The sequence below is a fragment of the Terriglobus sp. ADX1 genome, from assembly GCF_036877645.1.
Lineage (GTDB): Bacteria > Acidobacteriota > Terriglobia > Terriglobales > Acidobacteriaceae > Terriglobus.
Genome location: NZ_JAEDXV010000010.1, coordinates 1 through 115343 on the forward strand (window position 1 = coordinate 1; position 115343 = coordinate 115343).

101 protein-coding genes and 1 tRNA gene (1 of these 102 running past the window's edge) are annotated in these 115343 nt (G+C 57.1%); 64 read left to right on the forward strand and 38 right to left on the reverse strand.

Going from position 1 to position 115343, the window contains the following annotated elements:
• Window positions 1-169 precede the first annotated feature (169 nt).
• Window positions 170-799 carry a TetR/AcrR family transcriptional regulator gene (locus tag JAO32_RS08310; protein ID WP_334239372.1) on the reverse strand — a complete coding sequence of 210 codons (630 nt, stop codon included), beginning with the start codon at window positions 797-799 and terminating at the stop codon, window positions 170-172.
• A 77-nt stretch (window positions 800-876) separates the two neighbouring features.
• Here JAO32_RS08310 and JAO32_RS08315 point away from each other — a divergent pair, with 77 nt between their 5' ends.
• A complete protein-coding gene (locus JAO32_RS08315; protein WP_334239375.1) occupies window positions 877-1737 on the forward strand; it encodes an oxidoreductase in 861 nt (286 codons plus the stop codon).
• Window positions 1738-1890: 153 nt separating this feature from the next.
• On the opposite strand, the gene JAO32_RS08320 is transcribed toward JAO32_RS08315, so the two are convergent.
• On the reverse strand, window positions 1891-2913 hold the full coding sequence (locus JAO32_RS08320) for a pectinesterase family protein (protein WP_334239377.1): 1023 nt from the start codon (window positions 2911-2913) through the stop codon (window positions 1891-1893).
• 360 nt (window positions 2914-3273) lie between these two features.
• Between JAO32_RS08320 and JAO32_RS08325 the strand changes: the two genes are divergently transcribed.
• Both JAO32_RS08325 and JAO32_RS08330 read left to right on the forward strand, forming a co-directional pair.
• Window positions 3274-3816, forward strand: coding sequence for a peroxiredoxin (locus JAO32_RS08325; protein ID WP_334239380.1), 543 nt, complete (start codon window positions 3274-3276; stop codon window positions 3814-3816).
• 100 nt (window positions 3817-3916) lie between these two features.
• On the forward strand, window positions 3917-4453 hold the full coding sequence (locus JAO32_RS08330; protein ID WP_334239382.1) for a carboxymuconolactone decarboxylase family protein: 537 nt from the start codon (window positions 3917-3919) through the stop codon (window positions 4451-4453).
• 72 nt (window positions 4454-4525) lie between these two features.
• Here JAO32_RS08330 and JAO32_RS08335 read toward each other — a convergent pair whose 3' ends face one another.
• The 4 genes from JAO32_RS08335 to JAO32_RS08350 all read right to left on the reverse strand — a co-directional run bounded on the left by JAO32_RS08335 (window position 4526) and on the right by JAO32_RS08350 (window position 9140).
• Window positions 4526-5035: a DinB family protein gene (locus JAO32_RS08335; RefSeq protein WP_334239384.1), complete on the reverse strand. Its 510-nt coding sequence runs from the start codon at window positions 5033-5035 to the stop codon at window positions 4526-4528.
• 102 nt (window positions 5036-5137) lie between these two features.
• Window positions 5138-6538 carry an NADP-dependent isocitrate dehydrogenase gene (locus tag JAO32_RS08340; protein ID WP_334239387.1) on the reverse strand — a complete coding sequence of 467 codons (1401 nt, stop codon included), beginning with the start codon at window positions 6536-6538 and terminating at the stop codon, window positions 5138-5140.
• Between the two features lie 200 nt (window positions 6539-6738).
• Window positions 6739-8139: an NADP-dependent isocitrate dehydrogenase gene (locus JAO32_RS08345; RefSeq protein ID WP_334239389.1), complete on the reverse strand. Its 1401-nt coding sequence runs from the start codon at window positions 8137-8139 to the stop codon at window positions 6739-6741.
• A gap of 221 nt (window positions 8140-8360) precedes the next feature.
• Window positions 8361-9140, reverse strand: a complete 780-nt coding sequence (locus JAO32_RS08350; RefSeq protein ID WP_334239391.1) for a TIGR03435 family protein — start codon at window positions 9138-9140, stop codon at window positions 8361-8363.
• Window positions 9141-9252: 112 nt separating this feature from the next.
• On the opposite strand from JAO32_RS08350, the gene JAO32_RS08355 reads away from it, so the two are divergent.
• The 3 genes from JAO32_RS08355 to JAO32_RS08365 all read left to right on the forward strand — a co-directional run bounded on the left by JAO32_RS08355 (window position 9253) and on the right by JAO32_RS08365 (window position 13016).
• Window positions 9253-10944: an esterase gene (locus JAO32_RS08355; RefSeq protein ID WP_334239393.1), complete on the forward strand. Its 1692-nt coding sequence runs from the start codon at window positions 9253-9255 to the stop codon at window positions 10942-10944.
• A 112-nt stretch (window positions 10945-11056) separates the two neighbouring features.
• Window positions 11057-11848, forward strand: coding sequence for a formyltetrahydrofolate deformylase (purU, locus tag JAO32_RS08360; protein ID WP_443082582.1), 792 nt, complete (start codon window positions 11057-11059; stop codon window positions 11846-11848).
• Window positions 11849-11942: 94 nt separating this feature from the next.
• The gene (locus JAO32_RS08365) at window positions 11943-13016 is read left to right on the forward strand and encodes a radical SAM protein (RefSeq protein ID WP_334239398.1); all 1074 of its coding nucleotides are present in this window, start codon (window positions 11943-11945) and stop codon (window positions 13014-13016) included.
• Between the two features lie 74 nt (window positions 13017-13090).
• Here the strand turns inward: JAO32_RS08365 and JAO32_RS08370 are convergent, their stop codons facing one another.
• From JAO32_RS08370 to JAO32_RS08390, 5 genes are all read right to left on the reverse strand, one after another.
• The gene (locus JAO32_RS08370; RefSeq protein WP_334239400.1) at window positions 13091-13753 is read right to left on the reverse strand and encodes a DUF6629 family protein; all 663 of its coding nucleotides are present in this window, start codon (window positions 13751-13753) and stop codon (window positions 13091-13093) included.
• Between the two features lie 76 nt (window positions 13754-13829).
• Entirely contained in the window at window positions 13830-14240 is a 411-nt protein-coding gene (locus tag JAO32_RS08375; protein WP_334239402.1) for an OsmC family protein, read from the reverse strand.
• 57 nt (window positions 14241-14297) lie between these two features.
• Complete coding sequence (locus JAO32_RS08380; protein ID WP_334239405.1) at window positions 14298-15287, reverse strand: YVTN family beta-propeller repeat protein; 990 nt, start codon at window positions 15285-15287, stop codon at window positions 14298-14300.
• A 204-nt stretch (window positions 15288-15491) separates the two neighbouring features.
• Window positions 15492-16220: a DUF4397 domain-containing protein gene (locus tag JAO32_RS08385; RefSeq protein WP_334239407.1), complete on the reverse strand. Its 729-nt coding sequence runs from the start codon at window positions 16218-16220 to the stop codon at window positions 15492-15494.
• Between the two features lie 176 nt (window positions 16221-16396).
• Window positions 16397-17914 carry a hypothetical protein gene (locus JAO32_RS08390; RefSeq protein WP_334239409.1) on the reverse strand — a complete coding sequence of 506 codons (1518 nt, stop codon included), beginning with the start codon at window positions 17912-17914 and terminating at the stop codon, window positions 16397-16399.
• 239 nt (window positions 17915-18153) lie between these two features.
• On the opposite strand from JAO32_RS08390, the gene JAO32_RS08395 reads away from it, so the two are divergent.
• Complete coding sequence (locus JAO32_RS08395; RefSeq protein ID WP_334239410.1) at window positions 18154-19662, forward strand: hypothetical protein; 1509 nt, start codon at window positions 18154-18156, stop codon at window positions 19660-19662.
• On the forward strand, window positions 19659-20765 hold the full coding sequence (locus tag JAO32_RS08400) for an ABC transporter permease (protein ID WP_334239412.1): 1107 nt from the start codon (window positions 19659-19661) through the stop codon (window positions 20763-20765). Before JAO32_RS08395 ends, JAO32_RS08400 begins: the two co-directional genes overlap by 4 nt.
• Before the next feature lie 24 nt (window positions 20766-20789).
• Here JAO32_RS08400 and JAO32_RS08405 read toward each other — a convergent pair whose 3' ends face one another.
• The gene (locus JAO32_RS08405) at window positions 20790-21986 is read right to left on the reverse strand and encodes an acyltransferase family protein (RefSeq protein WP_334239413.1); all 1197 of its coding nucleotides are present in this window, start codon (window positions 21984-21986) and stop codon (window positions 20790-20792) included.
• A gap of 546 nt (window positions 21987-22532) precedes the next feature.
• On the opposite strand from JAO32_RS08405, the gene JAO32_RS08410 reads away from it, so the two are divergent.
• From JAO32_RS08410 to JAO32_RS08435, 6 genes are all read left to right on the forward strand, one after another.
• Window positions 22533-24062 (forward strand): ArnT family glycosyltransferase, encoded by a 1530-nt coding sequence (locus JAO32_RS08410; protein ID WP_334239415.1) that lies wholly within the window; start codon window positions 22533-22535, stop codon window positions 24060-24062.
• Between the two features lie 361 nt (window positions 24063-24423).
• Entirely contained in the window at window positions 24424-24855 is a 432-nt protein-coding gene (gene rplM / locus JAO32_RS08415) for a 50S ribosomal protein L13 (protein ID WP_334239417.1), read from the forward strand.
• Window positions 24856-24883: 28 nt separating this feature from the next.
• The gene (gene rpsI / locus JAO32_RS08420) at window positions 24884-25279 is read left to right on the forward strand and encodes a 30S ribosomal protein S9 (RefSeq protein WP_334239419.1); all 396 of its coding nucleotides are present in this window, start codon (window positions 24884-24886) and stop codon (window positions 25277-25279) included.
• A 147-nt stretch (window positions 25280-25426) separates the two neighbouring features.
• Window positions 25427-26344 (forward strand): 30S ribosomal protein S2, encoded by a 918-nt coding sequence (gene rpsB, locus JAO32_RS08425; RefSeq protein WP_334239421.1) that lies wholly within the window; start codon window positions 25427-25429, stop codon window positions 26342-26344.
• A gap of 93 nt (window positions 26345-26437) precedes the next feature.
• Window positions 26438-27100, forward strand: a complete 663-nt coding sequence (gene tsf, locus JAO32_RS08430; protein WP_334239423.1) for a translation elongation factor Ts — start codon at window positions 26438-26440, stop codon at window positions 27098-27100.
• A 157-nt stretch (window positions 27101-27257) separates the two neighbouring features.
• Window positions 27258-28457 carry an RtcB family protein gene (locus tag JAO32_RS08435; protein ID WP_334239424.1) on the forward strand — a complete coding sequence of 400 codons (1200 nt, stop codon included), beginning with the start codon at window positions 27258-27260 and terminating at the stop codon, window positions 28455-28457.
• Window positions 28458-28506: 49 nt separating this feature from the next.
• On the opposite strand, the gene JAO32_RS08440 is transcribed toward JAO32_RS08435, so the two are convergent.
• On the reverse strand, window positions 28507-29223 hold the full coding sequence (locus JAO32_RS08440; protein ID WP_334239427.1) for a hypothetical protein: 717 nt from the start codon (window positions 29221-29223) through the stop codon (window positions 28507-28509).
• Between the two features lie 110 nt (window positions 29224-29333).
• Here JAO32_RS08440 and JAO32_RS08445 point away from each other — a divergent pair, with 110 nt between their 5' ends.
• From JAO32_RS08445 to JAO32_RS08500, 12 genes are all read left to right on the forward strand, one after another.
• Window positions 29334-31064 (forward strand): RecQ family ATP-dependent DNA helicase, encoded by a 1731-nt coding sequence (locus JAO32_RS08445; RefSeq protein WP_334239428.1) that lies wholly within the window; start codon window positions 29334-29336, stop codon window positions 31062-31064.
• Between the two features lie 125 nt (window positions 31065-31189).
• Entirely contained in the window at window positions 31190-31894 is a 705-nt protein-coding gene (pyrH, locus tag JAO32_RS08450; RefSeq protein ID WP_334239430.1) for a UMP kinase, read from the forward strand.
• On the forward strand, window positions 31894-33045 hold the full coding sequence (locus JAO32_RS08455) for an acyltransferase family protein (RefSeq protein WP_334239432.1): 1152 nt from the start codon (window positions 31894-31896) through the stop codon (window positions 33043-33045). Before pyrH ends, JAO32_RS08455 begins: the two co-directional genes overlap by 1 nt.
• Before the next feature lie 45 nt (window positions 33046-33090).
• The gene (locus JAO32_RS08460) at window positions 33091-33303 is read left to right on the forward strand and encodes a hypothetical protein (RefSeq protein WP_334239434.1); all 213 of its coding nucleotides are present in this window, start codon (window positions 33091-33093) and stop codon (window positions 33301-33303) included.
• Window positions 33284-34879, forward strand: a complete 1596-nt coding sequence (locus tag JAO32_RS08465; RefSeq protein WP_334239436.1) for a flavin monoamine oxidase family protein — start codon at window positions 33284-33286, stop codon at window positions 34877-34879. The genes JAO32_RS08460 and JAO32_RS08465 overlap by 20 nt, the downstream gene beginning before the upstream one ends.
• A 73-nt stretch (window positions 34880-34952) precedes the next feature.
• The gene (locus tag JAO32_RS08470) at window positions 34953-35441 is read left to right on the forward strand and encodes a Rid family hydrolase (RefSeq protein WP_334239438.1); all 489 of its coding nucleotides are present in this window, start codon (window positions 34953-34955) and stop codon (window positions 35439-35441) included.
• Window positions 35442-36167: 726 nt separating this feature from the next.
• Entirely contained in the window at window positions 36168-39695 is a 3528-nt protein-coding gene (locus JAO32_RS08475; RefSeq protein ID WP_334239440.1) for a TonB-dependent receptor, read from the forward strand.
• A gap of 194 nt (window positions 39696-39889) precedes the next feature.
• Window positions 39890-40270, forward strand: a complete 381-nt coding sequence (locus JAO32_RS08480) for a HesB/IscA family protein (protein ID WP_334239443.1) — start codon at window positions 39890-39892, stop codon at window positions 40268-40270.
• 178 nt (window positions 40271-40448) lie between these two features.
• Complete coding sequence (locus JAO32_RS08485; protein ID WP_334239445.1) at window positions 40449-41291, forward strand: SCO family protein; 843 nt, start codon at window positions 40449-40451, stop codon at window positions 41289-41291.
• A 94-nt stretch (window positions 41292-41385) separates the two neighbouring features.
• Window positions 41386-42606 carry a type II secretion system F family protein gene (locus JAO32_RS08490; RefSeq protein WP_334239446.1) on the forward strand — a complete coding sequence of 407 codons (1221 nt, stop codon included), beginning with the start codon at window positions 41386-41388 and terminating at the stop codon, window positions 42604-42606.
• Between the two features lie 34 nt (window positions 42607-42640).
• Complete coding sequence (locus tag JAO32_RS08495) at window positions 42641-44272, forward strand: GspE/PulE family protein (RefSeq protein WP_334239447.1); 1632 nt, start codon at window positions 42641-42643, stop codon at window positions 44270-44272.
• 82 nt (window positions 44273-44354) lie between these two features.
• Window positions 44355-45290: a VOC family protein gene (locus JAO32_RS08500; protein ID WP_334239448.1), complete on the forward strand. Its 936-nt coding sequence runs from the start codon at window positions 44355-44357 to the stop codon at window positions 45288-45290.
• On the opposite strand, the gene JAO32_RS08505 is transcribed toward JAO32_RS08500, so the two are convergent.
• Window positions 45287-45772 (reverse strand): DUF6265 family protein, encoded by a 486-nt coding sequence (locus JAO32_RS08505; RefSeq protein WP_334239449.1) that lies wholly within the window; start codon window positions 45770-45772, stop codon window positions 45287-45289. The genes JAO32_RS08500 and JAO32_RS08505 overlap by 4 nt on opposite strands.
• Before the next feature lie 117 nt (window positions 45773-45889).
• Between JAO32_RS08505 and JAO32_RS08510 the strand changes: the two genes are divergently transcribed.
• From JAO32_RS08510 to JAO32_RS08580, 15 genes are all read left to right on the forward strand, one after another.
• Window positions 45890-46948 carry a hypothetical protein gene (locus JAO32_RS08510; RefSeq protein ID WP_334239450.1) on the forward strand — a complete coding sequence of 353 codons (1059 nt, stop codon included), beginning with the start codon at window positions 45890-45892 and terminating at the stop codon, window positions 46946-46948.
• A 1-nt stretch (window position 46949) separates the two neighbouring features.
• Window positions 46950-47699 (forward strand): fimbrial assembly protein, encoded by a 750-nt coding sequence (locus JAO32_RS08515; RefSeq protein WP_334239451.1) that lies wholly within the window; start codon window positions 46950-46952, stop codon window positions 47697-47699.
• Window positions 47696-48337 (forward strand): hypothetical protein, encoded by a 642-nt coding sequence (locus JAO32_RS08520; RefSeq protein ID WP_334239452.1) that lies wholly within the window; start codon window positions 47696-47698, stop codon window positions 48335-48337. Before JAO32_RS08515 ends, JAO32_RS08520 begins: the two co-directional genes overlap by 4 nt.
• Window positions 48334-48945: a hypothetical protein gene (locus JAO32_RS08525; protein WP_334239453.1), complete on the forward strand. Its 612-nt coding sequence runs from the start codon at window positions 48334-48336 to the stop codon at window positions 48943-48945. Before JAO32_RS08520 ends, JAO32_RS08525 begins: the two co-directional genes overlap by 4 nt.
• A complete protein-coding gene (locus tag JAO32_RS08530) occupies window positions 48942-49880 on the forward strand; it encodes a type II secretion system protein (protein ID WP_334239455.1) in 939 nt (312 codons plus the stop codon). The genes JAO32_RS08525 and JAO32_RS08530 overlap by 4 nt, the downstream gene beginning before the upstream one ends.
• A 273-nt stretch (window positions 49881-50153) precedes the next feature.
• Window positions 50154-52061: a molecular chaperone DnaK gene (dnaK, locus tag JAO32_RS08535; protein WP_334239456.1), complete on the forward strand. Its 1908-nt coding sequence runs from the start codon at window positions 50154-50156 to the stop codon at window positions 52059-52061.
• A 366-nt stretch (window positions 52062-52427) separates the two neighbouring features.
• Complete coding sequence (locus JAO32_RS08540) at window positions 52428-52598, forward strand: hypothetical protein (RefSeq protein WP_334239458.1); 171 nt, start codon at window positions 52428-52430, stop codon at window positions 52596-52598.
• A gap of 94 nt (window positions 52599-52692) precedes the next feature.
• Window positions 52693-53775 carry an acyltransferase family protein gene (locus JAO32_RS08545; protein WP_334239461.1) on the forward strand — a complete coding sequence of 361 codons (1083 nt, stop codon included), beginning with the start codon at window positions 52693-52695 and terminating at the stop codon, window positions 53773-53775.
• Between the two features lie 206 nt (window positions 53776-53981).
• On the forward strand, window positions 53982-54965 hold the full coding sequence (locus JAO32_RS08550) for an Fpg/Nei family DNA glycosylase (RefSeq protein ID WP_334239462.1): 984 nt from the start codon (window positions 53982-53984) through the stop codon (window positions 54963-54965).
• 74 nt (window positions 54966-55039) lie between these two features.
• Window positions 55040-56251, forward strand: coding sequence for a J domain-containing protein (locus JAO32_RS08555; RefSeq protein ID WP_334239464.1), 1212 nt, complete (start codon window positions 55040-55042; stop codon window positions 56249-56251).
• Window positions 56252-56356: 105 nt separating this feature from the next.
• Window positions 56357-58477 (forward strand): DNA mismatch repair endonuclease MutL, encoded by a 2121-nt coding sequence (gene mutL, locus JAO32_RS08560; RefSeq protein WP_334239466.1) that lies wholly within the window; start codon window positions 56357-56359, stop codon window positions 58475-58477.
• A 250-nt stretch (window positions 58478-58727) separates the two neighbouring features.
• Window positions 58728-61379, forward strand: coding sequence for a hypothetical protein (locus JAO32_RS08565; RefSeq protein WP_334239469.1), 2652 nt, complete (start codon window positions 58728-58730; stop codon window positions 61377-61379).
• A gap of 155 nt (window positions 61380-61534) precedes the next feature.
• Entirely contained in the window at window positions 61535-62809 is a 1275-nt protein-coding gene (locus tag JAO32_RS08570) for a S41 family peptidase (RefSeq protein ID WP_334239471.1), read from the forward strand.
• Window positions 62810-63003: 194 nt separating this feature from the next.
• Entirely contained in the window at window positions 63004-65640 is a 2637-nt protein-coding gene (locus tag JAO32_RS08575; protein WP_443082583.1) for a penicillin-binding protein 1A, read from the forward strand.
• Between the two features lie 63 nt (window positions 65641-65703).
• Entirely contained in the window at window positions 65704-66618 is a 915-nt protein-coding gene (locus JAO32_RS08580; protein WP_334239473.1) for a sugar phosphate isomerase/epimerase family protein, read from the forward strand.
• Here the strand turns inward: JAO32_RS08580 and ribF are convergent.
• The 4 genes from ribF to ygfZ form a co-directional block, all read right to left on the reverse strand.
• Window positions 66615-67583 carry a riboflavin biosynthesis protein RibF gene (gene ribF / locus JAO32_RS08585; protein ID WP_334239475.1) on the reverse strand — a complete coding sequence of 323 codons (969 nt, stop codon included), beginning with the start codon at window positions 67581-67583 and terminating at the stop codon, window positions 66615-66617. The two genes, JAO32_RS08580 and ribF, sit on opposite strands and share 4 nt — an antisense overlap.
• On the reverse strand, window positions 67580-68389 hold the full coding sequence (locus JAO32_RS08590; RefSeq protein ID WP_334239477.1) for an MBL fold metallo-hydrolase: 810 nt from the start codon (window positions 68387-68389) through the stop codon (window positions 67580-67582). The genes ribF and JAO32_RS08590 overlap by 4 nt, the downstream gene beginning before the upstream one ends.
• A gap of 95 nt (window positions 68390-68484) precedes the next feature.
• Window positions 68485-69279 carry a DUF1844 domain-containing protein gene (locus tag JAO32_RS08595; RefSeq protein WP_334239479.1) on the reverse strand — a complete coding sequence of 265 codons (795 nt, stop codon included), beginning with the start codon at window positions 69277-69279 and terminating at the stop codon, window positions 68485-68487.
• A 32-nt stretch (window positions 69280-69311) separates the two neighbouring features.
• Window positions 69312-70292: a CAF17-like 4Fe-4S cluster assembly/insertion protein YgfZ gene (gene ygfZ / locus JAO32_RS08600; RefSeq protein WP_334239481.1), complete on the reverse strand. Its 981-nt coding sequence runs from the start codon at window positions 70290-70292 to the stop codon at window positions 69312-69314.
• Window positions 70293-70415: 123 nt separating this feature from the next.
• Here ygfZ and JAO32_RS08605 point away from each other — a divergent pair, with 123 nt between their 5' ends.
• Genes JAO32_RS08605 through JAO32_RS08645 form a run of 9 tightly spaced genes read left to right on the forward strand, consistent with a single transcriptional unit; the run spans window position 70416 to window position 80036 of the window.
• Window positions 70416-71987, forward strand: a complete 1572-nt coding sequence (locus tag JAO32_RS08605; RefSeq protein ID WP_334239484.1) for a hypothetical protein — start codon at window positions 70416-70418, stop codon at window positions 71985-71987.
• Window positions 71988-72017: 30 nt separating this feature from the next.
• Window positions 72018-72884 carry an S-methyl-5'-thioadenosine phosphorylase gene (mtnP, locus tag JAO32_RS08610; protein WP_334239486.1) on the forward strand — a complete coding sequence of 289 codons (867 nt, stop codon included), beginning with the start codon at window positions 72018-72020 and terminating at the stop codon, window positions 72882-72884.
• 20 nt (window positions 72885-72904) lie between these two features.
• A complete protein-coding gene (locus JAO32_RS08615) occupies window positions 72905-73426 on the forward strand; it encodes an AAA family ATPase (protein ID WP_334239555.1) in 522 nt (173 codons plus the stop codon).
• A gap of 26 nt (window positions 73427-73452) precedes the next feature.
• On the forward strand, window positions 73453-74394 hold the full coding sequence (locus tag JAO32_RS08620; protein ID WP_334239488.1) for a PfkB family carbohydrate kinase: 942 nt from the start codon (window positions 73453-73455) through the stop codon (window positions 74392-74394).
• Complete coding sequence (locus tag JAO32_RS08625) at window positions 74384-76141, forward strand: hypothetical protein (RefSeq protein ID WP_334239490.1); 1758 nt, start codon at window positions 74384-74386, stop codon at window positions 76139-76141. Before JAO32_RS08620 ends, JAO32_RS08625 begins: the two co-directional genes overlap by 11 nt.
• The gene (gene dapF, locus JAO32_RS08630) at window positions 76138-76950 is read left to right on the forward strand and encodes a diaminopimelate epimerase (protein ID WP_334239492.1); all 813 of its coding nucleotides are present in this window, start codon (window positions 76138-76140) and stop codon (window positions 76948-76950) included. The genes JAO32_RS08625 and dapF overlap by 4 nt, the downstream gene beginning before the upstream one ends.
• Window positions 76947-77891 carry a S66 peptidase family protein gene (locus tag JAO32_RS08635; protein WP_334239494.1) on the forward strand — a complete coding sequence of 315 codons (945 nt, stop codon included), beginning with the start codon at window positions 76947-76949 and terminating at the stop codon, window positions 77889-77891. The genes dapF and JAO32_RS08635 overlap by 4 nt, the downstream gene beginning before the upstream one ends.
• 3 nt (window positions 77892-77894) lie before the next feature.
• A complete protein-coding gene (gene mpl, locus JAO32_RS08640; protein ID WP_334239496.1) occupies window positions 77895-79313 on the forward strand; it encodes a UDP-N-acetylmuramate:L-alanyl-gamma-D-glutamyl-meso-diaminopimelate ligase in 1419 nt (472 codons plus the stop codon).
• Window positions 79314-79316: 3 nt separating this feature from the next.
• Window positions 79317-80036 carry a lysophospholipid acyltransferase family protein gene (locus JAO32_RS08645; RefSeq protein WP_334239498.1) on the forward strand — a complete coding sequence of 240 codons (720 nt, stop codon included), beginning with the start codon at window positions 79317-79319 and terminating at the stop codon, window positions 80034-80036.
• 96 nt (window positions 80037-80132) lie between these two features.
• On the opposite strand, the gene JAO32_RS08650 is transcribed toward JAO32_RS08645, so the two are convergent.
• From JAO32_RS08650 to JAO32_RS08685, 8 genes are all read right to left on the reverse strand, one after another.
• The gene (locus tag JAO32_RS08650; protein ID WP_334239501.1) at window positions 80133-80903 is read right to left on the reverse strand and encodes an SPOR domain-containing protein; all 771 of its coding nucleotides are present in this window, start codon (window positions 80901-80903) and stop codon (window positions 80133-80135) included.
• Between the two features lie 33 nt (window positions 80904-80936).
• Entirely contained in the window at window positions 80937-81629 is a 693-nt protein-coding gene (locus JAO32_RS08655; RefSeq protein ID WP_334239502.1) for a hypothetical protein, read from the reverse strand.
• A 112-nt stretch (window positions 81630-81741) separates the two neighbouring features.
• A complete protein-coding gene (locus JAO32_RS08660) occupies window positions 81742-83061 on the reverse strand; it encodes an NfeD family protein (RefSeq protein WP_334239503.1) in 1320 nt (439 codons plus the stop codon).
• Between the two features lie 29 nt (window positions 83062-83090).
• Window positions 83091-84665 carry a tetratricopeptide repeat protein gene (locus JAO32_RS08665; protein ID WP_334239504.1) on the reverse strand — a complete coding sequence of 525 codons (1575 nt, stop codon included), beginning with the start codon at window positions 84663-84665 and terminating at the stop codon, window positions 83091-83093.
• An 8-nt stretch (window positions 84666-84673) separates the two neighbouring features.
• Window positions 84674-86392, reverse strand: a complete 1719-nt coding sequence (locus JAO32_RS08670; protein WP_334239505.1) for an ArnT family glycosyltransferase — start codon at window positions 86390-86392, stop codon at window positions 84674-84676.
• Between the two features lie 44 nt (window positions 86393-86436).
• A complete protein-coding gene (locus JAO32_RS08675; protein WP_083345557.1) occupies window positions 86437-86736 on the reverse strand; it encodes a DUF3467 domain-containing protein in 300 nt (99 codons plus the stop codon).
• 25 nt (window positions 86737-86761) lie between these two features.
• Window positions 86762-86846 (reverse strand) — tRNA-Leu (locus tag JAO32_RS08680).
• Between the two features lie 294 nt (window positions 86847-87140).
• Window positions 87141-87656 (reverse strand): asparaginase domain-containing protein, encoded by a 516-nt coding sequence (locus JAO32_RS08685; RefSeq protein WP_334239506.1) that lies wholly within the window; start codon window positions 87654-87656, stop codon window positions 87141-87143.
• 353 nt (window positions 87657-88009) lie between these two features.
• Here JAO32_RS08685 and JAO32_RS08690 point away from each other — a divergent pair, with 353 nt between their 5' ends.
• Window positions 88010-88669, forward strand: coding sequence for a VOC family protein (locus tag JAO32_RS08690; protein ID WP_334239507.1), 660 nt, complete (start codon window positions 88010-88012; stop codon window positions 88667-88669).
• Between the two features lie 88 nt (window positions 88670-88757).
• Window positions 88758-89540: an SDR family NAD(P)-dependent oxidoreductase gene (locus tag JAO32_RS08695; RefSeq protein WP_334239508.1), complete on the forward strand. Its 783-nt coding sequence runs from the start codon at window positions 88758-88760 to the stop codon at window positions 89538-89540.
• A 49-nt stretch (window positions 89541-89589) separates the two neighbouring features.
• Here the strand turns inward: JAO32_RS08695 and JAO32_RS08700 are convergent, their stop codons facing one another.
• Window positions 89590-90813: a N(4)-(beta-N-acetylglucosaminyl)-L-asparaginase gene (locus JAO32_RS08700; RefSeq protein ID WP_334239509.1), complete on the reverse strand. Its 1224-nt coding sequence runs from the start codon at window positions 90811-90813 to the stop codon at window positions 89590-89592.
• A 237-nt stretch (window positions 90814-91050) separates the two neighbouring features.
• Here JAO32_RS08700 and JAO32_RS08705 point away from each other — a divergent pair, with 237 nt between their 5' ends.
• Window positions 91051-92517 (forward strand): DUF1254 domain-containing protein, encoded by a 1467-nt coding sequence (locus JAO32_RS08705; RefSeq protein ID WP_334239510.1) that lies wholly within the window; start codon window positions 91051-91053, stop codon window positions 92515-92517.
• Window positions 92518-92567: 50 nt separating this feature from the next.
• Window positions 92568-94037 (forward strand): DUF1254 domain-containing protein, encoded by a 1470-nt coding sequence (locus JAO32_RS08710; protein WP_334239511.1) that lies wholly within the window; start codon window positions 92568-92570, stop codon window positions 94035-94037.
• 92 nt (window positions 94038-94129) lie between these two features.
• Here JAO32_RS08710 and JAO32_RS08715 read toward each other — a convergent pair whose 3' ends face one another.
• The gene (locus JAO32_RS08715) at window positions 94130-95137 is read right to left on the reverse strand and encodes an AraC family transcriptional regulator (RefSeq protein ID WP_334239512.1); all 1008 of its coding nucleotides are present in this window, start codon (window positions 95135-95137) and stop codon (window positions 94130-94132) included.
• Between the two features lie 214 nt (window positions 95138-95351).
• Between JAO32_RS08715 and JAO32_RS08720 the strand changes: the two genes are divergently transcribed.
• Both JAO32_RS08720 and JAO32_RS08725 read left to right on the forward strand, forming a co-directional pair.
• Complete coding sequence (locus tag JAO32_RS08720) at window positions 95352-95858, forward strand: nuclear transport factor 2 family protein (protein ID WP_334239513.1); 507 nt, start codon at window positions 95352-95354, stop codon at window positions 95856-95858.
• Between the two features lie 39 nt (window positions 95859-95897).
• Window positions 95898-96890 (forward strand): aldo/keto reductase, encoded by a 993-nt coding sequence (locus JAO32_RS08725; RefSeq protein ID WP_334239514.1) that lies wholly within the window; start codon window positions 95898-95900, stop codon window positions 96888-96890.
• A gap of 164 nt (window positions 96891-97054) precedes the next feature.
• Here JAO32_RS08725 and JAO32_RS08730 read toward each other — a convergent pair whose 3' ends face one another.
• The 3 genes from JAO32_RS08730 to hfq form a co-directional block, all read right to left on the reverse strand.
• Window positions 97055-97795: a DUF2306 domain-containing protein gene (locus JAO32_RS08730; protein ID WP_334239515.1), complete on the reverse strand. Its 741-nt coding sequence runs from the start codon at window positions 97793-97795 to the stop codon at window positions 97055-97057.
• A gap of 637 nt (window positions 97796-98432) precedes the next feature.
• Window positions 98433-99791, reverse strand: a complete 1359-nt coding sequence (gene hflX, locus JAO32_RS08735; RefSeq protein ID WP_334239556.1) for a GTPase HflX — start codon at window positions 99789-99791, stop codon at window positions 98433-98435.
• A gap of 191 nt (window positions 99792-99982) precedes the next feature.
• Window positions 99983-100303, reverse strand: a complete 321-nt coding sequence (hfq, locus tag JAO32_RS08740; RefSeq protein ID WP_334239516.1) for an RNA chaperone Hfq — start codon at window positions 100301-100303, stop codon at window positions 99983-99985.
• Between the two features lie 336 nt (window positions 100304-100639).
• Here hfq and JAO32_RS08745 point away from each other — a divergent pair, with 336 nt between their 5' ends.
• The 3 genes from JAO32_RS08745 to JAO32_RS08755 are packed head-to-tail and all read left to right on the forward strand — an operon-like array spanning window position 100640 to window position 103620.
• On the forward strand, window positions 100640-101791 hold the full coding sequence (locus JAO32_RS08745; protein ID WP_334239517.1) for a DegT/DnrJ/EryC1/StrS family aminotransferase: 1152 nt from the start codon (window positions 100640-100642) through the stop codon (window positions 101789-101791).
• Between the two features lie 33 nt (window positions 101792-101824).
• Window positions 101825-102658 carry a 3-deoxy-8-phosphooctulonate synthase gene (gene kdsA / locus JAO32_RS08750; protein ID WP_334239518.1) on the forward strand — a complete coding sequence of 278 codons (834 nt, stop codon included), beginning with the start codon at window positions 101825-101827 and terminating at the stop codon, window positions 102656-102658.
• Window positions 102655-103620, forward strand: a complete 966-nt coding sequence (locus JAO32_RS08755; protein ID WP_334239519.1) for a KpsF/GutQ family sugar-phosphate isomerase — start codon at window positions 102655-102657, stop codon at window positions 103618-103620. Before kdsA ends, JAO32_RS08755 begins: the two co-directional genes overlap by 4 nt.
• On the opposite strand, the gene add is transcribed toward JAO32_RS08755, so the two are convergent.
• Window positions 103617-104636, reverse strand: coding sequence for an adenosine deaminase (gene add, locus JAO32_RS08760; protein ID WP_334239520.1), 1020 nt, complete (start codon window positions 104634-104636; stop codon window positions 103617-103619). The two genes, JAO32_RS08755 and add, sit on opposite strands and share 4 nt — an antisense overlap.
• Window positions 104637-104658: 22 nt before the next feature.
• Window positions 104659-106164: an amino acid permease gene (locus JAO32_RS08765; RefSeq protein WP_334239557.1), complete on the reverse strand. Its 1506-nt coding sequence runs from the start codon at window positions 106162-106164 to the stop codon at window positions 104659-104661.
• A 138-nt stretch (window positions 106165-106302) separates the two neighbouring features.
• Between JAO32_RS08765 and JAO32_RS08770 the strand changes: the two genes are divergently transcribed.
• Window positions 106303-107406: a glycoside hydrolase family 130 protein gene (locus JAO32_RS08770; protein WP_334239521.1), complete on the forward strand. Its 1104-nt coding sequence runs from the start codon at window positions 106303-106305 to the stop codon at window positions 107404-107406.
• On the opposite strand, the gene JAO32_RS08775 is transcribed toward JAO32_RS08770, so the two are convergent.
• From JAO32_RS08775 to JAO32_RS08790, 4 genes are all read right to left on the reverse strand, one after another.
• Window positions 107387-107896, reverse strand: a complete 510-nt coding sequence (locus JAO32_RS08775) for an arsinothricin resistance N-acetyltransferase ArsN1 family B (RefSeq protein WP_334239522.1) — start codon at window positions 107894-107896, stop codon at window positions 107387-107389. The genes JAO32_RS08770 and JAO32_RS08775 overlap by 20 nt on opposite strands.
• A 91-nt stretch (window positions 107897-107987) precedes the next feature.
• Complete coding sequence (locus JAO32_RS08780) at window positions 107988-108140, reverse strand: hypothetical protein (RefSeq protein ID WP_334239523.1); 153 nt, start codon at window positions 108138-108140, stop codon at window positions 107988-107990.
• A gap of 79 nt (window positions 108141-108219) precedes the next feature.
• Window positions 108220-111147 carry an ATP-dependent helicase gene (locus JAO32_RS08785; protein ID WP_334239524.1) on the reverse strand — a complete coding sequence of 976 codons (2928 nt, stop codon included), beginning with the start codon at window positions 111145-111147 and terminating at the stop codon, window positions 108220-108222.
• A gap of 61 nt (window positions 111148-111208) precedes the next feature.
• The gene (locus tag JAO32_RS08790; RefSeq protein ID WP_334239525.1) at window positions 111209-111898 is read right to left on the reverse strand and encodes a ribonuclease T2 family protein; all 690 of its coding nucleotides are present in this window, start codon (window positions 111896-111898) and stop codon (window positions 111209-111211) included.
• Window positions 111899-112148: 250 nt separating this feature from the next.
• Between JAO32_RS08790 and JAO32_RS08795 the strand changes: the two genes are divergently transcribed.
• The 4 genes from JAO32_RS08795 (at window position 112149) to JAO32_RS08810 (ending at window position 115049) form a co-directional block, all read left to right on the forward strand.
• Entirely contained in the window at window positions 112149-112460 is a 312-nt protein-coding gene (locus tag JAO32_RS08795; protein WP_334239526.1) for a hypothetical protein, read from the forward strand.
• A gap of 397 nt (window positions 112461-112857) precedes the next feature.
• Window positions 112858-113172 (forward strand): hypothetical protein, encoded by a 315-nt coding sequence (locus JAO32_RS08800; RefSeq protein ID WP_334239527.1) that lies wholly within the window; start codon window positions 112858-112860, stop codon window positions 113170-113172.
• 193 nt (window positions 113173-113365) lie between these two features.
• The gene (locus JAO32_RS08805) at window positions 113366-113923 is read left to right on the forward strand and encodes a TIGR00730 family Rossman fold protein (protein ID WP_334239528.1); all 558 of its coding nucleotides are present in this window, start codon (window positions 113366-113368) and stop codon (window positions 113921-113923) included.
• A gap of 70 nt (window positions 113924-113993) precedes the next feature.
• Window positions 113994-115049, forward strand: a complete 1056-nt coding sequence (locus JAO32_RS08810) for an alkene reductase (protein ID WP_334239529.1) — start codon at window positions 113994-113996, stop codon at window positions 115047-115049.
• A gap of 30 nt (window positions 115050-115079) precedes the next feature.
• On the opposite strand, the gene JAO32_RS08815 is transcribed toward JAO32_RS08810, so the two are convergent.
• Window positions 115080-115343, reverse strand: the final stretch of a protein-coding gene (locus JAO32_RS08815; protein ID WP_334239530.1) for a hypothetical protein. Its footprint extends 462 nt past the window's final position; only the last 264 of its 726 coding nucleotides appear in the window; the start codon falls outside the window, past its right edge — the gene reads right to left on this strand; its stop codon occupies window positions 115080-115082.

Here is a 115343-nt window from a genome sequence, read left to right on the forward strand (position 1 = left end):
TCCGCTTTGCTTCGTTCAGGATGACGGTCTTCGACCGTATGAGCTTCGCTGGTTTGCGAAGCTGGTTTGGGTTCCATCGTCTGAAAGGTTGAGATGTTGTGCTGTATGAGAAATTGTCGGGATTCTTCGCTTCGCTCAGAATGACAGGTGCATTGCGTGTTGATTCGCATTAGCGAACACAGGTGCGCAGGTAGGCGTGGGTCATGTTGAGTAGTTGTTCGCGAACTGCGGACAGAAATTTTTGTGTGGGTTTGTCTTCGAGCAGGCGACGCGTGACGCCAGTGATGCAGCAGAGAACCATGGTGGCGATGAGCTCTGGTTCGCAGGTGAGACGTTCCGTTGCTGTACTGAAGAGTGCCGTGGTGCTGCGATGCGCTCGGTTGCCGACGTTGCGTGCGATGCGCATACCGTCTACGTCTGATGCAATGGCGTAGAGACTGGCGCTGTTGTTGACGTCGTTGAGCTTGACTTCGAGATACGTGTCGATGAGTGCGGTGGCTTGATCGAAGATGCTGCGGTTGCGTGCGGATTTGCAGATGTCTTCCACGGCGGCGATGACGTGATCCATGTGGCGGCGTAGCGTGGCTTGCAGAAGTGCGCTCTTATTGGGGAAGTATTGGTAGAGCGTGCCTACGGAAACTCCGGCGCGATGCGCGACGAGTGTGGTGGTAAGTTTCTCTTTGCCCACGCTGACCAGAACCTGAAGCGTGGCCTGCAGAATGGCGTCGACTGTGGCTTCCGAACGCGACTGAACTGGCGTCTTTCTTGGCTGAAATGCGATGGCGGCGGTGGCTGGCAAATGCGAACTCCAAAGCTGAAGGTTTCTTCATCTAAGTGTACGTGCCGCGATTTGTGGCTTTTCAGGAGATTTGAGCGATGAGTGCAGGGACGTTTGTTCTGGGTGATGTTGCGGTAAACCGCATGGGCTATGGTGCGATGCAGTTGGCGGGGCCGGGTGTGTGGGGACCGCCGAAGGATCGTGCAGCGGCTGAGGCTGTGTTGCGTGAGGCTGTGGCTTCCGGTGTGAATCATATTGACACCAGCGATTTCTACGGGCCGCATACAGTGAATGCGCTGCTGCGCGAAGTGCTGCATCCTTACGACGGTTTGACTGTGGTGACGAAGGTGGGTGCTCGTCGCGGTGAGGATAAGAGCTGGCTGAATGCGCAGAGTGTTGCCGAGTTGCAGAGCGCCGTGGAAGACAACCTGCGCAATTTGAAAGTGGATGCGTTGGATGTGGTGAATCTGCGGCTGTGGGGCGCGGATGGCCATTCCGTCAATGAGGAGTCGATTGCGGAGCGGTTTGAAGCGTTGGCGAAGCTGCGTGAGCAGGGCAAGATCCAACATCTTGGATTGAGCCATACGTCGCGTGTGCAGGTGGAAGAGGCTCTTACGATTGCGCCGGTGGTGTGCGTGCAGAACCTGTATAACCTGGCGCATCGTGAGGATGATGCGTTGGTTGATTGGCTTGCGGAGAAGGGGATTGCGTATGTGCCTTACTTCCCGCTGGGTGGGTTTACGCCATTGCAGTCATCTGCGCTTTCCGATGTTGCAGACGAGTTGAAGGTTACGCCTATGCAGGTGGCTTTGGCGTGGTTGTTGCAGCGGTCTTCGAACATCCTGTTGATTCCGGGGACGTCTTCGGTGGGGCATCTGAAGGAGAATCTTGCGGCTGGTTCCTTGGAGTTGAGCGCGGATGTGGTGGCTCGGTTGGATGGGATTGGGGCGAAGGGATAGAGCGGGCCTTTGGCCCTTGGATTTCAGGGCCAATCCTACCTAGGCCTTCGGCCTAGGCTAATATCTGGTCGCGCCTTTGGCGTTGGTGTACTGGCGATGCCTATGTCTTCGATCAAAGATTTGGGCATCGCCATTTTGGGGGTCACGTTTTCGCTAGGGGAGTTGGGCGGCTTCCGCTTCGGGGTTCCAGTTGTCTTTGCCCTTTAAGAACTCGCGGGTTTCGAAGTGTTTGAGGTCGGCGGCGGTGAGTTTGCGTGCGTCGGGCGTACGGGTGGTGGGGCTGGCGCCGGGGCCGGTGGAGTTGTGCTCGGCGTAGAAGGCTGTCTTCAGGATGCCGCCGTTGTTCCAGTCAGACCAGCCTGCGGGTTCGAGACCTTTGTCGATGTTCGTGTTGATAAAGATTACGCGCGAGTAGTTACGCCAGGGGCGACCGAAGAAGACGCCGTGGGCGGTTTTGTGCGCGGCGTTGTCCGTCATGGCTGTGCCGTCGGCGCCGGGTGCGAAGGTGAGATGGCTGTCGCGGATGACGTAGCCGGTGGGTTCGGTTTCGCTGAGGCGGCTTTGCGCGGTGATGTAGCCCGGCGCCACGGTGTGGAACTCGGTTTTGCTGAAGACGGCGGCTGCGTTGCCGAAGACGTAATCGACGGCGCCTTCGATGTAGTCGTCTGTGTAAAACTGTCGGCCCCAGTTGGCGAAGAGCGTGTCCTGGTAGCCGAGGAAGCGGCAGTGCTTGAAGATCGCTTTGTCTGCGAGGACGGCGACGGCTACGGCCTGCCCCATATTACCTGCGGAGTTCTCAAAGGTGAGATTCGCTGCGCGGAAGCCGTCACCCAGGACTTCGACCGTTTGCGTGAAGAAGGTGCCGCCGCTTTGTTTTGCGAAGTGGTCCGAGGTGATGACGGTGTCTTCTGGTTTGCCGAGGCCGACGAGCGTGAGGTTGGGGCGGTTGCGGGGAATCCAGAGGCGCTCATGGTACGTGCCGGGTGTGATGCGGATGGTCACGCGGCCACCGGTGCCGGGTTCCGGGGTATGGTCGATGGCGTTCTGGATGGTGGGATAGACGTCTGGGCCGTTGGGCTTTGCGCCCGGTTGGACGAGGACCGTGACATCTTGCGCGTGGGACGCGAATGGGGCTGCGAGGGCGGTGAGGAGGATGAGGCTCGAAACGTTTCGCATGGGGTTAGTAAAGCAGCGAGTCAGCGGGTCAGCAAGTGAGCGAGTCAGCTTGGTGTTCCTACAGTGTTAGCCCAAAAGGTGATGAGGCTGTGGTCGCTGCTGACATCGTTGGGATTCTTCGTTTCACCCAGAATGGCGGCTCGTCTCGAGATGCGATGAGTAAAAAGTGTTCCAAGGTAAGTGATTGCAGAGAAGGAGGATAGAGGTGGGTGGGCGATCTTCGGACAGAAGGGGACGCTAAAGATTGCTGGACAATAATAATTCTTGTTCAATAGGTTTGTGGGTTTTTGTGCTTTTGGGAAATTTTGAGTGTTGCAACACCCCTCCAGAACAAAAGAAGCCATTCAGAACAAGGAGATCATGACCATGCTTGCTATCGGCGAACAGTTTCCCGACTTCCGCGTAACCGCGGTGGTTTCCCGCGATAAGAACAATGCCTTCCAGACCATCGACAACAAGACCTATGAGGGCAAGTGGCTCTGCGTGTTTGCGTGGCCGAAAGACTTCACCTTTGTCTGCCCGACCGAGATTGCTGCGTTTGGCAAGCTGAACCGTGAGTTTGCGGATCGCGACTGCCAGATCCTGGGCCTGTCGATTGACAGCGAGTTTGTGCACCTGGCGTGGCGCAACAACCACGACGACCTGAAGGACCTGCCGTTCCCCATGCTGGCGGACATCAAGCGCGACCTGTGCGGTCAGCTTGGCATTCTGGATGAGAAGGAAGGCGTTGCGCAGCGTGCGACGTTCCTGGTGGATCCGCAGGGTGTGATCCGCTTCGTGTATGTGACGGACCTGTCGGTGGGCCGTAACCCGCAGGAGGTTCTGCGTGTGCTGGATGCTCTGCAGACCGATGAGCTTTGCCCCTGCAACTGGCAGAAGGGCGAAGAGACCATTAACGCTTAGTTCGGTTACCTAACGAAATGAAACTCGCGGGTCGCAGAGCGTTTCTGTGGCCCGCTTCTTCCAGCGGCTTGTTCTATGTGCTGCGGAAAGGAATGTTTGTATGTCTCTTGATGCTTTGATTGACTCGCTTCCGGATTATGCGAAGGATCTTCGTCTGAATTACTCGTCGCTGGTGCGGAACAACACTGAACTGACGAAGCAGCAGCTGTGGGGAACCGTGGTGGCTTCTGCGGTGGCTACGCGGAATGCTGCGTTGACGGCGGCTGTTGTGGCGGAGGCTGCGAATCATCTTTCGCCTGTGGAGCTGGACGCGGCGAAGGCCGCTGCAGCCATCATGGGGATGAACAACATCTACTATCGCTTTCATCACCTGTCGTCGAATGAGAAGTACAGCACGCTGCCTGCGAAGCTGCGCATGAATGTGCTGCGTTCGCACGGTGTGGACCACAATGATTTTGAGCTGTGGTCGTTGGCTGTTTCTGCGATCAATGGCTGTGGCAAGTGCGTGGACAGCCATGAGAATGTGGTGCGGCAGAAGGGCGTGACGGAAGAGACGATTGCTGCGGTGATTCGTGTATGCTCCGTGGTTCACGCGATTGGGCCAGTGCTGGAAGAGAAGGCTGCTACGGCTGCTTAACTTATTGCGCACAATGAAAACTCCGCGGCTCTCTGTCGCGGCGTTTTTGTTTTGATCACGATGTTCGTGAAGTTACTGCATGACGGAGAGGAACTGCGACCATGGGCCAATCTCTGGTTTGAGACGCCGTGCGAGTGTGCGATGAATTTGCACGAGGTGCGCCTGGTCATGTGCGGCCCACGTGGCGAGTAGTTGATGTGCTGTGGTTTCGCCGAGCGTTGGATGCAGGCCGCGCAGGGTGAGATGGTGGGCTTGCAGATTGAGCTCGCGTAAATCCTTCAGGCTCTCTTCGCGCACTTTGCGGAACTCATCCAGTAATTGATCCATGCCTTTTCCGGCGCTCTTTGTGAATTGCGCTTCGCGATCAAAGGGATCGAATGGGAGGCTGGTGCCATGTTGCAGGATGCGCTGCAAGCGCGGCATCCAGTCTTCTTCTTCCGCGTGAATCATGTGTCCCACAACAACGAGCGGGCTCCACTTGCCTTCGCCTTCGGTTGCGTTGATCCATTCATCGGGCAGGCCGCGGAGTTGTGCTTCCAGCGCTGCGGGTGTGCGTTCGAGAAGAGGCAGGATCGATGTCAATAGGTCTTGGCTCATGAGATTGTTATGGCTCTTTCGTTTTTGGATGAAGCAGAGACGCCGCGGATTCACCGCGGCGTCTTTATTGTTGCTGCTCGATGCGAGTTACATGTTCTCGATCATCTTGCTGGCAAATTCGCTGGTTTTGACTTTGGTCGCGCCCTGCATCTGGCGCTCGAAGTCATAAGTGACGAACTTCTGCTGGATGGTCTTTTCCATGCTGTTTTCAATGAGGCGTGCGGCTTCGCTCCAGCCGAGGAAGTCGAACATCATGACGCCACTCAGCATGACGCTGCCGGGGTTGATGACGTCGAGGTCCGCGTATTTTGGAGCGGTGCCGTGTGTTGCTTCGAAGCAGGCGAAACCATCGCCAATGTTGGCGCCCGGAGCGATGCCGAGACCGCCGACCTGCGCGGCTGCGGCGTCAGAGATGTAGTCGCCGTTGAGGTTGGTGGTGGCGAGCACGCTGTAGTCGCTGGGGCGGATGATGATCTGCTGGAAGATGGAGTCGGCGATGCGGTCGTTGATCATGATCTTCGACTTCCACTTGCCGTTGCCGTGCGTTGCGCCGACTTTGGCGATAACGTCTTTCACTTCCGCAACGACGGAATCTCCGAATTCTTTAGGAGCAAATTCGATGCCGGGTTCGATGAGTGCGGCGTTCTCTTCCGCGGTGAGATTCGGGTTCTGCTCCAGGTTGCCGAGGATCCAGCTTTCGCGTTCCGTGACAATCTGATCGCGGAACTCTTCCGTGGCAACTTCATAGCCCCACTCGCGGAAGGCACCTTCGGTGAACTTCTGGATGTTGCCCTTGTGCACCAGCGTGACTGTCTTGCGGCCATTGGCGATGGCGAACTGAACCGCTGCACGCACAAGTCGCTTGGAGCCAGTGATGGAGATGGGTTTGATACCGATTCCGGAGTCAGTGCGGATTTTCTTTTTGCCGCCTTTGAGCATGGTGTCGTTGAAGAACTCGATGACCTGCTTTGCTTCCGGTGTGCCTTCGCGGAACTCGATGCCTGCGTAGATGTCTTCGGTGTTTTCGCGGAAGAGAACGACGTCGAGTTTTTCAGGATGCTTCACGGGACTGGGTACGCCCTGGTAGTACTTCACGGGACGCACGCATTGATACAGGTCCATGAGCTGACGCAGTGCAACGTTGAGTGAACGGATGCCGCCGCCGACCGGCGTGGTCAGCGGTCCTTTGATGGAGACGCGGAAATCAACGGTGGCCTTGACGGTGTCTTCTGGAAGCCAGTTCTGTGTCTGGCGATATGCCTTCTCACCGGCGAGGACTTCAAACCAGTAGACTTTGCGCTTGCCACCGTAGGCTTTTTCCACGGCCGCATCGAAGACACGTTGCGATGCCTTCCAGATGTCGCGTCCGGTGCCGTCGCCCTCAATGTAGGGAATGATCGGATTGTCAGGAACGGTGAAGTTGCCGTTGGAGTACTCGATTGCCTTGCCTTCGGTCGGGACAGCAATGCCGTTGTAGCTTGTCTGCATGATGAGAATCGCTCCGTGAATTGCCCTGCAAAGATGGCTGTCTGGCAACGCGAAAAAGCGGGGCGCTGCAGACGCAGGACACTATAGACTGCACGGCAAACGACCGGCTAGCCTCTGCGCTGTGCGGAAATGCACAGTTAGCGATAAACATAAGAAAAGGCCCGGAAATCCGGGCCTTCTTTTAACCGTGGGTTTACGGTCTACAGGTTTTCAATCACGCGATCAGAGAATGCCGTGGTGCCCACCTGCGTGGAACCGGGCATGTTCTTAGCGAAGTCGACCGTGACGTACTTCTGGCGGATGGTCTCTTCCATCGCCTTTTCCACGCGGTCTGCGGCTTCTCCCCAACCGATGAGGCGCAGCAGCATGGCGCCGGAGAGGATCACGGAGCCAGGGTTGACGACGTCCTGATCCGCAAGACGCGGTGCAGTGCCGTGTGTTGCTTCAAAGACGGCGTAGCCATCGCCGATGTTGGAGCCGGGAGCGATGCCGAGTCCGCCAACCTGTGCTGCAGCGGCGTCGGAAAGATAGTCGCCGTTAAGGTTGGTGGTGGCCATTACGTCGTATTCCGCAGGCTTCATCAGCAGGTCCTGGAACATGGCATCGCAGATGCGGTCGTTGACGAGGATGAGGTTCTTCCACTTGCCGTTGCCGTGGGTTGCGCCGATCTTTGCGATGACGTCCTTCACTTCGGCGACGATCTTTTCGCCGAATGCAGCAGGAGCGAAGTCGATGCCGGGTTCGACGATCTTTGCGATCGCTTCCGGTGTGATGTTGGGATCTTTGTCGAGCGCAGCAAGAATCCAGCATTCGCGTTCGGTAACGATCTTGTCGCGGAATTCGGTGGTGGCCACTTCATAGCCCCACTCACGGAAAGCACCTTCTGTGAACTTCTGAATGTTGCCCTTGTGGACGATGGTCATGACCTTGCGGTTGTGATCCACCGCGTATTGCAGTGCCGCGCGCACAAGGCGTGAGGAGCCGAGTTCGCTGATGGGCTTGAGGCCGATGCCCGCATCATCCCGCAGCTTCTTCTTGGTGTTGCCAAGGAGTTCGGTGTTTACGAAATCGCGCAGCTTTTTTACTTCGAGCGAGCCGGCCTTGAATTCGATGCCCGCGTAGATGTCTTCCGTGTTTTCGCGGAAGATGACCACGTCGACGTCATCAGCGTTGTTCACGGGGCTGGGCACACCGGGGTAATGCTTCACCGGGCGCACGCACTGGTACAGGTCCATGGTCTGACGCAGCGTTACGTTCAGGCTGCGGATGCCACCGCCGATGGGCGTGGTGAGCGGTCCTTTGATGGAGACGCGGAAGTCGAGGCAGGCCTGCACGGTGTCCTGCGGCAGCCAGTCGTTGTGCAGGCGGTATGCTTTTTCACCCGCGAGAATTTCGTACCACTCCACGCGACGCTTGCCTTCGTAGCTCTTGGCAACTGCGGCATCGAGAACGCGGCGCGCGTTCTTCCAGATATCGCGGCCCGCACCATCGCCTTCAATGAACGGGATGATGGGTGTGTCCGGCACAACGTATGCGCCGTTTTCATAGGTGATTGCTTTTCCATTCACAGGAAGGGCGATGCCGTTATAGCTGGTTTGCACGTTGAATCTCACTCCGTTGCGAGGGTGTTCCCAGCGGCGATTTTCGCCGCGGACGTTCACCTTTCAGTGTATCGGGTTTGGCGGATGAAGGGCGAAGGGCAGGTGTGTTGTTGGCTTGATTTGGCCCTGTTTAGGCGGTTATCGAATGATTTCCTGTAAGCACAGGGAGGGTAGGAGCTGGCAAGGTCCCACCCTTTCGCAAAGTCGGATTTGGCTTTGCTTTAGTCAGCGCCGGGTTTCTGGACTGTATCGACTACGAAGACGTCTACCGGGCCTCTGGTGGCTTTGAGTTCCAGGCCGAGTTGTTCGCGCATGGCGGTAAAAAGGCCCGGGGCTGCATCGCCTTCTGGTGCTTTGATCTGATCGGGTAGCCAGTGGAGAGTGAAGTCGTAGCGACCGGTCAGGCCGGTTTCATCGACCACTGGACGATCTGCAAAGTGCTGTATTCCCAGCAGAAGAAAATCGGACATGGTGCTGTTGGTGAACGTCATCGTCTGGCCGTCTGCGCCGGGGTGGCCGCCTTGGTGGGGCAGGTTGTCCTTGGTCCACGTGGTTTTGGAGAACTTGATTCCGCCGGGCACGATGCGCAATGCGTAGTCGGGAAGGTCGCGCTTGGCTTTGTGCATGTGTAGGCCGAAACGCTCTTCCAGCAGGTTCTGCAACAGGTGTTGGTACTGAACGAGGTTGGGTTCGCCTTCCACGTCGGGAACTCCATCCACATCGAAGAATGCAGTGCTGACCCAGTCGGGCGCATCGACCACCTGCTTGGGGTGGATGGAGTAGGCGAAGATGATGATGTTCAGGACAGACTCGCGCATCAGCTTGATGTGCCGTCCCTGAAGGTCAAAGCCCTGGCGGGTCTCGTCGGGAGGTGCGGACTTTACTGTCACCACTTCAAAGCGGGGCTTTGCGTCGGGTGGCATGGACTGCTGCGCTTGCGCAGTCGCAGAGCAGAGGAGCGCCATTGCGACGGTTGCGGGCGCGAGCGTTTTCAGCAGCATTGTCTCTGTCTCCGAGGATTGTTCTAAGAGAGCAATACGGCGGGTGGCAGTTGGTGGTTCCACCGATTTTGCGTGCTTTCCATCGCTGCGGTTGTACATTCAATGCAAGCCCATGAAGAAGATTGTTGCTGCTACTTTGTTTGCCCTGTCCACGTCTGCCTTTGCGCAGAAGATTGAAGTGTCGCTGCCTGCTGCTGCACAGCACGGCCATTTGGTCGTTGTGTTTGCGAAGGATGGCAAGTCGGAACCGCGCATGCAGATGGACGAGCAGTATCGGTCGGCGCAGGGATTCGGTGTGGATGTGGGAATCGATGGCATTCCGTCGGCGAAGACTGTGACAGTGGATGCGAAGACGTTTGGTTATCCTCTGCGGTCGCTGACGGATATTCCTGCGGGCGATTACTTTGTGCAGGGCGTCTTCAATGTGTATGAGCAGTTTCATCTGGCGAATGGAAAATCGCCGTGGCTGCCGCCGGACAAGGGCGAAGGGCAGAAATGGAATCGCAAGCCGGGCAATGCTTATTCGAAGCCGGTGAAGGTGCATTTTGATGGCAAGGCAAACTCCACGATCAAACTGACGCTGGACCAGACGATTCCAGAGATTAAGGGAACGAAGCAGGACCCGGAAGTGATTGCGCAGGACCCGGCGACGAGCAAGTGGCTGAAGTACATGCGCTTCAAGTCAGAGAAGCTGTCGAAGTTCTGGGGCCGCGATATGTATCTGGGCGCGTGGGTGCTGCTGCCGGAGGGCTTTGACGAGCATCCCGATGCGCATTATCCGTTGGTCGTTTGGCAGGGACATTACAGTGCAGGCATGCAGCCTGCATTCACCGCAGTTGTGGGTGGTGGTGGGCGTCGTGGCGACAGTGGCTATCGTTTTTTTCAGGACTGGACCACAGGCCGTTTGCCGCGAGCGATTGTGCTGTATGTGCAGAATGCGAACCCGTATTACGACGATTCGTATGACGTAGATTCCGCGAACGTGGGGCCTTATGGTTCGGCAATCAACGATGAGTTGATTCCGGCGGTGGAGGCGAAGTATCGCGGCATTGGCGCGGGATGGGCGCGTGCCACGGCGGGTGGATCGACCGGTGGATGGGAGGCGATTGCCACGCAGGTCTTCTATCCCGATGGTTACAACGGCACATGGGGCGCTTGCCCTGATCCGGTAGATTTTCACGCGTACCAGAACATCAACCTGTACGACGATCCGAATGCTTTCTTTCGTCACGGCGACTTTGGCAGTGTGCCGGTGCCTGCGGATCGCAAGCCGGATGGTTCCATCCTGGCGAACACAAGCGATGAGTTTGCCTTTGAGTATGTGCTGGGAACGCATGGGCGATCCACGGAACAGTGGGGCATCTGGCAGGCAGTGTTCTCGCCGCAGGACAAGGATGGTTACCCTGTCGACGTTCTCGATCCCATCACCGGCGAGATTCATAAGGACGTTGTGAAGTACTGGCAGGAGCATTACGACATCAACGCGATTCTGAAGCGCGACTGGTCCACGCTGGGGCCGAAGGTGGAAGGGAAGATGCACATTGCCGTGGGCGATGGCGATACGTACTTCCTGAACAACGCGGTGCATCTGCTGGATAACCAGCTGAAGCTGACGCGGAATCCTCGCTCGGATGCGGAGTTTCAGTATGGGCCGGGTATGCCGCATTGCTACACCGGCGGCCCGAGCGAGTACACCATGCAGCAAAACAATGCGAACTGGATTCAGCGGTTGCTGCCGTTGATGACGGAGCACATGAAGCAGACGGCTCCGGCTGGTGCGGATGTGAAGAGTTGGGTTTACTAATGGCGATACATCGCGGGCAAACAGTCCTCAGCCATACTGGTATTCAGACTGTATGACGAAAGCTGTTCTTCTTTTGGAATGCCCAGACCGCAAGGGGCTGGTGGCTGCGATCATGAATTTTCTGGTCGCAGAGTATGACGCCAACATCCTTCACGCGGGACAACATCAGGACGCGGAGCTTGGTCGCTTCTTCATGCGCATCGAGTTTGAGCCTTCTGCAGGACTGCCCATTCAACATTTCGGGGAACGATTCGCCCGCGTCGCTGCCGAATTCCAGATGCGCTGGACGCTGGCGGAGTCAGGGAAACGGCATCGGGTGTGTCTGTTTGTGTCACAGCATCTTCACTGCCTGGCTGACCTGTTGCAGCGATACAAAGCAGGCGAGTTGGACTGCGAAATTCCGTTGATCATCGGCAATCACGCCGATGGCGAAGGGCTGGCGCAGTTTTATGGCATCCCGTTTCATCATCTGCCTGTGCGTAATGGCGATAAGGCATTCGTAGAGGCGGAACAGCAACGGTTGCTGCGCGAGTATGACGTGGATCTGGTGGTGCTGGCGCGGTACATGCAGATTCTGTCGGCGGAGTTTGTGGCGCAGTGGCCTGCGCAAATCATCAATGTGCATCATTCGTTTTTGCCAGCTTTCGTGGGGTCGAAACCGTATCACGCCGCGTTTCAGCGTGGCGTGAAGCTGATTGGGGCGACAAGCCACTATGTGACGGCCGATCTGGATGAGGGACCCATCATTGAGCAGGATGTGATGCGCGTGACACAGGGAGATACCATTCCTGACCTGGTGCGCAAAGGGCGCGATCTGGAGCGGGTAGTGCTGTCGCGCGCGGTTCGATGGCATCTGGAGCACCGGATTCTGCACTATGACAACAAGACCGTAATCTTTGACTAAAACCGGTCTCGCGAAGCAGGGTATGCTGGCCGGTTCGTGGTCAGCGGCCCATTTCGGAACCGATGAGGACATTTCCGGTAAACTGTAAGGCAGTATGTCGACTGCAGTTGCCACACCTCCGACCCTGGAACTCAAGCCTGGCCACCGGCCCATGCCGCTTCGTCGGCGCTGGAAGGCGGCCACGCGCCGCATGCGGGAGTTGTTGGGAATTGGCCATGCGCTGCTCTCGACCGGCCACCCGTACATGGCGCAGATTGTGCCCATGCGGCGCTGTAACCTGGCCTGCACGTATTGCAACGAGTACGATGACCATTCCGCGCCCACGCCGCTGGATGAGATGTTGCGCCGTATCGACCATTTGGGACGGCTTGGTACGACCGTGATCACCATCTCCGGTGGTGAGCCGTTGATGCACCCCGATCTGGACGAGATCATCAAGCGCATCCGCAAGACCGGCGCCCTGGCCGGCATGATCACGAACGGCTACTACCTGAACAAGGAACGCATCGAGCGGCTGAACAAGGCTGGCCTCGACCACATGCAGATTTCCATCGACAACGTGATGCCTGACTCCGTGTCGAAGAAGTCACTCAAGGTTCTGGATCAGCGCCTGATCTGGCTGGCCGAATACGCCGATTTCCATGTGAACATTAACTCCGTGGTGGGTGGCGGCGTCGCCAATCCGCAGGATGCGTTCACCGTGTCCAGCCGCGCTCTGGGGCTTGGTTTCTCGTCGACCATCGGCATCATTCACGATGGCAGCGGCCAGTTGAAGCCGCTGGGTGGCGAAGAGCGCACCGTGTGGGAGCGTGTCCGCAAGCTGACACGGCGCAGCTACTCACGGTTTAACCACTTCCAGGAAGCCATTGCCAACGGGCAACCGAACGATTGGCGCTGCCGTGCTGGTGGGCGCTATCTCTATGTTTGCGAAAACGGGCTGGTGCATTACTGCAGCCAGCAGCGCGGCTATCCTGCGACTCCTCTGGCGGACTACACGACCGCCGATGTGAAGCGGGAGTTCCTGACGGAGAAGGGCTGCGCACCGAACTGCACTATCTCGTGCGTCCACCAGGTAAGCTACATCGACCACTGGCGCGCCCCGCAGACGTCACAGATTACGCCACCGACCGCGCACAACGGTCATGGTGATCTGGTGCAGATCACTTAGTCATCAAGTCAGAATTGAAAAAGCCAGCGATGTCGATCGCTGGCTTTTTCTTTGCATTGCGGAGAGGTTGAGGCTTACACCTGGCCGACATAATGGAATGGGCGGAGGCGGTTGGTTCTCCAAAAGTAGGCCAGAATAATCACGCTGGCCACGGCAGCGTAGGCGCACCAGACGGACGTGAAAGCATAGCGCTTGACCGCCATTACGGTGAGCAGGATGACAACGTTTGCTCCGCCGAAAAGGATCATGTCCTGGTTTTCTGAAGCAAAGAGCGATCCGCACGTCGCAATCACGTAGAGCACCGCAACGGTTGTGTAGTTGGTGGCCTGGTTGATGTAGACGATGCTGTGTTGCTGTGCGAAGACCTGTGTGGGGTAGGACGCCAGCGCCCAGAGTGTATACAGCGTAAGGCCGAAACCGAGGATGACGAAGGGCAGCATGGCTCGTCTTCGTTGTGCTGTGCGTTCGAAAAGCATGACGCTGAGCGGAACGAGCGCTGGCAATAGACCCTGCGCGTACAACATGAAGGCTGCTCCAGCGCCGTGCTGAACCGCAGGAGAAAGTATGCCATCGATTCCCAGCCAGACAAAGCCTTCCGTGAACTGATGAATGGCGAAGAGGAGTGGGAGCGAAGCAAACAAGAGTTCGCGCCGATGTTTGACGTGCAGCAGTGTGGCAACACCCAAACCACCGAGCACACCGCTACCTACAAAGTTTGCCGCTGCGGAAAAGCACATGGAGCACATCATAGGTGCTTCAAGGCAGATATCCATGCAATGGCAGTCGCTTTTTGTACCCGAGTGGCTGAATCGGCTACAGCACAGTGCATTCGCTGAGAGTCACGGAAGCTCCGAGACGCAACGTGTTGTGAATTTCGGCGACAGTGTCGGTGTGGCGCATCAGGTCGAGGACTTCTTCTTGTGTTGCATTGGCTTTTACTGCGGCGCTGTACTGAATCTCTTTTGCGGGTTCGCCCTTGCCGCCGAAATGGCCCGTGACTTCCACTTGCACTGAGGTGACGTCGATGCCGCGTTCTTTGGCTTCGCGATAGACGTCGTTGCAGTAACAGGTGGCGAGCGCGAGGAAAAGCAGTTCACCCCCGTTGACCGCGGAACCCTGTCCCTCTGCTTTGGCAGAGATGGCGAGCTGTTGTTCTTTGCCTGAAGTTTGTACTGAGGCGCTGTGCTTTCCGCAGTCGTTGATAACAGTTGCTGAAATGATCATTGGCCTTCCCTCATCTTAAGTACGGATAAAGGAAGGCCAATGGTGATTCAAGCCGGTTTATTTTGTAAGCCACATGCCGTCAGGGTATTTGCCTGCGGGGACGGTCTTCACGGTCTCGCCTTTGACGAGGTCGATCTTTGCCAGCGAGTTCATTTTGGGCGAGGATGCGTAAGCCCACTTGCTGTCTGGTGAGACCACAATCTCATTCAGGCCAGCGATGCTGGGGATAGTCCTGGTGACTTCGAGTGTCTTCAGGTCAACGACCGCGATGTTCTGCTGGTTTGCCATGGCAACGAGAAGGTATTTGCCATCAGGCGTTGGTGTGGAACCGTAGCCAACGGCGGGTAGCTTCACGCGCTTCTTGATGGTGTCAGTCTTCGTGTCGATCACAACGAGGTCGGGTGTGGTCTGGTCCGCGGTGAAGATGTACGCGCCGTCATTAGAGCAGGAGAGGCGCTGCGTGTTGTCGGAGATGGGGATGACCTTGATCAGTTTGCGGTTGGGGACGTCCATCACGGAGACACTGCCGGGGTGCACGTTAGCGGAGTAGAGCTTCTTGCCGCCAGGCAACAGGGTGATCATGTGCGATTGTTCCGCGCCGGTGGGCACTTCGCCGATGATTTTCCCGGTCTTGGGATCGATGATGGCTGCGGCTTTATCGAGTTCGGCGGAGACGAGGAAGGTGCCGTTGGTGGAATTCCAGATGGGCCGGTGTGGGCGCACGCCGTGGGGGAATTTGATGCTGCCGGTGAGCTTGCCGGTGGCGACGTCGTAGATATCGATGTGGTCACCGTCGGTGCCGGGGCGGCCTACACCGGCATTGCCATAGATGGGAACGAAGGCGGTCTTGCCGTCGGGAGTGGCCATTACTTCGTGGCCCGCGTCGTCGCTTTCCACTGTGGCACTGAGCTGTTCCAGGGTCACCGGATCGAATACGCGGAAGGTGTGGTCACGCTGTGAGGTGAGCAGCAAACGCGACTGCGCGGAGGCGGTGGCGATGGAGGTGACAGCAAGACAGAGCGGCAGGATCGTCCGGAGGTTGCGCATGGGAAGCGAGTATAGATGGTCTCGGTTGCCAGAGAACAGCACAGAATGGAAAGGACCTGGTCTGTGGCAGGTCCTTTCGCTGATTGAGCCTACTGGTTGGAGGAGAAAGAAGATTTAGCGTGTGTGCGCGTTGTGCTTGTCACGATAGATGCGCCGGCTTCCCATGTTTTGCTGGCTCTTCAGGGCACTGCGCTGCACAACAAGCTACTGGGTAGCTGTGGCGGAGTCGTAATCGTTTGCCATCACCACCTGCACAGAGGGCGTGGTGAGAATCTGCTGATCGAGCAGAACAAACGTACGGGCGCTGCCGCTAGGGTAGGTGGTGGAGGCGCCAGTGTACATGGGTACCGTGGTGGTGGCGACAACCGTGCCCGCAGAGACGATATACAGCGTGTAAGTGCCTGTGGGTACGTTGAGGTACGTGGGAGTGTTGCCGAAGTTCAGATTCGTCAGGATGGGATTCACCTTGTCGATCGTGGAGCCATTGGGGACAAGGTAAACATCAAGCGCGCCGGGATAGATGGCTTCGTCAAGGAAGCGCAGAGCGATTTGTCCGGTGGGTGCGGGCTGCGACTGATCCGTGAGCACCTGAGCCTGAAGCGAGGCGGCCACGCTGCTGAACAGGAGCGTGTACTGCTTACCATTCAGGAGCGAAGCACGCACAGACGAAAGAGCGGTCTTGGTGCCGGTGGCGTCCGCAGCCAAAGTGTATGTCCCCGGATTCATAGGGATGTACGAGGTGATGGTGCCGTAACCCAGGTTGTAGGTAAGGACGTTACTGCCTGCGTAGATGTCGATGCCGCCAGCGTCGGGCGTTGCGTCAATGACGCGGAGCTGCGCGGCGTTGACGCTGGTGCTGCCATTTACTCCGCATCCGCTGAGGCCCAGCAGGCAGACACTACCGCCCAATACGGCGAGGGACAGTTGCGCCATTCTGGCGAAAAAATGCTTTGTTCCGGACTGAACCGCAAAATGAATCATGAAAACAATAAAGACCGTCTGGATTTCGTCAGGATCGCCGCAACGGCAGGCACGTCTTCACTTTATCCCAAACACGCGGATGGCACACGGGTTAAAGCGGTGACATCACTCGAAATATGAAGCCCGGATTATCCGATGGGCAACTCGAGAATCTCCTGCATTGACTGGTGAAGCTGCGGAGCTGGACAGAGGGTGGCTACCTTCTCTGTTCGTATCAGGAGATAGTGCGTGTCGTTCGAATGTACATTCGGGAAGTCGATTTTTTCGCAGGGTGTCCATTCCTGCTCAAGGTCTGGAATGTACGCGCGCATTATCTTGATGCGGAGTGTGGTGAGAAATAGTGCGTCGGGTTTCAGATCCACGCATGCCTGGATACGCTGCTGTTGCGTAAGTGCCGCGAAGCTACGGCCATTGACCAGTCCATTCAAATCGCACACATTGGCCTGAGAGAAGTAGCTGATAAAGCCGATGTCGTCAGCAAGCATAACGTGGCCGTTGAGGCGGTCAAGCTGGCTGGAACGCATCTGTTGGAAGGTCTCTGCCCTCCCCAGCATTGTGCGGCTGCCGTAATAAGTGTCTAGCGGTAGAAGGCATACGATCAACAGGGCGCTGATGATGAGCGCAGCATTTTGAATGCGGGGCTGCTCGGCACCGCGCGCCAGCGTCCAGAGATTCCATGCGATGGAGAAGAGCATGGCCCAAAGGAAATAACGAACACCCTGCACGGCCTGTCCACGCATACATGACAGCGCCACCAGAATGGGGAACATGCTGTTGGCAACCAGGAGCGTGCTCTTGCCAAGGGGACCGGTGGCGCCAAAGGCAAAGACAGCCGATACCACCCAGACGATGAAAACTCCGAGGCCGAGCGCGAAGCTGCTGGCCATGAGCTGAAAGAACACCATCACGCCAGTAATGGAAGGCTTGTTGTATGCCTTTGCCAAAGCCGTGTCTGGCAGAAAGCTACCAAAGACAAGATGGATGAGTAGCATGGCGACAATCCCTCCGCACAGAATGGGGAGTGCGGTGAGAAGCGCGCGCTTGAATTGTTTGGGATATCGATGCCATTGGGCAAAGAAGATGGTTGCTGCACAGATGCCGCAAAGAGCCAGAAGTTCGATCCGAAGAAGTGTTAATGCAAGACCGCAGACGAAAAGGAGGATTGCTTTCCGGTTTTCATCGGATGAAAGGGCACTCATCGCAGCTTCTGCGGTGAGAAGGACCATAAGGCAAACGAAGCCAGACTCCATACCATCTGCCAGCCAACGAACGCCCATGGGGGAACAGAAGGCCATCATCAGGCAAAAGGCCAGTCCGCGGCTGAAATTTGTGTTCTTGTCGCGAAGTAAGAGCCGGGTCGTAAAAAACAACAGACCAATGTAAATGGCAACGGAGACTAGCTTTGCGACCAGAACACCTGGAAAAATGGCGTAAATCGCTGCAAGCAAAACCAGATAGAGCGGACTTGAAGATCCAAAGGTGTGCCGCATTCCGTCGAAGGTGACGAAATGGAAATGATCAAGATTTGCGGCATATCGAAGATGAATGAGGCTGTCATCAAGCATGGAATAGCGGGTCAGGAAGAGCCACACCGCTGCCCATAGAAGGCAGACGACGATTCCAATGCGAGCCCATGAATACCGCAAAATCGTTTTGCCTCCGTGAAAAACGTTTGGACTTTACAAGAGACGGCGCCTTCATGGGGCTCTCCGCATGGCAGACCGGAATGCTTAGTACTTAAACCTAAAGATAGTCGAAAAAATGCTGTTTCCAGTCTTTCCTCCGACTGCATGACGGGTTGTGGCCATATTTTTACCTGACCTGTGACTAACGGCTTCACTGGGAACAAGTTGGCGATCGCCATATCTTGCTAGACTGACGGCAGATGAAGCTTGCGATAAAGGTCAGCCTGCCGACTCACATACCCATGCGGTATGTGTTTTCGGTTGTGAGCGTTTTATTTGCGCTGCAGATGGTTGAGGGTACGCAGATGTATACCTCACTGGCGTATTGCGCGTTCATTGTGGTGATGACGGATGCCTTTAATGCCTGTGGGGGACTGATCTATCCCAGCGGGAGCTACATCTTTTTTGCGGGACTTCTCACGTTGATTGTTGGGGGACTCGCAAAGACGGTTCTTGGTGAACCGCTGGATTCAAATCTTCTGAATGCGCAAAAGAGCATTCTGGTTTATCTCGCGGGAGCATGCTCGCTGTGGGTTGCGGCGAAGATCAACGTGAGAATTCGCAGGAAGAAACCACTCCTTGCATCTTTTCAAATCCACGACCGGTTCATGCAGGCGTCCTTGGGAGCGGCTCTGTTGGGGCAGTTTGGCGCGATGATCATTCCCTTGGCTTACGTGACTACGTTTAACCAGGTGAATAACTTTTTGCCACTTTCCGTCCTGCTGGCGGTATACGGAAAGACGGCGGAAACGGGAGGCCGGCGGTCCTTCACTGTTCTGGCCTTTGTAGTTTGGGCATGGATGTTGTTGTATTGGGGGATATTTGCCTTTTCCAAGCAGGGCATGTTCCTTCCCTCTGTCGCCTGGGCTCTTGGAGCCACGATTGCCGGCTACTGGATGACGGGCAAACGATTAGTCTTCGTCGTTGCCTTCGCAATTACATCATCCACCTTTCTCACTCCGATTTCGCAAATTGGGCGGAACTATAAAGACGATCCGAACGCACAGGAAAAGGCATTGGACATGCTGTCTCACCCGCTGCGTACTCGGGAGGAGTACAAGGCATCGCTTGCCGATCAAATGCGAGTCGGCGCCAACGGCTACCATTGGTTCAATGAAAGCTATGGGCTATTGGATCGTTTAACGATGCTTCCAATTGACGACGCCCTCATTCATGTGACGGACCAGGGGCATTCCGCAACCATCGTGCCCATCGAGACGTATGTACTCAACATGATTCCGCGTTATCTCGTGGGTAGTAAGGAAACCTATCACTGGGGGAATTTATATGCCCACGAGATCGGAATGCTGGCTGATGAAGACTCAACCACGGGCATTTCGTTTAGTCCCTTTAGCGATGCTTATCACTGCGTGCAGTGGTGGGGAGTGACGCTTATCAGCGTTCCTATCTTTCTGATGATGTTCTTGGTCTGTGATTCCCTGACGGGAAGCACGAAGGATACGCTCTGGGCCTCGCTCTATATTCTTCAGTTCAGTCACTTCGCTCCTGAAGGCATGATGAACGCGCCCTTTGCTGCCATGAGCATCAATGTATTCATGATCGTTGTGGCGGCAGTGCTCATCACGTACATTCTCCCGGTACTAGGAAGTTTGTTGATCCCGATTCGCCGCACCATATTGCCTCTGACGTCGGTCCCCGTGCCGAGACCAGCTCCGGTCGGGCCACGTACAATCGAAGAGAAGCTATGAATAAACTGGTCGTCGGCAACCTGGTACATCGCCCCCTACGTTCTCTGATCTCTGCACTTGCTGTTGCAATTGAAGTCATCATGATCCTGTCCATTGCAGCCATCATGCTGGGCATGCTGAATGGTCAGAAGGTGCGCACCAATGGTATTGGTGGCGACATGATCGCCAAGCCTGGAACCACGTCAAATCTGATTGGTGTCAGCGGCGCGCCTGCATCGGCGAAGGTTGAAGCGGTGTTGCTGAAGCTGCCGCATGTGCAGGTGGCAGCACCGGTCTATATTCAACTCACGGCGAGCAAGTCTCTGGAGAATATCTGGGGCATTGAATATGGAAGCTTTAACGCGCTTCGTCCGTTCGTATTCACAGAAGGAGGCCCATTCACCAGCCCTGACAGCATCATTATTGATGATGTAGCGGCAAGCAGCGGAGCAGGGCTGCACGTGGGCGACCAGACGAAGCTGTTGGGGCGTACTTTTGTTGTGTCCGGCGTTGTGGAACATGGCAAGGGTGGGCGTAAGTTCATTCCGCTGGAGACGATGAATGCTATCAACGGGACGGAAAATCGTTGTAGCGTGTTCTATCTCAAAACGGATGATTCACCGAAGTGGCAGGCTGCTGTAAAGCAGGAGATCCTTACTACGGACGGCCTGCAGCAGTGGGATGTGCAGACGCTGGAGGAGTTTTTGAGCCAGTTGACGCCTGAGAAATACCCCGGCTTCAACATTGGCCTGCGTACGGTCATAGGCATTGCTGTGGTGATCGGGTTCCTGGTGATCTTCCAATCGATGTATACGGCTGTGATGGAGCGGACGCGGGAGATTGGCATTCTGAAATCTCTGGGAGCCTCACGGATGTATATCGTCGGGATTGTTCTCCGTGAGTCTTGCCTATTGGCTATCTGTGGCATTGTGTTGGGAGTTTCAGCGACGTATGGATTGCGTGCTGTTCTGCATGTGAAGGCACCGCAGCTGGAGTTTGCCGTGACGCCGGACTGGGTTCTGGCCGCCGTGATCATTGCGTTGGTAGGTGCCACACTTGGCGCTCTCTACCCGGCGCTGAAGGCTGCCGCGAAAGACCCGATTGACGCACTTTCCTATGAATAGCAAGTTCGCATTCGTCGTAGAGGTTTACTCTACGACGAATGCGTGACGATGGGATGAGAGTTCCTTGTCGTACTCGAAGTGCTTCTTCCAGCGCAGGAAGCGCGACTCAAAGTAGTCGTAGCTGATCTTGGATACGACAAAGGTGACGACGAAGTTTACGCCCAGAGCCATCACACCAGAGAGTGCGATTGAGTGGGTCTTCCGGCCGCACCATACAAGAAATCCAATCCAGAACCATCGAAACAGCAAATGGTAGATGTAAAAGCCATAGCTGTATTTACCAAGGATCTGTAACGGTTTCCACCGAAAGATGTGGAATGCGACAGACCCTTCGCGGATAGTAAGTCCGATAAGGCCCGCGCAGCCGATGGCGATGATGGTGTATCCGGGGATGAGCAGCCACGGTGAATCGTACATCGGGGATAAGAAGAAGATAGCCAAAGCCCCTGCGGTTCCAAGTGCGAACATCCACTTGCACGCGCCCTGAATGCGTGCGGCCGCGGGACCACGCAACAGGAGTGCAAGCATGCCTCCGATGAGCAGGGAATCCATGCGGAACGGGAGTGTGCGCACGATCCATCCCTCTGCCTGAGCCGCTCCCAGCCACGCGAATTCACCTGCGCGCAGGCCAATGGCGATAAGTGAAAGTGTCATGGCGGCGACGAGAATCTTCTTGCGACTGCGTAGTAGGAAGATGGCAAAAGGCCAGAGCATGTAGAACTGCTCCTCTACGCACAGCGACCAAAAGTGAGACAGCGAGACGAGCATCCATCGGCTTCGGCCAGACGGGATGACGTAAAGACTGAAGTCGTGGTTTGCGAGCCAGTTTCCCTGATAGATGAGAAACAGAAGATGCCCAGGGCGCCACTGAAGTAGAAGTATGGGCGTAAGCAGGAGCAGAACGAAGAAGACGAGATAGTAGATGGGAAAGATGCGCAGACTGCGGCGAGCAAAGAAACGCAGGAAGTAACGGCTGTCCTGCTGCGTGTCGTAAAGAATGCCGGTGATCAGAAAGCCTGAGAGAACGAAGAAGAGATCAACCCCTAGCCAGCCTCGGCTGCGAAGGATGTTGATTAAGTTCAGAATGAGTCCCCCATGGGAACCGCCACCGTAGTGTTCTGCAAAGACAGCACAGATCGCCAGCGCACGCAGACCGTCAAGGGCTGGAAAGCGGGTGCGGAAATCAATGGGTTTGAAGACTTGGTTCGCTGACAATGCCAAGAAAAATACTCCAAAGTGTTGGGGGAATTCAGCGTTAGCGTGGCGCGGTCTGTAACTTGCCTTCTACTTTAGGAGGGCGAGAGCGCGGAACGAAAGAGACAATCACGAAGGACAGGCTGCTCTAATAAGTAAAACGAGATGCAAGCCGCCACGAACACCCATGGCACCGTTGGCTAGTGAATGGATGAGCGTGTTGGCTGTGTGCGATGCCAGCCGAAAGTGAATGCCCTGCAGTGAATGGAGAGCAAGAACCATCGCGATAGAGAGTGCGCGCCAGCCGTCCAGGCTGGGGATGCCGCGTCGCGGATGAGTGACGTGCGCTTGTGGCAAGTGACGCAATCTCCCGTAGTGTGGCCGCGGCCTTTGCTGCAGCAGCGTGAGGATGTTGGGCAAGTATAGCCTAGAAGAAAGACAGATACGTTAGCCTGTCCAGCAATGCGGAAGCTGGTTGCATTAGAAAACGTAAGCTGAGGAGACGCGACGATCAAGTACGACGGGAACAAAACCACAGGCAGGACAGATAGCGGAAGAGGCATTGCGCGGCGGTTGCTGCCGGCCATTTTTCTTTTAGTCGCCGCGGTGTTCCTGATTCTCCATTTTGTGCATCTGCGCGCGGATTTTCCGAATCGTTCGCCCTGGGTGGACTGGGCGAAGTACACCGATGAAGGTTGGTATGGCGATGCAGCCATCCGGCACTATCTGCGCGGAACGTGGCGACTGCCCGGCGACTTCAATCCTGCTGCAGCGCTGCCCGTGTGGCCTCTGCTGGAGGGTGTGGTCTTTCGCTTCGCTGGCGTGGGAATTGTCGCGGCACGCGCTCTGACGGTGTTTGTCTTTGCCGGCGTATTGGTGGGTTCGTTTTGGTTGTTGCAGTATGAAGCGCGCGAGAACGAACCGAAATATTTGCGGTGGCTATTTACCTCGGCTGCTGTGTTGTTGCTGGCGACGAGTTCGTTTCTGTACGTGTTTACGCGGATGGCGATCCTGGAGCCACTGCTGGTGTTGCTAATGTTGTTGTCGTTGTTGGCAGCGAAGGCGATTCGAAGCGCCTCCACGGAAAGACAACGTGTGCTGCTGTCGGTTGTCGTGGGAATACTGGTGTCGTTAATGATTGGCACCAAGACTACTGCTGTGTTTCTGTTGCCAGCGGTAGCGTACATGTTGGCGGACGTTGCGGAGTGGCAATGGCGACGTGTGTTGCGTATTGCGGCGGTGACTAGCGGAACCGTTGCTGTGCTTTGGGGTAGTTATGTTGCGTGGCTGGTGTATCGCGGCTACTGGAATGACTTCCGCTATCTGTTTGCAGCGAATAATACGACGATTGCTGGGCTTCCTTTCTGGGAGACGGTTGGCAACACACTGAAAAACGGCATGTGGATGGGGAGTCTTCTCTATCCGTTGGCGATTGCACTCGTGGTGGTGGCAGCGTTCCATAAGAAGACGTGGCGTGACCCGTTGTTCATTTCGCTGCTGTTGTGGGTGTCGGGTTATCTCTTCTTCCTGGCCTACCACGCGAATATGCAGCCACGGTATTACGTGGTGGTGGCGGTGCCGCTGATATTGCTGATGGCTCGCGCGGCATTGCATATCGCGGCGTGGCATCCCTCGGCTTCGCTGGCGTTTGCTTCGTTGCTGGTGCTGTTGGTGGGACGCGAGGCGCATGTGACGGTGGGCTACATGCGGCATCCGGAATACACATTTCAGACGGCGGCGAACCGGATTGAGCGCATCGTTGAATCGGACCCGTCGCACAGCCATACGGTGCTGTCGATTTCGGGGAGTGACCTGTCGTTGATGACGGGCGTGCCGAGCATCTGCGACGACTTTGGCACGATGGATCTGGAAGACCGCATTGCGGCGTATAAGCCGGGGTGGTTCGTGTCCTGGAACTCCATTGAGGACGACAAGATGGAGGCGCTGAACAAGTTTTACCGGCTGACGCGGGTGGCGGAGTTTCCGGCAATGGATGATCCGGACCGGAACGTGATGATTGTGTACCGCCTGGACGCGAAGGATGGCATCGTGCCGCAGCGGAAACATAAGAAGCTAAAGGCGTTGCCGGTTTCGCCGGGATAGCGCAATTTCAGGGAGTATCTATGTTGACTCCCGTTCGGATACCGGCTATTCTAAGAACTCGCGCAGACTTGCGTCTGCATGCCTGTGTCCTGCTGTGGTTTTGCGGCTTGGGATATGGGGATGCGGAGGCGGTGACGCGGTGGATCCTTGCGGACGTCGGCTCTTGAGTGAGCCGTTGGGGGTCTTCGGAGCAGGTGGCCTGGAGCAATTCGGGCTGCGGCGGGCGAAGAGTTTCAGTTCCGGCACAGCACCCACTCGCATTCAGCGGAAATAGCCCCGAGAGGGGTTCTTTGCGTGTGCACGAGACATTGGTTGAGTTGTAGGTAGATTTACGAATTTTGCAGTAACGAAGGAAGACTCGATGTCGACGTTTGTACCCAGTTCGAAGGATTTGAACCGTAAGTGGTTCGTGGTGGACGCCAGCGGTAAGACCCTGGGCCGTCTGGCCAGCGGTGCCGCGCGCGTTCTCAGCGGCAAAAACAACACCCAGTACACCCCGTACATTGACACCGGCGATCACGTCATTGTGATCAACGCGGAGAAGATTGTACTGACGGGTCTGAAGTCGCAGCAGAAGCTGTATCGCCGTTACACGGGTTTCCCCGGCGGTCTGCGCGAAGAAGAGTTCACCAAGCTGCTGGCTCGCAAGCCGGAAGCGATTGTGGAGCAGGCTATCAAGGGCATGCTGCCGAAGAGCAAGCTGGGCCGCCAGATGGCGACCAAGCTGAAGGTCTACAAGGGTGACAAGCACCCGCACGAAGCTCAGCAGCCCCAGCCGCTGGTAGTGGCGTAACCCCGTTCGCGAAGGATAGAGAAGAGATATGGCAGATCTGGTGCAGTATTACGGAACGGGCCGCCGCAAGTCGGCGATTGCACGTGTATTTCTCCGCCCCGGCAACGGTGGCTTCACAGTCAATGGCAAGGAACTGAAGGTTTACTTCGTGACGGAGCAGCAGCGCGCTGCCGCAGTCCGCACGCTGAAGACCGCTCAGGTGGAAGGCCAGTTTGACGTTGTGACGACGGTGAAGGGCGGCGGTGTCACCGCGCAGTCTGACGCTGTGAAGATGGGCATTGCCCGCGCCCTGCTTGAGTTCAACATTGAACTCCGCAAGACGCTGAAGGCTGATGGCCTGCTGACCCGCGACGCTCGCGTGAAGGAGCGTAAGAAGTACGGTCAGAAGGGCGCCCGCAAGCGCTTCCAGTTCTCCAAGCGCTAGTCGCTGGGGTCTGGTTCAAGTCCTGCGGCGGATGGTTTGTATGATCATCCGCCGCTCTGCAGTACCACCCTCAGGAGTTCAATCTCCCAGACGAACGGGATTAATCCCGGCCTGATCCGTCGGGATGCCGCATACAAGGAGCCGATAATGGCATCGATCACAATGAAGGAACTGCTGGAAGCCGGCGTACACTTCGGCCACCAGACCAAGCGTTGGAACCCGAAGATGAAGGAATATATCTTCGGCGAGCGCAACGGCATTTACATCATCGACCTGCAGAAGACGCTGAAGATGTTCAAGGAAGCGTCGAAGTTCGTCACCGACCTGACCTCCACCGGCAAGGTGATCCTGTTCGTTGGCACCAAGCGCCAGGCTCAGGATGCGGTTGCTGAAGAGGCGAACCGCGCTGGCATGCCGTACATCAACAGCCGCTGGCTCGGTGGTCTTCTGACCAACTGGGTAACCGTGCAGAAGAGCGTAAAGCGTCTGGCTGAGCTGGACGAGATGGCCGTTGACGGCCGCTTTGAGCTGATGACGAAGAAGGAAGTCATCCGCCTGGAGCGCGAGCGCAAGGCTCTGCACACGAATCTGGCCGGTATCAAGAACATGCGTCGCCTGCCGGACGCGATCTTCGTGATCGACAGCAACAACGAAGCGATTGCCGTTTCGGAAGCTCGCAAGCTGGGCATCCCTGTTGTGGCTGTTGTGGACACGAACTGCGATCCGACCGTGGTTGACTACGTGATCCCGGGTAACGATGACGCTCTGCGCGCCATCCGCCTGTTCACGACGAAGATTGCTGACTCGGCTTACGAAGGCGTGCAGCTGATCGGCGACAAGTCGATCGCTCAGGAATACTCTGACGTGACCCCGGTTGGCACGGAATCGCACTTTGTGGGCGAGGACGAAGAGTCGCAGGAGTCCAACCCTGTCGCAACGACCGCTGTTGAGGAAGCCGAAGAAGAGACGGTTGACCTGAACGCAGCTCTGGGCGGCGGAATCCGCAAGCAGCCGACCTCTGACACCGATGCTGATGAGCCGGTGGCAGCCGAAGCAGGCGCGTAAGCTTCTCCGAACGATTTACACGGAGAGCGTGGCTGCCGCCACGCTCTTTGTGTGTGCAGTGATTGTTTCAAAACAGTAAAGGATACAAACACGATGGCTACCGAGACCGTGAAGATTGATGCAAAGCTGGTGAAGGAACTCCGCGAAAAGAGCGGCGCTCCGATGGGCGACTGCCTGAAGGCGCTTCAGGAGTCCAACGGCGACATGGAAAACGCGTTCGTTGTGCTGCGTAAGCGCGGCATGGCGTCGGCTGCGAAGAAGGCTTCGCGTACGACGAACGAAGGCGCAGTGGGCACGTACATCCACGCTGGCGGCAAGATCGGCGTGATGGTGGAACTGGCCTGCGAGAGCGACTTCGTTGCCCGTACGGAAGGCTTCCAGGAACTGCTGCGCGACATCGCGATGCACATCGCTGCTGTTGACCCGCGCTACATCGGTCGTGAAGAAGTGACTGAGGCCGACATCGAGCGCGAGAAGGAAGTGTACCGCGCCCAGGCTGCTGCCAGCGGCAAGCCGGCAAACATCATCGAGAAGATGCTCGAAGGCAAGATGGGCAAGTTCTACGAGGAAGTCTGCCTGCTTGATCAGCCGTTCATCAAGGAGCAGTCGCAGACGGTTGCCCAGATCATTGCCACGCAGGTTGGCAAGATGGGCGAAAACATTGCGGTGCGCCGCTTCGCTCGCTTCAAGATTGGCGAGCCGACGGCCACCTTCGCTCAGGCGAAGCAGGTTGTTGCTGAGGAGCCGCAGGCATAAGCCTCGACTCTAAGTCAGCAAGTCAACGAGCCCGGGCGACAGCCCGGGCTCTTTCTTTTGCGTGCAACGCGAGGAGCGCCGCGGACGCAACCCAACCCCGATTGCGCATGTGCGAGGAACAGCCGCACAACGCAATCAGAAAGGAAAGACGAGGAAGATGAAGTACATTGACGACATCCCCGTATGGGGAGTCCATGAGGACAACACGCTGGAACAGGCAAAGGTTTGCGCGCGCAGCGCGGAACGATTTGCGCTGATGGCGGACGGACACTTGGGTTATGGTGTGCCGATTGGTGGCGTGATCGCTGCAGAGTCGCGGATTTCACCCACGGCTGTTGGCTTTGACATTGCGTGCGGTAACAAGGCGGTCAGGCTGGATATGCCGGGTAGCGAACTGCGCGAGAACATTCACCGCATCATGGACGACATCTGGAACACGCTGTCGTTCGGCGTGGGACGGAAGAACAATGAGGCCAATGAACACCCTTTGCTGGGACGCAACGCGCATCCTGGATGGGACACCGAAGCTGCTGCTCCGCTGAAGCGTAAGGCAGAAGCGCAGTTGGGCACCATTGGTTCCGGCAACCACTATGTGGATCTGTTCACGGATGAGCAGGATCGCGTGTGGGTTGGAGTGCACTTTGGTTCGCGTGGTCTGGGACACGGTATCGCGACGTGGTTTCTGAAGGCTGCGGGTGCGAAAGACGGCATGATGGTCGATCCTGTGTGGCTGGACGTGCAGAGCGATCTGGGTGCGCAGTACATTGCTGCCATGCAGTTGGGTGGTGAGTACGCGTACGCAGGACGTGACTGGGTGTGCGCTCGTGTGGCTCGTCTGTTGGGTGCTGAGGTGATGGAGGAGATCCACAATCACCACAACTTCGCCTGGCATGAGCAGCACGATGGTCGCATGTTGTGGGTGTGCCGTAAGGGTGCGACTCCTGCGTTTCCGGGGCAGCGTGGATTCGTGGGCGGCACGATGGGTGAGGTTTCCGTGATTCTGGAGGGAAGCGAATCCACCGATGACGCGATTCGCGAAGCGCAGCGTGCTGCGATGTTTTCTACCGTTCATGGCGCAGGTCGTGTGATGGGAAGGAAGCAGGCGGCTGGCGTCTTCGACCGCAAGACTGGAGCGTGTAAGCGCGAAGGTCTGGTGAAGCCGGAGATGATGAACGACTGGCTGCGTCAGTCCAACGTTGTGCTGCGTGGCGGTGGACTGGATGAGTCGCCTCACTGCTACAAGCGTCTGCCGGAGGTATTGGCAGAGCAGGGTGAGACGGTTCGCGTGCTGCACACGCTGACTCCTGTGGGAGTGGCGATGGCGGGAGCGAACGAGTTCGACCCTTACAAGGACTAACGCTGAAAGGCCCGGTGAATGCCGGGCCTTTTAACGTCCCTATTCTGGTTTATGGCCGCGGGGCTTCCATGAGCCTGGTGTATGCCTGATGAGCCTGTAGCCTGGTCTGGGGATTTGCGGCGGAGTTCTCAAGCACCTGCAACTGGCGCAATGCACTGGCGCGAACTTCGGTCGCCCCTTTTTCCTGGGAAGTCGTTGCGATGGAAACCACTGCATTTACGTTCTGCGGTGTTGCGGTGGCAGGTGCCGTTAAATTCTTCACTGTCTCTGTCGAGGCTGCAACAATTTGCTGTTTTGCGCTTGGCGATACTTTGGACAGGTTTGCAATGGCCGCATTGGTATTGTTCGTCGCAGTCTGAATCGTCTGTTGCGCCTGTTCTCCGGTTTGTCTGCCCAGATTTTTTGTCGACTCAGCCGAGGATGACGCCAGCGCTGTAGTCGTGTTGTCCATGTGCTGTGTCACGTAGGCTTGCGTGCTGGTCAGGATTGGGTTCCAGAAAAAGCCGCAGGCCAGCGCAAAAATCACTGTTTTCGGCGCAGTCAGATCCGATGCCGTCAGCAGAAACACACCGAACAATGCCGCCAGTGCTCCCAGCGCAACCTCGCCCGCCAGATCCAGGGGAAGCGCTACCTTGGCGAATGGGCCGATCATGAGCAGACGCGAAAACAGAAACGCGCAGAAACCTCCGAAGGCTCCAATGCCTCCAAAGACAAAGAAGTTATGCAGGTCAACGCCGGATTTGGGAGAGGCTGAGGATTGGGGCAAGGGGGATCACCGTTGGAAAAGCTGGCAACACTATGCTTCACAGGGGCGGTAACTGCAACCAAAAACTTAGGCGGGGATGCGTGCGTGTCGCTCTCACGCCAGGAGTCGAAGTGACAAGACCCAAAAAACAACAGGTGCCTGACGTGCCCTGGGATGCGTTGAAGCGAGAGGCGAAGGCTCGCTTTGGCATTACGAAGTTTCGCAGTGCGCAGCGGGAGACGTTGGAGGCGGTGATGCGTGGGCGTAGCGTGCTTGCGATTATGCCGACTGGCGCGGGTAAGTCGCTCACGTATCAGTTGCCTGCTCTGTTGTTACCGCACACGGTGGTTGTGGTTTCGCCCTTGATTGCGCTGATGCAGGATCAGCAGTGGAAGGCGGAGGGCGCAGCGATTGCGGTGCAACGCATCGACTCTACGTTAACCAAGGCGCAGAAGGCTGAGGCTGAAGCAGCATTGTTCGCAGGTAGTCCGAAGCTGCTCTATGTGACGCCGGAGCGGTTACAGAATCAAGAGTTTCTTGCGGAGTTGAGGCAGGCGGGCGTCTCACTTTTTGTCGTGGATGAGGCGCACACCGTTGCGCAGTGGGGCCATGATTTTCGACCGGCGTATTTGGGGTTGCGGTATGCGCGTGAGGCGCTGGGAAATCCGCCGGTGTTGGCCTTGACGGCAACTGCGACGGAAGAGGTGATGCAGGAAATCCTGGAGCGATTGAACGCGAAGGATGCAGTGGTAATCAACGCTGGAAGCGATCGCACGAACCTGTTTCTTGCGGTGCATCCCACGGTGAATAACGATGCGAAGCTGGCGCGGCTGATGCAGATGCTGGCGAACACGGATGGCACGGGTATTGTGTACACCGCATCGGTTCGTTCGGCTAACGAACTGTATGAGCGGTTCAAGGAATCAGGAATTACCAGCGGAAAATATCACGGCAAGATGACGGCTCGCGAACGCGAACGTGCGCAGGCTGAGTTCATGAACGACACATGCCGCGTGATGGTGGCGACGAAGGCGTTTGGACTGGGGATTGATAAACCGAATATCCGGTTCGTGTTTCACTACGAATTTCCAGATTCGCTGGAGAGCTACTACCAGGAGGCCGGGCGTGCGGGGCGCGATGGCAAACCGGCACAAGCCGTGCTGCTGTATCGGTTGGAAGATCGGCGTATTCAGAGCTATTTTGCGGCGGGGCGGTATCCGCGAGCGGAAGAGTTGCGCGCCGTACTGGAGGCTCTTTCCGCAACGGATGCGGTCAGTGCGGCGGCATTGCCGGAGCGTGCGGGGATCGGGAAGCGGCGGGCTGAAGTGATTCTGTATTTGTTGCGCGAGATGAAGGTGGTGCGTCGGGGACGTGGCGGGTATGTGCTGCGGCATGCGGAGCCAATTACAGATGCGCATGTGGAGATGCTGCTTGCCAGTTATACCGAACGCTCTGGTGCGGACCGCTCGCGGTTGGACGAGATGATGCAGTATGCGGAGACGGTGCACTGCCGCATGCAGGTAATTCGTCGTTATTTCAACGAAGATGAGGGCGAGCGGTGTGGCAACTGCGATAACTGCGTGAATCGTGCGTGGGAGATGCATGAGCCAGAGGTGGCTCTGCACGGTGCAAGCGAAGACGAAGGTGTGACGCGAATTGAAACGCTGAATGGGCCGATTCTGACAACGGCCCCGGAGACCCTGCCTCAGGTTGTTCCTGCGAAGTTTCAGGAAGGGGTTGTGGTCCGGCACAAGCGGTTTGGGCGTGGCCGTGTGCGGGATGTGATGGGCGACACGGTGATGGTGCAGTTTGAGGATGGCGGGTGCAAGCGGCTGAAGGATGCGTTTTTGAATAAGGCCTGAGCAGTGAGATCTGATGGGTCTTGGGGCCTCCTTGTTCCGGCGATGAATGAAGGGGCGCTGGCAGGTATTCGGTCCTCTGGGGCCTTCGGGGAATCGTACCCATCATGCGATACTGGGGAGCGGTGATGTATAAACGCGTTCTTCTCAAGATTTCAGGTGAGGCACTGGCTGCGGGCCGGGGCTTTGGTATTGATGCCATCTTCGTAAGCCGTGTGGCTTCGGAAATTGTGCAGCTTGCCAGCAGTGGCTGCCAGGTGGCCGTTGTTGTGGGTGGTGGCAACTTCTTCCGCGGTGTCGCGGAACAAGCCATTCACATGGACCGCGTTGCAGCGGATCACATGGGCATGTTGTCCACGGTGATCAACGCCATTGCCATGCAGGACGCGATTGAAAAGCTGGGCATCCAGTGCCGCGTGATGAGCGCGATTGAAATGCACGAGGTCGCCGAGCCTTATATTCGCCGCCGTGCGATTCGCCATCTGGAAAAGGGCCGCGTCGTGATCTTTGGCGCAGGTACGGGCAATCCGTATTTCTCTACGGATACCGCTGCTGCGCTGCGTGCCATGGAGATTCGTGCGGATGTGCTGCTGAAGGCGACTTCGGTTGACGGCATCTTTACGGCCGATCCGAAGAAGGACCCCGAAGCGACGATGTTCCAGACGATCACATATATGGACATCATCAAGATGGGCCTGCGTGTGATGGATACATCGGCGGTGTCGCTGTGCAACGACAACAACATGCCGATGGTGATCTTCTCCATGCGTGAAGAAGGCAACATTGTGCGTGTGGTTGGCGGCGAAAAACTTGGAACACTTGTGACGTCGTAATGACGCAAGTAACCGCGGTTGCGCCGCAGAAGAAACCGCCGTTGCCAGGATTGACCGGCATCCGAACGTTTCTCGCCATTGGCATCATGTTCTTTCACTTCACGCCTCCGCTACCGGAGTTTGTGAAGCCCCTGATCAACGCAGGGTTCACGTACATCAGCTTCTTTCTGCTGATCAGTGGATTCGTGCTGGCGTACAACTATGCGCATCGTGCGGACACGTTACGTCCGGGCAAGTTTTATGCTGCGCGCCTTTCGCGTCTGTATCCGGTGTATCTGCTGTCGCTGGTGATATCGCTGGAGATGTTGCATGCGGAGTGGAAGATCCGTCCGCTGAGCGAGTTTATACGTGGCTTTGTGCTCACCCCCTTTCTGTTGCAGGGATGGAGTCCGACGCTGGCCACGTTCTGGAATACCGTGGCATGGACGTTGGCCACGGAAGCGATGTTGTACCTGGCGTTTCCGCACATCATCCGCATGAAGTGGTGGCCGCGTTCGCCGGGGAAACTGCTGGCTTTGTTTGGTGTGTTCTGGCTGTGGGAACTGCTGCTGCCAACGATCTATACCGTTCTGAATCCCGATGGTTTGTACAACATTGATCGCTATTCGTCGGGTTATTGGCTACGAGCATTGAAGTACACGCCGCTGCCGTTTGTGCCGATCTTCCTTGCTGGGATTACTCTGGGCCGCCTGCATGCAATGGTGGAATTGAGTGATCGGGTCAAGCTGGCGCTGACTCTGTTGGCGGGTGGAGCTGCTCTTGCAGCGTTCTATGTGCTGGTGCCGCGCCTGCCGTATGTCATGTTGCATGGCGGTATGCTGACGCCGGTATTTGCCCTGCTGGTTTGGGGTTTAACCGGGAATCACTGGATTTCGCGCTTTCTGGGATGGGGCCCGATCGCAGCGTTTGGGCGTGCGAGTTTGTGCCTGTATCTGCTGCACTTCAACACGTTTATCTTCCTGCACGACCACCATCTGCCAGAGCGGTTGGGCGTGGCGAAGTATGACCCGTGGATCAGCTATGCGTTCATTCTTTGCTTTGCGTATGCCGCGTTCAAGCTGGTGGAGCACCCGGCGCAGAAATATCTGCTGAGCCGGTGGGTGTATCGCGAGCCAAAGCCGCCGGTGCAGGTGAGCGCGCCACTCGGTTAGTTCGGTATCCTAATCGTCCTGCCTGTCGCAGCAGATCCCGTCGATTTGCGCATTCCGCAGATTTCCATATCGCCTGCGGAAATTGTCTGGCATACTGATGTTGCAATCCTTTCACAATTCATTCAGGGGACCGCGTGTGGTGCGCGTGCTCGTAACGCACATCCGCGTTTTGATTTCCTGTCGCTGTTCGTCACCGCCGGATTTTCCGGCACAGCAGAAGTAAGGAGCCATCTCTTCGATGTCGATGACCCGTCGTAACTTCCTTATGCGCGTCGGCCAGGCCGGCGGTTATTCCGCAACATTTGCCACCATGCAGGCTTTGGGCATGATGCCGATGAAGGCGCAGGTGGTGAAGCCGATTGAGGCTCAAGCCGGCGTTGGCAAGGGCGTCAGTGTGGTGATTGCGGGTGGCGGTGTCGCCGGACTGGTGACCGCGTACGAACTACGTAAGCTGGGCTATAAGGTGACGTTGCTGGAAGCGCGCAGCCGCCCTGGCGGCCGTAACTGGAGCGCTCGCAACGGCACCACGATTGAATTTATTGATGGAACGAAGCAGCAGTGTACCTGGGAGCCGGGGAACTATCAGAACCTTGGCCCCGGCCGCCTGCCTTCGGTTCACACGACGATCCTGGGTTACTGCCGCGAGTTGAAGATTCCGCTCGAGGTAGAGGTCAACACGTCGCGTTCCACGATTTTGCAGAACGATGCTGCGTATGGCGGCAAGCCGGTGGTGCAGCGCAAGGCCCTCAACGACGCGCGTGGCCATGTAAGCGAGTTGCTGGCGAAGTCCATCAAAGGCGGCGCGCTGGATACCGATCTGAGCAAGGAAGATAAGGACCGGATGCTGAGCTTCCTGCGCACCTATGGTCCGCTGGGCTTTGACGGTAAGTACCATGGCTCCGATCGCGCTGGCATTAAGCAGTATCCCGGCGCAGGCACGCAGACCATGCAGATTGAAGATCCTCTGGACATGCACACGCTGCTGGATGCGAACTTCTGGTCGGGCATTTTGTATGAAGAGGCATGGGACTGGCAGGCAACGATGATGCAGCCGGTGGGCGGCATGGATCGCATTCCCTATGCTTTTGCGCGTGAGCTGGATAAGACGAAGACCATCATCTACAACGCCCCAGTCACTTCGTTCAAGCGCACAGGCGCGAACAAGGGGGTGGAAGTCACCTACATGCAGAACGGCAAGGAGCAGGTGATCAAGGCCGACTACATGGTGAACGCCATGCCATTGCCCATCATCAAGAAGATGAAGAACGATCTCTCCGCACCGTACAAGGCTGCGATTGATGGTGCAACTTACGCCAACAGCTACAAGCTGGCGTGGGAGTCAAACCGCTTCTGGGAGAAGGACTACAACATCTATGGTGGCCTGAGCTTCCGCGCGCCCGGACCCACGACTGTGATCTGGTATCCGTCTGCGAACCTGTTTGCGGATAAGGGCATCCTCTGCACGGGCTACGAGGACGAGTTGAACTGGGGATGGGAGAAGCTGACGCTGGAGGAGAAGTTTGCCACGGCGAAGAAGCAGCTTGAGAAGATTCATCCTGGGCACTCGCAGGAGCTGACGAAGCCGATCATTTGCATGTGGCGCCACGTTCCGTACAACGAAGGTTCGTGGATTCGGAGCTACGGCGGTGGTGATGCTGGCTACAACACGCTGATCCAGCCCGATGGCCCGATCTTCTTCGCGGGCGATCACACGACGCACGTTGTGGGCTGGCAGGAGGGCGCATCGCAGTCGGGCCGCCGAGCGACGGAGATGATTTGCGAGCGCGTAAAGTCTGCACGGATGGCTGGTGACTTCGGCCCCGTGGAAGCGTAAACCGAAACATCCAGGGGAAGGCGATGAGCCTTCCCCTTTTGTCTTTTGCAACGATCACAGAAGGAGCATTTCCATGAAGTTGAAGAGCACGATTCTGGCCGGTGTACTGGCTACTGCCGCTGTCGTTTCCAGCCATGCACAGGTAACGGTGAAGCACATCCAGACGGAGAAGTCGCCCATTGCAACGGCTGTTTGGGCGGGCGACACGCTGTACGTCAGCGGCCAGCTTGCTACGCCGATTACGCCTGCTGATCCTGCAAAGGGAACACCCGCAGTCTTTGGCGACACCAAGCAGCAGACCTTCGACATCCTGACGAAGATCCAGAAGATCCTGCAGGAGCAGGGCCTGGACATGAAGGACGTCGTGAAGGCCACCGTGTTCCTGGCTGCTGACCCCAAGCTCGGCAAGATTGATTTCCCTGGGCTGCAGGCCAGCTTCACGCAGTTTTTCGGAACCAAGGAGCAGCCCAACAAGCCTGCTCGCTCAGCTTTCCAGGTTGCCAATCTGGTTGCTCCGGGCTATCTGCTGGAAATTGAAGTGATCGCCGTAAAGGGTAAGTAATAAAACTAATCGTATTCGCAAGTCCAATCTTCTGATTGGTGATATACGAAACGCAGTAATACAAGAGCGCAAAGTTTCCGCAGTGTAAGCAAAGAGAATTTCCTTTGCGGCCACTCTGCGAAAGCTTTGCGCTCTTTGTGTTTCGGGTGCGCTTTGTCGCGGGGATGGTGCATGTCCGCTGTTGATGGGAAGAAAAATAGTTAGTTTTCCTTCTCAACCATCATTTCTTCGTTGACACGTTATTGACCTCTCCGTAATATCAGTTCAACCAATCACATCCAACGTGCTTCTTCTTCGCACTTGTCCTAAGTGCGGGCTTGAAGCATAGCTAGCAGAACTACTTGAAGACGCACCCTGAAAGGGGTGGAACCTTCGCAGTCCCGCAGCACCTTTTGCACGATGTACCGCCCGCTTTGCTTCACCTGAAGTAACACCGAGTACCTGCAACAACGCCGCAACCCCGGATCAAAAACCTCCGGATATTGCATCGCAGGCACGCCGAACGCAAACGCCTTCGGGGTGACGAGCCGTACCAGCAGCACCGAGTAGCGAATTCATTCTTTGTCACGCGCCGCAGCGCCTCGCGACGCGAACGCAGCGTTGTAACTTCATGTGTCCTTCGCATGAGGATGCACAAGCCTACATAAACCAATCTGTCCCGGCGATACCGAGCGCCGCGGGCAACGAACATCTGTACTCAATTGCCGCACCTTTGCAGGAGGTCTTATGTTGTCCAGATATTATCGTTTCTCCCGATCGTTCGCGCTTGCCCCCGTAGTGTTCTTGGCTGCGGCAGTACCCGGACATGCACAGTCGTACTACGGCACATTGAAAGGTCTGGTGAAAGACCCCAGCGGAGCTGCTATTCCGAATGCTGAAGTTACGCTGACAGACACTGGAACCAAGATCAAACGTAAGACTGTGACCACGGGCGCAGGTGATTATGTTTTTAACGCGGTCGATCCTGGAACATTTGACCTCTCCGTCACCGCTAATGGCTTTTCGGTCTACACGCAGAAAGGCGTGATCGTTGCCACGCAGCAGACCGTAGCGCTGGACATTCCGCTCACAGTTGGTAGCTCTGGTGTGGTGGTAGAAGTAACCAGCGCAGCACCGGCCATTGATACAGCAACTGCACAGAACGGCCAGGTATTTGACGCGCAGAAACTCGTTGACCTGCCGAACCTTGGTCGCAATCCGTTTCTTCTTACTAAGCTCAATAACAATGTGACGGCAGTCGGCGATCCACGCTTCAACCGCTTTCAGGATCAGTCGGGATCATCCGCGATCTCAATCGCCGGTGGCCCGATCAATATGAATAACTACCTGATTGATGGTGTTCCGGTAACGGACTTTTCCAATCGCGCGGTGATTATCCCGTCTGTAGAAGCCGTGCAGGAAATGAAGACGCAGACGAATACCTATGATGCGGAAGCAGGACGCACTGGTGGCGGCGTATTCAACACACTTTTGAAATCTGGAACCAATACATTGCATGGCAATCTGTATGGATCCACACGTCAGACGAATTGGTCTGCGAACACATGGATTAACAATCGCACTGGCGCACCGCGTCCTAACATTGCCCAGTACAGCTACGAAGGTTCTCTCGGCGGGCCCATCTGGAAAGACAAGACCTTCTTCTGGGTTACAGAAGAAGGCTATCGTCAGCGTTCGCCTCTCGGAGCTAACTACTATCTTCCGACGGCTGCAGAAAAAGCAGGTGATTTCTCTGCACGCGGTACTGTATCCAATGGCGTTTGTACCAGCGGTCTCTGTATTTATGACCCGTTGACCACGGATCCTACTACCGGCATCCGCACTGCCTTTGCCGGCAATATCATTCCGTCAAACCGAATCAACACAGTAGGTAAGAACCTGCTTACAGCATTGCCCACATGCGCTGCAGGCTGCAATTCATCGGCTGCGTACGGAGCAACAAATTTTCAGCCAACCGATCTCCTGGGAGATCGCGCGGATGAATTCATTGCGAAGGTTGATCACCAGGTGACTAAGTGGTGGTTGGCCAATGCTTCCTATCTTCACTATGGTTCGAAAGAACCAGGTGGCAACCCTCTAGGATCGTTCGCTGGTGGTACGACTGCTTACCTGCTGTATCGCAAGGTGGATGCATTCAATCAGAACAACGTAATCACGCTGAATCCTACGACTATCCTGACTGTGTCGTACGGACAGAATCGCTTCCCGAATAACACGCTGGATCTAACTTCTAACTATGACCAGACGCAGCTAGGATTCCCCTCCAGCTACGCGAATAGCTTGCAGAAGAAAGCGTTTCCCGCCATCACAATGCAGTCTGCAGCATCCTTTGGAACGAATAACTCAGGACCAGCGGTATTTTATTCACGCAACATTGTGGTGGCTGTAGCAAAGAGCCTCGGACGTCACTCCGTCAAGGCTGGTTATAACTTCCGTACCATTTCCGTTGACTTCACCAACGTAAGTACCGGAAACGGAAGTTACACCTTCCAGAACACCTTCACATCGCAGAATCCGTTGGCTGGCACACGCGTAGGTGGCGCGGACGTAGCCGACCTTCTGCTTGGCTATCCCACAAGTGGTTCCGTGCAGGTGGTAACACCGCTTGCGCTGAACGTGAAATACAACGCTGTGTACTTCCAGGACGATATCCGCTTAACCAACAAGCTCACGATCAATGCCGGTCTACGCTATGAATTTGAGCCGGGCATTCACGAGCGCAGCAATCACTATGCTGTGGGCTTCGATCGCAACATCACCAGCCCTCTGCAGACAACTGCGGGAGTTACCACCAAGGGCGCGATCGAATACGCGGGACAAAACGGATACAGCACGAACTGCTGCAGCAACCACTCCTTCAACTTCTCGCCTCGTATTGGTGCAGCATATGCGCTGGATGAGAAGACTGTGGTTCGTGGTGGCTTCGGTGTCTTCTATGCACCGCTGTTTTACTCCACCAGCGCAAGCCTTGCTCCTGGCTATGCTGCAACATCAACGTATGTTGCATCGAACGACAGCAACCGTACTCCTGCCAACTCCCTGAGCAATCCATTCCCGAATGGTTTGACACAGCCTTCCGGTAACAGCCTTGGTCTCTCACAGGGCGTTGGTACCAGCCTCACAACCATTGATCAGGATCGTCGTATGCCGTTGATCCAGCAATGGTCGCTGGATGTACAGCGCGAGTTTGCGTTCGGCATGTCCGGTGAAATGGGCTATGTCGCATCGCATGGCCGCAACCTGCTGCCAAGCAATGGCGGCACATACAACATCGATCAGATCAACCCAGGTGCGATTCCGTATGGGCAGGGTGCATGCCCGGCAAACACTGGCAGCAGCACATTCTTAACGGATAGCAGCACCAATCCCTATGCCAATAAGGGTGGCACCGGCGTGATTGCGGCAGCAAAGATTGCCAACAATCAGCTCTGCCGTCCGTTCCCACAGTTCAGCGCAGTGAACATTCAGCCCAGCGTCTCGCAGTCCAACTATGAGTCGTTGATTCTCAACACGCGCAAGCGGTTCTCGCATGGCTTCTCTCTGACAGCTGGATATACGTGGTCCAAGAACATGGATAGCGTCTTCTCGCAGAGCAGCAATCTGAACGTGGGCGCTAACGGACCGCAGAACTTTTACAACATCAACGGCCCCGGCGGCGAATATTCGCTGGCCATTAACGATATCCCTCACCGGTTTACCTTTGGCGGCACAGGCGAACTGCCCTTCGGCAAGGGACGTGCGTTCCTGAACAACAATCGCTGGATGGATCTGATCGTTGGTGGATGGAGCGCGAACGCAACCTTCGTCGGTCAGTCTGGCGGACCGGTGCCAATCCAGAACAACACCAACCTGAACTCTTCCATCCTGGGAACAGCAACGCAACGTCCGAATGTTATCTACGGAGTTCCGCTGTGCACGTCGGGGTCAACGCAATCGCGCCTGACCACGTTCTTTAACCCAGCGGCATTCGCTACCACGCAGCCAGGCAACGGCCAGTTCGGCAACCTGTCTCGCACCAGCAGCGCTTGCCGTGCGCCGGGCTCTCGCAACGTGGATATGTCTGTGTTCAAAGACTTTCAGACAGAGCGGGTACACTTCCGCTTCCAGGCAGAAATGCTCAATCTGACCAATACACCGCTGTTCGCACTCAACACCAATGGCCTGAAGTATGGGAACGCGTCGTTTGGCTCGGTGAACACTTCGGCCATCAACTTCCCGCGCCTCATCTCGCTTGGCGGCAGAATTTCGTTCTAACGCCAAAACAGGGTGTAACTGCCTCGGGGCCGCAGCTTCCGTGCTGCGGCCTCTCTTTTTTGATTTCGTCCAAACAGGACCGCAACTTAGCGGGCCCTCAAGCATCTAGTAATAAAGATCAAACAGCGACCGGCTTGATCGGAGTTTGCCGGGGGCTTACACTAGAGATTGAAGTTCTGAAGGAGACAACCACCATGGCAACTGCCGCTCCCACACCCGAAGTAGTCACCGGCCCGGCCCCGACGACCCAGCCCGTAGCGCTGACGCCCTCTGCCATCGCCAAGGTGAAGGAGATTATGGCCACACAGGATCCGCTTCCGGCTGGTCTGCGCATTGGTGTTGTAGGTGGCGGCTGCTCCGGCTTCCAGTACTCCATGAGCTTTGAGAACCAGCAGGGCATGATGGACAAGGTTGTCCGCTTTGATGACCTGAAGGTTTTCGTGGACGCTACCAGCGCTATGTACCTGAACGGCTGCACCGTCGACTATGTCGAGACTCTGGAAGCTGCTGGCTTCAAGTTTGAGAATCCCCAGGTGAAGAGCACCTGCGGTTGCGGATCGTCGTTCTCGGTCTAACAGTTATGCTGCGAACCTGCAGCACCAGTTCAAAAGGCCCGCTTCGGCGGGCCTTTTTGCTATGCAGGGTATCGTCGGCGGGCGATGTTCGATGCGCCATTCCAGTGCAGCAAGCCACGAAGAGATTTATCGGGACTAGCCTGAAAAGGGCACCATTCTTCGTGCTTGCGGAGGTTGCATGCGTTTCCGAGGCGTTTTCCTTGCTTTGACTCTCTTATGGGCAGGCGTTCCTGCCGTGGCGCAGGGGTACTCTTCGGATCACGCCATGGGGGCACATGCGCAGCAGTTACCGGCGTATCTGCAGCAGGCGGGTTTGGAGCAGCGACTGAACCAGTTGCTGCCTATGAGCGCGACCTTCACCGATGAAACTGGACATACCGGGCCGCTGTCGGACTGGTTTCATGGGCGGCCAGTAGTGATGGCACTGATCTATTACAAGTGCGCCATGCTGTGTCCGCAGGTACTTCATGGGCTGAGCGCCGGACTGCATGACGTGACGCTTCGGCCTGGAAAGGACTACGACGTTCTAACGTTCAGCATTGATCCCACGGATACCCCCGCAGACGCAGTGAAGCAGAAACAGCAATTTCTGGCGGATGTGGGAAAGAACGCGCCTGCCGATGCGGTGCATTTTCTGGTGGGAACCCCGGCGGATATTGCAGCGATTAGTGGTTCCACTGGCTTTCATTATGTAAAGGTGCCGGGGCCGGATGGCAAGATGGATCAGTTTGCCCATTCCAGCGCGATAATGTTCGCCACGCCGGACGGCAAGCTTTCCAAGTATCTGACGGGTGTAGACTTCCCGGCGCGCGACCTGAGGATGGCGTTGCTGGAGGCATCGGAGCGAAAGATCAGCAATCCGGTGGATCTGCTGATCCTGTATTGCTGCAGCTACAACCCGGTAGTAGGCAAATACACCGTGTCCATTCTGCGGATTCTGAGCTTTGCCGCCATGTTCGCCGTGGTGGTTGTGGTGGGAATGCTGGTGGTGCTGACGAGGAAGTCGAAGGCCACGGCTTAGAGGCGATTCCGGTTTTGGCGAAGGTGACGGTGGATTCATCGTGGGGCTGCTCTGGAATCGTTCGTAGTCCGTCTAAAATTGTGCAGACCACTGAATGACGGAATACATAGTTAAACTCGCCGACGAACGCGGCCGCGTGCAGGAGCAAACGCATCCTGCTGCCAGCGCGGAAGAATTGCGTGCACGCTTTTTGCAGGCGGGATACCTTGTCTATTCCGTAAAGCCCAAGAGCGCGCTGGCGGGTGGTTCCTCCAGTAAGAAGGTGAAACTGCAGGCCTTCCTGGTGTTTAACCAGCAGTTTGTCACGCTGATTAAGGCAGGCTTGCCTATTCCAGGATCGCTGGAGTTGTTGGCGCGGCGTCAACGCGATGAAAACTTCAAGGCGCAACTGGTGAACGTGGCGGCGCGTATCAAGACGGGCGAATCCTTGTCAGGAGCGTTTGACGCGCAGGGTGGGTTTCCGCTGATCTTCACAACGACGTTGCTTGCGGGTGAGCGTTCCGGCAACCTTGCGGAAGTGCTGCAACGTTATGTGGATTTTCAGCGCGTGTCGCTTACGGTCACAAAAAAGCTGAAGAGCGCGCTGGTGTACCCCACGTTGCTGATCACGCTGGTGGTGGGGCTTTTCATCTTTCTGATTTCGTTTGTGGTGCCGCGCTTTGCGCAATTGTATGACCAGTTGAACGCGCCGCTGCCGAAGATTACGGTGTTCTTGCTGGATGTGGGCAACGCTTCGCAGAAGTACGGTTTGTATGTATTGCCATTTGTGCTATTGGCGGCGTTTCTGTTGTATCGGTGGTCGAAGACAGATGCAGGCGCCACGCTCATTGATCGTGTGCGCTTGTCGATTCCGCTGATTGGCAATATCTGGTTGAAGTACCAGGTGGGATTGTTTGCGCGCACGCTCTCAACTTTGTTGACGGGTGGTTTGCCGCTGGTGCCTTCGCTGGAAACGGCTGCGCGGTCTATCTCTTCGCGTCAGGTTTCGAATGCGGTGTTCGCTTCCGTGACGCAGGTGCGTGAAGGTCAGGGCCTAAGCCGATCTCTGGAAGCTACAAAGGTCTTTCCAGAGCTCGCGTTGGAAATGATCGAAGTGGGCGAGTCGACTGGCGCTTTGCCCACGATGTTGAACTCGGTAGGCGGCTTCTTTGAAGAGGATGTGGATACATCCACTGCCGCGTTGTTGAGTTTGATTGAACCCACGCTGCTGATCTTTATGGGCATTGTGGTTGCCGTAATTCTGATTTCGCTTTATCTGCCGATCCTGCAGCTTGGCGCGGGCGCTGCGAGCGGGCAGCCCGGAGCAGGGCAGTAAGTCTTACCTAAGGTTTTAGGAGTTCAACGAACTTATGGCATCTCCTCTTGCAATCCCCATTGCGAATCCGGAACTGAACGAGACAGAGCGCGCGCAGTTGATGGCGCGACGCTATCACTGCGAGTTCGTCGACCTGCGCGACTTCAAGATTCAGCATGAACTTGTGAAGTCGGTGCCGGTGGAACTGATGTTCCGCTACAACTTCATCCCGTTGGAACAGCTTGCAGATCGTCTCGTCATCGCGGTCAGCGATCCTTCGCGCCTGATGGTGCTGGATGAAATCTCCGGCCTGCTTGGGCAACGGCTGCTGACGCGCGTTGCCACGTTGTCGCAGATTACGGATCTGTTGAAGAAGACAGAGCAGTCGCAGCGCGTTCTGGAAGAGGCGACGGAAGGTCTCACGTTTGATGTCCTGTCTGCGGAAGATAATCCTGACGAGAACATTTCGATTGAACGACTGACGAGTGAAGACGATATCTCGCCGATCATTCGACTCGTCGATACGACGATCTTCTCCGCGCTGGAACGGCGCGCATCGGATATCCATCTCGAAACATACGACGATTCATTGCTGGTGAAGTACCGCATCGACGGCGTGTTGCAGCAGGCAATGGCACCCATTGCGCGTGAGCATCATCAGACAATTCTTTCGCGTATTAAGGTCATGAGCGAACTGGATATTGCAGAGCGTCGCGTGCCGCAGGACGGTCGTTTCCGTGTGCGTTACAAGGGACGCCTGATCGACTTCCGTGTGTCGATCATGCCCACGGTGCATGGCGAAAATGCTGTGCTGCGTGTGCTGGATAAAGAATCGATGAGCGAGAAGTTCAAGAAGCTCTCGCTGGACGTTGTGGGCTTTGGTGCGCATGATCTGGAGCGTTTCCGCCGTTACATCAAAGAACCCTACGGCATGGTGCTGGTGACCGGGCCAACGGGTTCCGGTAAGACAACGACGCTGTACGCCGCGTTGAACGAGATCAAGAGCGAAGAAGACAAGATCATCACCATTGAAGACCCTGTCGAATACCAGATTCGCGGCATTACGCAGATTCCTGTGAATGAGAAGAAGGGCCTCACGTTTGCGCGTGGTTTGCGCTCGATTCTGCGTCATGACCCGGACAAGATTCTAGTGGGTGAGATTCGTGATGCGGAGACAGCACAGATTGCCATCAACTCTGCATTGACGGGTCACCTTGTATTCACAACCGTTCACGCAAACAATGTGGTGGACGTGCTGGGTCGATTCCTGAACATGGGTGTGGAGCCGTACAACTTTGTGTCGGCGTTGAACTGCATCCTGGCGCAGCGACTGGTGCGACAAATCTGCGATTTCTGTGCAACGCATCGCACGTACAGCGATGAGGTATTGCTGGAGAACGGCCTGAATCCTGAGGAATGGCGTGGGTTCGAATTTCGTGAGGGCACAGGTTGCATTGAGTGCGGCGGTACGGGGTATCGTGGCCGTTCGGCGATTCACGAGTTGCTGGAACTGGATGATGAAGTGCGCGAAATGCTGCTGGAGAAGAAGCCGGGCAGCGAGATTCGTCGCAAAGCCGCGGCTAAGGGCATGCACTTCCTGCGCGATTCGGCGCTGGAACGCGTACGCGCTGGCGTGACCACGCTGCATGAGATCAACAAGGTTACATTCATCGAAAGCGGTCGCTAAAGCCGCGCATCTTTTGTGCGTTCGTACTATGCTGGTGCCGCTTCGCTGCGTGATGTTTTTCCGCAGCGTATGAGGGCGAACGATGCGGCGTGGACTGCGAATCCTTTTTTCTCTTCTGACGGTGGGAGCCGTTGTTGCGCAGGCGCAGCAGCGGCCAAAGATCCTTGGCATAGCGCATGTGGCCTATGCGTCGCATGACATGGAGGCTTCGCGTGCGTTTTATCGTGACTGGCTTGGGCTTGAAGAAGTGAATACGTGGATGAGCGAAGAGGGCAAGGTTGCGTTCACGTTCTTCAAAATCAACGACCACCAGTTCGTGGAACTGACGCCGGAAAAGGAAGCTGGCACTGATCGCTTTGGCGATGTTTCGTTTGAGACGAACGACGCTGAAGCGATGCGCCGCTATCTTGCAGCGAAGGGCGTTGCCGTTCCAAAGGAAGTAACGCATGGACGCATTGGCAATGTGGCGTTCAAGATTACTGATCCTGCCGGGCATCAGGTGGAGTTTGTGCAGTACATGCCGCAGGGCAAGACTGCGCAGGACTTCGGTAAGCATCTGGGGCCGGAACGTATTTCCACGCATATGACGCATACCGGACTCATCGTGACGGATCTTGATCCGGAGTATCGCTTTTATACGCAGGTGTTGGGTTTTACGGAGACGTGGCGTGGATCGTCAGATGGCAAGACGCTTTCGTGGATCAACCTGAAAATGCCGGACAGCACGGATTATGTGGAGTTCATGTTGTACAAGGAAGCGCCAGCGCCCACGAAGCGTGGCTCGGCACACCACATCTGTCTGGTGGTGCCCAGTGTGCCGGAGGCGGTGGCAAAGCTGAAGAAACGGCCCTATGCCGCGACGTACAAGCGTCCGCTGGAGGACGATCACGTCGGCAAAAATCGCAAACTACAATCAAATCTGTTTGACCCCGATGGAACGCGAACGGAGTTGATGGAACCGACGACAATTGATGGCACAGTCACACCGCCCTCCACGGCTCCGTGGCCGCCGCTTTAAGGCTGCCGGTGGAAATGGAAGATTTCATCTTTGCCCGTCCGCGCATGGTGGACGGTGCAGGTGAGTGTATCTCCGGCTCGTTGATAGTGCAGGGTGGTGCTGCCGTCTTCTTCCTCAAACAGGACTTCATTTGCGCTGACCTTGCGCAGGGGCATGCGGGTGCTCTTGTCTTTGTCTTCCCATCCAATAAGCCCGGCATTGAAATGCTTCAGCTTCAGGACGGGCATATTGGGATCCATTTCGACCGTCCAGAATTCGTAGAAGACAGGCGTGCCTTTGTGAAGGACGCGGAACTGGCCTGTGATGTTCTGTGCATGAATAGGTGACCATGATTCTTCCTGATATTCATCCGGTGTGTCGCTGATCCAGCGACCGGTGAGGAAGGCAAGCTGCTCAATCGTGGAGGAAGTTGCCTGTGCGTGCAGGCCAGACGGTGTTGCTAAAGCAGCAAGGAGCAAGGCGATAGGAAGGCACCGGGGCATGCGCTGATCTTAGGCGATGGGAGAAACGTTCGGAAATGGAATTCCAGAAAGAGAGGCTGTGCTATCGGACGGCGGCAAATCCCGTCTCAAGCATGTAGTCTGGATTAGCTCCGAAGTATGCCTTCCGTTCTTCCGAAATCGACGATGCAGGTGCGTCCGCGCATGGCTGTAGAAGTGCGCCCTGAGGGCGTGTATGCGGCCTCGTCGCCGGATACCGCAGGATTGCTGGCTCAGGTGGCTTCTGCCACGCTGCCGATGGGGGCTGTGGTGCCGTCGCTGAAGGTGGGCAATGTGGTGGACCGCATTGCCGTGATCGCGGCGCTTCGCAAGGCGCTGGGCGCGGTGCAGGTAGGCAAAGGGCGCGATGTGACGCTCATTGTGCCGGATACGGCCGTGCGCGTCCTGCTGCTGGATTTTGATGAACTGCCGTCAAAGACGGAAGATGCGCTGGCCGTGATGCGTTTCCGGCTGGCCAAGCTGCTGCCGTTCAATCCGGAACTGGCGCAGGTCAGCTGGCAGGTGATGAGTCGCCATTCGCTGGTGATGCAGGTGCTGGTGGTGGCCATTCCGAATGAAGTTCTGGCGGAATATGAGTCGGTAGTGCGTGAGGCCGGATTTGAGCCGGGCGCAGTGCTGCCCAGCACGCTGGCTGTTGCGGCTGCGATTGATGATGCCGCGCAGACCGCGTCGTTGTTGGTGAACGGCAGCGAATATGCCGTGACGACAGCCATTCTGCGCCGGGGCGAGTTGCTTCTGCATCGCACGCTGGAATTAAAGACCGATGCTATGGCCGAAGCTGCTGCCATCGTGTCCCAGGAGCCAGCGAACGCCGCGATTCATGCGGAGCTGATGCAGACCCAGGACGGCGAGGCCAGCGAAGTGGCTGTGGCAGAGATCGTGCAGGCAAGTGTATTGGCTGCGACCGATGACCCGTCGCGTGTGGAGCTGGAATTGCTGCAGGCTGTAAGCGTGGCGGCTGCTTATTTTGAAGACTCGTTGAATGTCGCGCCAGAGACGGTGCTGACGGCGGGAACGCTGTCTCCTTCCGCGTTGGAAGCGATGTTGGTAGAGACAGGTCTGCGCGCGACAGAAGTATTGACGTCGGCGGATCTGTTGTCGGCCACGCCTATTTCCCACGGGCTGTTGGCGGGGCTGCGAGGAGCGTTGAAAGGCTAACGTGCGCGTCTCGATTAATCTCGCAACCCGGCCTTATGTAGAGCTGGATCGGCTGCTGAAGCAGCTTCGTATTGCCATTGCTGCTCTGGCCGTGGTGGCGCTCGCGCTGGGCATCTGGCTGTATTCGCAGTCATCAAAGGCGCGGCAGCAGCAGGCAGAGCTGAAAGCGCTACAGGCGCAGGAACAAAAGCTGCAGGGCGAGCGCAATGCGAATGAGGCTCGACTACGGCAGCCAGTGAACGCCGCAACGTTAAGTCGCAATCAGTTCCTGAACACGCTGTTTCAGCGCAAGAGTTTCTCCTGGACTGCGGTGCTGATGGATCTGGAAGAGGTTCTGCCGGAGGGCGTGCAGGTATCGTCGATTGAGCCGGTGCCGTCTCCCACGGGTGAAGTGACCATCCGCATGCGTGTACTTGGGCAACGTGAGAATACGGTGCAACTGGTGCGCAACCTGGAGAAGTCGCATCGGTTTATCGCGCCCCGTCTGCAGGGCGAAGCACAGCAGACAGCGCAACGGAATGCGTCGACAATGGGCGCAAATGGTTTGCCGCAGCCTGCTGCCGTGGTGACCGGCGCGAATGGCTTGCCTGCCATCTCCGGTGTGGAGTTTGAGATTGTTTCCGGCTATAACCCGCTGCAATCGCGCGTTCACGAAAAGACTGCAGCAAAGACCGAAGATGAGGCCGACGAAAAGACTGAGTCCAAGACCAAGATCAGGACTAAGACCAAGCCGGAGGTGAAGAAGCCATGAAGCTGCCTTCCGGAATTACCGTGCCCGGCGTGAATGTGAATGATGTACAGCGCGAACGCATGCGCAAGCTTGCTACGCCGATCAATGCGCATCTGGCCGTGGCTGGTGTGCTGGTACTGCTTTGCCTATACCTCGGCGTGAGGCTGTATATGGTCAGCGGCAGCACGGGCACGCAGGGCAACGAAGCCATTGTGGTGGAGCAGTCGCGTGTGGCTGCGGCGAATCTGGCCGCAGAAAAGCTGCGTGGAGTGGACTCGAAGCTGCAGGCGTCGGATGCGGAAGCGCAGAAGTTCTACACGGATCGTCTACCGTATGCGTACTCTGACGTTGCTGCCGCGATTGGCACGCTGGCGAAGGAGACGAACGTTCGCTGGAGCCGCGCGTCGTACGTGCAGGCAGCGCCCACGGATGGCGTGACGGAATTGCGTATCGACGGCGCGGTGACGGGCGATTACGTTTCCGTTGCGCACTTCATCAACGCTATGGAGCGCAGCAAGAGCTTCTTCCTGATTGAGAACCTGGCGCTGACAGGCGCGCAGGGTGGATTGGTGAATCTGCAGCTTCGCATTGGGACGTATATCCGCGAACCCATGCCCGCCTACGCTACGGCGCAGACCGCCGCAGGAGCGCGTCCATGAGCGCGATGAAGGTGGGTAATGAAGATAAGAAGAAGCTGATCGCCGCGAGTGCCTTTGGCCTGATCGCTGTGGCTTCTTTGGTGTACAACTTTGCCGGAAGCGGAAGCAGCGATACGCCTTCCGCACCTTCGCCTGCCGTGACGCAGACGGCTCCTGCGAGCACCGCAAACCCGGCGGCGCATGCCACGGCTCACATTCCATCTTCAAAGCTGGATCCCACGCTGCATCCCGAGGGGATGCTGCTGACGGAGTCGCTGGTCTACGCAGGCAAGGGCCGCAACATTTTTGCGCCTCCGGGAACGCCATCTGCAGAAACGAAGCTGGCATCGATTCCGAAGCCGATCGCCTCACCGCGCTATGTGGCGCAGGCTCCGGTCAATACCGGACCGCCGCCTCCACCGCCTATCAACCTGCGATATTTTGGCAATGCGACGCGCAAAGACGGTGTGCGCCAGGCTTTCCTGTTGCAGGGTGAAGACGTCTTTATTGCAGGCAAGGGCGATATCGTCAGCCGCCGCTACAAAATTGGGGAAGTGGGCGCGCACGATGTGGAGGTCACGGACCTGACCAACAACAACACGCAGCGCCTCCCGTTAATCATGCAATGACCACTCTGAAGCCAGTCCGCAAGCACTCCGCAGGAGAAGAAGGCTATCTCCTGCTGGGGCTGGTGGTGGTGTGTTTTCTGCTCCTGCTGGTGTTGGGCGTGGCTGCTCCGCGCGTGGCAAAGGAGCTGGAGCGCGACCGTGAAGTGGAGTCAGAGCACCGTGCCCAGGAGTATGTCCGGGCCATCCAGCTTTTCTATAAGAAAAACAGCCGCTATCCCACATCGATGGATGAGCTTATGGGGAAAGGGCCGGGCGGAGGCATGAGCCTGGGCGGCACCTCCACGAACGTGCATTATCTGCGGCAGGAATACAAAGACCCAATTACCAATGGTGAATACCGCCTGATCCACTTCGGCGAGGCCAAAACTGAGGTTAAAGGCTTCTTTGGTGAGCCGTTGCAGGGCGCACCGGTGGGGAATCTGGGGTCGGCGGCGGGTATGGTGTCAAACCTGGGTGGGAATTCTTCTGCGGGAGCGTCTGGCAGTTCGGGCACTACAAGCGGATCGGGGGCATCGACTTCCTCAACCGGTGCTAGCGGAAGTACCGGCAGCACGGGAACTGGATCGGGCTCTGGAAACCAGACGGACGTTACTTCAACACTGGGCGGCAACAATGCCACCTCATTTCAGGGCAGCAAAGGGGCAATCATCGGCGTGGGCAGCAATGGCAAAGGCCACGGACTGGTGGAGTGGAACGGCTCTGAAAATATCGAGGATTGGGAGTTTCTCTACGATCCTCGTGTGGAATTGCTGAAGGCCCGGGTAAGTATCTTTGGCGGCTCACCTGCTGCCAATGGAAGCGGATCCTTTGGAAGCCTGGGCAACGGATTGGGGACGAACGGAGTGAATGGCTCCAATGCAAGCTCGACCAGCAACACGCCGACCAGCTCCGCCCCAACGACCGGGACATCCGGCACCGGCACCAACCCCTTTTAGACAATCCGGAATTTGAATCACGGATGGCCGTAAGGAAGATTCGTCTTTTAGGGGCATAAGGTCCGTATTCTTGCCCCTTTCTTCTCCGGTTTAGGGTCGTAGAGAGAATCTGCGACCAAAAGGTGAATTACTACATCATATACATTGACAATAAGTCACTCACATGTGATTCTGAACGTGCCTGAGCTAGACGGCGTCATACATACTAAGTTTGAGCAGGACAATTGCGGCCCAAGCCCCCGACGGGGAGGTCGCCGGAGGAGTAAGAGACCCATGGGTAAGATCATTGGAATTGACCTAGGAACCACTAACAGCTGCGTTGCCGTGATGGAAGGCGGCGAGCCGAAGGTGATTCCGAATGAAGAAGGCGGCCGCACCACGCCGTCTATCGTTGCGTTTACGAAGAGCGGCGAACGCCTCGTTGGTCAGGTAGCAAAGCGCCAGGCCATCACCAACCCCGAGAACACCATTTACTCCATCAAGCGCTTCATGGGCCGTCGTCCGAACGAAGTGAATGAAGAGATGAAGATGGTTCCCTACAAGGTGGTCGCAAAGGGCGACAACGTTGTGGTGGATGCGCAGGGCAAGGAATATACCGCGCCGGAAATCAGCGCGATGATTCTGCAGAAGCTGAAGAAGGCCGCAGAAGACTACCTGGGACAGAGCGTGACGGAAGCCGTCATCACTGTGCCTGCGTACTTCAATGACGCACAGCGTCAGGCCACCAAGGATGCGGGCAAGATTGCCGGTCTGGATGTAAAGCGTATCGTCAACGAGCCCACTGCGGCTGCGCTGGCTTACGGACTGGACAAGAAGAAGGACGAGACCATCGTGGTGTATGACTTCGGTGGCGGTACGTTCGACGTATCGGTGCTTGAAGTTGGCGAAGGCGTCATTGAAGTGAAGGCCACCAACGGCGACACCCACCTGGGCGGCGACAACCTCGATCAGCGTCTTGTGGATTGGCTGATTGATGAGTTCCGCAAGAAGGAAGGTCTGGACCTGCGCGGCAAGGGCAACGAAATGGCCTTGCAACGCCTGAAGGACGCGGCTGAGCGCGCGAAGATTGAACTCTCCACAACCATGGAGACAGAGATCAACCTGCCGTTCATCACGGCAGACGCGACTGGACCGAAGCATCTCGTGGAGAAACTGACACGAGCGAAGTTCGAGAGCCTCGTGGAAGACCTTCTGCAGAAGTCGGTTGGTCCTTGCAAGCAGGCGATGGCCGATGCTGGCATCGACGCTTCGAAGGTGGATGAAGTTGTTCTGGTTGGTGGACAGACGCGTATGCCGCGTATCCAGCAACTGGTGAAGGAGCTGTTCGGCAAGGAACCGCACAAGGGCGTGAACCCGGATGAAGTCGTTGCGATTGGTGCTGCGATTCAGGGTGGCGTTCTGGGCGGTGAAGTGAAGGACCTGCTGCTGCTGGACGTGACGCCGCTGACCCTGGCCATTGAGACGATGGGCAGTGTTGCGACGCCGATGATCCCGCGCAACACGACCATCCCGACGAAGAAGAGCGAAACCTTCTCGACGGCTGCGGACAACCAGACAGAAGTAGAAGTCCACGTTCTGCAGGGTGAGCGTCCGCTGGCAAACCAGAACCGTACGCTGGGCAAGTTCAAGCTGTCGGGTATTCCTCCCGCACCGCGTGGCGTGCCGCAGATTGAGGTTACGTTTGACATCGACGCGAACGGCATCCTGAACGTGACGGCGAAGGACAACGCCACGGGCAAGGACCAGAAGATCACCATCACTTCCAGCTCGGGTCTGAGCAAGGAAGAGGTGGAGCGGATGGCCAAGGAGGCCGAAGCTCACGCGGGCGAGGACAAGGAAAAGCGCGACGAAATTGAAGCGCGGAACCAGCTCGACAGCATGGTCTACAACGTGGAAAAGACCTTCCGTGAGAACGGCGACAAGATCAGTGGCGCGGAGCGCGGCGATGTGGAAACTGCATTGGCCGATGCGAAGCAGACGCTGAGTGGAACGCCTTCTGCGGCGGATCTGAAGGCCGCGAACGAGAAGCTGACTGCGGCTAGCCACAAGCTTGCCGAAGCCATGTACAAGGCCGGTCAGGCTCCCACGGACGGCGGTGCTGCCGCTGCGGGAACCACCGAAGCGCCCAAGCAGGAAGAGGGCGTGATTGATGCCGAATACGTGGACGTCGACAACAAGTAAGCTGTGACACTGACCAGACGGTCAGTGATACGGCAAAAGGCTGGAAGCCGGGGAACTGAAAAGAAAGAGGTTCCCTGGCCTCCTCCGAAAATTTCTACGGATTCGTAGAAATAAGAAACAAAGACACGAATCAAAACGTAGATTGCAGTGTCTAAATAAAGTGTGAATCGCGTTGCTGCAATCAGCGTGATTCCGGCGGAAGAGAAGGTGCTGCAATCACTGGATCGGAAGCCAAGTGACGAACACCGCCGCGCGTAGCACGGCGATGCGAATCGAACACGAAGAGGGCGCTCGAAAGCCAATCAGCGCATCGAGCGCCCTTCGTGTCTGCAAAGCAGGAAGTATCCCAGGAGGAGGGAGAACGCCATGAATACAGTGATCTGGAAATGCGAGCAATACGTCGCAGGCAAACTCCACGAGAAGACCATCTTCGAGAACGAACAGCAGGCGCGGGAGTTCGCACGCAAGCTCTACGACGTTCGTCCGGATACCATCCTGCGCATTGAACCCATGCCGATTCAGCACGTGTGGAACTAAAGTTTTCGCATAGAAGTTAAATGTCCTATACCGTCCTCTGAAGTGGCGGTATAGGATTTTCTTTTTGCCTCGTTGTGCTACAACAAAACAATTCATGGACAAGACCCAGGTAGCGGATAGGTCGGGCTATTCACCTCAAGAAGTTCCGTTTGCTGATAAGCGCTCTGGCTCACGTTATTTGGGCCTGCAGTGGGCGCGTATTGCAGCTTGTCTCATGGTGCTTGTGTTTCACGCCACCCTTTACCTCAACGACGGATACATCCGCATTTACTATCGGGGCGCCTCAGGCGTCGACATGTTCTTTGTCCTTAGTGGCTTCGTAATCTTTATCTCGTCACGCAAACTTGAGCTAGTTGTTGGAGGTTGGAAGATATTCGCACGACATCGTCTATTGCGAATTCTCCCTATGTACTGGTTAATTACCACGCTGAATCTGATCCTCCTGACGCTGGAAGCACATATGCGTGGTAGAGCCCTTCCTAACTGGCTTTGGGTTCTATGTTCTTACTGTTTCATCCCCTATCGCTCTAGTGCACTAGAGCCAGGGCCGGTCCTGGGAGTGGGGTGGACTCTTGAGTTCGAGATGCTTTTTTATGCCATCTGCACCATCTCTTTAATGCAGTGGCGCAGAATTCTTCCTTATACCTTTGTGCCTCTACTTGCGTTGGCAATCGGTTCGTTTTGGCGAAGCTCGTTCCATCTTGAAATCTTCCGCTTTCTTGATCCCGTGGTCCTTGAATTCGCATTCGGCATGCTCGTTGCGCGACTCTGTTATCAGCGGCGCTATTTATCAGCGTGGCTTGCAGGGCCTCTTGCAGTTGTTGCGTTCGCGTTGTTATGTCATTGGCCGTGGCCTCTGGGCAACCTGCACCGACTTGACGCTGGCGTACTTTCAGCAGCCCTCATCTACGCTGTCGCGTCCCTAGAGGATCATTTGCCGCGCACACCGCACTGGGTGTTGGTCATGGCGGACGCAACATACCTGCTTTATCTGATTCATGTGCCCATCCTGCTTGAGGTCAGTAAGGCTACTCAACGTCTTCATGTCCACCACCCCGTATTAGCGATGGCTTGTGCGTCAATGGTGTCTATTGTGTTAGCGGTTGTTATGCGACTCAAAGTGGAGGCGCCCATCTTGCGGTGGTTGCAACCACGAAGCGGGGCGGCTTCAGCCTGAGAGAGGTGATCTTGATGCCATCTCAGAGCGAACAGGAATCGAGAAAGTGCGGATAGAGGGGAGCAGATTGCTTCTGCGTGTCCAAATCACGTGGTCCAAGCAGCTATGGTTGATGGATCCGTAGGGTAAAAGTATCAGGGCGGTGCGGCCGTGGAGTAGACGGCAGTCTGCTGTTTGGCGTCCATGCATTGCAGGGAGTGTGAGAGATGCCGGAAGGCAATGAGATACATCGCTGGGCTGCGCGGCATAATGCGGCCTTCGCGGGACGCAAAGTGAATGTGTTGCCGGGGCCGAATCATCGCTTCAAAGATGCGCATTTAGTCGATAGCAAGAAGATGGTGCAGGTGCATGCCGTAGGCAAGCATCTGGGTTATGAGTTTGCGAACGGGCTTTACTTGCACATTCATCTTGGCCGCTTTGGCGATTTCACAGAGGGGCTCGGCCCACTACCGGAGCCAAAGGGAACACTGCGTGCGGTGATGCAACGTGCGGGTTCCAGCAAGGTATCGCGCAGTGTGAAGGGCAATGCCCATGCGCTCACAGGGCCGTACAACGGACCACCGGGCAAAGATGATGGCACGCAGCCATTCCCACCGGAAGATGTGGATTGGTGGGAGCTGCGTGGGCCTACGGATTGCTCTGTATATGACGCAGACAAGTGGCAGGCATTACTGAATCGATTGGGGCCTGATCCGTTGGCTCATGAGCCCGGTGGGCATGACGATCCAGAACGCGCCATCAAAGCGATCCTTTCAAAGAAGACAAGCATTGCTGAGCTTCTGATGGATCAGCAGATCATCTCTGGCATTGGAAATATCTATCGTGCGGAGCTGTTGTTTCGACATCGTGTGAACCCATTCACGCCGGGCGATGCAATGGATGCGAAGACTCTAAAGGCCATCTGGAAGGACGCCGCTGTCTTGCTGAAGGCGGGCATGGTGGATCGACGCATCGTCTGCACAAAGAAGAGCGATCGGCCATCGAAGCAGGAGCCTGCGCCGCGTGGCGAGGAGCATTACGTCTATCGGCGACACGGCAAACCCTGCTTTGTATGCGGCGAAACCATTCTGCGTAAGGACGTGGCTGGACGCACGCTGTACTGGTGCCCGAAGGATCAACACACCACAAAAGAGCAGACAGCCTCGGCCTTGAAACCGGGGATAAGCCTGCGTTCCCAGCGTATAAAGTGATTTTTGTTCTCGTTATGAGACACAGCAGCGCCGCTGAGTGACTTTCACTCATCTAATCTGGTAGCAAGAAGACAATGGCACCTACTCAGAACAAGGACTATTACGGCGCACTCGGCGTGAAGAAGACGGCCACCGCGGATGAGATCCGCAAGGCCTTTCGCAAACTCGCGCGCAAGTATCACCCTGACGTCAACCCCGGCGACAAGAAGTCCGAAGAGAAGTTCAAGGAAATCTCAGAAGCCAACGACGTCCTGAGCGACGAGAAGAAGCGCAAGATCTACGACCAGCTCGGCTTCTATTCCGACAACATCGACCCTGCGGCAGCAGAGGCTGCAGCGCGCGGTGGCTACGGTGGTGGCAACACGTACAGCGGAGGCCATGCAGGCGGCGGTGTGCCATTTGATTTTGGTGGATTCGACTTCTCTGGCGGTAATCCGCAACAGCAGACTGGCGGCGGATTCGGCGGTGGGTTCCGCGACATCTTCGGCAGCATGTTCGGCGGCGGTGGCGGACGCCAGCAGACACAGGCGGCACGCGGGCCGCGTCCGGGAACTGACCTGGAGTACCAGGTAGAAGTGGACTTCTGGACAGCCATCCGCGGTGGCACCACGAAGATTGAAATCTCGCGGCAGGAGCAGTGCGGTACGTGCAAGGGAACCGGTACGGTCGGTGCTCCGCAAACGTGTCCGCAGTGCAATGGCAGCGGCCAGATCACGCAGATGCAGGGTCGCATGAAGTTCAACGTTGCGTGTCCGCGCTGCGGTGGCACGGGGCGTCTTCAGCACGACTGCGGAACTTGTCACGGCGAAGGTACGGTCACGAAGCGTCAGACGCTGGAGTTCCGCATTAAGCCGGGCACACGCGATGGTCAGCGTATTCGTCTTGCAGGCAAGGGCAACGCGGGTACAGAAGGCGCGCCTGCGGGTGATCTATACCTCATCATCAAGTCGGGGCCGCATCCCGTGTTTACGCGCACAGGCGACGACATTCGCGTAACGGTACCAGTTATGGCGTTTGAAGCCGCGCTGGGAACGAAGATTGATGTGCCCACGATTGATGGCCGCACGCAGTTGAAGATTCCGCCGGGTACGCAGACAGGACAGAAGCTACGCCTGCGGGAGAAGGGTGTGCCGTCTGCTTCGCAGGAAGGCGTCCGTGGCGATCAGATTGTGGAAGTGCAGATCGTTGTCCCGAAGATTCAGGATGAGCGGTCGAAGGAAATCCTTCGCGAGTTGGCGAAGCTGAATCCGGAAGACCCGCGCGAAGCATTGTTCGCAAAGGTTTAGTCGCCAGAACGAATCAATGCACGTTGCAGCGATAAAGGCGGTACGGACACAGCATTGTGGTTCCGTACCGCCTTTTCCACGCATGTAACTCCGTAAAATCACTGTATGGGCCGTATTCGCGTACTTTCCGACCAGGTGGCGAACCAGATCGCCGCAGGCGAGGTCGTCGAACGCCCCGCCTCCGTTGTCAAAGAGCTGCTGGAAAACTCCATGGACGCGGGCGCCACACGTATCCGCATTGAGATTGAGGGCGGTGGACGCAAGCTGATCCGCATCGTCGACAACGGGCACGGCATGGTTCGCGACGACGCTATGCTTGCCTTCGAGCGTCACGCCACCAGCAAGCTGCGCAATGCAGAAGACCTGAACCACATCGCTACGCTAGGCTTTCGCGGTGAAGCGCTGCCGTCCATCGCGTCGGTCGCACGCGTGGAAATGGATACGCGCAGCGAAGAGGACGAGGTCGGTACACGTATTGAAATCGTGGGCGGCAACATGACAAAGGTGGAAGATGTGGGCGCGCCCACCGGCACCACCATCGCTATTCGCGACCTGTTCTTCAATGTCCCTGCGCGCAAGAAATTTCTGAAGTCAGAGCCCACGGAGTTGTCGCACGTTGCTGCGCTGGTTACGCATTACGCGCTGGCGCATCCGGAGAAGCACTTCGAACTGCACACTGCAACGAACGCACTGCTCGTCGCGCCAGCCGTCCGCGATGCCAGCGAGCGCGTCTTCCAGATCCTTGGTGGCGATGTTTCGCGTGACATGATTCCAGTTGCTGCGGAAATTGATTTCACGCGAGCAGGCTTGCCTGAACCTCCCCCCTGGCGACGCGAAGAGGATTACGTTCCACCGGCACCAGGCTTCCTGCGTGTGAGTGGCTTTGTCTCCAAGCCGGAGTTGCAGAAGCTCAATCGCGGTTCCATCTACGTCTTCGTCAACGGCCGCCAGGTGCGCGACCGCCTCATCCTGCACGCGCTTACTGAGGCGTACAAAAACATCCTCCCGCCCACATCGTTTCCGGTGGTGCTGCTCTTCCTGGAAATGCCCGCCTCGGAAGTGGATGTGAATGTCCATCCCGCAAAGACTGAGGTGCGCTTCCGGCAATCCAGTTTCGTGCATGATTTCGTGCGCGACGCGGTGCGCAACTCCGTATTGAAGGCGCGTCCCGCAGCCAGTTTCCTTGCTGCCGTTGCGCCGCCCATTACGCCGCGCGTGGGTGACAACTTCCTGAATGCAACGGAAGGCTTCGATCTTGACCCCGTGGTACATGGTCCCGGCCCCGGCAGCGACGCACCGTGGAGCGAACACCAGATCTCCGAAGCGGAAGCCCAGGATCGTCAACACGAACTGGAGCGCGTCAGCGATCGCATCGACGCACAGGATGCCGAAGGCTTCTCGCTAACGGCAAAGCCCACCGCGCCAGTCGCCGGTCGGTTTACCTTCCCGCTGGAATCCGATCCCGTTGTCCCGTTCAACGATCGTCATCCTGAGCAAAGCGCAGCGGAGCCGACGGGCCTGCATTCTCCCTTGCCGCCACAGGCATATCTGGGAAGCGATCCCCATAGCTCTACGCACCTGCCCATCGGTACCCCAAATCAAGCACCAGCAGCCGAACGCATTGAAGATACCGCCCGCCTCGACGGCCTTGGCGGCCTGCGCCCCCTCGGCCAGCTCCAGAACTCCTTCATCCTCGCCGTCAACGAGCAGGGCCTCTGGATCATCGATCAGCACGTCGCCCACGAACGCATCCTGTTCGAAAAAGTCCTGCGGGAGCGTCAGGTGGAAAAGGTCCAGCGCCAACGCCTGCTGATGCCGCTGCTCATTGACCTCGTCCCCGCGCAGATGGCCAATTTTGCTCAGATGGCGGAAGAACTCTCCCGCAACGGCTTTGAGGCGGAACCCTTTGGTCCACGCACATTGGCTGTAAAAGCCGCGCCAGTTGGCCTCGAAGGCAAGGAACTCGAACTGGCTCTCGCGGAACTCCTGCAGACGGACGACGATGCCCCGCAGGCCGACAACATGGAGGAGCGCCGCCGTCGTATCGCCGCCTCCATCGCCTGCCATGCTGCCGTGAAGATCAATATGCCCCTGGAACAGAGCAAAATGCAGTGGCTTTTAGACGAATTGGGAAAAACTGAGAATCCCATGGCATGTCCGCATGGCAGACCGATCGCTTTGCGTTATTCTCATAAAGAGATCCAGCGGGCGTTCCAGCGCATTTAGTTTGCGCTTCTCAGCATCGCCGCAGGCTTTGCGATCTTCCACGAACCATGCAGGTTCCTCTGGACAGCGGGAAGACGACACCCCGCCGGGACAGCATCTGAAAATGGCACACAGCCATTCCATGCTCCCCTTACATCGAATACAGAAGCACAGGCAGCAACGCGGGTCGTCTCCGCGACATGTTGTGCTGTGCATATGCGCATGCGCCCCAGATATCGTTCGGCGCCGGAAAGATAAGAGAATTCCACTCATGGCAACTTCGCCAGTAACCCCTACACAAAATCAATTGAAATTGGCTCGCGTGGCCCTTTGGCATCAGGACGGTAACGCCCTCCAGACGCTGGACGATCTCCGCACATGGCTTGATGAAGCCGGTATCGTCGCTTACACACCGCACGCCCAGTTCGCCGCTGCACCGCAGCCCAGCTTCGCAGAAGCCGTCCTCGGACGCCCGGAAAAAGGCTGGATTCCGCAGTCGGAAACTGAAGACACCGACGGCCCCAGCGAGGATGAATCCTACGCCGTTGAAGTGGAAGATGAAGAACCTGCAGACGAAGTAGAAGACATCGACGAAGACGACGATGAGCCTGCCGACGCAGTTGAGTTAGCTGGCGATGAAGCTTCTGACGATGAAGTGATGATCTCCAACGACGACGAGTTTGCGGAAGATGAAGGCGACGAGATCGCCGAAGAAGACAAGATTGAAGCCGACGCGGCAGAAGTCGCGGAAGAGGCTATTGAAGCACCGAAGGCCATCAACGGCTTCTCTCTGGAAGAGCGCGAAGAAGTCCGCCGCATGCTTGCCCGTCTCGTTGAGGACGGCACCGCTGTGCCGCTGAATCTCCTTGGCAACTCGCTCGGCGAGCCTGACTTTGTCTGCTCTGCACAGGCCTTCTCGTTCATCTACACTCTTCGCGGCGACAAGAACTTCAAGAACGAGCCCGCCCAAACCGGCGCAATGCGTGTTTCGCCGCTGGCAGCAAAGGTGTACGGGCTGCTGAAGGAAAAGGGTGCCATGGCGCCGCACGAACTGACCACGGAACTCGGTCAGGGCATCGTTGATTCCGCCGTCCTTCGCGCTCTGAGCGAGCTGTGGTCGATCCTGCGCGTTGTTCCCATTCCGCAGGCAGACGGCGAACCCGCCACCTGGGAAGTAGCCAGTGGCCGTTACCTGCGCCACATCAAGGCCGGTGCGAATGCAGGCCAGCCTACGGCTCTGTCGGCATTGTTATCGCTGTACTTGTCGCAGACGGTTGCTGCCACCAGCGACGAGATGGAAATCTTCCTCTCGCCTCTCGCGGCACGTTCGCGCGTCCGCGAAGTGGTCAACGGCCTTTCGGCATCGCGTCAGCTTGACTCCATCGTGATGGATGGCAAGACCTCCCATTTCCTCCCTGGCGCGCTGGACGGCTTGCCGGAAGACACCACGGAAGCCTCCACAGAGCCCGTGGTGCAGGCGCGTTCGCGTTATGAAGACGACGACCGCCGCGCCATGATCGAAGCCCGCAACGCTCGCTTCGCCGCTGAAGGTGGAGCACCGGAAGAGCGCAAGCCCTTCCGCCGCGATGGCGAAGAAGGTGGTTTCCGCCCCCGTCGCGAAGGTGGCTTTGCGCCCCGACGCGAGGATGGATTTGCACCTCGTCGTGAAGGTGGCTTTGCCCCGCGTCGTGAAGGCGGATTCACCCCGCAACGCCGCTCCGGCAGCTTCGGTGGCAATCGCGAAGGCTTCGCCCCGCGCAGCGACCGCGAGCGTCGTCCGTTTACCCGTCGCGACGAAGGCGGAGCAACCGACCGTCCCCGCAACGAATTCGCGCGCCCCTGGGATGAGGATCGCGGAGAGCGCAAGCCCTTCACCCCGCGTGAAGGTGGCGAGCGCCGTCCGTTCACACCTCGCGGTGATCGTCCCTCCTTTGGCGACCGCAAGCCTTACGGCGACCGCAAGAGCTTCGGTGATCGCAAGCCCTTTGGTGACCGCGAAGGCCGCGGCGATCGTCCGTTCACTCCCCGTGGTGACCGTCCTTCCTATGGCGACCGCAAGCCCTTCGGCGACCGCAAGCCCTTCGGTGACCGTAAGCCGTTCGGCGAACGCAAGAGCTTCGGCGACCGCGAAGGCGGCGAGCGTCGTCCCTTCACGCCTCGTGAGGGTGGTGATCGTCCGTTTACGCCGCGTGGCGACCGTCCTTCCTACGGCGACCGCAAGCCTTACGGCGAGCGCAAGAGCTTTGGCGACCGCAAGAGCTTTGGCGACCGCAAACCCTTTACCCCGCGTGAAGGCGGCGAAGGCCGTCCGTTCACTCCCCGTGGTGACCGTCCGTTTACGCCTCGTGGCGACCGCCCCAGCTTTGGTGACCGTAAGCCCTTCGGTGATCGCAAGCCCTTCACTCCGCGCGAAGGCGGCGATCGTCGTCCGTTTACGCCTCGTGAAGGTGGTGATCGTCCGTTCACACCTCGCGGCGACCGTCCTTCGTACGGCGACCGTAAGCCCTTCGGTGATCGCAAGAGCTTTGGCGATCGCAAGCCCTTCACCCCGCGCGAAGGCGGTGAAGGTCGTCCGTTTACACCTCGTGGCGACCGTCCCAGTTTCGGTGACCGCAAGCCCTTCGGCGAGCGTAAGTCCTTTGGTGGCCCGCGCAAGCCCTTCGGTGCAGACCGTGGCGGCAGCTTTGAAGGCCGTAGCGAGCGCGGTCGCTTCTCCGGTGAACCCGGCGAAGGCCGTCCGTCCTTCCGCAGCGGCGGACACTCGGCGGGCCCTGGCGGAGCCAAGTTCGGCGGCTCCGGCTTCGGACGCGACCGTAAGAGCGGCGCTCCCGGCAGCTTCGGCAAGCCCGGCTTCAAGCCCTCCCGCAAAGGCCCCGGCAACGGCCCGGGCCGCGGCGGAGCCCCCAAGCGCCGCCCGGAATAACCCAGGAATGCCAGTAAAAGCCATGACGCACATCAGGCGTCATGGCTTTTCTGTTTCTGGCCACATTTCGGCCTCTCCACCAAAGGCGTATGCTATCCGAACCGGGGATGCGTCCAACCGGTGTAGGTCATTGTTCGTAAGGGGTTCGTTACCTGATGCCGAAGTCGCTGAAAATCTCCACGCTGGCTGTTTCCGCTGTTCTGCTGCTCACCATGTTCCTGGGCGCGAATCTGCGTCGGGTGCATGCGTCCGGACAGGCGCAGGACGGCGCCTATCGCCAGATGCAGGTCTACAGCGAGGTCCTTCGCCACATCCAGTCTGACTACGTGGTCGACCCCAACATGCCCAAGGTGACCGACGCTTCCATGCGCGGCCTGCTGGAGTCGCTTGATGCGGAATCCAGCTATCTATCCCCGACAGAGTACAAGCTGTACAAGGAGCATCTGGGCAAGCCGCAGGCGGGCATCGGTGCCGATGTAGGCAAGCGTTACGGCATTGCCACGGTCATCTCCGTGGTCCCGGGCGGCCCGGCAGACAAGGCGGGTATCCACAGCGGCGATCGCATTGAATCCATTGGTGATCGCAGCACCATGGAAATGTCTCTGGCTGAAGTGCAGATGGCGCTGCAGGGCGAAAAGGGAACCCCCGTGGCGGTCTCCATGATCCGTCCCATGAAGAACGCGCCGGAAAAACTCACGCTGACGCGCACAGACAGCACTGCTCCCGCAACCGGCGAAGTCTTCTACGAAGGCGGCTCCATCCTCTACATCAAGCCCAACATCATCGACAAAGATCACGTGCAGCAGGTGGAGCAAAAGCTGAAGGCCATGGGCCGCACCAACTCCAAGAAGATTCTGCTTGATCTGCGTGATGTCTCCTCAGGCGATGACGCGGAAGCCATCCGCATGGCGAATCTCTTCCTCAAGTCCGGCACTATTGCCATGCTCGAAGGCCAGAAGGTCGCTAAGCAGACCTTTACCGCTGAACCCGGCAAGACCGTGAACGAGAAGGCCCCCATGGTCACGCTGGTGAACCGCGGTACCGCTGGCCCCGCAGAGATTGTGGCCGGCGCGCTGCTCGATTCCAAGCGCAGCGAACTGGTTGGCGAAAAGACCTACGGCGACGGCGCGCAGCAGCGCGTGTTTGAACTCGCTGACGGTGGCGCCATCATCCTCTCGGTGGCTAAGTATGAGACACCTTCCGGCAAGAAGTACCAGGACGAAGGCCTGACGCCCACCACCACCGTTGCCACAGCGCAGGAACTGGCGATGGCGGACGGTGACGAGGATGACGACAACGAAGCAGCCAGCACGGCCACGGTGAACTCCTCCAAGCCTGCAGCAGCCGCAACCACTGTCGCCAAGCCCGCAGCCAACATCGATGATCAGCTCAACAAGGCGCTGGATATTCTGAAAGCCAAAACAGCTTAATTTCCACAGAACGTAGCTCGAAGAGGCAGGGTTAAACCCTGCCTCTTTCTATTGGTTCTACGGGGACAGAATGGGCGTAGAACGCATCACACTTGGGTATCCGGAATCGGCACGAAACGCCGTTGACGAACGTGTTTCCCGGCGTTCGTTCGCGTCTAAAACGCCTGCCACCCCGTGCTACCGTTAGGATTGCCGTGCCCAGCCTGTTCACACGTCCGTCAGCGAATGATCGCAAATCTGCACCCGGCAACGGCAAAGGTCCGTGGCGTCCCCCTGAGCCCAGGAGTAAGTCTGACGGCAAGCCGCCCCGTCGCATCCCCTACGCGCGCACATGGTGGTTCCGTTATTTCCCCACGCGCGCCAAGGCACGTCGCGCCATCTTTTACAGTCTGCTCGGCTGCTCTGCGGTCTTCGGCTCACTCGTCGGCCTCACGCTGGTCAATACGGCTGATCTGCCGCAGATGGAGGACCTGGAGCATTACCGCCCGGCCACCACAACTGAGCTCCTCGACATCCACGGACGCACCATCGGTTCGTTCGCGTTGGAGCGCCGCGTCGTTGTCCCATACAGCGATTTCCCGAAAGTCCTGCATGACGCGATCATCTCCATCGAAGACAAGAGCTTCGATAAGAACGCAGGCATCAACCCGTTCCGCGTGATTGGTGCGGCCTATGTCGATCTGCGATCGAAGGGCCGTCGTCAGGGCGCATCCACGCTCACCATGCAGCTTGCACGCAACCTGTTTCTGACACTGGATCAGACGTGGAGCCGCAAAATTCAGGAGATTCTGCTCTCCGTTCAGATTGAACGTCACTTTACCAAGGAGCAGATCTTCACCCTCTACGCCAACCAGATCTATCTGGGCAGCGGCGTATATGGGTTTGAGGCAGGCAGCGAATACTACTTCTCCAAGAAGGCGAAAGACCTCACGTTGCCTGAGGCTGCATTGCTCGCGGCCCTGCCCAAAGGCCCCAGCAGCTACTCGCCGGTGCGCCATCCAGATCGCGCTCTGAAGCGTCGCAATCTCGTCCTCAGCGAAATGCTGGGCGACGGCTCCATCACTGAGCAGCAGTATCAGGAAGCGAAATCCGCGCCGCTGGGACTGAAGATTGAACCGCCCGCAAATACCATTGCGCCTTACTTCGTCGAAGAAGTCCGTCGCCAGCTCGAACAGGAGTACGGAGCTGATGCCGTCCACGGTTCCGGTCTGAAGGTCTACACCACGATGGACCTGGACTTACAGCAGGTCGCAAACAAGGCTGTACTGGACAATCTCGCAGCGTACGAACGTCGCCACGGATGGAAGGGCAAGCTAACCAACATCCTTGAATCCAACGGCGACCTGCAAACCTACCAGCACCCGGACTGGACAGACACCATTGAAAACGGCGCGTATTTCCATGCTCTGGTGATTGAGGCTACTCCCCGCCGCGTCATCGTCCGCATCGGCAAACGTTATGCCGAGATGACCGCCGCAGACTGGGCATGGACCACGATGGGCAACGGCGACAAGCTGCTGCAGAAGGGCGACATCGCCTACGTCCGCATTGAAGATGCCACCAGCGGCACCGCCACCATGCACGCTTCGTTGCAGCAGGACTCCGGCGCGCAGGCCTCGCTCATGGCCATGGACAACTCCAACGGCGACGTCCTCGCCATGGTCGGTGGACGCGACTTCAATCTGTCGCAATTCAACCGCGCCACGCAGGCCGAACGCCAGACCGGTTCCAGCTTCAAGCCTTACGTGTACACCACGGCGGTGGAACAACTCCACACCAAGCCCTCAGACATCATCGTGGACGCGCCCACCAGCTTCTACACGCCCAACGGCCCATACACGCCGCATAACTATGAGCCGAACTACGCTGGCCCCATGACCATCCTCAACGCCTTTGCTGAGTCGCGGAACATTCCCGCACTCAAACTCGCGAATCAGGTTGGCATCCGGAAGGTGATTGAAGTGGCCCACCGCTTCGGCGTCACGTCGAACATTCCGGCATTCCTGCCGGTGGCCATCGGTTCCGCAGGCATCAAGCTTTCTGAGCAGGTCGGTGCATACTCGGTCTTCCCGAACGACGGCATTCTCGTCAAGCCGCATGTCATCCGTCGCATTGTGCAGGCAGATGGATTGCCGCTGAAACAGGTATCGCCGCAGGTGAAGGAAGTCATCAGCGTTGAGACAGCGCGCACCATGATGACGCTGCTGAAAGCCGTGCCGCAGTATGGCACAGCCGCACAGGCGGGTGCTGTGCTGAAACATCCCATCGGCGGCAAGACGGGAACAACTAACAGCTACACCGACGCGTGGTTTCTCGGCTTCTCGCCCTCGGTCACATGCGGCACATGGGTCGGCTTTGACGATCCGCACCGCACGCTCGGCGAGAAGGAAACCGGCGCAAGGGCCGCGTTGCCCATGTGGATTGACTTCATGAAGGCCGCCATCGCGCGCAGCCCCAACGAGCAGTTCCCAACCGCCGCGAAGAAGACGCTCGCCGTGGATGCCGCTTCCTCATCCACAACGGATGAGACAACACCAGTAGTCAAGAAACCCGTAGCCCCGAACGACGATTCGGATGACGACACCGACGACTCCAGCGACAACGCAAAGCCGGCAGCAAAACCAGCGCCAGTCGTGCGTCCGGCGCCACCCGCAGACAACTCGAACGACGCCATGCCGGATGACTCCGCACCGACCAAGACACCCGCAAAACCCTCCGCGCCAGCAAAGGGCTACGTCGCATCGCCAGTGGGCCCATACAAACCCTACAGCGGCCCGCTACTGCAAAAGGGCCCTGCAGGAACGCAGGGAAGCTCCCCACCACCCCGTTAGCTTCGTTCGTGTACGCCTTCAATCCGCGTGTACGATTGGGTGCGCTATGGAGAGGGCTACAACGTGACGCTTCAGCATTCCCGCAGAACATTTCTGGTACAAGCAGCATCGGTGGTTGCGCTTTCTCTATCGCGAGCGAACACCGCGTGGGCCGCGGAGAGCAATCCAATTGGGCTGGAACTCTACACGGTTGGTGCGGCACTGACGCAGGATCCCGCGGGAACACTGAAGCAGGTAAAAGCTATTGGCTACGATGAAGTTGAGGTCTCCGGCTTTGGGAAACTCACCCCCAAGGCATTGCGCGCTCTCATTGACGATAGTGGCCTGAAGTGTCCCGCGGCTCATCTGCAGTTCGGCTTTGAAGACACGGCCAAGATCCTGCAACAGGCGAACGATCTTCGCGTGCCCTACGCAGCAAGCTCCATCCTGTTGCCTGAAGCGCCCACCGCAGGCATGGCCGGTGTTCTGGACAAGTTGAACAAGCTCACCGCAGACGACTTCAAGAAGATCGCAGAACTTGCCAACCGCATCGGCGAGCAGTCGCAAAAAGCTGGCGTTCAGTTCGCGTATCACAACCACGCGCACGAATTCCGTGACCTGGGGGGCGACAAGACGGGTTACGAGATCCTCTTAGCCGAAACGGATCCAGCGCTGGTGCAGTTCGAACTCGATTGCGGATGGATGATTACAGCGGGTGCGAATCCGGTCGACTACTTCCGCCGCTTCCCCAAGCGGTATCGCGTGATCCACGTGAAAGACTTCCCGGCATCGACTAAGGTCACCACGGTTATGGGCGGCCCGGGCATGCCTCACCCCACGCAACTTGGCGAGGGCCACATCGACTACAAACCGGTGATTGCTGCCGCGCGCACTGCAGGTGTACAGCACTTCTTCGTTGAGCAGGACCCGCCCATGACCGTCCACACGCCACTCGAAGCAGCCGCGATTGACTACAAGTATTTACGAAACATCTTCTAGCGGACGTTGTTGGACAGCGCGCGCCGCAAGGCAAACCACCGCTCTGCGCGCGCCACATCCTTGAAGATCTGCGTCTTCAGCGCTTCAGGATCAGCGAACTTCTGCTCACTGCGAAGACGCTTATGAAACGTCATGCGCAGCGGCGTCTCTTCCGTCAGGTCGACAGGATGAAAGCGTAGTAGGTACGTCTCCACGGCAAACGAATCCGGGCCAAACGTAGGCCGATTGCCGATATTCGTCACACCCTCAAACGTGACTGCATTGTCGCCTGAACCAATCCGCAGATCGGTGATGTACACGCCATGCGCAGGCAACAGATCGTCATAGTTAGCAAGGTTAATCGTCGGCACAGCATACTTCGTGCCATATCCACGTCCACGCGCAGGCGTTGAATCCACGAAGAACTCGCGTCCCAGCATGTGTCGCGTCGCAGTCATGTTGCCTTCTGCAACTGCCTGCCGAATGCGGCTGGAGGAGATACTCGCCCGGCCTGACTCAATCGCTGCAAACGTCTTCGCGGTGAAGCCAAGCTTCTGTCCCAGTGCTTCCAACGAATGTGTATCGGCTTCTGCTCCCGAACCAAAGCGAAAGTTCTCGCCCTCGTACACTTCCACGGCATGCAGCGTATCGCGCAGCACAGTCGTGCAGAAATCCTTTGCGCTGGTCGCGGCAAACTCACGCGTAAAGGGTAGTAACAACACTGCATCCAACCCTGTTTGTCCCAGCAACTCCAGCTTTACATCGGTAGGCGTAATCAGTTGCAGCTTGCGTTCCGGCCGCAGCACTCGCGAGGGATGTGGATCAAGCGTTACCAGCACAGCCTTCGCATGCAACGCGTGTGCCCGCGCAATCACTTCGCGAATCACCGTTTGGTGGCCGCAATGAACTCCATCAAAATTGCCAATGGTCACAACGGTGGTGCCAAGATCGGCGGGTACTTCCGCAAGGCTGCGATAAATCTTCACTGTGCAGCCTCATCGTTCTTGTGAATGTGGAAAGGAAGTCGCAACCCGTCATACGCCAGGCGAATCCCCGCAGGCAATTCCGCTTCGGTCTGCGTGTGATCCAGATCGTGCGAGATGTGCGTGAAGTACGTCTGCTTCGCTCCAATGCGTTGCGCAATGGCGATGGACTTCTCCAGGTGAGAGTGGCTGGGGTGCGGCTCACGTCGCAGCGCATCCAGGATCACCACATCCAGCCCCTGCAGACTCTCGTATGACTGTTCAGGCAGGTCGCTCATATCCGTAAGGTAAGCAACCGAACCAAAACGATATCCCGCAATCAAATGTCGCCCATGCAGTACGGGAATGCGCTCAATCGTTGCGCCAAACAGATCAATCGTCGTGCCCGGCTCGCCGCTCAACCGATGCAGATCCACGCGAGCGCTCGTTGGATAGCGGTCCTTCTTGCGGAAGGTGTAATCGAAGATACGTTCAATGATGTCGGCAGTGGGATCATCCGCGTACAGCGGCAGATTCGCATCCTTACCAAAGGTCAGCGGACGAAGATCATCAAAGCCCAGCACATGGTCCGCATGGCCATGTGTGTACAACACGGCATCCACGCGGTTCACGCCAAACCGCAGCGCCTGCATGCGGAACTCCTGCCCGGTATCCACCAGGACAGTCCGCTGCGTGCCCTCTGCATCGTCATAGCGCAACGCAACTGACGACCGCGTCCGATTGTTCTGCGGATCAGTCGACGTACACACCGCGCAGGTACAACCCAGCGTGGGCACGCCCATCGATGTGCCTGTGCCAAGGAAAAGCAACTCGGCATTCGGTAGCGTTATATTTGGCTCGTGCGCGGCGATCGGTCCGTTCCTTCTCGGCTAACAAAGATCAATGCAGATAGGATGTTGCAGCGCTAGCGAACGATCTTTGGTCCGCCGCCGCTGAAACCACCGCCGCCAAATCCACCGCCACCACTGAATCCACCACCACCGCTGAACCCACCGCCCGGCGGCGTTCCCGGAGGAGGAGGCGTGGTCTGCCGTGACTGCGCCTGACGCGCCAGCAACTGCGTTATCTCCAGGAATCCCATGCGCAACTCAAACAGTGCGGAGTTCAGCAGATTCTTTTCCTGTTCTGTCAGGTTGCCGGCAGTCTTCTCTTCAATCACTGAGAGCATGTCCACGCTCTGCTTCGCGCCCAGCAGGTCCACACGCGCCTGCTGCCCCTGCTGCGTTCCCGCACCAAGCTGGATCATGGCGGACATGTAGATGGACTGCACCAGTTGCGAGAAGTCCATGGGCGGCAGGTGCTCCGCGCCCAGGTTCTGCGACCGCATCATCGTCTCAATGCGTTCTGCCGTGGCTTCATATGCGGAGCGGACCTGCTCCATCTCTTCGGCGGTCGGCGGCGGCAGCTTGGCCTCTTCTTCGCCGGCAGCCGCGGCTTCCGCAGCGACGTCTTCTTCTGCAGGCTCCGGCACCGGCGTTACCGTGTGTGCCGAGTTCGATGCAGGCGCAGCGTCGCGCACGGGGAAGGGAATGGGTTCCTTGCTGGCAACTGGCGTCGGTTCCGGCGTCGAGGCCTCTGCTTCCGGGGCCGTAGTTTCGGCAACGGGAGTTTCCGGACGCGGTTCCACTGGTTCGCCGTCCAAACGGAACTTGCGGCGGTCGTTAATCACAAAGGGTTTATTTTGTTCATTCTCGGACATGGGTCGTGTCTCTCTTCAGGGGTCGTAAAAAATTAAGATGCTGCGGCAGTTTCCAGCGCATTTGCCTGCACCGCAGTGCCGCCGGCGTAGGTAATGGCAAGGCCACGATCCAATGCTTCGCGGCGAATAAATCCAAGGGCAAGTCGTCGGCCGTCAATCTCAGAAGCCGCTACAGAGGTTAGTTCACCCACTGGCTTTCCTTCAGCCTCCAGCGGAGTTCCCGGCGCAGGTACATCGCCAGTCAAGGCAAAGCTGGTAAACGTGCGGTGAACATTGCCGCGCGAACGGATGCGCTCCACAATCTCCTGTCCCAGGTAGCAGCCCTTGTTAAAGTGCAGCGCGCGTGCCTGGTTCGTTTCCTGCGGTAGATCACGATCGCGGATATCGGTGCCATAGCGCGGCGTTCCTTCTGCAACGCGCAGCAACTCAAGCCCATCGGCATCGCACTCTGCCACGCCATCCTGCACCAGCGCTGCACGCAACTGCGCCAGCACAGCCTCATCGCGCGACCAGATTTCAAAACGCGGCACCAGCGGGCTGTAGGCGCACACCACCTGCACCTCTGTCCCCGCATAGGGAACCGTCAACTTTTTCAGCAGCTTCGTCGCACGCACGGCAACCCCAGCAGCGGTCAGTTTCTCCGCCGCCTGCGGCCCTGCCACCAGCATGCCGTGCCACCGCGCGCTCTCATCGGCCAGTTCCACATCGTCCATGATGATGAACCGATCCAGCAGCGCCATAATGTTTTCCACCTGCGCGGGGCTGGTTTCCAGCAACAGCAGATCCGGCTTGGCCCAAATTGTCAGGTCGCCCTGAATACGGCCCTGCGCGCTTAGCAGGAAGCTGTACGCACCCTCGCCCGGCGTCAATGCCTGCACGGAGTTCGTCACCATGCCGTTCAGCCACCGCACGCGGTCGCTGCCGGTCACGGCAATCCATCCGGAGGCAAGTGAAGCCACGCCTGCGCCGGTGCGAAGGGCATGGAGTTGGTCAACGGCGCTGAGCGATGTCATTTCCTGCATAAGGCACACTTCGGCAAGCGGTTCCGTGCGGCCAAACTGGCTCACTTGCCCGTACACTGGATTATAGGTTCCGCGACGGCGAAGCTGCCTGTACGCCAGCGGACACGCGGAGTTATGACTGACTTGAAGCCTGCCTGCAGTGCCCCCTGGACGACGCTTGCCGTAATTGCCGTGGCTCTATCCCCGGCCTTGCTTTATGCGCAGCAGGTGCAGTCTCCGCCTACGGCGCCACCCCCCACGCAAACCGCCAAACCGCAGACCGACGCCGAAACGCACATGACCAAGTCGCAGGCGGCCGACCTCTTCAAGAGCGTCGATGAGGTCATCGGGTTCGTTTCGTCCGATTCGCACCTGAAAGCCACCCGCCCGGTCAAACGCCGCCTGCTTACGCGCCCCGAAGTCAACAAAGAGTTGATGGACCGCATGAAGGAAGACGAGGGGGCAAAACGTCTTCAGCGCAGCGAACTGGTGCTGAAGAAGTTCGGCTTCATCGAGCGCGACTTCCATCTGCAGCCCTTCCTCCTGAGCCTGCTCACGGAACAGGTTGCCGCCTTCTACGATCCCAAAACACGCACGGTCAACATGCTCGATTGGGTGAAGCCGGAAGAGCAGAAGCCCGTTCTTGCACATGAACTGACGCATGCCGTGCAGGATGATCACGTGAGGCTGGAGAAGTGGGGCAACCCTGCCCCCACTGCCATCGCCAAAAACGTGCGCGAAGATAACGAACACATCCAGCTTGACGAAGCCTCCACCGCGCGCGAATCCGTCACGGAAGGCCAGGCCATGGCGGTCTTCGTCGACTACGAGCTGCAGCCCATGGGCAAAACGCTGAAGGACGCGCCGGAATTCGGCGAACGCGTGCGCGAAATGTCGTCTGACACCAGCGGCTCGCCCGTCCTCTCTCGCGCGCCTCTGTTGTTGCAGGAATCGCTGCTATTCCCGTACGGCCAGGGCCTCGCATTTGAACAAGCCATCCTGCAGGCAAAGGGTGTCGACGCAGCCTTCGCGGGCACGCTCGATCGGCCGCCCACATCCTCGCATGAGGTCATGCACCCGCAGGACTACATGAATCACACACCCGTCCCGGTGCTCACCATGCCCAATGTGCATCCACTGCTCGACAAGGAATGGGACCCGTACGACGTAGGTGTCATGGGCGAACTTGACGTCCGCATCATCACGGAACTCTTCGGTGGTCGCGCCATGGCCGACCCGCTTGCAGTCGCATGGAACGGCGGCATCTATTACGCCGCGCAAAAGAAGACGGGCGTAGATAAAGCCTCGCCATCTTCCATCGGCATCGTGTATTACTCGCAGTGGAAGAATCAGGATTCTGCGCGTTCGTTCCTGAAGATTTACGCCAGCCAGCTTCCGCGAAAGTATCGTTCGTTGAAGCAGGTGGATCTTCCCAACGGCGACGACGATCATCTCCTCTTTACTACCGAAGAAGGCGATGTGTGGCTCTCGCTGGATGACAGCGGCGGCGTCTTCCTCAGCGAAGGATTTGACCGCGACACCGCAAAGAAACTGGAAGCACTCTACCGCGAAGTGCAGGGACACGGCCCGCTGCAGCAGGCAGCAACGCAGCCCATGCACGACCTTACCTCGGATTTGCGCAACCTGATGCCCGGCATCCCCAAAGCGGCACTCGATTATGGGATGCGCGTGGCATTTCATAAATAGTTTTGTTACCTAACCATCTGGAGAAAGAAATTGGCACAGGCAGAGATCGGCATCATCGGCGGCAGCGGTTTGTACAACATGCCGGGATTGACGGACACCACAGAAATCAAGGTGGAGACGCCCTTCGGTGATCCCTCGGAAACCATCGTGCTCGGCACGCTCGAAGGCCGCAAGGTCGCATTCCTCGCGCGTCACGGCCGCGGTCATCGCATCCTCCCCACGGAGCTGAACTTCCGCGCCAACATCTACGCCATGAAGAAGCTCGGCGTCAGCTTCATCCTGTCCATCTCTGCAGTGGGTTCGTTGAAGGAAGAGCACAAGCCAACTGACTTCGTGATCCCCGACCAGTTCATTGACCGCACCTTCGCCCGCAACGCCACCTTCTTCGGCGACGGCATCGTGGGTCACGTAGCATTCGGCGATCCCATCTGCTCCGTCGCAGCAAAGGCATTCGAGCAGGGCTGCAAGGAGGCAGGCGTCGTCGGCAAGCTCGGCGGCACGTACATCAACATGGAAGGCCCGCAATTCAGCACCCGCGCAGAGTCCAACCTCTATCGCTCATGGGGCGCAGACGTCATCGGCATGACCAACCTGCAGGAAGCCAAGCTGGCCCGCGAAGCCGAGATCAGCTACGCGACACTCGCCATGGTTACTGACTACGACTGCTGGCACGAAAGCCACGACGATGTCACCGTCGACCAGATCGTGCAGGTCATCCACGCCAACACAAAGAACGCGCAGGAAGTGCTGAAGGGCGCAGTCAAAGCGCTACCCAAGGACAACAGCAACACGCCCGTCGCCTCTGCACTGAAGTTCGCCATCATGACCGACAAGAAGGCCATCCCCGCAGCAACACGCGAAAAGCTGGCCATCTTCCTGGATAAGTACGAAGGATGAAGCTCCTCTTTCTTTACGGCATGCCGGCAACGGGGAAGTTGACCGTTGCCCGCATTGTCGCGAAGCAAACGGGATACAAACTGTTTCATAATCATCTTGTCGTTGACATGCTCCTTTCGACATTCGAATTTGGTTCAAAACCATTTCGCATGTTGCGAGAGGAAATGTGGCTTTCCGTCATGCGGGAAGCATGTGCAGCCGGTGTGGAGGGCATGATTTTTACCTTTGCACCGGAACCCACGGTCAGTCCGGATTTTGCAGAACAGGTTGCAAGACTGGTGGAGACGCAGGGTGGCGAGGTCTTCTTTGTACGCCTCACCTGTGCGCCGGATACGCTGCTGTCACGTCTTGGTAATCCATCCCGAGCTGTAGGAGGGAAGCTTACCTCTGCTGCTCTTTTTAAAGAATTGCAAAGCAGCGGTGCGTTTGAAGATGCACATATGCCTGCACCTTCTTTGGCTATCGCTACGGATAATGTTTCACCGGAAGAAGCAGCGCAGCAGATATTTCCTTATTGCCTTCATCTGCAGGAGCAGAATTAAACACTGGAAAGGTTCTCAGTTAGATTATGTCGATTGTTGTCGTTGGTTCTGTTGCGTTCGATACGTTGACCACACCAAAGGAGCATCGTGCTCGCATTCAGGGCGGTGCCGCGTATCACTTCGCACAAAGCGCGCGCTTCTTCACGGATGTGAAGGTCATCGGCGTAGTTGGCAATGACTTCACCGCTGAACACGAAGCGACACTCACGAAACATGGCATCGACACCACAGGCATCGAACATGCCGACGGCCTCTCCTTCCATTGGACCGGCAAGTACGAAGGTGCCATGAGCGAAGCCATCACGCTCAACACTGAGTTGAACGTCTTCGGCAGCTTCGATCCCAAGGTGCCGGAGAACTACAAGTCCTCGGACTATCTCTTTCTCGCCAACATCGAACCCACGCTACAACTGCGCGTGCGCCAGCAGTTCCCCAACGCCAAGCTCGTCGCGGGCGACACCATGAATTACTGGATCGCCGACCACAAGGCGAACCTGCTCAAGACCATCGCAGAGCTTGACGTTCTCGTCATCAACGACGGCGAAGCGCGTCTTCTCACCGGTGAACATAACCTCGTCACCGCCGCAAAGAAAGTGATGGAGATGGGCCCGAAGTCGCTCGTCATCAAGCACGGCGAATATGGTGCAACGGCCTTCTTCTGTGACCGCTCATTCCCCGGCGCAATGAATACCGTGCCTTTCCGCGCACCCGCATTGCCGATTGAAGAAGTCGTCGATCCCACTGGCGCAGGCGACATGTTCGCAGGAGGCTTCTTCGGTTACATCGCATCGCAGCCTGAACTCACACCGCGCGTCTTCCGTACCGCATTGTTCTACGGCGGTGTGATGGGTTCATTCGCCGTAGAAAAGTTCGGCTCCGAACGCGTGCAGGAGCTTACACGCGAAGAGATCGAAGCCCGCTTTAAACTGTTCCGCGAAATCTCGCACCTGGATCTCGATGCCGCGTAAATCCATTCCGGGCCAGCCGCTGCGTTCGCCTCGCACTGTGGTGCGCAAGGCCGTTGTGCCGCGCCGTCCATACGATCCCAATGCCGTCTATCCGGCCACGCGCGATGAGTTGCGACCCATCGCGCTGGCCTCGGTAGTGCTCGGCTTCCTCGCACTGATGGTCGTCGCATCGCGCGGATGGATGTTGTTGTATGGCGATGCTGTTGCGCATCTCGGCATCGCACGCCGCATCCTCGACGCGCGGTATCCCGGCATCGCACAACTCGGCGGCGTATGGCTTCCCCTGCCGCATCTGCTCATGCTGCCGTTCGTGCAACGAATGGACTGGTGGCAGAACGGCGTTGCCGGTGCATGGCCCTCGCTGCTCGCATACGCGTTTGCAAACACCGGCTGTTACGCGCTGGCACGCAAACTGGTTCCACCGGCATGGGCATTCGCTGCCACAGCCTTCTTCGCGCTCAATCCGAATCTGATGTACCTGGCCACCACCGCCATGACAGAGCCGCTGTTCCTTGCGCTCATGGTGTGGTCGGTCGTCGTCGCATATGAAGCGGTCGAAGCTCTGCAGGCCGCAAAGATTCGCGCTGTGAAGTGGCGGTTCATCATCAGCGGCATCCTCACATTTGCCATGGTCATGACGCGCTACGACGGATGGATTCTCGGCGCAGCTATCTGGCTCGTACTCGCCATCGCATGGTGGCGTTCCGGCGGAGTCACACGCAAAGCCACGCAGACTTCGTTCATCGTGATGACACTCATCACCGTCGCTGGCCCCATCCTCTGGCTTTGGTACAACGCAAAGTACGAAGGCGATTGGCTAGACTTCATTCGCGGACCATATTCCGCAAAGGCCATTGAAGCAAAGACCACGCCACCGGGATCAAAGCCGCGTCGCGGCATGCATAACCCTGGCTGGGCTTTCATCTACTTCACACGCGCCGCGCAGGTAGACGCGGTCGCATACGAACTCGGCTTCGGCGTTCTCGCTGCTGCCATCATCGGTTCGTACCTCGCATGGAAACAGCGCCTCTCGCGTGTTGTGCTTCTGCTGTGGGTGCCGTTGCCGTTCTACGTCTACTCCATCGCATGGGGTAGTGTTCCCATGTTTATTCCGCAGTTGTATCCGGGGTCGTATTACAACTCGCGTTACGGCATGGAGCTGCTGCCGGTCTTCGCCATCTTCACAGCCATCGCACTGGCCGCGGTAGAGCGCAAGTTACGCGCACAAAGCAAGAAGAAGTCGGACATCTTTTTCTTTCTCGTACTCGTCGCCATCCTCTTCAATGTCTTTGCCATGATGGGAACCTTCGGCACTCTGTTGCAAAGAATCCGTGGTGAAGATGCAAAGATTCCCAAGTGGCTCACCGCGCCGCCGCTTGTCTTTCAGGAAGGCATGGTCAACGCAACCACGCGCATCCCGTTTGAGAAAACGCTTGCCCAGGAGATGCTGCACATCGGCTCGGGCGAAACCATCATGTTCAACACCAACGACCACATCGGTGCGATTCAGGACGCAGGCATTCCGCTGAAGCGTTTGATTAGCCCGCTCGATTCCGAAACCTTCAATAAGGCAGCGCAGGCACCTGCAAAGTACGCAAAAGTTATCGTTGCTATCGACGGTGATCCTGTAGCAAAGGCGGTTGCCGCGCATCCGGAAGGTCTCAGCGAAATTGAAGTGGTCTGCAACAGTGGCCAGGGCTGCGCGCGTTTCTACCGCAGCGATGTGTATCAGGGAGGGGTTCAGTGATTCCGTTTGTAAAGGCGCATGCGTGCGGCAATGATTTCTTGATCGTCGAAGAGACGCTTGCCAACGGCAAACATGCGCAGATGGCCCGTCTGCTGTGCTCGCGCAATTACAGCGTAGGCGCTGACGGTGTGGAGTTCCTCGCACGTAAGTCTGACGGTTCCTTCTTCCTGCGTCTCTTCAACGCAGATGGTTCCGAAGCGGAACTCTCCGGCAACGGAACACGCTGCGTCGCTGCATGGCTCGGCTACAGCGAAGGTCTTCGTGAAACAAAAATGGGCACACCCGGCGGTGAAAAAATCTGCCGCGTTATCGAATGCAACGAAGAACACTTCCTCATTGAAACGTCGATGGGCATTCCCAAAGTGGAAGAGCGCATCGTTCATGTCGAAGGCGTGGGTGATGTAGCGGGTGCAGTCGTCGACGTGGGCAATCCTCACTTCGTCATCTTCACCAACGATGATGAGTTCGCGTCACACGGTCTCGCATGGGAAGACCTCGGCGCACGCATCTGCACGCACGCAGACTTTCCCAAAGGAACCAACGTGGAATTCGTGCGCGTCATCGCACCCAATGAAATTGCCTTCCGTATCTACGAGCGCGGCGTTGGCCCCACGCAATCCTCCGGCACAGGAACATCCGCATCCTCCGCAGCCAGCATTGTTCTGCGCGGTTGCAACCGCACACTCGAAGCATCTTCTCTTGGTGGCGCGCAGCGGGTCGTATGGAACGAAGGTGAACAGTTAATGCTCACTGGCCCGGCGCAGATTGTCTGCAAAGGCGAGGTCAGCCTGCAGGGGATGGAAGCGTGATTCGTCCTGCAAGATTGAAGCCTGGCGCGCGCGTAGCCGTTGTGTCACCAGCCAGCACACCAAAGGAACCATTAGTGCGACGCGGTATGGAGCGCTTCGCATCGCTTGGTTACGAGCCCGTGTTGTTCCCGTCTGCACTCGCATCAGGACCGCTCTATTACGCAGGCGACGTTGCTGCACGCGTCAAAGATTTGCACGATGCCTTCCGCGATCCTTCCATCAATGCCATCATCTGCACGCGTGGTGGATGGGGAGCTGCTGAACTTCTGCCGCACCTCGATGCAGAGTTAATCAAGGCAAATCCCAAACCCTTTATCGGCTTTAGCGATCACACCACGCTGCATCTGTGGTTCGCGCAGACATGCGGTCTGCACACGTTTTACGGCCCCATGATCTCCCCAGACTTCGCACGAGGCGAAGTACTCGCAGATGGCGTCGATCTGCGCTCGTGGCGTCACGCGTTGGAACTGACACAGCCATGGTCGTTGACCGAGCGCGAAGGCATGCGTGTTCTGCGCACCGGCGACAAAGTCGAAGGCACACTTTACGGCGGATGCCTCGCGCTACTGACCGAATCGCTCGGAACACCCTGGGCCATGCAGATGCCCGCAGGCGACATTATCCTCTTCGTTGAGGAAGTCGGCACACATCCTTATCAGTGGGATCGCATGATGTTGCATCTGCAATACGCAGGTCTGCTGGATCGTGTGAAGGGCATCATCTTTGGCGACATGGCACAGTGCGCGGCGGATGAAGAAGAAGCCGCACTGATTGAAAAAGCATTGCTGCACAATCTGCGCAACTGGAATGGCCTAATCGCTATCGGCCTGCAATGCGGCCATGTGAATACGCCGAACGTAACGCTGCCGTTGGGAGTGAAGACGCGTCTCACATGCGCTGATACGGCAGAGTTGCAGATATTGGAAGCAGCGGTGGAGTAAGAAATGCAAGGAACGAAACACATCCATCTCATCGGTATCTGTGGCACCGCAATGGCGTCACTCGCAGGCATGTTGCAGTCGCAAGGACACCGCATCACCGGCTCGGATACAGCGGCCTATCCGCCCATGAGCGATCAACTTCTCGCGATGGGCATCACGCCGCTACAGCCTTACAACGAAGCACATCTCGATCCCGCGCCAGACCTCGTCGTCATCGGCAACGCCATCTCGCGCGGCAACGTAGAGCTTGAGGCGGTGCTCGATCGCCGTCTGCCATTCACCAGCATGGCTGCGCTCATCCACGATGAATTTCTGCGCAACCGCGAACCGCTTGTCGTCTGCGGCACACATGGCAAAACCACCACTACCAGCATGCTCGCGTGGATTTACGAGACCGCATCGAAGCAGAACCCGCAGTTCACGCCATCATTCCTGATCGGTGGCGTTGCAGAAAACTTCGGCACAAGCTTCGCAGTACGCGAGTCATCGCCCTTCATCCTTGAAGGCGATGAATACGACACAGCCTTCTTCGACAAAGGCCCCAAGTTCCTGCACTACTTTCCAACTGCGGCTATCCTCACGCACGTCGAGTTTGACCACGCAGATATCTATGCAGATCTAGCCGCAGTCAAAACAGCATTCAAGCGCCTGGTGAATCTCATCCCGCGCAGCGGTCGCCTGATCGCTTTCGATGCCAGCGAGAACGTAACGGAGTGCATCGTCAAAGCATTCTGTCCTGTGGAGCGTTACGGATTCAAAGAAGGTTCGTTCTGGAAACTAACCAACTTTCAGGCAGGAGCTATCTCGCGCTGGACTCTTCTACGCCAGGGCGAACACTTCGCAGACCTCGAACTCCCCATGGCAGGTGAACACAATGCGTTGAACGCATCCGCTGCTGCCGCGCTCGCAGCAGGGCAAGGCGTTCCCGCTGCTGCCATCGTTGAAGCACTAAAGACCTTCCGCAGTGTGAAGCGCCGCCTGGAAGTGCGTGCAGAGATTGACGGCATCACCATCATCGACGACTTCGCGCACCACCCCACGGCCATTCGCGAAACGCTGCGAGCCCTGCGCGGATCGTATCCGGGCCGTCGTCTCGTCGCTGTCCTTGAGCCGCGTTCCAACACATTGCGCCGCAACGTCTTCGAACGCGAACTCGTCGAAAGCCTCGCCATCGCTGATCGAGTTGTACTTGCCGAGGTCTATCAATCCGCGAACATCCCCGCGGAAGAACGCCTTCATCCCGCCGCTGTTGTTGGCGCATTGAACATCGCAGGCGTACCGGCCATGCTGCTCCCAGATGCCGATTCCATCACCGCGGAGCTTGTATCTTCACTGCAAAACGGTGATGTCGTAGCCATCCTCTCTAACGGCGGCTTCGGCGATATTTACAACAAGCTGCCAGCAGCCCTGAGGTCGCGTTGAGTTATGTGGGCCGCATTCAAAATGGTCATTACCTTCGCCGGACTCGGTATTCCGGCGGGCCTCGTCCTTATCCCGTGGACGCTTCTCACGAAGAACGTCCAGCCCATGTACCGCGTGGGCAAATGGATTGCCGCAGCCGGCATTCGCGCTGCGGGAATCAAAGTGGAACAGCACGGCCGTGAAAACATTCCGGACGGCGCAGCCATCTTCGTCCCCAATCACATTTCAAATCTTGATCCACCCATCATGGTGCCGCTCATTCCCGGTACACCCAGCATCATGCTGAAGGCAGAGCTGCTAAAGATTCCTGTGCTGGGCAAGGCATGGGTCTTGGCAAAGTATGTGCCGGTCCATCGGGAAGGTGGCCGTGAAGCCGCTGTACGCACAGCGCGTTACGCCGCAGAAGTGATTCGCGGCGGTCTGTCGATGCTCATCTTCGCGGAAGGCACGCGCTCAAAAACAGGCCGCTTGCAGGCATTCAAGGCAGGCCCATTCCACCTTGCACAATCCACCGGCGCGCCCATTGTTCCTGTCGCCATTGCAGGCACGGAATCCATGATGCGGAAGGGCAGTTCCAGGGTCTATCCCGGCGTGGCGAAAGTTACTTTCCTGCCGCCGGTCGATCCCGCAGACTATCCCAACCGTTCTGCAATGGTCGCAGAGGTACGACGACGCATCATCAGCGCTCTGCCAGACTCAATGAAGCCTTTGGAAGCTGAATAAAGAAATGAGCGGAATGAACTGCGAACTCAGCAGGAATCCAACGTCCTCATTCCAGCCGATAACACACGCGTAGCGTGTCGAGAACAGCACGAAGTGCTATTTCAGGAAGGCGTTGTAGCCGTCTGACAGCAGCTTCTGCCGCGTGGCCTCAGCAGCCTTGCGATCCGTGAACGGGCCAATCTGCACATGGATCAGGCGGTCGTTCGCATCGCTGCGTTCCACCACCTTGTATCCGCGACGTCCCAGCGCGCTCTTCAGCACGTCAGCATCTTCCTGGTGCGAAACCGCGGCAATCTGCACATACACAGAGCCAGGTGCAGCAGCAGCAGCAGTTACTGGAGCAGCCACCGGAGCCGGTGGAGGTGTAGGTGTAGTCCGCACAACCGGCGCAGCAGTAGGGGGAGTTGCAGCAACAGCGGTACGAGCAGGAGCCGGAACCGCAGGCGTACGAGCGGGAGCCGCTGCAACACTCTGCGTCGACTTGCTGTTTGCGTCGTTCGCTTCCTGCTGAGACATGTAACCCGGCACCGCCTGAATCGCCGGCGATCCAGGAGCGGGCTTGTCCGAAGCGGCATTATGTGACGTCGAAGCCGTATCGTCTGCAGAGCTATCCGTTGTCGTAGAGTTTGCGGCGGTTACCGGCGCCTGCGTGGACTTGCGGCCCATCGAGTAGCCAAAACCAAAGAAGACAGCGCAGATAAGTGCCAGCGCAAAGAACAGCGCCAGTACCGTTCCGGTGTTCAACGTCACTTCACGATCCGCAGGCGAGTGGTCGGCCATCTCCACGGAACGTTCGCGGCTGCGATCCTCCGCACCACGACGGGTGCGGAGAGAAATATCGTCATCCGTATCGAACAGGGAACTCATCGCCGATTGCCTCTCGCAGAAATCTTTACCGCGTTAGAAGTGTACGAAAATTCCCACTTCAGGTTCCGTGGTGAAGGTGGTCTTCTTGATACGCAGATAGTTCTGGTCGAAGTCCGGGGCCTTGTAGAAGAGCTGGCGAACGCCAAAGCGGAAGCCAAAGCTCTGTGAGAACATCTTCTCGCCGCCCACGTGGTAGTAGTACGCCATACGTGCCTGCGGCTGCAGGCTCTGGCCGCCATACTTCGTCGGTGAGAACGAATACACGCCCGCGCCGCCGCTGATAAACGGCTGCATTCCGAAGATCTCATGCGGAGGACGAACCAGGTAGCCGAACGTGTATTCGCTGGCGGTCGTCTGTGAGGCAAATGGGCCGTTGTTCGCACCGGTGCTGGCGTTCAGGTTGCAGCAGGTATAGCTCTGCGTCACACGGCCGTAGCTGTAGTTGAATTCCAATCCCTTATAAGCCGACTTCTGCGCACGAATCGTTGCCAGCACACCGGCTGCGGTGCTTGCACTCTGCGTCAGGTTGTACGGAGCATTTGGCGCATTGCTCGTGACTGTGCCGCTGACATCCTTCGTGAAGAAGGTCGTGCCGGAGATGCCAAGATCAAAGTGCGAGAAAAACTTGCTCGCGCGGGTGGCGGTGGGCTGGGTGTCCTGCGCATGCGACAGCGCGGGAGAAAGGGACAGAAGAGCAATCAGGAAAGTTGCAAACCGCTTTGGCATCAGACAGCAAAACCTCGCCGGGCGTATGTTCACCGGATGTTTTCAGTTTACGCGAAGCCAGCCGGATGTGGCCGGATTCCGCTGGATGGACGTAGGAACCGCTGGAATTACCTCAGGCGTTCCCGATCCCTTGCTGCTCCAGGCTGGAGGCAAGGGGGACGGCAGTTACCTCCAGCAGCATGCCATCGGCCCGCAGTACTTTTACGTGGTCGCCAGCGGCCACGGCGCTATCCTTTGAGGTTAGACGCGCCTTCCATAACTCTCCACGCACCAGAATGTGTCCTTCCGGAGCCAATGGTGTCTGCGCGATAGCCAACCACCCCAGCATGGCGTCAGATCCGGTCCGCACTTTGGAGCGCCGCGCTTCCAGGCCCATCACCATCAGCGTGGCGGTCATACCGCCAAACCCAACGCCCGCGCCAATCGCGGTACCCCAACTCACCTGTAGCGCCGGCAGCGGTCCATTCACCAGCCAGCCCAGCCCCAGCACCATGCAAATGACACCTGCCGTGGCGAACCATCCGTGACGAGTACTACTAGCCTCCAGCGCCATCAGCGCAATCGCAACAACACACAGCGATATGCCATAGCCCGTTAAAGGCAACCGCGTCAGCGAGTACACGGACAGCAGAACCAGCAGCACGCCCGCAGCCCCTGGAACAACGACGCCCGGCGTGTTGATCTCCAGATAAATCAGCAGCAGCCCCAGCGTCAGTAGCAGAACGCACAGGTTCGGATTCATCAACGCAAGCAGAAGATCGGTTTGTGGCGAGGGCCGATCAACTTCCACACGGGCATGCGTCAGATCCAGCGTCTTAACGACCCCGTTCTTGCGATATCCCGTGTCCCTGAGAAAGCGAAACACATCCGCCTGTTTTTCGGCCACGCCGTCAATCAAACCCATCTGAAGCGCATCCGCCGCAGTGAACCAGTGGATACCGCTGCTGAGCTCATCCACGGCATCCAGTCGGCGGCCGTGCCGTCGCTGTGCATCCGCCAGCGCGACGGTCAGTCGCTTGCTCCCTGCCGCTCGATCCTGTGGACGCTGCCTGCGCGGCGTCTCTGTCCACAGCGGAGTCAGGTAGCTGCTCTTATCCATCAGCGCCAGATCGGCCTCTGCCACCAGCCGCAATGCCTCTCCGCTTACGCGGCAGTCTCCGCTACCCAGCCACACAATGATGGGAGTCTGCGAACTCCGCATAGCGGCCACCATGCGATCTGCGGAAGCGCTTATTCCTCCCGGCGAACTCAGGTTCACCAGAATGGCCGCTGCGTGCAGCCGATTTGCGCGCTTTATGGAATTGGAAAATACCTCAGCACTTGCCGGTTGCAGGGTGTCATGAAACTCAATCGCCACCACGTATGGTTGTGGTGCTGGCCTCGTCGGCTGCACAGCGTAAGAAGGTGCGCCCAGGAATATCAGAAGCAGCAAAAGCGAGGTATACCAACAGCGGAAGCACCTCATGGAAGCGACACCCCGCGTCCTGCCAGCAGATTCTTCATGGCCAACGCCGAACCATTCTGAGGCTCCAGTCGCAGCGCGTTGCCCACGTCTGATGCGGCGGCAGCGTTATTGTTCGCGCTAATGTCCAGTCGCGCCAGTACAAGATAGGCGGCAGCATTTGGTTTAGCATTCAGGCTTGCCTGCGCTTCCTTGCGCGCGTCATCTGCATTGCCAGAGCGTTCCCGCACCATCGCCAGTCCAGCATGCGCCTCTGGCGACTTGGGATCGGCCTCCAGTGCCGACTGGAACTCGCGTTCCGCCTCCAGCACCAGCCCTTGATTCAAATAATCCTGTCCCGCCTGCGTATAAGCAGCCGCCTGTTGATCTGCGGGCAACGACGCAAGATGTGCTGCACGAATCTGGTCCAACTGAAACGCTGCCTGCCGGAAAGCCGCTTCGGAATACGTGCGGCGAATACGTTCCTGCGGATCAAATCCTGCGGGTGCCTGCTGCGTCCCGCTAATCACTGCCTGAAGCTGCTTCGCTTCCGCGTCGTTCGGACGCAGCTTCACTGCCTGATCAATTTGTTCCTTGGCGTGAACATTATCGCCCTTGCGTCGGTAGCCCACTGCAAGGTTGAAGTGGTAATCCCCATCCTGCGGATCAGCCTGCGAAGCTCGAGAAATCTGCGGAACGCCGTCTTTCCGCTGACGAGCCATCGCCACACCTTGGTTATTCACAACTTCCGGCAATGGCAGCTTCGTACTTACCGTGGCAAATGCGCCTTCTGCTTCGGCATACTTCGCATTGTTAAACTGCGCAAGTCCGCGATAAAAACCTGCTTCCAGCGCCAACGGATCATTCGTCGGAATCTTGCCCAGCGTCGCTGCGGCAGCTTCATAATCGCCGCGTGCGTACTGCATCTTGCCCAGCGCCAGCAGCGCATCCGTGTTATCCGGTGCAAGCTGCACGGCGGTCTTCAGTCGATTCAAACGTTCATCCGCAGTAGGAGCGGTAAGCCCGCGAATGTAGCTCTCATACGCGTCCAGCTTCAACCCTGCCGATGCCGCCTCAAACGTCGTCTGCGACACATTGAGCTTCGGGTCCATGGTGCGCGCCACCAGCCACGCCAGGTTGTTCTCCACGTCCAGCAGACGCGGCAGTCCGGCACTCTGTTCCAGTGGCGCCGTCATGTTCAGCTTGTTTACAGCCAACACCTGCGCATTGGCGGTCACGGTTCCATCGGCAACATTGAAGCTGCCCACCACCACAAATTGCGCATCCAGCGTCTGGGCAATACGAATCGTCGTAGCGCGTGAAGGCCGGAAGCCTTCCGGCAATCCAAGATGATCCAGCGCATACACGCGATCATCGCGAGAGATGGTGAGGAAACCTGCTGACCGCAACCGTGCATTCAGCGTGTTGGCAAACGACTCGCCAATCCAATCAAGATTCGCTTGCCCGGAGCGGTTATCAAACGGCAGCACCAGCACCACGCGTCCGCCCGCTTCCTCCTGGGCCTGCGCCGCAAAGGCCGGAACAACGGTGGCAGCAGCCACAAGAGCAATCCGGCTGAAGGAGGTCAGACGCATAGGCAGGATTATAGTTTGCTGCCCCAGGCCATGCCGTAAAAGGGAGACCGCAACCGCACATCATAGCCACGCGGGAACGTAATCACCGCCGCCCATTCACCCTTGCGATCCTCTTCCCACACCACGTGCCCATGCAGCATCGCCGCAGCCTCTGCTGGCAGCAGATCGGCGTGCCAGTCGTAGAAACGCTTGTCATCATCGCGACTGTGTCCCGCCAAATTCAGCCCACCCACCGGCGGGTCATACTTTGTGGAAAACACAATCACCACGTCATACGCCGCCGGGTTCATCGCGGCCTTGCGCATCTCCTCGCGCGAGAAATTCTCTGTAGCCGCCGTCTTCATCGGCTGCTTCAGATAGCCCAGCTCAGGCCGCTGCAAATCCGCCAGCACGGGCCATGCCGTTAATACCGTCGCCTGCGGATAACGACTTGTCACAAAATCAATCGCATGCTGATGCACCACAATCATGTCGCGGTAGGCCAGATTATCTTCCGGCGCAAACGGATACGGCGGATTCACCTCGCACCCGATCCCAAACGCAACCAGCGATAATCCTGCAATCAACGGCCAATAACGCGTCCGGCTCTGCCACGCTGCCACGCAAACAATCAACAACAGCGGATACGCAGGTAGCAGATACCGCGTCAGCAACGCACCACCAAGCACTGAAAACGCAATCCACTGCGCCACCAGCAACACCGCAATCATGCGCACAGCAGGCCTCGGCAGAATTGGTTTGCCTGTCCGCGAAGCCAACAGAAAAATCACAATCGCTGCAATCACCGGCAGGAAAAGATTCATGTGCGTCGTCAGATGTACCAACCGATGCCGCAGCGACGACAGTACTCGCGCAACCGACATATTCGCCGTTGCGTTGTAGCGCAGATACTCCGGATTGCCGAAGGTGAAACCCGTCTTCCAGTGGTGATACGCATACCAAAGCACCAACACCAACGCAGGAACCATTAACGCAATCAACCACTGCCAATCCAAACGTCTGTCATTCTGAGCGGCGCGAAGAATCCCAACTTCATTTGGCAGTGTTGATGCAGCTTGAGGCTTTTCGCCACGGATGAGCGCCATCACTGCAGGCCGACGATCCGCCAGCAGCATCACCTCAAAACAAAACAGCGCAGCCGGTATAACAATCGCGGTTTCCTTCGCCATGCACGCCAGCGAAAACAACACCGCCACCCACACCGCATTGCGTCGAACATGCCCATGCGAAGCAGTCACCGTCCATCCCGGCCGGTCCGCATAAAAACAAAGTGCCCACAGCGTAAACACCGCGGCAAACATATCCGCATGTGCCAGCGTGCTCTGAGCAAACCAAACCGGATAGATCGCCGTAAGCACCAACACAGCCAGTGCCGCGGTTTGACCCACAAACATGCGCGCCAGCTTAAACACAGCCAGCAACGCAAACGTGGTCATCACGCACATCAACAAACGTGTCGAAAGAATATGAAAGCCGAAGATCTTCCACCACGCCGCCATCACAACACTCGGCAGCGGAGGATGCGCATTGCGCACTGTCGTGACAGGAATCACCGTGCCCAGTCGGAAGAAGTCCCACGCTGCCGGAACGTAATAACCGCCTTCATCCCAGAAGTAGGGCAGGCGTAGCAGCGTCAGGTGCAGCAGTGTCACTGCTGCAAATACAGGAGCGAAGAGCCATGTGACAGAGATCGGCGCGTGTTCCTGTGCGTCGATCCTGCGTGTCACTTGCTCTTCGCTCCGTAGGTCTTACTGATAAAGGGGAAAGCGGCTTACTGAACCGGTCCGCCCTGGGCCTGCGGCTCCAGCTTGATTTCGCCAAAGGTGCCTTCGTACTGTGCCAGGTTCTGGCCCAGGATGTTGAACAGAGCCTTTGCCTGCTGGGGCGACAGGAAGATGCCCTGCTTCGTGAGGAAGGTAACCTCTTCGGGCGAGCTGGACTGCATGGTGCCGAAGACAAGCTGGAAGTCCCACACGCTCATGCGGATCTGTACGCTGTTGGCGTACACATCGTTGTAGTCGTCGCTCTGGGTCACGCGTAGGGTGGGTTCGATCTGTGTGTTGTCGCTCATGATCTCTCTGGTGAAACAGGATTCTTGGTGCGGGAGAGGGGACTTGAACCCCTACGGATCGCTCCGCTAGATCCTAAGTCTAGTGCGTCTGCCAATTTCGCCACTCCCGCGGCCGTGCATCCAGTCTAAATGCCTTTTGCTGCCGATACCGACACGGAACCACGCGGAAATCGTGAATAGTGCAGAAACATTCCGCCATACCAAAAGCTGAAGGTAAGGCTTCTATGACCCAAACGTCCTTGGCGAAGCTCCTACGGTCAAAGACCGTCATCCTGAACGGAGCGAAGCGGAGCTGAAGGACCTGCATTCCTTTCAACCCACTAAGATGCTTCAGGAAAGCTTAACGGGTATCCAGATGGGCATCGCGATCTATCGAGCGAAGCGTCAAGAACGGTACGAAGTACCTAGATATGCCGGAAGCGGCTGTTTTCACGATCTTTAGCCACATGCCCAATTGGGAACACATCGCCATGAAAGACCAGAAACACCCCACCGGTCAACAACCGGGTCGCCAACAGACTTTCCGTCAGGTTCTGGATAGCGTCTGAACCCTCAATCCCAAACGGCGTCATCGCCCCGGTAAACACCACCGCCACATTTCCAGCACCCGCATCGTGCGCCAGGGCGTCGGCCACCACCTTGCCGGTTTCCACCACGGTATCCGTGCCATGTGTCACCAGCACCGGAACGCCTTCGATCGCCTTCGCCACCACGCGTTCTGCAATCAGTTTGCGGTCGTCATCCGTCATGAACAGGGAATCCTTGTTCATCAACTCTTCAACGGTGATTTCAATATCCGGCAACCGAAGCAGAGAAAGGCAGCGGCGAATCTGCGGCTCCGTATTCTCCATGGAGCCCGCCTGCTCCACATAGCGCTTCTCAATGGTGCCACCAGTAGTAATCAGGTGAACGCGATGCATGACAAACATCATAGGCGATACGGCAGAATACACGGCTTATTCTCAGATTTTCGCTTCATCGCAGGTGTATACTTCGGCACGTTCGGCCCCTTTGCGCGCTGATCAATGTAGCTGTTGGCTTACTGAATGAGCAGTTAGATTCCTCAAACAAACAGATTCGACAAACTCAATCCATGAAGATTGTCTCCGCGCCGCAAGCAGGGGCATATCAGGATGCAGCGTCGAAAAGTTTTCCAATAAAAAACGTAAACGGGTATTGAGTGTGGCGCTTTTGGAGCAGTTGCCTCTACCATCTGACGTTCGCATTCAATCGCAAAGCTTCCAATTCAGTCGAGACTCCAAGGAGAAAAGACATGGCAGATGCGAGCATCGCGAAAATTGATATGAAGTTCGAAATTGTTGTGATCCCTGTCTCAGATATCGATCGTGCTAAAGACTTCTACACGAGGCTGGGATGGAGATTGGATGCCGACTACGACAACGGAACCGACTTTCGTGTGATTCAGTTCACGCCGCCGGGGTCTGCGTGTTCCGTCATCTTCGGCAGAAATGTCACAGCAGCAGCGCCCGGCTCCGTAGAAGGTCTTTATCTGATCGTTGATGACATCGAGGCGGCACGTGCGAACTTGCTAAGTCTTGGTGTCGCAGTCAGCGATGTATTTCATGGTGGGGATAACGTGTACTCCGGATCAGATGAGCCATACCTGTTTGGAAGCATTCGCGTGAAAGGGCCTGACCCGGAGCATCGCAGCTATCGTTCTTTCGCTTCATTCAATGATCCGGATGGGAATAGCTGGATATTCCAGGAACTCACCGCGCGACTGCCGGGGCGCATTGACTCTACTGCGACCACCTTTGCGTCGGTAAACGATCTGACAAGCGCGCTTCGGCGCGCTGCTGCAGCACACGGCGAACATGAGGCTCGCAGCGGCGGACAGCGCGACGAAAACTGGGCTGACTGGTATGCCGCTTATATGGCCGCAGAACAGTCCGGCGCCACCCTTCCGCAATAATCCGGTGCTCATCACGAAGGCACCCAACGAGCAACCAGTTTCATTCGGAAACCTGGCTCGTGGATAGCCGAGCCATGAAGGAGGAGTCATGAAACTCAAGGGCAAGAAGGCTCTCATCACAGGCGGAAACAGCGGGATTGGTCTCGCCACTGCCCGCCTCTTCGTAGCAGAAGGCGCTGAAGTTGCCATCACTGGCCGCGACCAAACAACGCTGGACGAAGCCATCGTCGACCTGGGATCCAACGCACGAGGTTACAAGGCGGACGTCACCATAGCCGACGAACGCAAGCACCTATTCGCAGATCTCGCCAAAGATTTTGGTAAGTTGGACGTGGTCTTCGCAAATGCCGGAATTACAGGAAGAACACCCGTCGGCACAGCCGACGAAGCAGTGTTTGAGAACGTCATCCGCGTCAATCTGAATGGCGCCTTCTTCACAGTCAACTCCGCTGTCCCTTTGTTGAATGACGGCGCCAGCATCATCTTTAACGGATCAGTACATAACTACTTGGGACAAGCCGGAGTAGCAGCCTATGCAGCCACAAAGGGCGGAGTGGTTGCCATGGCGCGTGCCATTGCTGCTGACCTTGCACCGCGCAACATTCGCGTCAATACCGTCTCGCCTGGAGCCACCAGGACTCCCATCTGGAAGCGCGGAGCTCGTGCCTCAATATCTGCTGAACAGTCCGCCAAGGTAGATGAATTGTTCTCCTCAACAGTTCCACTGGGTCGCTGGGCCGAAGCGGAAGATGTCGCAAAAGCAGCCCTCTTTCTGGCTTCCGACGATTCGTCATACATCAACGCCGTTGAGTTGATGGTGGATGGCGGGCTGACTGGCGCGCCGTTCGGAGCGCCTTTCCTGCGCGGTTGATTCCACTTATGAATTAGTCCCGCCGCTCTTGAGCGAAGCATCACTGCGCTTAAAACGGATGGATACTTAACGTCGTCCCCTCAAACAAAAATTCACAGGGTTCCGTCCGTTGCGTTCCATCATGCACCACAAACTTCTTCCGCGACTCAATGCCGCGAGTGCTCCACAGGCTTACACCCGCATACGCACCATCTTTGCGAAGGATGTAGTAAATCATGTCCAGATACCGCAGCCGGCTCATGTCGTTGTTGTAGTTCTTTGCGATGCGACGAAGCGCTTCCATCCCAGCTTCTTTGGGACTACGCCCTTGTCGCATCAACTCCACAATCGTGTGAGCACCCACCACCTTGATGTTCTCTTCACCATTGCCCGTTGCGCCCGCAGAACCAACCTCAGGATCAACAAAGCATCCCGCACCCACAATCGGAGAATCGCCAAGTCGCCCCGGAATCTTGAACGCCATACCCGATGTCGTCGTCGCGCTGCTGATCTCGCCCTTCGCATTCACCGCAGAAACATTGATCGTTCCCGTAGTAGGCCACAACAACTCGCGCACCGCCGCACGCTGCAGCGACTGCGGAATCCCTGCTTCCTTCGCCAGCGCCAGTCCACGTTCAATCTGCTGCTTCACCATCGGCATGTGTTCCGGCCCGGGATGACGCGGCAACCGCGAAATCGCACCCGGAGGTGTTGCGCGCTGTGCATCCGGTGGCAGCTTGAACTCCGGTGAATCCAAACCCGGCCCCCAGAAGCCGCGCCCATGCTCCTTCCACAGCAGCCATATCTTGCGCGCATCATCCGTCAGCAGATTCTCCGCAGGAAAACCCTCAGCCACCGCAAAGTCATGCGCACCCTGACCCGCCAGCATCACATGCGCCGTCCGCTCCATCACCGTCCGCGCAAGCTGCCCCACATGGCGAATCCCCGGCACAGCGCCCACTGCGCCACAACGACGCGTCGGCCCATGCATCACCGAAGCATCCAGCTCCACCACTCCCGCTTCATTCGGCAGTCCACCGTACCCCACCGAATGATCCGCAGCGTCATCCTCTCGCGCAGAACAAACATGCAGTGCGGCAGTAAGTGTGTCCTCACCCTGCAGCAGCATCTGGTAAGCCTCTTCCACAGAGTGGTCACCTGTCTCGCGCGTAATGATCACAGGCTTCTTCGGAGCAGCAAACACCGGCTCCGCATCAGCATTGGATCCCGCAAGCAAAGAACCCGCAAAAACAGAAAGAGCACCAGAACGAAGAACAGAACGACGTGTCGGCATAAGTGAGAAAAGTGTAGAAGACAAACCCAACCGAACGCGACCCTCGCACAATCAAGCCGCGTCATTCTGAGCGAAGAATCCCGACATATTCCCATCCGCCACAACCGATTCAAGATTCCCGCCAGCACCTGACCCATCTGTCAATTTCAACAGTGACGAAGTAAGTTTTTCCTCGACAAAATGAAGGCCGGCATGGAGTTGCTCGAATGCCACCGGCTATTGCTAGGGAGCTTCTGAATGAAGAGATCCAGCCTCGTTTCCTCACTCGTTGCTGGTTGCCTTGCAGCGACACTCGTCGCCTGCAAACAAACTCCCGAGACTCAAGCCGCACCAGCGCACTCGGAGGCTTCCGGTATGGCTCAGTCACTCTCCGTTGAAGACCTCAACCGGAACACTCTCCACCGACGTGGCGTTGAAGCCGCAATCTGGGGTATGCCTGCCGTTAACTTCGACCGCATGTTTCAGGCGATGACTGCCGCGCATGGCAGCTGGAACCAGATCCTCTATTGGTCGCGCCTTTCTACGTGGAAAAACCAGCTCCTCACGCCCAATCCGGATGCTCTCTACGCGTTGCCCTTTTTCAACACCAAAGACGTCGGCCCCGTCGTGCTTGAAATCCCACCCGCCGAAGGTGGTTCCATCGTCGGTAGCATCATGGACTGCTGGCAGGTTGCGCTCGAAGACGTCGGGCCCGCCGGCGTCGACAAAGGCAAGGGCGGCAAGTACCTCATCCTTCCCCCCGGCTACAAGGAAAAGCCGCCCGCCGGATACATCGTTCTTCCCTCCGGCAATTACGAGGGCTACGCTCTCCTCCGCGCCAACCTCAAAAGCAATAGCGATGCCGACATCGCCGCAGCCGCTGCCTATATGAAGCGCGTCCGTCTCTATCCGCTCTCCGCCGCAGCGCATCCTTCCGATACCATCTTCGTGCCCGCCGACGATGTCCTCATCGACGCCACCACCCCCTACAACCAGACCTTCTTCGATTCCCTCAACCGCGTCGTTCAGTACGAGCCGTGGCTCGAACGCGACCGCGCCATGATCGACCAGCTTAAGTCCATCGGCATCCAGCAGGGCAAGCCTTTCACGCCGGACGCCGCCACCAGTTCCCAACTCAAAGCGTCCATCGACGAGGGCCACGCATGGCTCATCAACCAGTACGAAACCGCCTATCCGAAGTACTACCCCGGACAGCACTGGTTCTCTCCCGGCACGGAAGAGATGGTGAAGTCTTACATGAGCGGATTCGCCATCCCGAACATCTACCCGGTCGATTTTCGTGGCGTCACCTATTACTGGGGCTTCTCAAGCGTCCGCCATCTTGGAGCGGGCCAGTTCTATCTGTTGAACGCATTTGACCGCGCAGGCCAGCCGATGGACGGCGGCAGCAACTACGTCCTGCATGTTCCCGCGAAGGTCCCGGTCAGTAACTACTGGTCCCTTACCGCCTACAACTTTGACACGCACGCCCTCATCCGCGACGTGCCGCGCGCCAGCCGTTCCTCGCTCGTGCAGGGCCTTCAGACCAACTCTGACGGCACCACCGACATTTATTTCGGACCCAGCGCGCCGCAAGGCAAGGACTCCAACTGGATCCCGACCAAACCCGGCGAGCGCTTCGAAGCTCTCTTCCGCTTCTACGGACCAGACAAGCCCGTCTTCGACAAATCCTGGACACTTCCCGACATCGAGAAAACACCGTAAAGGCGATTCGATACCCATCATCGACCCAACAGCTCGAGGAGAAAATCGCAATGCATAAGTTCACTGCACTGACAGCCGCCATCCTCACCGCCTCGCTCTTCGGCTGCGAACAGGCGAAGCAGACGCCTGCCACACAGACCAGCGACATCGGCTACACCTTCGACCGCAGCTATCCTTCCGGTGACACCGCATCCAAAGCCTACGACGACACCGACCTCAACACCGCCATCACGGCCTACAAGTTCTTCTATCCCACCGTCTCCATTGCGGCGACGTGGAAGGGCAACGCCGCCGCCGGTCTCACCACCAACAATCAGTTCCTCATCCTCGAAGGCAGTCCAAAACAACTCGTCTTCACTCCGAACTCTGACACGCCATACGAAGGGGCCAACATCGACCTGACCAACGGTCCCATGGTCGTGGAACTACCCCCCGGCCCGCTCATGTGCGTCGTTAACGACCTGAACCAGCGATACGTCATGGACATGGGCCTTCCCGGACCCGATGCCGGCAAAGGCGGCAAGCACCTCATCCTGCCTCCCGGCTATAAGGGCACGATCCCCGCAGGCTACTTCACAGGCACTCCCACCACCAATCACGTCCTTCTTCTCGTTCGTGCCATTCCTCCCCACGGCGATGTGCAGGCAGCCATTGCCATGTTGAAGACGGCGAAACTCTATCCCCTCAACAACCCCTCCGCCGCCACGCAGCTCACCTGGTTGCCCATTGGCGACAAGCACATCGACTTCACGCCCGTCCCATGGGAGAAGAAGCTCGACTACTGGCGCGAGCTCGCCGAAGTCATCAACAACGAGCCGCCCTTCGAGGCGTATCGCATGGAGTATGGCTTGCTGGCCTCGCTCGGCATTGAAAAGGGTAAGCCCTTTGCTCCCGACGCCCGCATGCAGGGCATCCTCATCAAAGCTGCCAATATCGCCAATGACCAGATGCGTGTGCAGTCCTTCGCCGACCGCCGTCCCGATCGCATGGCATGGCCCGATCGCAAGTGGGAATGGGCTACGCTTCGCCCCGAAAACGGCACCTTTGACACGCCCTCGTATAAAGACCTCGAGGCACGTACCAAGTGGTTCTATCAGGCGCAGATCGAATCCCCAGCCATGTTCCGCCGTACTGCCGCGGCAGGCTCACTCTACTGGCTGGGAACGCGCGACTCCAGCGGCGACTTCCTCGACGGTGGCAAGACTTACAAGCTGACCGTCCCGCAGCCTGTTCCTGCGAAGCTCTTCTGGTCCGTAACGATTTATGACAATGAAACGCGAAGCGAGATCGTGACCGACACCTACAAAGCCGCGCTGCGCTCACTCTTCGAGCTCAAAGACACAGCGAACGCACCGTCAGTCGATCTCTACTTCGGACCCACCGCTCCCGCAGGCCACGAAGCCCAATGGATCAAGACCATTCCGGGCAAAGGATGGTTTACCTATTTCCGCATCTACGGCCCAGGAACATCCGCTTTCGACGGAACATGGAAGCCCGGCGACTTTGAAGTAGTCAAATAACGATCACCCCAATGCACTTATTGAGGCCTTTTAGTTACTAATCAGGCATGATGCGCACCGACCGCTACATTTTTGGGTGCGGCAATGGCTGTTCACATGAGCTTTGTTGTTCGGTGCGTTTCTCGCCAATCACTGGGCGGTACGCCTTCCCAGCTCCGAAATGCACGACCAAATGAATTGGGATTCTCAAAACCAAGCAGATACGCAGCTTCGTTTAGCTCAAGGGCCGAATTGCTGAGATAGTACCTTGCCATCTGGTGCCTGGCTTCATCAAGGACACGTTGGAAGTTCGAACCGGAATCTTGCAAACGACGCTGTAGAGTTCGCGGTCCCATATGGAGTGCTTCTGATACGGACTTGATCGAAGGGCGATGTCCTGTGAGCTTGTCCTGTATTGTGCGGCGAACCTGTTCCAGAAACCCATCCTCTTCTGTGTATTGGCGCAATTGCTCCTCAAATTGAGGAGCCAGCAGATCGAGCAGTTCGGCATTTCGTGTCACGAACTGCCTGGTGGCATCAGTAGCTCGAAAGATAATTACATTGCGCGGCGCTCCGACGACTACATCGCAACCCAGACTACGTTCAATCTGGCGTACATTTGGCCGCTGCTGTACGTACTCAACTCTGAGTGGACTTAGGGAAGTTCCGCTACCGTGCCGCGCCAAAGAACGCATCCATGAGAAACAGTAGTCTGTGAGCGTCCACGGCTCAGTATCGACCGCGAGAAGCCATCGAAAGCCGACAACAAACTCTTCCTTATTGAGTTCAACAATGATCTCTTCCGGCGCGGTCAGCTTTTTATAACGTGCCATGTGTTCGGATGCCGCGACAAGATTCTCCGTGGATAACGCAGCAATCGCCATCGGATGAAATCGTTCGGTCTTTGTTTCCACACCAAGCTTCACACCGATCAAGGGATCAGCACTCACGGCATCAATAGCTCTCCAGAGAGCAAACAGTTCATTCGTAGACACGAGAATGCGGGTTTGCTTGAAGAGGTCACGCGGAAGGCCCGCCTTGCGTAGAACGGCGGGGACCGAAATCTCCAACTCCTCCAACTTGATGGCGAGTCGTCCAGGAACCCTGAAGTACTTGAGCATCGCTGAACCTCCTGGTTCAAAGTACTGAAGTCAAAGCGCGTCTGCCATGCAATCCGCGACAAAAGCTCTGCAAAAAGCGTCAGTCTCAGATGCCAAATTTGTCGCAATCCGCAGAGACATTGTCGCGTCTTGCAGGGCGGCATTTCGGCAGTTCCTCCAATCTTATGGAAGGCCTGAGCTTCGTTGGGTCAACTACGCGTACCGAGAGAGATCGATGAAAACCTTGATTCTAGGTCTGTTCCTATCAACTGTGATCGTGCATTCATCTCATGCACAGCAATCTCCAGAGCCACCGACGGAAACGATCACAACAGCAGCGACTCACACACCGGAACAGCAAGAAATCATCGAGCTCTCACAAAACAAATGGGATTGGATGGCTGACAAGAAGGTCGATTCTTTAGAAACGCTTTTCGACGACAGAGCTATGTTCACTCACATGGGAGGGACATGGGGAAAGGGCCAGGAGCTGTCCACCATTAAAAGCGGTGGTATCTGGTACAAGAAAGCTGTGGTTTACGCGGTCGATGTTCGTACGTTTGGGAACACGGCCATTCTGCTCAATGACATTGATTTGGTGGCAGTGGTCGGAGGGAACGAAGTAACGAACGCTTTTATGGTGACCGAGGTCTATGTCAAAGAAAACGGCAAGTGGAAGATGACTCAACTCACGTTCTCTCATCTTCGTCGTCCGGTCAAAATGGACAACAACAAGAAGTAGCCACACACATCAAGTAGCCACACACATCGAGAGAAAGCCTTGAAGACGCGCAAATTGGGCAATGACCTTGAAGTTTCGGCAATCGGCCTGGGCTGTATGAGCATGACTTCGGGTTATGGACCGCCAGCTGATAAAGACGAGATGATTCAGTTGATCCGCACCGCTCACGAACAAGGGGTGACCCACTTCGACACTGCTGAAGCCTACGGGCCGTACGCGAATGAAGAATTGGTCGGTGAAGCACTTCAGCCTATCCGGGATCATGTAGTCATCGCTACAAAGTTCGGATTTGACATCGACATACAGACAGGAGAGCGCCGTCCTGGGACAAACAGCCGACCTGAGCAGATCAAGGCAGTCGCCGACGCCTGCTTGAAGCGCCTGCGCACGGACCGTCTCGATCTTTTCTACCAGCATCGCGTCGACCCGAATGTTCCGATCGAAGATGTGGCCGGAACGGTCAAAGAGCTTATTAGCCAAGGCAAAGTGAAGCATTTCGGTCTCTCTGAGGCTGGCGTTTCTACGATTCGTCGGGCACACGCCGTTCAACCAGTAACTGCAGTCCAAAGCGAATACTCTCTCTTCTGGAGGGAACCGGAGAACGAGCTATTGCCTGCACTCCAGGAGCTTGGCATTGGCTTTGTTCCCTTCAGCCCACTCGGTGCGGGTTTCCTCACCGGTCAGATCGATGAGCATACGAAGTTCGATCCGACCGACTTCCGGAATCATGTTCCCCGCTTCTCGACGGAGGCTAGAAAAGCCAACATGGTGCTGGTAGATCTTGTTCGTCTGATCGCTCAACGGAAGGCTACGACGCCCGCGCGAATTGCTCTTGCCTGGCTCCTGGCGCAGAAGTCTTGGATCGCACCAATACCTGGAACGACAAAGCAGCAACGACTTGAAGAGAATCTTGGCGCCGTTGAGGTTGAATTGACCGTGAACGATCTCAAGTTGATCGATGAAACCGCCTCAAGGCTCAACCTGGAAGGGGCACGTCTTCCGGAAGCCGCACTCAAGATGACCGGCCTCTAGATAAAGTCCCGAGAAATGCACTTAGCTTCGGCAGGGCTGGCTTCAGCCCTGCCATAAAGGTCTCGAAACAAACCGCGTGGTCAACACCATTCCGGGCAAAGGTTTGGTCCACCTTCCTCCGCGTCTACGGTTCACTACAACCCTGGCGTCCACGCAACCCGAAGCTATGCTTCCAATCCAATCGCGGCCTGTGTTGTCTGTCGCGAGAAAGCTGTTGAGACTGGCCCGACCCGATCCACAATGCTCCATTCTGCAACCATCAACGGCAATACCCAGCCGAGCCAACCCGATATGCCGGGTATGATTTGCCACATTAGCGCTTCATCACCGTGAAAAGTGGTGGCAAGACGCGGCGCCAGAACCATGGCAGCCAAGGGTAACCAGAGTCGATTAGTGATGATCGACAACGTCAGGACGTAGCTGCGGAGCATCCAGCGACGATGTTCGAGGACGCGGCCGCTCCGGATCATACGATAGCCAGCGATCGTTGCGATCAACCACAGCGTCGTCAATGTGAGATTGCTCGTGATGAGAATTGGTCCGAACGGACTCATCGCCGACAGGCCAACGGCCATAACGGAAGCTGGTAGCACGCCGCAAAAGATGTAGATTCGGCCGAGGATCCGGTGAAGTGCTATGAAGCGACCGCTCGACCCAGTCCATATGAGTAGCGTTCCAGTCGCCATCGCAATTGCGCCACATGCAATGTGTAAGACCAATACGGCATAGTAGGCGACATGCTCGGGTGGCGGCGGAATGCGAGAATGTCTCGGATCCAGGGTGAGATAAGGAAACACGGCATAAGCCAGGAAACTCACGACAGCCAGCGCCAGTGGCACTATCCAAAACCCAGTCTTTGGGCTCTTGCTGACTCTTTTCTCTTCCGGCGGGCAAACGATTCGCATGCAAGCTCCCCTTCATCATGGTGGTGAGTTGTTTCGTCAGTTCTCCCGAAGTGAGTAGCCGACCTACTTGCTCTGGGGAACTTCGACCGAGGGCGCTCGCGAAAGTTTCAGTGCCGATGGATATTTTGATTGGCCCTAATGGCGCGCCCGGCTTGAAATGGATCGCTCAATAACAGAGACCCTGACAAAGACTCTTGCAACGCGCGGCGAAGTAATCAGGCTGCTGATAGTCCTCATAAACGCACTTAGCTTCGGAAGGGCAGGGCTTCAGACCTGCCGTAAAGGTCTCGAAACCAACCGCGTGGTCAACATCATTCACAGGAGCATGACGCTTCGCTCCGCGCGTTCACAGCCGACGATGGCTGGCCTCACGCCGAAGGGTCAAGAAGCGCACAAAGTACCTGTCAAGCCCCTCAGCCACTCAACCTCAACAAACCAAAAGAAATAGAGTTGGCATGTTATTTCCGCCAACTCGCTAAACTGGAAATAGGGCAACATTCGCTGACCCTTAACGAGGTTAAACCCAATAGAAAGAGGATTTTGCGCCTAACCCTAATGGGCAGACGATTTTAGCGCCACCCGCGAAGTTAAACCCAATGGATCGACGATTTTAGAAAAATAGGGGGAGGGGGGTACCCTATCGGGCCGAATGTTTCACCCGGGTCCGGATCCGCGGACGCGCCTCGGCAGGCTCGCTCTCCGGCAGTTCACCATGTTCCTGAACAATGTAGCGCCGATAGCGCTGCAGCAGTGACGAAGGTCCGCTGGCCGTGAACGTCACCAGATTTCCCTCGTACTTCTTCTTCTCCAGGAAACATCCCGCTTCCAGCGCGGCCAGCGTCCGGCCCTCGCGCTGCGGAATGCGGAACGTCGCCGTCGCGGTTGGGTCAGCAGCTTCCGTGCCGCCAATCCGCTCCTCAATCGCCGCGATCAACGTCTCAATCCCTTCGCCCGAATGGGCTGACACGGCAATCGTGTCCGCAGCAGGGAAGCGCTGCAGGTCAAACCGCTCATCTTCGGGCAGAAGGTCGATCTTGTTCAGTACCTGGATCGTCGGCGTGCGCGACACCTCAAGCTCCGCCAGCACCTTTTCCACCTGCATCTTCTGCTCATCCAGGTTGGGCGAAGCGGCATCGCGCACATGCAGCAGTAACTCGGCGCGTTCCACCTCTTCCAGCGTGGCGCGGAAGCTGGTCACCAGCGCATGCGGCAGGTTGCGGATGAATCCCACCGTATCGCTCAGCAGCACCTTACGCCGCGATGGCAGGTTCAACTGCCGCAGCTTCGGGTCCAGCGTCGCGAACATCCGCGACGACTCCAGAACACCCGCTTCCGTAAGCCGGTTGAACAGCGTGCTCTTGCCTGCGTTGGTATAACCAACCAGCGCAACCGTAGGTACAGGAACCGCTTCGCGCCGCTGACGCTGCTGCCTGCGGTTGCGGCGTACGTTCTCCAACTGCTCCTTCAGCCGATCCACACGTGCGCGGATGCGGCGACGGTCCGTCTCCAGCTTGGTCTCACCCGGTCCGCGTGTGCCGATGCCACCGCCAAGCTGGCTCATCGCCTTGCCTCGCCCTGCCAGCCGTGGCAACTGGTACTCCAACTGCGCCAGCTCCACCTGCAGATGTCCCTCGCGGGTGCGTGCATGACGGGCGAAGATATCCAGGATGAGCTGCGTCCGGTCGATCACGCGGCAGGGAAGCGCGCGATCCAGGTTACGTAGCTGCGAGGGTGTCAGGTCATGGTCGAACAGCACCAGGTTGGCGCCGGAACTAGCCACGACGGCCTCCAGCTCCTCCACCTTGCCCGGCCCAATCAGGGTGGCCGGATCGGGCTTGCCGCGCCGCTGGATCACAGTGGCGGCAATCTCTGCCCCTGCCGATGTGGCCAGCTCCTGGAACTCTGCCAGCGCGGCGTCGAAGTCCATCTCCGCGACGGACTCCAGTGGTGAGTCTTCCTCACCGTTATGCAGGGCAGCGGCGGCACGGGCCTGCATCGCCGTCGTGGACAACCGACGCCGTTCGCCGGTGATCTCCACGGCCACAAGTACAGCTCGTTCCCGCGGCGTCTCCGTGGCATGGCCAGTCCGCGGACGCACGTCCGCTGCAGCAGCCTCTTCCAGCCGCGTGCGTTCCCGTGTGCCCGTCGTATGGGTATGTGGTGGTGTCAGAGAGTACGTCCCGGCTCTTAGGAGCCTACGGTTCCACCCACGGCGGCCACGCCTTCCGCAGTGGAACCATGCTCACCCCTTGACATGGGAGTATGCGTTCCGTGCGGGCGCTCGGGATGACTACCCGCCCCCCGTGTCGAAACCACGGTAGAAATCGCATGTTTGAAAATCAACTGTTCCTGCGCATTGTTCTCCAGCAGGACCGAGTATTTATCGAACGAACGAATCTTGCCCGTCAGCTTGACGCCACTAACCAGATAAATGGTTACTGCGCTCTTGTCTTTGCGAACCGTGTTCAGGAAGGTGTCCTGAATATTCTGTGCCGGCTTGGATTCCATGCTTTTGCCGATCTCCTTTTGCGCTTCCGAGCAGCGCTGTTATGGAACTGCCTCAAACAAAACCCGCCAACGCTAATGCGCTTTCAGGTGAGTACCAGGGGCCTTCGCCCCTAAGACAAAGAACAATACGGGTGTACCCACGGGCATGGCAAGTGAAAAGCGCACGGGGCACACCAGCAACTACTTTCCCGGTCATTTTAGACCTCAGAGCTTCTCGGCGAAACCGTTGAGAATGCCCTCGCACTTAGGACGCACGAGAACGCGGAATTGTTCCTGAATTTGTTCGTTTTTTGCCACGAAAAGCATGATGCTGTCGCTTCGCCTAACATGGAACAGATGTCGCAACCTATCTTGCCTCCCGTTCCGATCCTCGATCTCAGTCGTCAATACGCCGCTGTGGGGGCCGAAATCGGTGCAGCCATAGCGGATGTGTGCTCTGCTGGTCGCTTCGTCCTCGGGAAAGAAGTGGTTGAGTTGGAGCGGCAGATCGCTGCCACAACGACTGCAACTGAGGCGGTGGGTTGCGCCAGCGGTACGGATGCGCTCTGGCTAGCCATGGCAGCACTGGGGATCGGAAGAGGAGATGCCGTGGTGACCACGCCCTTCTCCTTCTTCGCGACGGTCAGCAGCATTCTGCGCGTGGAAGCGCGGCCTATTTTGGCGGACATTGATCCAGTGACTTTCAACTTGAGTCCGGCGGCAGTTGCAGATGCTATTGCGCAACACGAAGATGTGCGCGCGATCATGCCGGTACATCTTTACGGACAGTGCGCCGACTGGGAAAGCTTCGACCTCATGGCAGCAGAAAATGATCTGCTGTTGATTGAAGATGCGGCACAGGCTTTCGGCGCCGATTGGAACGGAATCCCCGCAGGTGCTCTTGGACATGCTGCTGCGTTTTCGTTCTATCCCACGAAGAACCTCAGCGCGTGGGGAGATGCGGGACTGACTACGTTCCGCTCGTCAACGATTGCGGAACGTGCGAAGGCGTTGCGAGCGCACGGTATGCGTCGACGCTACTATCACGACGAAGTGGGATGGAACTCGCGCTTGGATACGATCCAGGCGGCTGTCCTATTGGTGAAGATGAAGTACATTGCGCAGTGGAACGAAGATCGCAGAAAGGTAGCCGCGCGTTATCACGATCTTTTCCATGCAACGAGTTTGCTTGGTTCTGTAGAAGATGGTGGTATCGTCCTGCCGGTGGCAGACACGCGAGGGACGCATGTGTGGCATCAGTATGTGATCCGCACACCGCGTCGTGATGCGTTGCGTGCGCATCTGTCTGCGCAGGGCATTGGCAACGAGGTGTACTATCCCGTTCCGTTGCACATGCAGGATGCGTTGAAGCATTTGGGATATCGCGAAGGGCAGTTCCCAGAAAGTGAGAAGGCGTCGCGAGAGGTGCTTGCGTTGCCGATATTCCCCGAGCTTCGCGCAGATGAGCAGGAGCGTGTGGTCGCTGCAGTGCAGAGTTTCTTCGCATAGAGCGCGAAGCGAGTGCTCTATCGTCTGAGAGGAATGTTGAACAAAGTTGTAGTCAGAGACGTTACGTTTTCCAACGCATTGCCGCTGGCGTTGATCGCCGGACCATGCCAAATGGAAAGCCGCACGCATGCATTGGAAGTTGCATCCGCGCTGAAAGAGATGGCGACGCGGCTCGGCATTGGGCTTGTGTATAAGGCCAGCTTTGATAAGGCAAACCGTACAAGTGTGAATGCTGCGCGTGGCATTGGGCTGGAAGCATCGCTGCCAATCTTTGGGGAGATTCGCGAAAGCCTTGGATTGCCGACACTGACAGATGTTCACGAATCATGGCAGTGCGCGGAAGTGGCACAGGCTGTGGATGTATTACAGATTCCAGCGTTTCTATGTAGACAGACAGATCTATTATCGGCCGCCGCTGCTACTGGACGAACGGTCAATGTGAAGAAAGGGCAGTTTCTTTCGCCGCAGGAAATGACACACGTGGTGAAGAAACTGGCCGATGCAAAAGGTGGCGTTCTGGTGACAGAACGCGGCACTACCTTCGGTTACAACACGCTGGTGACGGATATGCGTTCTTTGCCGGTGCTGGCTCAGACAAATGCTCCAGTAATTTTTGATGCAACGCATTCCGTGCAACAGCCCGGTGGGCTGAATGGAGCAAGCGGCGGTCAGCGTGAGTTTGTTCCAGTGCTGGCGCGCGCTGCCGTAGCTGTGGGGGTTGCAGGCGTGTTCATTGAAACGCATCCCGATCCTGACCACGCGCCAAGTGATGGCCCAAACATGATTGCGCTGAAGAACCTGCCGCAGTTGGTGGAAGACTTGATGGCGTTTGATCAACTTGCAAAGCAGCGCGTGTTTCAAGGATGAAGACTTCGCAACAAATCGCGATAGAGACGATTGCCTGCGAGCTTCGTGGTCTTGAGTCATTGCGCGAAGCGTTCGCAGGGCCATTGGGTGAGGCATTCGCGGTTGCGGTGGATGTAATTGTCGATGCTCCGGGCCGCGTGATTGTTACTGGCGTTGGCAAAAGCGGTCACATTGCGCGGAAGATTGCAGCAACGCTTGCTTCTACAGGGAAGCCTGCGCATTTCGTTCATCCTTCGGATGCAAGTCATGGTGACCTGGGCATGATTCGGGAGAATGACGTGGTGTTTTCGCTGTCATGGTCTGGTGAGTCGTCAGAGCTGTCCGACATTGTGGCGCATTCGCGGCGATTCAACGTTCCATTGATCGTGAGTACAGGCCATGCGGAGAGCACGCTAGCGAAAGCTGCGGATGTGGTGCTGGTTCTGCCGCAATGCGAAGAAGCATGTGCGGACTTGATGGCTCCTACAACAAGCACCACGATGCAACTGGCCCTGGGTGATGCACTAGCCGCGTCGTTAGTGAATAAAACGAACTTTTCCGGGGAAGACTTTCACGCACTGCATCCTGGTGGGCGTTTGGGTGCGCGATTGTTGCGTGTTCGTGCGCTGATGCATGCGGGACAGGAAATTCCGTTGCTAAATGAGGACGCGACGTTGTCCGATGCGATTGTGCGCATGACCAGCGGCCGCTTTGGCATTACCGGAGTGGTGACTACCGAAGGAAAGCTGGTGGGTTCGATCACTGACGGCGATTTGCGCCGAGCATTCTCGCAGGGTTTCCATGATCGTCCTGCAAAGGATGTGATGGGTAGGGCGCCACGCATCACCGCACCGGATGAGTTTGCGCATCGTGCGTTGGCGCGTATGAATGCTGATTCGATTACCAGCCTGTTTGTGGTGGAGGATACCCGAGTGATTGGCATCCTTCACATTCACGACCTACTGCGTGCCGGGCTCGTTTAGCGGTAGCGTTCTACTTCGGCTAATAAAGCAATCTTGCGCGCGGGCGGGAGGAAGCTTGCTTCCACGGAGTTTGCGGCCAGCTCGCGCATCTGTTCGTTGGTGAATTCAAATTCACGTTGTACGGTTTCGTACTCATCGAGTAAGTTTGCGCCGAACATGGGTGGATCGTCGGAGTTGAGCGTAATCATCAGGCCGCGCTCAAAGTAATGGCGTACAGGATGCGTGTCGATGGATTTACAACAGCCTGTGCGCAGATTGCTGGTGACGTTTAGTTCGAGGGGAATCTGTTTCTCTGCGAGCACGTCGAGCAATTCGGGATCATCCACTGCCGATAGGGCATGGCCGATTCGCTCTGCGCCAATGTTGATGGCGCTCCAGATGCTGGTCGCGGGAACGCTTTCGCCCGCATGTACGGTCAGGTGCAAACCGGCCGCTTTTGCATCTGCGTAGAGATCCTTGAACTCAGCAGCAGGACCGCGTGCTTCGTCGCCACCAATACCAATGCCAACGATGCTGGGGTATTGCTGCTTCAGCTCTGCCGCTTTTGTGAACACCACGGCAGCTTCCTCTACACCGAAGTGACGGACGGCGTCGAAGATCCAGGAGACAGTGGTGCCAAAATCCTGTTCGGCAAGTTTGCGTCCGCGTTCCACGGCAGCCATCATGTCTTCCACGGTTATCTGCTGCTTAAACCGCAGAAGAATGCCAACAGAGATGTAGACCTCGGCATGACGAACGCCCTGTTGACTGAGGCGATGCACCATCTCGTAGGTGATCAGCTCGTAATCAGCCGGTTTCTGAATGCGTTCACTGACGGCCTTGAAGGCCATCAGGAAGCCGATGAAGTCTTCGTAGACATAAAGCTTTTCTGCTCCGCGAAGCGTCAGTGGTTCGGCATCATTGCGCTGCGATAAGCGCACCAGAGTTTCAGGCACAATGGTGCCTTCCAGGTGCAGATGCAGCTCACACTTGGGGAGGCCGCTGAGCCATTCGCGATCAACTTCAATCTTCGTCACTTAGGACAGTGTATTCCGCTGGCTAAGACTGGGCGAATTCGCTGCGCTTGCGACTGTAGAAGAAGTAAACGAACAGGCCGATGATGAGCCAAACGAAGAAGCGTTCCCATGTGCGGATGGGGAGGCCGGTCATCAGCAGAACGCAGAAGAGCACGCTGAGTGTTGGGATAATGGGGCCACCCGGTACGCGGAATCCGCGATAACGCTCCGGTTGACGGCGACGCAGTACGACCACTCCAATGCTGACCAGGACAAAGGCGAAGAGTGTGCCGATGTTGGAAAGTTCAGCGAGTGTTCCTACGTCGAATAATCCAGCAGGAATTGCGACGAGGATACCAGCGACCCATGTTGCAAAGGCCGGTGTGCGGTAGCGCGGGTGCACCTTGGAGAAGATGTCCGGCAGCAGACGGTCGCGGCTCATGGCGAACCACACGCGCGCCTGTCCTAGCTGGAAGACCAGGATGGACGAGATCATGCCTACCAGCGCGCCGAGGAGAACGATCAGTCGTACGATGTGCAGCTTCGTGGAGTGAGTGTCTGTACTCAGACGCTTCAGCGCGTTCACTACGGGGGCTGCGTCGCCTGCGACCGAGGACCACGGCACCATGCCGGTGAGAACCAGCGCGACACCGATATAGAGAATGGTGCAGACGATAAGCGTGGCAATGATGCCGATGGGCACATCGCGCTGTGGCTGACGGCATTCTTCGCTGGCAGTTGAGACCGAATCAAAACCGATGTATGTGAAGAAGATGATGGATCCACCGGCAAGCACACCGGGCCAGCCGTTGGGAGAGAACGGGTGGTAGTTACCCGGATGGATGAAGCTAATGCCTGCGAAGACGAAGATGAGGATGGCGGCGATCTTCACCAGCACCATGATGTTGTTTGTCTTGGCTGATTCGCGGATACCGCGGACCAGGATCATCGTGAGGATGATGACGATGAGGAAGGCTGGGATGTTGAAACCGAAATGCCAGCCCGCCTTGTAAATGTCATGCCCCTGCAAATCCTGCAGACCAAGTGGAAGGTATGCGGGTGAAAGCCACTTTGGATGGAAATGGAAGCCCATCCAATCCAACAGATCCACCACGTGGGCAGCGAAGCCCACGCTGACGCTCATGTTGGAGAAGGCGTATTCCAGGATCAAGTCCCAGCCGATGATCCAGGCAATCAGTTCGCCCAGCGTGGCGTAGGTATACGTGTAAGCCGATCCAGCGATGGGGATCATGCTGGAAAGTTCGGCATAACAAAGGCCGGTGAAACAGCAGACGATGGCCACCAGAATCATCGAAATGGCCAATGCTGGGCCGGCGCCGGGGCGTCCGGCAACTGCGCCGTGGTGCAACACGAAATCGATGACGGGAGAATCCCAGAAGGTAGCCGTCGTCGCGGGATTACCCGCGATGGCCGTGCCAATGACGGTGAAGATGCCGCTGCCGATGACGGCGCCAATGCCAAGCGCGGTGAGCGATACCGGTCCCAGCGTTTTCTTCAGCGCTGTTTCCGGACGCTCCGATTCGTCGATGAGCTTATCGATGGACTTGGTGGCGAAAATCTGTCGGGGCAGTGTGGTGTCTCTCGGCTGAAATTTACGGTGGTCGCAGGTGTAGTTTAGCGTGTTGCTGGCGGAGATTCGCAATGGGAATCCGCTGTGGGAGGCAGTGTGCGTTTGGGATTGGCTACAGGTGTCGCGGTGTTTTTAGCATTGGGAACGGCTGCGGTAGCTCAGTCGCCGTTTGGAACGTGGACACGGCCAGTGGACCAGCCGGTGATTCGCCCGGTAAAAGACACCACATTTACCGATCCCATCACCGGGCAGACGGTGCATTGGCAGGCGTTGCACACCTTCAATCCGGCAGCCATTGTTCGCAACGGCCAGGTGTATGTCCTTTATCGTGCGGAGGATGACTCGGGTTCCATGACGATTGGCGGGCATGTGTCACGGCTTGGTTTGGCCGTGAGCGACGATGGCATTCACTTCCAGCAGATGCCGGATCCGGTGCTGTATCCCGCGAAGGATGCGCAGGAGGAGCGCGAGTCTCCCGGCGGTGTGGAGGACCCGCGCATGGTGGAATCGCCGGATGGAACGTATGTGCTGACCTACACGCAGTGGTCGCGCAAGCTCGACCGATATTCGGTCGGCATCGCCACTTCGCGTGATCTGGTGCACTGGCAGAAGCAGGGCCCAGCATTCCAGGGGGCGCTCGGCGGACGTTATGACACGTACAAGTACAAGTCCGCGGCGATCCTGACCGAACGCAAGGTCGAGAAGCTGGTTGCCGCCAAGATAAACGGGAAGTACTGGATGTTCTGGGGAGATCTGGGCATTCGGCTGGCGACGTCGGACGATCTGATTCACTGGACGCCCGTGGAATCGGCTCCGGGTGAGGTGAAGGTGGTTCTGAAGCCGAGACCGGGACTGCCGGACAGCGATTTCCCTGAGGCTGGACCGCCACCGGTGCTGACAAAGCAGGGCATTGTGATGCTCTACAACGGCAAGAACAAGGATGGCGAAGGCCGTGATCCGAAGTTGAAAGCTGGAACCTACGCCGTGCTACAAGCGGCGCTGGCTCCGGACAACCCAGAGAAGATTTTGTCGCGGACAGATGCGCCAGTCTTCCAACCACAATTGCCATTTGAACAAAGCGGACAATATGCCGCGGGAACGACGTTCTCGGAAGGGCTGGTGTTTTTCAAAGGCAAGTGGTGGATGTATTACGGCTGTGCGGACTCGTTTGTTGGCGTGGCTATGGCTGCGGCGAAGTAGTCGTGTGCAGAAGTAACTGCCAGTAGCCGACATCGATCCAGCGATTCTGCTTCCAGCCGACTTGTTGAAAGTGCGCTACTTTGCGGAAGCCGAATTTTTCGCTGATGGCGACGCTTGCCGGGTTGGGTAGGGCGATGCCGCCCATGACGCAATGGATGTCTTTTGTGCGGAGTTGTTCCAAAAGCGCGGCGTAAAGTTGTGTGCCTATGCCGTTTCCTGTCCGCTCTGGGTGGAGGTAGACGGAGCTTTCCACGGAGAAGCGATAGGCAGAGCGTTCTCGCCATGGGGAGGCGTAGGCGTATCCCACGATATTTCCCTCCTCTTCGGCAACTAGCCACGGTAGGCCGGCCTGCTGCACTTTCGTCACCCTCTGCTCCATGGCGGCAATATCCACAGCAGTCTCTTCAAAGGTGATGGTCGTGTGGAGGACGTAATGGTTGTAAATGTTGCAGATGGCCGGAAAATCATCTTGGATGATGCATCGGATCATGTCGCGGAATCCTCGTAGAAGATTGCACCACAAAAGCAAAACCCCGGGCCTGGTTGGCACGGGGTTTGCTGATACGGATTGAGTGAGAGGACTAGCGCTTGGACTGACCCTTGCTCAGCGTCTTAAGCTTCTTCTTGTTGCTGCCGCGCGGCGCGGTGCGGGGAGCCTTGGGAGCTGCGTTCTTGCGTGCGGTGCGCTTTGCGGTTTTGCGCTCTTCGTGGGACAGTGCCTTGGTGTTTGCCATTGCTTTTAACTTCTTCCTGACTATTTAAAAATTTCGCCGGCGATGCGCCTGCGTGGGCGCTTTGGTTTCCAAGCCCATTTCAGAGCTTTTCAAGCTGGGCGAACTTCTCAACCAGCTTCTTCACGCCGTGCTGTCGAAATTCTACCGTAATCTTGGCGTCGGAGCCCGAACCTTCTCGTGATACGACCCTGCCTTCGCCATATTTCGGATGCCGGACGCCTACGCCACGGCCCAATTCCGTGGATCCAGTGGCTTCCGGGATGTCCATCTTCGGGCGTGAGCCGCCGCCAAATTTGCCTGATCCGCCGAAGAAACTGGCAATGTTGTCGATGCTGTTCGGGTTTGTGGATTTTTTGTGCGCGCCAAACTGCAGTCCGTAGTTGCTCTTTGGCTTCTGCGGCGGAGCTGCGCCGCTCTGATCCTCGTCCTCGTAGCTGTAGTGGCGTTCACCAGATTCGTCATCGCCGCGCTTCTTGCCCCAACGATTGCCGCCATAGCGGTTTCCACCATACTCGCTGCGGAAGGCAGGGCGATCTTCGGGGGAGCCAAGGTCTTCCACCAGGCGCGAGGGGATTTCTTCCAGAAAGCGCGAGCCAACGCTGGCATCTGGCATGTCGGAACCGTAGCGACGACGATAGCGTGCGCGGGTAAGAACCAATGTGTCCATGGCGCGCGTCATGCCGACGTAGCAGAGACGACGTTCCTCTTCCAGCCCGTTCGGGTCCTGCAGCGTGCGTGAAGAAGGGAACAGACCTTCTTCCATGCCGCAAAGAAAAACCAGTGGGAATTCCAGCCCCTTGGACGCATGCAGCGTCATCAGCGTGACACGCGCGTCCATGTTGATGCTGTCTGCATCGCTCACAAGGGCGGCGTGGTCAAGGAAGTCAGCAAGCGTTTCTCCGCGTTCCTGGGCGTCCTGTGCGGCGTTGGCAAGTTCCTTCAGGTTTTCAATGCGGCTGAAAGCTTCTGGTGTGCCTTCGTTTTCCAGCTGCTTGATGTAGCCGCTGCGATCGTTCAGGAACTTAATCAATTCCGGCAGGGTGGCTGGATCACCGGGGGCGCGGAAACCGTCGATACGTGTGCTGGTCTCAACAGGTGTCGTCTGCGATTCAACGATGGGAGTAGCCTTTTCGCGTAGTTCTGCGAAGGCGTCCTGCGAGGAACGCTTCTGCTTCTTTGCAGCCTGTTGTTTGCTGGCCTCGAATGGATTGAAAGAAACAGTTTGCTGCGGTGCCGCAAAGAGGGATGGTGTGGCAGATCCGTTGTCGTTGAAGCTGAAATCGAAACTGGTGTTCTCGCTATCGGCATCGGCGTTGTCAGCTAGTGCGCGTGGCTCTTCTTCTGCATAGCCGAAGTCGAAGCTGGCATCGTCGATGTGCGCGTTTTCCGGCGCAATGGTGCTGCGTTCTTCGCTTGGACCAAAGTCGAAGCCAAAGTTGAAGCTGGTGTCGAACGAAGTGTCTTCGTTCGCGTCGCTTTCGGTGGAGACATTCTCTTCTTCACCGACGAATTCTGTGCCGACCGCAATACCTGCATCGGCGGCGAGAGCCTCACCAAAACCAGGACCGAGCATGGCTCGCGCATCCTTGATGAGTTGTTGGAAACTCTTCAGCGCCGTGAGAGCGCGAGCTGGGAGGAGCTGCTGCTCGTGCGCGCGGTCGATGGCTTCCCACGTACTCATGCCCGTGGTCAAAGCAATGCGCTCCAGGGTTTCCATCGTGGTTTTACCAATGCCGCGTGGTGGTGAGTTAACGACACGGTTCAACGCGATGGAGTCGTTCGGGTTTTGCACCAGCTTCAGGTAACTGAGCAGGTCCTTTACTTCCGCACGATCATAGAAGCTGAAGCCGCCAACCATGTGGTACTGGATGTTGTAACGGCGCAGTGACTCTTCTACCAATCGCGACTGAGAGTTGGTGCGGTACAGCACGGCACACTTGGGTGTATCGCCTGCTTGCGTGGTTTCACGAATGTAGGTGGCGATGCGATCTGCAATGAATAGCGCTTCATTCTCTCCATCGGGCGCTTCGTAATACCCGATGAGCGAGCCGCCTTCGCGAGTCGTGTAGAGCTCTTTACCTTTGCGCTGCGTGTTGTTGCGAACAACGGCGCCTGCGCCTTCAAGGATGATCTGCGTGGAACGATAGTTCTGTTCCAGACGAATGATCTTCGTATTTTCGAAGTCTTTCTCAAAGTCGAGAATGTTCTTAATGTCGGCGCCACGCCAGCTATAGATGGACTGATCTTCATCACCCACGACACAGACGTTCCCATGCTTACCGCTGAGCAGACGCATCAGTTCGTACTGCGGACGGTTCGTGTCCTGGTACTCGTCAATGAGCAGGTAGCGATATTTGCGCTGATAACGCTCGCGAACTTCCTGGCTGGTTTTCAGCAGGCGCACGGTCTCCAGCAGGAGATCGTCAAAGTCCATCGCGTTGTTCTTATTCAGCTCATCTTTGTAGATCTTGAAAATGTGCGCGATGCGCTCTTCCAGTGGATTAGTCGATGCCAGGAAGTATTCCTGTGGATCGATCATGTGATTCTTCGCCCAAGAAATGCGGCCCAGCGCGACACGCGGCTTCAACTGCTTGTCATCTACGCCGAGGCGCTTCAAGGCCTGCTTGACGATGGCCTGCTGATCGCTTTCGTCATAAATGGCGAAGCTCTTTGTCAGGCCAACGCCATTCACACGCAACGCTTCGATATCGCGCCGCAGAGTGCGCACGCACAACGAGTGGAAGGTTGAAATCAGCGGTTTGGCCAGCGACGAGTGGCCGATGAGCGCATCCACGCGCTCTGCCATTTCTTTCGCCGCCTTGTTCGTGAAGGTAACGGCGAGAATGGCATCTGCAGGTACACCCTTATCTTCAATCAGGTGTGCAATGCGATGCGTAATAACGCGTGTTTTACCGGAGCCAGCGCCAGCAAGCAGAAGGACAGGGCCATCTACCGTCAGCACGCCTTCCTGCTGCTGCGGATTCATTTTTTCCAGGAAGCGCGACACGATACGAGGGAACTCCAGACTCCTTCATTTTATCGTGTCGGCCTGCTGTGGATGGAGAGCACTATTGGACGATGCCGCCGTTGTTCTGTGGAACGATTTTCACGCTGTTTGCGTGGCATGCTCGCAGGCTCTGGCAAGCAATGGCGTGGATGTCTTTGTCGAAGCAGGCTTCAATGGCCGTGAGTTGATTGTTGCCGCACGAGAGGTTGAAGCTGCCTTGTGGGAATGTCGGGTTCGCTTTGTAGAACAGCGTGAGGATCTGTGCAGGTGTCATCTGCGCCTGGTGATCCAGTGATTGAAAGAACTCCGGAATCGTCACAGACGTATACGCCTGGCGGGCTGTTGCGAAGAAGCCTTCGGGCGACAGTGTGGTGCAGGTGCCGTGCTTGTTCCATTCATGCTTCAGCAGAGCAATGTTCGGCGTCATGTCCAGGTTGCGTTCTGGATTCCGTGGACCTGGGCGATATGTGCAAGAGGAAGGATATGTGCCATTAAAGTTCTGTGGCCACAATCCATGAAGCACAAACGCGCGTGGTGCTGAACACTCCATATCTTTGCCCGCTTGATTACGCTCGCTCTCGTTCAGCGTCTTCATGTTGTCGCAGAAGGCAGGTGACCAGGAGAGGTTCAACACGTAGTAATCGAATTGCCCTGGTGCCGACTTGATCTCTTGTGCCGAACAACGTGGTGACATGTGTCCAAGAACGGACGCTGCAATTACAAAAGCGGACAGTGCATAGGAAGGTCGCATCGGCTTCTCCGTGAATTGAGAGTAAATGCATACGCCCGTGACGGTTCTGTAAATCTTCAAATCGCCAGTATTTATGCGGTGTTTTGCAGTGCTGCCGTTGATGATGATGAGACATCGAAGCATTGCTAAAACTTTTTTGAAAAAAGTATGGAACGGAAGCAATCGTGCCACGTATCAGTCAGTGCGCGAACGATGTTCAACTTGCAAGGGAACTTCGCCAGCCTTAACGAACCATCCAGGAGAAGTCACCATGATCCGTCGTACCGTTTCCGCTATCGTCCTCGCCGCCTGCACCTTCGCACCGGTTGCATCCCATGCATTTCCTCTCTTTGGCAAGAGCGACACCGCGCAGGCCAAGGTAAAGATGGTGAAGATGACGCTGAAGAACAAGAGCGCCGCGCCAATGGACGTGCTTATTGACGACAAGACCATAACACTGGCCGCCAATGGCGGCGAGTATGCACTGAATGCTCCAGAAGGAACCAAGGTTTATGGAACAGACAAGACCGTGAAAGTTACTGTCACGCGCGACCTTGCCGGCACGGTTTGCTCTTTCCGCTAAAACATCCACAACACATTGAACAGGCTCGGTTCGAGGGCAGCGGCTGCCCTCGAATTGCTCTCCCTTAGAAAAGGCCGCGGTCGTGAGCTGGACGTGAGGAAATCCCTGCCTCACGTCCGTTTTTCTTGTAAAGATTGCTCCTTCAAGAAAGTTAGTTTGGTTAACAAAAACTGCAAATTCGGCCCACGTCCGAATAACACTTGTCAAGTTTTTGGAGTAAGTTAAGGTCCGCGAGCCGATATTCGGAAATAACTCTCTAAAAAATCGTGAATACCCCATAAAAACTGCCTTTTCGGGGTAACTTTTCTTAGTCAAAGAGCGTATAACTTCATGCGCGACGATGTTTCAATTGCAGTGAGGCTTCGCCAGCAACACAGTAGTACTTGGAGAAGTCAACATGAAGAAGTTCAACACTGCTCTCGTCCTTGCCGCCTGCACACTCGCATCCCTGGCATCGTACGCCGCCGATAAGAAGACTGAAGACAATAACGCGAACATTGCACAGGCCAAAGGCCCCATGGTGCATGTCACGCTGAAGAACCGCAGCGACGTTTCCCAGGACCTTATGGTTCAGGGCAAGCCGATGACGCTGGCGGCCAACGGTGAAGCGAAGGTCAATGTGCCTGCAGGAACCCAGATTCTGGGTACGGATGGAACCGTGAAGCTGACGGTCGTAAAGGAATACGATCACGCAACGGCATCATTCCGGTAAGAACAAAGCAAAGAGCACGGGTCTGCTTATGAAGACCCATGGAATACCAACCCTTCCCGTGACCAGCCATCAGAGACTGTGTTTGCGGGACTGACAATCACCAAAGGATGGACGTGGCGCACGCTGCAATCGCGCGCCACGTCTTTTTCTTTTTACGCGAGTTCGCCCGCGGGGAGGCTATGCTCAGACAAGAATGCGATTGAAAACATTGTGTGTCTTTTGCGCTTCGGCAAGCGGAGCGCGGGTGGAGTACAAGCAGGATGCGGAAGCGTTGGGCATCGAACTGGCGCGTCGTGGTATTGGCCTGGTGTATGGCGGTGCCAGTGTTGGCCTCATGGGAGTGGTGGCAACTGCCACGCTGCAAAACGGAGGCCGCTGCATTGGTGTGATACCGCATGTTCTGGTGGATAAGGAAGTGTCACATCTTGGTCTGACAGAATTGCACGTCGTGGATACGATGCACACGCGCAAGGCGCTGATGGGGGAGAAGTCCGATGCATTTCTCATCCTTCCCGGCGGCTATGGGACGATGGAAGAGTTGTTTGAAGTGTTGACGTGGCAAACGTTGCGTCTGCACGCTAAACCCACCATTCTTCTGAACACGGCAGGTTTTTACGACCGTTTACTGCAGTTTCTGGATCACTGTGTGGAAGAAGGAGTACTGAAACCTGCAGCAAGGTCGAATCTGATGGTTGCAACCACGGTAGAGGATGCGCTGGCGCAGATCGAGGCGGCACTTGCGGCGGCCTGAATCCCGCAGGCGATGAGTGCCATCGAATGAAGCGCATCTTCCAACCGGGAAGACGAGGAGCGTTCCACTGATGCCGACTCTATTTGATCCCATTCGCGTGGGTGATCTTGATCTGCCGAACCGCATTTTCATGGCGCCCTTGACGCGTCTGCGTGGCACGGTGAACCACGTTCCTCGCCCGGAATTGATGGCGGAGTATTATCGCCAGCGCGCTTCGGCCGGACTGATCATCAGCGAAGGAACGCCGGTGGACCCGAAGGGTGTTGGCTATCCGCAGGTGCCCGGCATCTGGTCTGCGGAACAGGTGGAAGCGTGGAAACCCATTGTGGAGGCTGTCCATCAGGCAGGTGGCCGTATCTTTTCGCAGATCTGGCATGTGGGTCGAATCTCGCATTCCTCTTATCTGGATGGTGAACCGCCAGTTGCGCCCAGCGAGATTGCTGCGGATGGCCATGTGAGCCTGGTGCGTCCCATCACCGCGTTTGAGACGCCACGTGCGTTAACCATAGGCGAAATCCACGGTGTGGTGGAACAGTTTGGGCGTGCTGCGGAGAATGCGAAAGTAGCTGGCTTCGACGGCGTAGAGCTGCATGGAGCAAATGGCTATCTCCTGGATCAGTTCCTTCAAAGCGGAAGCAATACACGCCAGGATGAGTATGGCGGCTCAATTGAGAATCGTGCGCGGTTGATGTTGCAGGCGACAGATGCTGCAATCTCTGTGTTTGGCGCGGGACGTGTCGGAATGCATCTGGCTCCGCGCAGCGATTCGCATGGCATTAGTGATGCGAATGGCACAGAGACGTTTTCGTATGTAGCGACGGAGCTTGGGAAGCGAAAGATTGCGTTCCTGATGGCGCGCGAGCATGAAGCTGCAGACAGCCGTGGACCGCTGCTGAAGAAGTTGTTCGGCGGAGTTTATGTAGTGAATGAAGGATTCACCCTGCAGAGTGCGAATGCCATTCTTGAGCGTGGGGATGCGGATGCAGTGGGATTCGGTAAGGAATTCATCGCCAACCCAGATCTGCCGCGGCGTTTGAAAGAAGGCTCGGTGCTGAATACTCCTGTTCCCGCGCTGTTTTATTCACATGGAGCGGAAGGGTATACGGATTACCCTGCGCTTCCGTAAGGAAGAACAGGGTAGTCACCGCAGCGTGCGTTAAAAGTGGCGCACGCTGCGGGGTGTATCGTTACGTTCGGTAGCGCGGTCAATCGGAGTGGTTTTTTCTGCTGTGCGTTCCATGGAGCGCGCAACAATATCGCGTGAGCCAAGCCCGAAGGCCAGTGCCAGCGCCAATACCATGCCGCCAAAGAGAATGCCGAAGCCGATTTCAACGATGCGGCCACCGATCTCAAGATGATCCAGCACCATGGCTGCGGTGAAGATAAGTACCAGCCACTTCACGCCGAGCGAGAGCGCGCG

Excerpts from the sequence above, each read along its gene's own strand:
- JAO32_RS08315 (WP_334239375.1), top strand. The coding sequence starts at position 877 with ATGAGTGCAGGGACGTTTGTTCTGGGTGATGTTGCGGTAAACCGCATG.
- JAO32_RS08320 (WP_334239377.1), bottom strand. The coding sequence starts at position 2,913 with ATGCGAAACGTTTCGAGCCTCATCCTCCTCACCGCCCTCGCAGCCCCA.
- JAO32_RS08325 (WP_334239380.1), top strand. The coding sequence starts at position 3,274 with ATGACCATGCTTGCTATCGGCGAACAGTTTCCCGACTTCCGCGTAACC.
- JAO32_RS08330 (WP_334239382.1), top strand. The coding sequence starts at position 3,917 with ATGTCTCTTGATGCTTTGATTGACTCGCTTCCGGATTATGCGAAGGAT.
- JAO32_RS08340 (WP_334239387.1), bottom strand. The coding sequence starts at position 6,538 with ATGCAGACAAGCTACAACGGCATTGCTGTCCCGACCGAAGGCAAGGCA.
- JAO32_RS08350 (WP_334239391.1), bottom strand. The coding sequence starts at position 9,140 with ATGCTGCTGAAAACGCTCGCGCCCGCAACCGTCGCAATGGCGCTCCTC.
- JAO32_RS08355 (WP_334239393.1), top strand. The coding sequence starts at position 9,253 with ATGAAGAAGATTGTTGCTGCTACTTTGTTTGCCCTGTCCACGTCTGCC.
- purU (WP_443082582.1), top strand. The coding sequence starts at position 11,057 with ATGAATTTTCTGGTCGCAGAGTATGACGCCAACATCCTTCACGCGGGA.
- JAO32_RS08365 (WP_334239398.1), top strand. The coding sequence starts at position 11,943 with ATGTCGACTGCAGTTGCCACACCTCCGACCCTGGAACTCAAGCCTGGC.
- JAO32_RS08370 (WP_334239400.1), bottom strand. The coding sequence starts at position 13,753 with ATGTGCTTTTCCGCAGCGGCAAACTTTGTAGGTAGCGGTGTGCTCGGT.
- JAO32_RS08375 (WP_334239402.1), bottom strand. The coding sequence starts at position 14,240 with ATGATCATTTCAGCAACTGTTATCAACGACTGCGGAAAGCACAGCGCC.
- JAO32_RS08380 (WP_334239405.1), bottom strand. The coding sequence starts at position 15,287 with ATGCGCAACCTCCGGACGATCCTGCCGCTCTGTCTTGCTGTCACCTCC.
- JAO32_RS08385 (WP_334239407.1), bottom strand. The coding sequence starts at position 16,220 with ATGGCGCAACTGTCCCTCGCCGTATTGGGCGGTAGTGTCTGCCTGCTG.
- JAO32_RS08395 (WP_334239410.1), top strand. The coding sequence starts at position 18,154 with ATGAAGCTTGCGATAAAGGTCAGCCTGCCGACTCACATACCCATGCGG.
- JAO32_RS08400 (WP_334239412.1), top strand. The coding sequence starts at position 19,659 with ATGAATAAACTGGTCGTCGGCAACCTGGTACATCGCCCCCTACGTTCT.
- rplM (WP_334239417.1), top strand. The coding sequence starts at position 24,424 with ATGTCGACGTTTGTACCCAGTTCGAAGGATTTGAACCGTAAGTGGTTC.
- rpsI (WP_334239419.1), top strand. The coding sequence starts at position 24,884 with ATGGCAGATCTGGTGCAGTATTACGGAACGGGCCGCCGCAAGTCGGCG.
- rpsB (WP_334239421.1), top strand. The coding sequence starts at position 25,427 with ATGGCATCGATCACAATGAAGGAACTGCTGGAAGCCGGCGTACACTTC.
- tsf (WP_334239423.1), top strand. The coding sequence starts at position 26,438 with ATGGCTACCGAGACCGTGAAGATTGATGCAAAGCTGGTGAAGGAACTC.
- JAO32_RS08435 (WP_334239424.1), top strand. The coding sequence starts at position 27,258 with ATGAAGTACATTGACGACATCCCCGTATGGGGAGTCCATGAGGACAAC.
- pyrH (WP_334239430.1), top strand. The coding sequence starts at position 31,190 with ATGTATAAACGCGTTCTTCTCAAGATTTCAGGTGAGGCACTGGCTGCG.
- JAO32_RS08455 (WP_334239432.1), top strand. The coding sequence starts at position 31,894 with ATGACGCAAGTAACCGCGGTTGCGCCGCAGAAGAAACCGCCGTTGCCA.
- JAO32_RS08465 (WP_334239436.1), top strand. The coding sequence starts at position 33,284 with ATGTCGATGACCCGTCGTAACTTCCTTATGCGCGTCGGCCAGGCCGGC.
- JAO32_RS08470 (WP_334239438.1), top strand. The coding sequence starts at position 34,953 with ATGAAGTTGAAGAGCACGATTCTGGCCGGTGTACTGGCTACTGCCGCT.
- JAO32_RS08475 (WP_334239440.1), top strand. The coding sequence starts at position 36,168 with ATGTTGTCCAGATATTATCGTTTCTCCCGATCGTTCGCGCTTGCCCCC.
- JAO32_RS08480 (WP_334239443.1), top strand. The coding sequence starts at position 39,890 with ATGGCAACTGCCGCTCCCACACCCGAAGTAGTCACCGGCCCGGCCCCG.
- JAO32_RS08485 (WP_334239445.1), top strand. The coding sequence starts at position 40,449 with ATGCGTTTCCGAGGCGTTTTCCTTGCTTTGACTCTCTTATGGGCAGGC.
- JAO32_RS08490 (WP_334239446.1), top strand. The coding sequence starts at position 41,386 with ATGACGGAATACATAGTTAAACTCGCCGACGAACGCGGCCGCGTGCAG.
- JAO32_RS08495 (WP_334239447.1), top strand. The coding sequence starts at position 42,641 with ATGGCATCTCCTCTTGCAATCCCCATTGCGAATCCGGAACTGAACGAG.
- JAO32_RS08500 (WP_334239448.1), top strand. The coding sequence starts at position 44,355 with ATGCGGCGTGGACTGCGAATCCTTTTTTCTCTTCTGACGGTGGGAGCC.
- JAO32_RS08505 (WP_334239449.1), bottom strand. The coding sequence starts at position 45,772 with ATGCCCCGGTGCCTTCCTATCGCCTTGCTCCTTGCTGCTTTAGCAACA.
- JAO32_RS08510 (WP_334239450.1), top strand. The coding sequence starts at position 45,890 with ATGCCTTCCGTTCTTCCGAAATCGACGATGCAGGTGCGTCCGCGCATG.
- JAO32_RS08520 (WP_334239452.1), top strand. The coding sequence starts at position 47,696 with ATGAAGCTGCCTTCCGGAATTACCGTGCCCGGCGTGAATGTGAATGAT.
- JAO32_RS08525 (WP_334239453.1), top strand. The coding sequence starts at position 48,334 with ATGAGCGCGATGAAGGTGGGTAATGAAGATAAGAAGAAGCTGATCGCC.
- JAO32_RS08530 (WP_334239455.1), top strand. The coding sequence starts at position 48,942 with ATGACCACTCTGAAGCCAGTCCGCAAGCACTCCGCAGGAGAAGAAGGC.
- dnaK (WP_334239456.1), top strand. The coding sequence starts at position 50,154 with ATGGGTAAGATCATTGGAATTGACCTAGGAACCACTAACAGCTGCGTT.
- JAO32_RS08540 (WP_334239458.1), top strand. The coding sequence starts at position 52,428 with ATGAATACAGTGATCTGGAAATGCGAGCAATACGTCGCAGGCAAACTC.
- JAO32_RS08545 (WP_334239461.1), top strand. The coding sequence starts at position 52,693 with ATGGACAAGACCCAGGTAGCGGATAGGTCGGGCTATTCACCTCAAGAA.
- JAO32_RS08550 (WP_334239462.1), top strand. The coding sequence starts at position 53,982 with ATGCCGGAAGGCAATGAGATACATCGCTGGGCTGCGCGGCATAATGCG.
- JAO32_RS08555 (WP_334239464.1), top strand. The coding sequence starts at position 55,040 with ATGGCACCTACTCAGAACAAGGACTATTACGGCGCACTCGGCGTGAAG.
- mutL (WP_334239466.1), top strand. The coding sequence starts at position 56,357 with ATGGGCCGTATTCGCGTACTTTCCGACCAGGTGGCGAACCAGATCGCC.
- JAO32_RS08565 (WP_334239469.1), top strand. The coding sequence starts at position 58,728 with ATGGCAACTTCGCCAGTAACCCCTACACAAAATCAATTGAAATTGGCT.
- JAO32_RS08570 (WP_334239471.1), top strand. The coding sequence starts at position 61,535 with ATGCCGAAGTCGCTGAAAATCTCCACGCTGGCTGTTTCCGCTGTTCTG.
- JAO32_RS08595 (WP_334239479.1), bottom strand. The coding sequence starts at position 69,279 with ATGTCCGAGAATGAACAAAATAAACCCTTTGTGATTAACGACCGCCGC.
- ygfZ (WP_334239481.1), bottom strand. The coding sequence starts at position 70,292 with ATGACATCGCTCAGCGCCGTTGACCAACTCCATGCCCTTCGCACCGGC.
- JAO32_RS08605 (WP_334239484.1), top strand. The coding sequence starts at position 70,416 with ATGACTGACTTGAAGCCTGCCTGCAGTGCCCCCTGGACGACGCTTGCC.
- JAO32_RS08615 (WP_334239555.1), top strand. The coding sequence starts at position 72,905 with ATGCCGGCAACGGGGAAGTTGACCGTTGCCCGCATTGTCGCGAAGCAA.
- JAO32_RS08620 (WP_334239488.1), top strand. The coding sequence starts at position 73,453 with ATGTCGATTGTTGTCGTTGGTTCTGTTGCGTTCGATACGTTGACCACA.
- JAO32_RS08625 (WP_334239490.1), top strand. The coding sequence starts at position 74,384 with ATGCCGCGTAAATCCATTCCGGGCCAGCCGCTGCGTTCGCCTCGCACT.
- mpl (WP_334239496.1), top strand. The coding sequence starts at position 77,895 with ATGCAAGGAACGAAACACATCCATCTCATCGGTATCTGTGGCACCGCA.
- JAO32_RS08645 (WP_334239498.1), top strand. The coding sequence starts at position 79,317 with ATGTGGGCCGCATTCAAAATGGTCATTACCTTCGCCGGACTCGGTATT.
- JAO32_RS08650 (WP_334239501.1), bottom strand. The coding sequence starts at position 80,903 with ATGAGTTCCCTGTTCGATACGGATGACGATATTTCTCTCCGCACCCGT.
- JAO32_RS08655 (WP_334239502.1), bottom strand. The coding sequence starts at position 81,629 with ATGCCAAAGCGGTTTGCAACTTTCCTGATTGCTCTTCTGTCCCTTTCT.
- JAO32_RS08665 (WP_334239504.1), bottom strand. The coding sequence starts at position 84,665 with ATGCGTCTGACCTCCTTCAGCCGGATTGCTCTTGTGGCTGCTGCCACC.
- JAO32_RS08675 (WP_083345557.1), bottom strand. The coding sequence starts at position 86,736 with ATGAGCGACAACACACAGATCGAACCCACCCTACGCGTGACCCAGAGC.
- JAO32_RS08685 (WP_334239506.1), bottom strand. The coding sequence starts at position 87,656 with ATGCATCGCGTTCACCTGATTACTACTGGTGGCACCATTGAGAAGCGC.
- JAO32_RS08690 (WP_334239507.1), top strand. The coding sequence starts at position 88,010 with ATGGCAGATGCGAGCATCGCGAAAATTGATATGAAGTTCGAAATTGTT.
- JAO32_RS08695 (WP_334239508.1), top strand. The coding sequence starts at position 88,758 with ATGAAACTCAAGGGCAAGAAGGCTCTCATCACAGGCGGAAACAGCGGG.
- JAO32_RS08700 (WP_334239509.1), bottom strand. The coding sequence starts at position 90,813 with ATGCCGACACGTCGTTCTGTTCTTCGTTCTGGTGCTCTTTCTGTTTTT.
- JAO32_RS08705 (WP_334239510.1), top strand. The coding sequence starts at position 91,051 with ATGAAGAGATCCAGCCTCGTTTCCTCACTCGTTGCTGGTTGCCTTGCA.
- JAO32_RS08710 (WP_334239511.1), top strand. The coding sequence starts at position 92,568 with ATGCATAAGTTCACTGCACTGACAGCCGCCATCCTCACCGCCTCGCTC.
- JAO32_RS08715 (WP_334239512.1), bottom strand. The coding sequence starts at position 95,137 with ATGCTCAAGTACTTCAGGGTTCCTGGACGACTCGCCATCAAGTTGGAG.
- JAO32_RS08720 (WP_334239513.1), top strand. The coding sequence starts at position 95,352 with ATGAAAACCTTGATTCTAGGTCTGTTCCTATCAACTGTGATCGTGCAT.
- JAO32_RS08730 (WP_334239515.1), bottom strand. The coding sequence starts at position 97,795 with ATGCGAATCGTTTGCCCGCCGGAAGAGAAAAGAGTCAGCAAGAGCCCA.
- hflX (WP_334239556.1), bottom strand. The coding sequence starts at position 99,791 with ATGCAGGCCCGTGCCGCCGCTGCCCTGCATAACGGTGAGGAAGACTCA.
- hfq (WP_334239516.1), bottom strand. The coding sequence starts at position 100,303 with ATGGAATCCAAGCCGGCACAGAATATTCAGGACACCTTCCTGAACACG.
- JAO32_RS08745 (WP_334239517.1), top strand. The coding sequence starts at position 100,640 with ATGTCGCAACCTATCTTGCCTCCCGTTCCGATCCTCGATCTCAGTCGT.
- kdsA (WP_334239518.1), top strand. The coding sequence starts at position 101,825 with ATGTTGAACAAAGTTGTAGTCAGAGACGTTACGTTTTCCAACGCATTG.
- JAO32_RS08755 (WP_334239519.1), top strand. The coding sequence starts at position 102,655 with ATGAAGACTTCGCAACAAATCGCGATAGAGACGATTGCCTGCGAGCTT.
- JAO32_RS08775 (WP_334239522.1), bottom strand. The coding sequence starts at position 107,896 with ATGATCCGATGCATCATCCAAGATGATTTTCCGGCCATCTGCAACATT.
- JAO32_RS08780 (WP_334239523.1), bottom strand. The coding sequence starts at position 108,140 with ATGGCAAACACCAAGGCACTGTCCCACGAAGAGCGCAAAACCGCAAAG.
- JAO32_RS08790 (WP_334239525.1), bottom strand. The coding sequence starts at position 111,898 with ATGCGACCTTCCTATGCACTGTCCGCTTTTGTAATTGCAGCGTCCGTT.
- JAO32_RS08795 (WP_334239526.1), top strand. The coding sequence starts at position 112,149 with ATGATCCGTCGTACCGTTTCCGCTATCGTCCTCGCCGCCTGCACCTTC.
- JAO32_RS08800 (WP_334239527.1), top strand. The coding sequence starts at position 112,858 with ATGAAGAAGTTCAACACTGCTCTCGTCCTTGCCGCCTGCACACTCGCA.
- JAO32_RS08805 (WP_334239528.1), top strand. The coding sequence starts at position 113,366 with ATGCGATTGAAAACATTGTGTGTCTTTTGCGCTTCGGCAAGCGGAGCG.
- JAO32_RS08810 (WP_334239529.1), top strand. The coding sequence starts at position 113,994 with ATGCCGACTCTATTTGATCCCATTCGCGTGGGTGATCTTGATCTGCCG.